This is a genomic window from Roseibium sp. MMSF_3544 (assembly GCF_030732845.1).
Taxonomy (GTDB): Bacteria; Pseudomonadota; Alphaproteobacteria; order Rhizobiales; family Stappiaceae; genus Roseibium.
Window position 1 is genome coordinate 114,775 of record NZ_JASHKA010000003.1, and the last position, 115,343, is coordinate 230,117.

Sequence of the window (115,343 nt, forward strand, 5' to 3'; positions counted from 1 at the left end):
ATGTCCGGACCGATGAGCACGAACCGACGCAGATCGGCCTGGTGCCCTTCCAGTCGGGAGACATGCTGGTCGTTCATACGCGCTGGGACAATCTGGCCAGGCTCAAGCGGGACCGAGACTTTGTCGTGGTAACCTCCGATTTTCCGCAGGAAGAACTCAGGCCGGAGAAAGTCGGTTGGGCGCTGGCGTTCTTCCTCATCTCGTTGACGATGATCCTGTTCACCGATGTTCGGCTGTCCTTGTGCCTGCTGACCGGTGCGGTCGGAATGCTGATCTCGCGTGTCTTGAGCATCGACGAGGCCTATCGAGCGGTCGGCTGGAACACCGTTTTCCTGCTTGCCTGTCTCATACCGCTCGGTCAGGCCGTGCAGAACACCGGCACGGCCGAATGGATTGCGCAGCAAATCCTCATCGCGCTGCATGGCTGGCCGATCTGGGCGCTGCAGGTCGGTGTCGCCATCCTGGCGACATCTTTTTCGCTGGTCATGTCGAATGTCGGGGCGACCGTTCTGCTCGTGCCGCTTGCGGTTTCGATCGCCGTCGCCTCCGGCGGCAATCCGGCTGTGTTCGCCCTGACGGTGGCGATCTCAACGTCCAATTCCTTCATCATCCCGACACACCAGGTCAATGCACTGATCATGGGCCCCGGGGGCTACAAGGTCATGGACTTCGTCAAGGCGGGCGGGATCATGTCGCTGTTGTTCCTGGTCGTCTCAATGCTGGTTCTGACGCTGCTCTATTGAGACCCGTCATTCCACCGCTGCCGGGAGGTTGAACCTGATCCGGGCGGTCGCGTACCAGAAGCCCTCCCGGAAATCGAATGATGTCGTGATCCGGCACCAATCCGGGCCGCATGGGCTCACCATGGAGAGGACATCTCCTGGACTTAAGGGATGGGCGCCGGCATTGTGGGGCTCGACCAGGATCGAACCGAACATTTGCGGTACGAAGACATACATGAACGGAATTGCTCTTTCCCGTTCTTCCTTGCCGGCTGCGCCCCCCTCGCGGCGGCTGAAGGAGCCGAGCGTGAAGCTGCATGTGGCCAGACGACCATTGTCTTCGTAGGTGATCTCCCAGTAAGGGTGGCCAGCGGCCACATCCAACTCGCTGTCGCCGGTGACGGTGACGGCAAACCGGTCTTTGTTCCAGCCCTTGCCTTCGAAACCGAGCGCGTGGATATCAGCCCGTTCAATCTTGAAGCCCTTGGGTGCAGCGTCAACGAGGCTCTTCTCGCCCCGGTGCAGAGCGCCGCACAACTGCCGCGTGACGCCAAACACGGCCCAGAGACCTCCCGTGTCTTCCGCCGGGTTCACGATGGAGTAGACGCCCAGAATGGGCGCGTAGTCGGCAGTCCCTTCCGCCCCAAGTTCCGGTCTTGCACCGACCGGTGGGCCCGCTTTCCCAAATCCGGGCACTTTAACCGGCACGCCTTCATTATCGGCGCCGAAGACAAAGCCATCTTGCGCAAACCCCGCACGAGGTGCTGCCAGCGTCGCCACAAGAGCAAGAAACGAAAAAATGAACTGCAGACCGGATAGCACTGTTCACTCCACCTTCATGGACGGTTTGAAGCTGATCGTTGAAGACACGTAAAAGCTATTCGAACGGAAATCGTAAAGGGTCGTTATCTCGCACCAGGATCCCCGGCAGGGGACGGCCATTTTGATCGCGTCGGACGGGCTAAACGGATAGGTTCCCGCGTGATGTGGTTCCAGGATGACGGCAAAGAGGAGTTGCGGCAGGGTGACATACATGAACAGGAGCAGTCTCTCCTGTTCCTCGTCGCTTATCGTGGTGTCGGTATCTTCCGTCAAAGACCCGATTGTGACCGCACATTCGCTCAAATTGCCGTCGCGATCGTATCTGACTTCCCAGTAAGGGTGCCCACCGGCAGCGTCACGTTCGCTGTCGCCGGTAATGGTAATGGCGAACCAGTCGTCGTTCCAATTGTACCGTTTAAAGCCAAGTGCGTGGACGTCTGAGCGTTCGATTTTGAAGCCTTTCGGCGCGGCTTCAACAACGCTTTTCTCACCCCGGAAAACAGCGCGGCAAAAAAGCTGGGTCACGCGGTAGAGCGTCCAGAGACCGGCAACGTCCCTGGGTGGATCCACGATAGAAAAGCGGCTGGTATAGAGCGCATAATCTCCGGTCCCTTCCGCGCCGATCTCGGGCCGCTCAGGCGTTGGTGCGCCATTTGCAACAGCGCTGCTGTCAGACCCGTCCTGTGCACGTGCTGCGTCCGGTGCCGCGAGCATTGCGACGACAACGGCAAACACTGCTGCGATCGCCAGGACCAGTTGCCTGGGTTTCAATCGGGCCGTCTCCCCGGCTTCCTTTTGTCTCCTGATCAGCATTCCGCCCCCTTTGTCTGGAAAACCGTAGCGCATTAACAACGCCGACGGAAATTTCGACTGCGCGTACTCTACGAAGTTGAACAATTTCCCCCAAAGCCCATTAGAGGCTGCAACACACCCAAGAGACACGCCCGAACAAAATACAACCATCCTGCAACTCAAAGTAAAATTCACCACCAAAATTAATAACAATAACAAATATTGTGACTTATACCCTCTTGCATTACTTGAATCTATTGCCAAATTACATCTTATGACGTAACGTCATTGCGTTTATTTAAATTAATTTACTGAGGCTCATTATGACTGGAAAATTCAGAATCGTATTGTTGCTGCTTTGTCTGTTCACTGCCGCTCCGGCTGCGCCGGTTGCCGCCGCCGAATGTCCGGACGGGTTTTCGCCCTGTGGCAAGTCGAGCTGTTGCAGACAGGGAGGCTGAGATGGCATCACGAGTGGCCAAATACGCGGCAATGCTCGCCGTTGCCGGTGCGTTCATCTTCATCTTCATCGTGTTCTCGCAAGCCAACATTCAGGATCTGCGCGAAAAGTACCAGTACCGGGAACCAACCAACCTCAGCCCACAGCTTGGCCGGTTTTACGTGGTCAAGGACAGTGGTGCGCTGAGAGGTCCCGTGTGCTCAGTGCCACCCGACACGATTGAGAATATCTTCGACACTGAAACAAAGGACATTCAGCTGACCAACACATTCGGCAGCAACATTCCGCTGATTGCCGAATGGACCAAGGGACTTTTCCTGGCCGCAAGTGACGAATTCGTCAGCAACCTTGCGAAATTCAAGAAGGACAGTGTTTCGTTTGACGGCCATACGATCACGCTTCGCCAGGTCAGCATCGAGAAGGCAAAATCCATCAGCGACTTCCGCGCCATGAACGAACTGCTCCTGGAACTTCCCAGATGCGAGGAGACGTTGAACAGCCTGCACAGGGAAGGCAGGTGCGTCGTGTCGATCTTCGAGATCGTACGCCTTGAGACCGAGGTGCTTGGAATAAAGTTCCACGACGACGAATACTGCCATATCCGCCGCGCGAAGGCGGGCGAGCCAACACCGGAACTTAGAACCATTCCGGAGAACGGCACGTCTTTTGTCGCACTGATCTCTCAATTGAAGATCACGACCGGGCTGATTGACAGCAATCTCGACCGGACAGCGCTGCTTCAGGCCAGGATGAGACACGCCGCTAAGCGCTAACCGACTGCCTCCTGCCCGGAGCAAGGCCGCACTCCGCCGCGTGCAGCCAGCTCCGGGATTTTTTTGCACAGCACGAGGTTCAGCTCGTCTTGGGATGACACTCAAATTGCGGGGCTTTGTCCGTGATCTCGTACCATCCTGGTTTTTCGGAAACGAATTCGTGAAACGCGTTCCTCACGCCCGGGTCATCGTCAAGACAATGTGCATTTATCGGAAAGGTCTTTTCGTCCGACAGCGGCTCGCCAAGGGCCGTTCCGCATTTGCGGCAAAACGAACGGACGTACTTGTAAGGTTCTTCAGGTTCGACGGATTGGATGTGTTCACGGCCGCTCAGGAGCTCGAATTGCTCTCGTGCAACGAAAACAAACGGGCTCGCTCCGAGCTTGCGGCATCGGGTGCAATGACATGTTCCCATCATGGACGGCGGCCCTTCAATGGTGAATTGAACAGCCCCGCAGCAGCAGCTTCCTGAAATCTTCATGACTCTCGTCCTCAAAACTGGCGTTCAGGACGTTTTAGCGTCACCATGCTGACACCGTATTGTCAGCATGGTGTCAGCATACAAATCAGGGGTCATTCATGAGGCGCGGAGACCGGCTGTTCGAAGTGATCGAAATCCTGCGTCGGGCAAAAAACCCGATGTCTGCCGATGCGATGGCTTCCGAGTTGGAAGTCTGCAAACGAACCATCTACCGGGACATTGCAACGCTCATGGCGCAACGCGTTCCAATACGCGGCGAAGCCGGTGTCGGATATGTTCTGGAAGCAGGGTTCCACATGCCGCCGCTTATGCTGACCGCAGACGAAATCGAGGCTGCTATCCTGGGTGCACAATGGGTCCAGACGCGCGGCGATCCAGGCTTAAGGAGCGCGGCGGAAAAACTGATCGCAAAGATCCAGGCCGTTGCACCCGGCGATCTCGATTGCTTCTTTTCAGCCCCGGCGACCGGCGTCGCGCCGGTTCATCCGCCGGAAGAACGCTTAAGTTCCTCCGAAGTCCGCAAGGCCATTCGGCAGCAGAAGAAAATCAGGCTGCGCTACATGGACGAAAAGAACGTGGAGACGGAGCGCGTTATCTGGCCCCTCGTACTGGGATACCGGGACGAGGGCCGCATCATCGCAGCCTGGTGTGAGCTTCGTCAGGCGTTCCGGTATTTCAGAACGGAAAGGATAACGGACGCTGAGATCCTGGCCGAAACCATTCCGAAACGGCGTGATCTGCTGCGCGCTGAATGGCAGGCTGCAATGGAAACGGAGCGCCGGCAGTACCAGACGCCCCGTTCCATAAACGCATCAGACAATGCGGCGGATGATGGCTAAAACCATTCCCTTGTGGCCCATGAACCGGGCCGGAGCTACCCTCTCAGCCTGTGATGCAGGATGATCGGGACAGCCAGGTCTTCCTCGTCGGCAAGGTGCCGGTCCAAAAACGCCTCAATGGTTTCTGCAAGACCATGAAGCCGGCCCGCTTCATCGCGGGCCTGATGCTCGTCAAGTTGGATCAGCTTGATCGCCCGGTTACCGGTTTCAGAAAAACTGTCCAGCACCCGGTCGAGCTCGTGATGGTCCTTCTCAAGGATCTCCAGGCCGGCATCAAAGCGCGGATCGGCGGCCGACAGCTCGGGGAAATAGCTTTTGTCTTCCCAGGTGTGATGGCCGTGAAGGTTCGCAACCAGCGCATTGCCGTAATAAGACAGCCGGCCGGCAAAGTCGTCCGGGTCCCGGGACTTGTCCAGATAGAGTTCGCTCTCCTTGCGCACAAGCTCGCCCAGCCGGCGGAACATCTGGTGCGCGCCCAGCCAGTGCCTGGTCTTTTCCTTAAAGCCCGGATGCGCTTCCCAGCTGTCACGCGGATAGTCGTTCAAGAGAACACGCATGTTCGTGGGCATGTTTTCGGTACGGATGTCGAACTGGGGTGTCATGGCCCTCTCCTTTCGACGCGTTATGTCGTAACGCGGAGCGGCATTTTCCAGTCACGCGGCTGCAAGGCCGTTATGCATCAGAGGGTTGGGTCCTGATAGCCGTTCTTTTGTTGGTCAGTTGTTTGCGCTGGTGCTGAGTCGCCAACGGGCGCGCTCTGCATCAGTCTCGCTTCAGCGGGGTAATATCAGCCGGCAAGAGGTGCGGCGCATCGTTGTCGTTGTCGGCAAGGCCCGAGCCGGGGCTCCTTTGCCGTCTGAAGCGTCTGGCTTCTGCTGTCCTGTCCGGGTATTCCAGTCCCGTGAGGATCCTGAAAGTGATCGACGCGTTCTCGCGCGCGTTGATCTTGTCGGCGACTGTCGGCAGGGCTTCTTCTTCATCGCCGGACAATCCGCTTCTGTCTTCCATCAGTTCGTCTCCTTCCCTTCTCCGGTGTTTCGCGCGTATGCCATTCCCTGAACACGTCGCTCAAGGCCGTCTCCGGAACATATGTCTGTGCGTTTTTTCAGAGCTGGTGGTGCAGAAGCCGTGCGGATCTTTCTTTTCACTTTGGATCGTCACGACCGCCACAGCGTTCTCCTTCGCCGTGGCTGCAGTGTCGATGGTCAGGCCACTTACCTTTCCATCGGACGGAGTATAAAGTCTCTCTCCCATAGGTTAACTCCACTCCCTTTTGTGGTTTTCCTCGCCTCCACACAAAAGAAATGGCAATTGTTATTATTATTCAAAATTAAACTTTGGTAATTCATCTAAATATTATTATCGACTAAGAAATAAAAATCGATATTACAAATATTCATCACCTAAAATCAAAAAATAAAGTAAATTATTTCGACGGGCATAATAAAAATTAGATCTTTGCTTCAAGTCGAAAAATTTTTCAATTTCAATGGCTTGCACGAAAAGTCCGGGCGAAAACCTGCCTGGCCGGCGGGCATTCGCTCCGGAACCATCTTCAAATCCTGAAACTGTCTTTCTCAGTCGCTGTCTTTCCGATCAAGCCGGAAACCGAGCTTGACGCCAACCTGGAAATGACCCACCGAGCCGTCATCGTTCACATGACCGCGGATTTCTGTGACTTCGAACCATTCGAGATTGCGGATGCTCCTGTTGGCAGCGCTGATGGCGTTGCGGACCGCCTGATCGATGGACTCCGGCGATGAGCCGTAAACTTCCGTTACCGGATAAACGTGGTCCATAAATTCCTCCCTGGCTATTTGGTATCTTCGGACCGGCCCGCGCGTGCGGGGCCGAATTCTGATCGTGGCACATGCATGGGAGCTTGTCAGGACAAGAGCGTGGTCTTGCACGGGAACACGGTGACTGCCGGCACAGAATGCCCCGGCCCGACGATCGGACCGGGGTCATTTTCCAACAGCCGGCGATATTCTACCGTTCGACAAGTTTCATGGACCGAACAACCCAGCTTCCGTTGTCACGGCTGACCTGTGCGGTCCCAGCAAGGCCTTCGATGGGCAGTGTGAACTCAACCGTGCCCTCGGTTTCGCCAAGATCGAGGACCGAGACAATCAGGTTGGCCCGAGCGGGATCCGGCGTCGCATCATGGTTCAGGAAAACGGATGGAACGCCAATATCGAGCCCGGTGAATGCCTGCGCGTCGACGCCCGTTGGCAAGCTGACCTGAAGCGGAAACCGGTCGGCAATCTCGGGATGCATGAAGGCCTGCACTCGGCTGTCGCCGATCACGGCCTGAAGCGCAATGGGTTCTTTCGCCACGTCAGTGTCTCCTTTTGCGAAAGGTGTTGCTGCTACAAAGATCGCAAGAAACGAGAGGCACGCAACCATGCCTCCGGCGACCAGGCTTGCAACGGATCTCATCCTTCCGTGTTCCGTCCGTAGACGGCCTGTTCGAAGAGCTCTCCCTCTTCGCCCGGATAATCGATACCGTCCTGATCATCGCCCCAGTGCACCAGCTCGTGCAAGATGGTGACACCAACCCGCGGCATGCGTTGGCCAGCCGCGTTTCGGGTGAATGCCATATGGGCCGGGGTTCCATTTTCAAAGGCCGTGACAAGAATCTCGTTGAGGCGAATTTCGTTCGACCCGATGTTCGGGGTGAACTCGCCATTGATGAACGATCCCGCCGGGGAAGCGATCGCCAGAATATTGAGCGTCGGCTGATTTCCCCAGGCCAGCGCCCGGCGAAGCGTCGTGCTGTTCATTTGTGCGTATCTGCGGAAGGCACGGCGCATCGAACCGATATTTGCGATTGAAGGGAGACTTCTTCGTACATACCGCGTGAATTTCGGATATCTCGTTTGATCGGCAGCACTGATAATCATTTTAGCACCTCACGAAATTGCAATATAAACAATACGAGTGAGATAGTACCTGTTTACGATCATAAATTCTGTGATGAGTTACACAGATTCATCAAAATGAAAGAATTTATCTTGATCAATTCTTAGTTGAATGCGGGTAGTATTTAATAATATCTATTACGAGTACTTGATAATTGTGCTCATTTACGTACCACCAAATCGAGTAGGCATGAGCCTCCCCAAAAACGGTTTATTTTCAAGGTTCAATTGCGAATTGTTTTAGCACTCCAAGACTTTGTCCAAAGCACCTGATTATTGAGAAACACATGACTTTTCTTACCAAGCGGCCTGTTATGCCGATCCTGTTTGCATCCTTCCTTGCCACCGCGACCGCCATCGGCGTCCGGCCAAGCATTGCAGAAAAAACACTGCCGGGCGCTGCAAACATTTCATCGACCGTGAAAATCCATCGGATGGAGCGCGGCAGCACCGCCCGTCTTGCGATGAACGAGGCGTGTCAATTGCGTGTTGATTTCGGCAGTTACGCGTCAGGCATTGATGGACTGACCTTCGCCCGCGTGCTCCATCTGATCGCGACAGACGGTGCCATTTCAGAGGTTTACATGATCCCTTGGGGCCGGGAAGGCGAAGAAACGCTGTGCATCTACGAGTTGAATGAAGATGATGCCAAGCGCCTGTTTGAGACGATCAGGGAGATGATCCCGCAGGAAAGCAGCCAGGCCTGGACCACTGTCGTCTATGGCGAGGACAGCCACAGCACTGCGTGGCCGAACTAGGGTATGAACTCAAAAATGAGGCCGGATACCCGGCGGCGAACCGGCGTCACCGGCCCGACTTTCAGGTCCGGTAATGCGACATCTCGACGTCCAACCGGCGCCGGACGGCCCGCCATTCCTGTTCACCCTCGTAGCCATACCAGTCACTGGCTGCCATATCGGTAAGATGCCGCCGTTGTTCGCCTTCGGGGATCGTCCGGATTGCCGCGCCACCGGCGGCGGCCTGCTGGACCTGAAGCTGCACTGCACATGCCTGGTCGAGATAGAAAGCGCGGAAAAAGGTTTCTCCCGCGTCACGGCCAAATACGAAGGCGCCGTGCCAGGCTTCCACGATCGCCTTCTTGCCGCGTCCCGCCTCAAGGAGCCCTGACAAAAAATCGTCGGTACATTCGAATTCGTAATCGGTGTAACCGATGACGTCGCCGCCGCCGATCATCAGATAGGCCTGGCTGTAGGGCCCGACGCCATCTGCCTGTGCAGACACGCCCATGATCGCCTTTGTGTGGATGTGCATGATGCAGTTCTTGTCAGGCTCCGCCTCGAAGAACAATTTGCCGATTTCGGTGGCTGAGGGATTCGGCTCGCCGTTTTCCGGATTGTGGTTTTTCCGGTCGAAGCCAACCTTGATCAGATTGGATGCCGTCACTTCTTCATGCATCCAGCCGTAGTGATGGGTCAGCAGCGCATCCTCCCCCGGAACCCGCAGCGCATGCCACTGGTTGGTGAGATCAGTCAGGCGATACTTCACCAGCGCGTTGTAAATGGCGGCCAGTTCCTGCCTGGCATCCCACTCCTTGTCTGTGCAATTGGCCGGACGTTTTGCCGTCGGCGTCGGGGTCATGATGTTCATGGGCAGGCTCCTCCTTGCTTCCTGCCGATAGGCTGAACCGGATGGCCGCTGAATATTTGTCTTGAAATTCCGAATATCATCCACAAACTTCCACAATGCTCCGCGTCTGCCTCGTTCTCTTTCCGCGCTTTCAGATGCTGGCCTACGTGCTGGCAACAGAAACCATGCGGATTGCCAACAAGCATTGCGGCAAGGAGCTGTTTTCCTGGGAAACCCGGACAGCGACAGCTGATCCAGTTGTTGCCTCCAATGGCGCGCTTGTCGCGCCGGACAAGACCGGCTGGTCCGGCGGTGAAGCCTTCGATCTAGTCCTTTTGTGCGCAGGCTATGAACCGTTTGCGGTCAGGCCTGCCGGCCTTGGTGCGCTGCTGGCACGTGCAGACCGGGCGGGAGCCGTTCTCGGCGGGCTCGACACCGGCACGATGGTGCTGGCAAGGCTCGGATACCTGGCCGGCCACCAGGCTGTGCTGCATCACGAAGCGGAGGCAGGATTCCGTGAAGCCTGGCCGGAGATTGCGGTCAGCGGCGGCATCTACTGCCTTGACGAAAAGCGCCTGACCGCAGCAGGTGGAACGGCGACCGGCGACGCAATTCTTGCGTGGATCGCCCGAACCGTCTCACCCGAACTCGCCGCTGCGACGTCCGAAGACATGGCCCACGGAACGATCCGCGGAGGTGCGGAGCGGCAACGGCGCCAGATGACAGCAGATCCGGTTCTATTGGAAATGACCGACCTGATGACAGCCCATCTGGCTGAACCGCTTGAGCTTGCCGAAATCGCAAATCGGCTCGGCCTCAGTCCGAAACGCTTGCGCACCCGTTGTGTCAAAGGTCTCGGGCAAGTGCCGTCGCAGGTCTATCTGCGCCTTCGGCTTGACCATGCGCTTGACCTCCTGCGCAACACGGAAATCCCGGTGACGGACATTGCAATTGCGACCGGCTTCGGTTCCCTTGCCGGGTTTTCCAGAACCTTCAAGGCAACCTATCGGGCGACCCCGAGGAGCTTCCGCGCAGGTGCGGCCAAGGCCGGAAGCTCCGTCCCCTGACCCAGGGTCCGTACCCTAGACCGATTTGGTCAGCGCCCCGACCTCACCGCGGAACCACATATGGGCGGGGTCGTTCTGCCGGCGCGGATGCCAGAGCATGGTGACATCGAACCCAGGGACGTTCAGCGGTGGCCTGTGAGAGACGACAATGTCCTTGTAGCGTTCAGCAAGCCTTCGGGGAATGAGGCAAAACGCGTCCGATTGCGCCACCAGCGCAGGAGCCAGGAGAAAGCTCGGCAGCGAAACAGAAACCTGCCGCTTCAATCCATGCCTGGCGAGTGCCTTGTCGGCCGCGCCGACAAACCCGCCGCCCTCCGGCGAGACCAAAACGTGCCTTGCCGCGCAAAAGGCCTCCAGAGTCAGCTCCTCACCGCTCAACGGATGATCACGGCGCATGATGACGCAAAATTGCTCGGCAAGGGCGGTCCGCGACATGGCATCGGGCAAGCTCATGCCGGTAGCAAGCGCGAGATCCACCGTATCGTTTTCAAGCAACATCCAGAGGGTTTTGGGCTCGAAAGCCAGGAAAGCCAGACGGGCGTTGGGCGCGAGGCGTCTCATTCGCTCTTCAAGTTTCGGTCCAAGCAATGCGTGCACATAGTCCGTGCCAACGAGCCTGAAGGTGTTGCGGGCGGTTGCCGGATCAAACGCATTGTTCTCGCGCACGAGCGCATCGAGATCCTGAAGGTTCCGGCGCAGATCCGTCTGCAGGCGCCGGGCACGGCTTGTGGCAACCAGACGGCGTCCGGACGGTGTCAGCAGCGGATCGTTGAAGAGTTGCCGCAACCTTTTAAGCTGCGCCGACATGGCCGGCTGGCTGATTCCGAGCTGAGCGGCGGCGGCCGAGACGCTCTCATGCTCCAGCAACGCGTCCAGCGCCATCAGCAGCCCGATGTCACCTTGCTTTATATCCATTCAAATTATACCTGACATACAAAATCGAAATTTCAATTATGGATAGCCAACGTCCAAATACAAGCCATCACCAACGAAGGAGATGGTCATGAAAATTGGCATTATTGGATCAGGCGGCATGGCGAAAGCGCTGGCCGGCAAATGGAGTTCCACACATGAGGTCATGCTGTCGGGACGGGACGTCACCAAGGCTTCCAGCATTGCAGCTGAGATCGGCGCGACCGCCGGCACCGCATCGGCAGCTGCCACCTTCGGTGACGTGATCGTACTTGCCACCCGATGGGAAGATGTCTTCAGCGGGATTGAAAGCGCGGGCGGCCCGGACGCGTTCGCCGGTAAGGTCGTCATCGACATCAACAATCCCGTCAGCATCGAGACCTTTCTGACGACGCGCGACGATGGCCGGTCGCTCACACAGGCCATTTCGGATCACCTGCCGGGCGCGCATGTCGGCAAAGCCTTCAACATGGCGCAGGTTGCCGTTTGGGAGGACGAGAACATGACCTACGACGGACGCCAGATGGTCACGCTTTATACTGCAGACAACGCGGCGAACGATACGATCGTGCAATTGATCAAGGATGTCGGCGCTGAACCTTTGCGGCTCGGAGGCAACGAACATGCCTATCAGCTGGAAGCCGCTGCTGCGATTGTCATCAAGTTCCTGTTCGCGGGCCGGGACCCGCACACGATCTTCAACTTCATCCAGCCCGAGGTGAAAGCCGTCCGCTGAAGCGGCTCAGAGAAGGGTCTGGCAAGAGCCTAGTCGGTTGCCGGCGGATCCGTTTGTCCGATGCGGGAGCGAAGATGCCTGCTCCAGGCATTGGCGTCTTCAAACTCCCAAGGGGCGCGCACGCCGGGACCTAGTTTCTGGCGCTCAATGAGTGCCTCTTCGCTTATGCCGCTTTCGATGATGCCCAGGTCCTGGAACAAGCCCACCGACGCCCCCGGGACCCAGCGGCGCAGGTCATACCAGGGCACTGTTTCCTGGAGCCTCGGGCTCAGATTGACAAGCGTTGTGAAACAGCTTTCGGCGACCGTTGAATAAAACTGTGGCGTATCGTGCAAGTCCGCGACGAACTCAAGAAGTCGCCTGAGATAGGCCCGGATCTCGGCATCCGAGCCCTGGATGTCGAAGAAATAAAGCTCATTGGGCGGAATATGGGCGAGGCGCTTCCAGAGCAGGTCCCGCTCGGTCCCGAGGACCGGGTAAAGCTGATCATGACGGAAGAAACCTGCCAGGGCGTCGAACTTCTCCCAGCTTGTGCGCCGAGCCTCGAAGGAAACGGCAAGATGGTCTCCATTCGCAAAGGCGAAGGTCATCATCACGTGGACGGTCGCCAGTGAATTGCCGAAGGGTTGATAGACGAGCTGGGCGCCCGTCAACGCGTCCAGGTCAAACGAGTGCGTTGTCCATCTGGGCTGCGCAGGTGCTCCGACCGGGTGAACCGCATCCCGGTAATTGACTATCTCGACAGTGTTGCCGGAGAACCTGGCATTGAGGATGCGTTCGTGAAGCGGCACGAATGCCTGTGGCAGAACTTCCTTTTGGGAATAGGCGAAAAAGAACACCCCGATCGCGACAAGTGCAGCCAAACGCCGGAGCCATAGTCCTTGTCCCGGGAAAAACCATAAAGCGGCCAGCACCGGAACGATCCCGACCGCAAGTCCCGACCGCATCCAGTCCGGCCAACCCAACCAGTAGTAACTGGCCGCGGCCATGAAGACCGAGACCAGAACCAGCAGCCCCCCTGCCAAAACGCCGACACCAGTCAGAAGGAAACGTCTCATGCGCGCGGTTTCTCTTTCAGGTATGACTCATGCCATACCGGAAACATAGGGGTCATGCCAGACGTGGTGGTCAGATGGATACGGCCGCCCCGACCGCCAGCGACGCCATCGCGGCTGCACTCAAAGGTACGCGCAATTTTGGATACCAGGCAGGCGCCTCGTCACGCGTTGTGGCTTGGAGATCAAGGTACAAAACGAGCGCGAACGCCGCCGCCATGACAAGCAGTCCGTAAAATGGCGGCAGGAACAAGGCTCCCCAACCGATGAGGGACGGAACCACGCTGAGACACAGACGTTGAGCAAAGGCGTTTGTTTGCACACCGGCACTGATCGCCAGTCCCCATTGAATGCCACCGAGAAAAGAGAGAATAACCGCGCCATAAAAAGCAAGCGCCCTCGTCGCCAGATCGGTCCATTCCTGAGGCGCGAATACGGCTGCCAGAGCGCAAAATGCAAAGGGGATAGCGCCGGTTCCGCCGAGCCAGAGAGCGGGCGCTGGTACGGTGCTGAACCCTTCGGGCTCGGTGTCGATTGAACCAATCTTTGTCATCTGCTTTTCCGTCCGGCGGATCCGAGCTGAACCGTCCGCAATGAAATTCGGGCTCACTTGGCTCGTCGAGCGCGCTCCAAGAAAAGCGCTTCAGCCGCCTTGCTTTTTCATTTCCTGCCGTCGCATCGGCATTGTGTCGATAAGGGCGAAAACCTCGTTGGCAGAGACCGGTTCACGTGAGCGCAGCTTTATGCCGGTATCCTTGCCGAGCAAAAGCACTTCGAAGCTGTCATCGTCCTTTCGCAGGAACGCCGCCAATTCCGGTCCGGATATCTCGAGTTCCGCACCCAAAACGGTTTTTGCCTTTCCGCCGACAATTTCGACAACTGCCATGTGGCGTTCGGTCAGGTCTCGTTTGGTGCCCTTCAGCTGCTGGCGCTGTTCTGCAAGGCAGTCATCGCGCCCATCGGGCGCAAAAACAACAAGGACCCTGTGTTTCCAGGCCCAGGCCTCCGCAGGGCTTGCCATTGACGATCCAATCCCGCTCATCGAAAACAAGGTCGAGAGAGATACGATCGCGGCTTTTGTCAGTCTTGATCCGATTTTGAGACCCTCCCGGCAAATCTCATGGCTTACGCAAGGCATGGACATCCGGATTTCGGACGGACCGGATTTTCCGGATTCTCCCAGTCAATTTGCCGATCTGCCTTGTTTCGCAAAATGGCTGCATTCGGCTCATAAAAGTGTGATTGGCCAGACCGGCAATCTACGAATGAAACTGCCTGCCGTAATTGATCCAACCGCCCGGAGGTTCCCATGCTCGATTTCGCTTTCAAAACTTTTGTCGCCACCCTGGCTGTGACCGCCTGGATGACATCTGCCAAGGCAGACGACTCATCTGGTCTCGTCCACGTGCCGAGCGCTCATTCGGTTGAACAAACCGCTGACAATCTGGTGGCTGCGGTTGAAAAGGCAGGCGCGAAGGTATTTGCCCGGATCGATCACGCAGCGGGCGGCAAAAGCGTCGGCATGGAAATTCCGGCGAACCAGGTTGTCATCTTCGGCAACCCGCAGCTCGGAACACCCGTGATCCGCGATGCACCGGAAGCCGGTCTCGATCTGCCCATACGGGTGGTGGTGATCGAAACTGATGACGGCACGGTCCTTGTCTACCACGATCCGAAGACGCTCGCGGCCGCACACGGTCTGCCTGCCGATCATCCGAGCATCGGCAAGATGACCGGTGCGCTCAAGAACCTGACATCCGCCGCAGCAAAATAGCCCCGCTTGGCGCTTCTTTTGCGCCGTGCCGCGGCATTTTATTGCCGCGGCTCAGTATGCCTGATTTCCATTGCCATGCCGGCCAGGTTGGTGAACGGTATTGTCACCTGAATTGATGTCTCATTGGAGGATTTCAGATGATCAAGCTGATCATGTGCCTGACCCGGCGTGCGGATTTGAGCCGGGAACAGTTTCTTGATTACTGGCTGAACCAGCACGGTCCGTTTTTCATGGAAAACGCGTCGAAGATGCGCACCAAACGATACTTGCAGGATCACACTCTGGACTCGCCCTTGAATACAATGATGCGGGATTCCCGTGGCATGATGCCGGAGTTCGACGGCGTTGCCGAGGTCTGGTTCGATTCAGAAGAAGATCTCGTGGAGGCCATGAGTTCAGCGGAAGGGCAGGCGTTCAGCGCCGCCCTTTTGAAAGACGAAGGCAATTTCGTCGACCACTCCCGGTCCAGTGCCTTTCTTGTGCGCGAGCATGACTTTTAGGTCACGCACGAAAATTTAGGATACGCGTCCGCCCCGTTTTCAACCGCGGAGACGACCGGGCGCCACGCCGCGACAGCGAACATTTCCGAGGCTTTGGCAAGCCGGTGTTTGCGCAGGCTCCTGCCCGAGGTTTCTGCAGGATCGGGGTGACAGGTTTGCTGCCTGGTCTTGTGTCTATTCGCTCAAGACGGGTTCAAATCCCTCGAATTTGGGGTGACCGGCATACATGTGTTTGTTGCCACCCGCATTCTTGTGCGCCTCACGAAAATGCTCGGACCGGGTCCAGTTTACGAAGTCTTGCTGGCTGTTCCAGATCGTGTGGGTGGCGTAAAGCGTTGTGCCGCTGTCTTCGTCAAAAGCGCCTTTCATCAGATGAAAGGTCTGGAAGCCGGGAACATCGGACAGCCTGGATTCCCGTTCACGCCACACCGTCTCGAACGCCTCTTCCTGGCCTTTCAAAATGGAAAACCGGTTCATTGCCAGATACATGAGTTGCTCCATTTGAATGTGTCCCGCCTGTCACGGGGTTGAATTTGGACATAACCTGACCTGACTGTTCATATTTTTCAAGGCCCAAGCACACGCGATCTGCGTGACCGAAATGATTTGGCAAACCGGGCAATTCCAACGCACGCCGCCTTCCACTTCACGCGACTGTGATCAAGAAAAGTCTCCGAGCGCGAAACCGTTTCCCCGACCAGCCGTAAACGTTCGCGATGGGGCGCTGGTAGGGAGCGCAAACAAAATGTCTACGGAGCACGAAACCAACACTATCCTCGATATTGCAACAACAAACGACAACTTTAATATTCTTGCAGCAGCTCTTTCCGAATTCCCGGATCTCGTTAAGGCTGCCGGCGACAAGACCAAAGAACTTACGGTTTTCGCACCAACAGACGAGGCTTTTACCAACTTGGCAAAAGCGCTCGGATTTACCGTAAACAACGAAGAAGAGGTTGTGAAAGCGCTCATTGACGCTTCCACGCTGCTGTCACCTTCCGACGACCCAACTGCCTTTCTCGGCTCTGTCCTGCCCTATCACATCGCGCCAGAAGAGTTGGATGGCGTTGCCGTTGCAGGCGCCAGCAGCATCAAGACACTGTCCGGTGAGACGATCCACCCGGACAGTTCGAAAGGTCTTTCGCTCGGAGACAAGGACCGTGATTTTGCCGATCCCAACGTTACAAATCCGTCTGGGTCCGCGAACGGGATCGAAGCTGATAACGGCATCATTCACGTTATCGACAACGTGCTCCTGCCCTTTGATCTGACATTTGCCAAGGGTGGTTTCCTGTTTACCGGACGCGGTCCAGACGCGGTGATCGGCTCAGACCATTTCGATTTCATTTCTCTTGGTAGCGGAAATGACATCGCCAACGGCCTTGGCGGCCATGATGTCATTTTCGGCGGGCGCGGCCATGACCTGATCAAAGGCGGCGACGGCGACGACAATCTTTTCGGCGGGCGCGGAAAGGACACACTGGAAGGCGGCGGCGGCAATGACAAACTCATTGGCGGACGCGGAATGGATATGCTGGAAGGCGGCGCAGACGACGACTATCTGAACGGTGGGCGCGGAAAAGACACTTTGGAAGGCGAAGAGGGTAACGACTTCCTGGTCGGCGGCCGGTCTGCGGACAGTTTTGTGTTCAATCCGTTTCGCGCCGGTGAAGGCCACGACGTGGTGGCGGATTTCAATGCGAAGCGAGACAAGCTGGTTTTGGATCTGTCAGACGGCTTGGAGGCGGCCCCGGATCTCCTGGCAGAGATTGCCGCCTTTGGTGACCCGGGCCTGCAATTCACCGACCTGCTCGAGTTTGATCTGGACGCGGAAACGGATGGACTTCAGGCTGCGGTGTCGCTGGGAGCTTCGGAGGACGGCGACCTTTTGATCACGCATCTCAACGGCACCATCGAGCTTAACGGTATCTCGCCGGACGTCGAACTGGACGCGCTGCTTCCAGCCATCCAATTCGTTCCCGAAGGGCTCATTGCCTAGCGGTGCCAGCGCAAGAAGGCGCCGGATATTCATCTGGCGCCTCCTCTTTGTTATCGAACCAGTCTCAGTCACCCCTTGCGCAGCTCACCGGGCGTGACACCGATCTCGGCTTTCATGCGGCTTGTCATGTGGGCCTGGCTGGAAAATCCGGTCCGGAAAGCGACCTCGGCCAGCGGCATGGACGTCTGGAGAATGAGATCGCGGGCACGTTCAACACGCCGTTTCGCAAGATACTTAGACGGCGAAATACCAAGCTCGGTCTTGAACACCCGCGTGAAATGAAACGGGCTCATATCAATGGTCTGGGCGAGTTCCGTTAGCCGGAGTGAATCTCCGATCCTGTCCTCAATAAACTCCAGAACCGGTTTCATCACACATCCGGGCTTGACCCTGCTCAGATCGTCGACATAACCGGTCCGCGACCGCACCGCCCTCAGAATGCCGAGCCCGAGCAGATACGCGCGGCTGTCCATCTCGATGGAGGTTGGCGGATCCTCGCAATTGGCGGCGCGCTGAATGTAAGCCGCGGCGTCGCTGCCAGCTGCAGCATCGAAAAGCGCAAAAAAATCTTCCGGCTCCGCGATCGCCGCACCTTCAATCTCATCGGCTATCTCGCAAAGAAGGCCCTGGTTGAAGTAAAAATGCGCGTAGTCGACCGTGCCGCTCGAAGCGAAGACCCCGGCGCTGTTCGGCTTTTGAAGCGACAGCGCCCCCTGGCTTGCAATTGTCAGACCGTCATTCAAGTCAAGGCGGCGGGCATTCGCTCCGCCGATATGATAGGTCAGGATGTAGTGGCCAACGCCGCTGAAATGAATTCCCTGACCCAGATTCGCCCGGTGCCGCACGGCAGGCATATTCCAGCGCTGGTCCACGCCGAAAATCTGCGGAACATCGTCCGGCGCACGTATTTCCCTGTAGACCCGGCAGTGCTCCGGCTCGTTTTGAAAGGCGTGACGACCCATTGTTCAGTCCATGTTGACGCGCAGTAGCAGCACGCAAATCCAATGCGCAATTTCCTGTAAAACATATGCACTAAAGATGAAATAAATCCAGCTGAGAGCGCCTATCTCCTGTCTCATCCGAACCGGAAACCCTGTTCGCCCAAGATGTTATGGAGATTAAAATGTCCGGGAACCTCGAACTGCTGACACCGCAGAACGCGCAGCTAATTTTCATCGATCACCAGCCGCAGATGGCTTTCGGCGTGCAATCGATCGACCGCCAGACCCTGAAAAACAATACGGTTGCCCTTGCCAAGTCAGCCAAGGTTTTCGACCTTCCGGTCACGATCACAACGGTCGAGACCGACGGGTTTTCCGGCCACACGTACCCGGAGCTGTTGTCCGTCTTTCCAGAAGCGCCGCTGCTGGAGCGCACGTCCATGAACTCCTGGGACGACCAGAAGGTGCGGGATGCGCTGGCAAAGAACGGCCGCAAGAAAGTTATCGTTTCCGGCCTTTGGACCGAAGTCTGCAACCTGATGTTCTCACTCGATGCGATCCGCGAGGGCGGTTACGAGATCTACATGGTGGAAGATGCCTCCGGCGGCACGTCCCGGAATGCGCACGACATGGCCATGCAACGCATGATCCAGGCCGGCGTCGTGCCGGTGACCTGGCAGCAGGTCCTCCTGGAGCTGCAGCGTGACTGGGCCCGCAAGGAGACCTACGATCTGGTGCTCGATGTGGTCAAGGAGCACTCCGGTGCCTACGGCATGGGCGTCGATTACGCCTACACCATGGTTCACAAGGCACCAGAGCGCGTCGCTCATGGCGAACGCCTCGACCCAATCCCGGCCCCAACTGCCGTTGCTGCTGAATAGCGCAGAAACCAGAAACCAGAAACCGGATGCCAGCGCCTGATTAACCGGCGCTGGTAGCGGTTCCCCATCGACACACGATTAAACGCCGCTGCACAGCGGCAGGAGACAAGTCATGCCTCTTCACCGCCGTCAGTTTCTCCAGGGCGCGTCCGCGCTTCTGGCCTCCAGCTCCCTGTCCACGGCCTTCGCCCAGGCCCAGGACAGTTTTGCGGACCTGGTCGTTCTTGACGGACGCATCACAACAATGGATCCCTCGCGCCCGGAGGCGACGGCACTTGCCGCGCGTGGCGGCCGGTTCATTGCCATCGGAGACGAAGCCGATGTTGCTCCGCTGATCGGCCCGTTCACACAGGTGATCCGCGCGAACAAGAAACGCGTCATTCCCGGTCTGATCGACAGCCACACGCACTCGATCCGCGGTGGCGTCAACTACAACCTTGAAGTTCGCTGGGACGCGGCGGACAGCCTGGAAGAAGCACTTCACCTTTTGCGCCTGCAAGCGGACCGGACACCCGAGGGCCAGTTCATCCGGGTCGCCGGCGGGTTTTCCGAATTCCAGTTCAAGGAAAAACGCCTGCCGACCATCGAGGAGCTCGACAGTGTCGCGCCGAACCATCCGGTTCTGATCCACTACCTGTACAAGATGACGCTGCTCAACAGCCGCGCGATCTCCTATTTCAATTACGATCAGGCCGATCACCCGACCTATCCGGGCGGGATCATCGAGAAGGACGAGACTGGCGCGTCAACGGGCCGGCTGCTGGCCGCACCGTCCGGGCTCTTGATGTACAAGACCCTCAGCCAGGCTCCCAAGCTGTCGATCCGCGACCAGATCAACTCCTCCATGCAATACATGGACGAGCTGAACTCACTGGGGATCACGTCCGTGTCGGATGCAGGCGGCGGCGGCATGGAGTTCCCGGATGCCGACCCCTACAAGGTCATCAATCATATGCACCGGGAAGGCCTGCTGACCACGCGTATCGGCTATCACACGTTCCCGCAGGTCAAAGGCCGCGAGTTCGACGACTACACGGACTGGACATCCCGCTTCACGCCGGGAACCGGCGACGACATGCTGAAACTCGTAGGTGCCGGTGAAAACCTGACCTGGGCGTCTTACGACTACGAGATCTTCGGCGACCCGCGCCCGGAAATCGACCGGGATGCCGAAGAGATACAACACAAGATCATGACGCTTCTTGGCGAAAAAGGCTGGGCGTTCCGTCAGCACATCACCTACGACGAAACGGGTGACCGGCTGCTCAAGGTCTATGAAGACGTTGCCAAGGGGGCAGGTCTCGTCGATGGCTGGTTCGTTGACCACGTCGAGACCTTTTCGGAACGGAACCTGGAAAGGATCGCGGAACTCGGTGGCGGGATCGCGCTGCAGAACCGTCTCCAGTTCCAGGCCGAGGATTTCGTGCGCAACTACGGCCCGGAGAAGCTGAAGAAGACGCCGAACTTCCGGTTCATTATGGATCTGGGCGTGCCGATGGGCGGGGGCACCGACGCGACCCGTGTGACCTCGTATAACCCCTGGTACTCGATCCAGTGGATGGCGACCGGTCTCTCGCGCGGCGGCATGCGGATGTATGACGATGCCAACCTGCTCACACGTGAAGAAGCCCTGCGTGTCTGGACGACCGGCTCTTCCTGGTTCACGGGGGATGGTGGCCGGAAGGGTGCAATCGCAGAAGGCCAGCTTGCGGATTTCGCGATCCTCGATCGCGACTACTTCGCGGTGACCGACGCGGAGATCGCGCGGATTACCTCCGCCCTGACCGCGGTCGACGGCAAGGTGGTCTTCGCCAAGGACGACCTGGCGCATCACGATCTGCGGCACGTACCACCGGTCAGCCCTGACTGGTCGCCTGTGATCACCTTTGGCGACACCCGGTCGCTGTAACAAACAATTGCGAGACCGGTCCTGGCACCGGTCTCGCGACGACCTCGCTTCCCCGATTCCAGAGAGATTTCATGACCCACGCAGACCTGATCCTGACCAATGGAAAAGTCACGACCTTTGATGACCAGGACCGGGTCGCCGAGGCTGTTGCAATTGCAGGCGAAACGATTCTGGAAGTCGGTTCCGATCACGACATCATGCGGCTCAAGAGCAACGACACAAAGGTGATCGACCTTCAGGGCAAACGCGTGATTCCCGGCCTGATCGACAGCCACACGCATATCATCCGACAGGGCAACAACTTCGCCATGGAACTGAGGTGGGACAATGTTCCATCGCTTGCGGACGGACTTGCCATGCTCAAGGCACAGGCCCAGCGCACTCCGGCCGGACAGTGGATCCGGGTCGTCGGTGGCTGGTCCGCAGACCAGTTTGCTGAACGGCGGTTGCCGACCATCGACGAGATCAATGCGGTCGCGCCGGATGTGCCTGTCTATGTGCTGCACCTTTATGATCGCGCGTGGCTGAACAAGGCCGCCCTGCGCGCGCTCGGGATCGACAGCCACTATTACGAACCGTTCGTATCGGGCCGGCTGGAGCGCGACGACACCGGAAATCCGACAGGGCTGGCGCTTGCGCGTCCGAATGCGCAGCCGCTTTATGCGCTTCTCGACATGGCACCGAAGCTTGATTTCGAGCAGCAGATCCTGTCGACGAAACACTATTTCCGGGCTTTGAACGGGCTTGGCCTGACTTCGGCGCTCGATTGTGCCGGCGGCTTCCTGAACTACCCGGACGATTACGGCGTCATCACCGAGCTCAACCGCAGAGGTGAGCAGACCGTGCGTATCGGCTACCAGCTATTCGCGCAGCGTCCGCTCTTTGAGCTCGACGACTTCAAGCGCTGGCACGACATGGTGAAACCTGACCAGGGCAACACTTACCTCAAGTGTGTCGGCGCCGGTGAAATGCTGGTCGCCTCCGCTTACGACTTCGAGGACTTTTCCTATCCCCGTCCCGAGTTGCCCAAACGTATGGAGGGCGATCTCAGGCCGGTGCTGGAATTCCTGCTCGAAAACCGGTGGCCGATCCGGTTCCACTGCACCTATGAAGAAAGCGCCCATCGCCTTCTTTCGGTGCTCGAAGAGATCGGACGCGACAAAGGGCTGGAAGAGCTCAACTGGATCTTCGATCACGGCGAAACGATTTCGGAAAAAACCATGGAATGGGTCGCCCGCCTGGGCGGCGGCATTTCTTACCAGAACCGCATCGCTTTTCAGGCGACTGCCTTCCGCGAGCGCTACGGCGAAGAGGCGCTGCATGATGTCATGCCCGTCAAGAATATGATGGCTTCCGGCGTGCCGCTTGCGGCCGGGACAGATGCGACGCGCGTGTCGTCCTATAACCCCTGGCTTGCCATTCATTGGGCCGTCTCGGGCAAGGGCCGCGGCGGCGACGTTATCTGGTTGGCCGACAATCGTCTGAGCCGCGAAGATGCCTTGCGCCACTGGACCGCAGCCGGTGCCTGGTTCAGCCGTGAACAGGGCATCAAGGGACAGATCATGGCGGGTCAGCTTGCCGATCTCGCCGTGCTCGACCGGGATTACTTTGCCGTTGATGAAAGCGAGATTGCGGACATTACCTCGGACCTCACGCTGTCCGGCGGCAAGATCGTCCATGCCAAAGGTGCGCTCGCGGATTACGCGCCACCTGCGCTGGCAGAATTGCCGGACTGGTCGCCCGTCCCGTTCTTCGGTGCCCCTGGTGCGCCCGGCAACATCAACCTCCCTGCATGACCCCACCGGAGATAGACATGAACTACACACCTTATCTCGTCTCGTTGGCCATCGGACTTGGGGTTGGAGTCCTCTACGCCCTTCTCGGCACCCGTTCGCCGGCTCCCCCCGTGATCGCGCTTTTGGGGCTCCTCGGCATGCTTGTCGGTGAAACCGCGGTCTCGTGGGCAAAATCAAAACTGACCGCGCAGGAAGCGGCCGTCCATTGCCTTGACGGCAAATCCTTTGCGGTCGCGCCTGCCGCAACGGATGACCGGTCACAGCCCAGCAAAACGGCCTGACCAGGCCTCGACCTCGACACAGGACCGGTTTTCCGATGACGGCAACGACAGAAGACAAAACCAAAGACGACCTGACCTCCAAGGGGGCAGCACCCGGCGGTGGGGCATGGAGCCCGTTTCGATCCCTGCCCTTTGCGATGCTTTGGACGGCAACTGTCGTCTCCAATGTCGGCACCTGGATGCATGATGTTGGTGCCGGTTGGCTGATGACGACATTGTCACCGAGCCCTGTCATGGTTTCATTGGTCCAGGCCGCGACGACCCTGCCTGTATTCCTGTTCGCTCTCGTTGCCGGTGCGGTCGCCGACATTGTCGACCGCCGGCTGCTACTCCTGATCGTCAACCTTCTGATGGGAGTGCTGGCCTGCCTCTTTGCGATCCTTGTCGCAAGCGGCCAGGCAAGCGTGGAACTGCTCCTGATCTTTACGTTCCTGCTCGGCACCGGAGCCGCGTTTGCCGCGCCGGCCTGGCAGGCGATTGTCCCGAGCCTCGTTCCGAAAAAAGACCTCGCAGCGGCGGTCGCGCTCAATTCCATGGGCATAAACATAAGCCGTGCTATCGGCCCGGCGCTTGCCGGGGTCCTGATAACCGCGGTCGGGCTGGCGTCACCCTTTGCCCTAAACGCTCTCAGTTTTGTCGGCATTCTGGCCGCACTTTTTTTCTGGAAGCCGGAGAAAAAGGCAGAAAAGCGATTGCCTCCCGAGCCCGTCTTCAGCGCGATCCAGACGGGATTGCGCTATGCACTGCACAGCCCTGCCCTCAAGGCGACGCTTGTGCGCGCCATCGCATTTTTCGTGTTTGCCAGCGCCTATTGGGCAATGCTGCCGCTGATCGCCAGGGACCTGCTCGAGGGTGGCCCCGGCCTTTACGGAATGTTGCTCGGGTGTGTCGGGGCCGGTGCGGTTCTTGGTGCTCTCCTTCTGCCGAAGGTCCGCAAACAGCTTGGATCGAACAATACGGTTGCCGCTGGAACCATTGGCACGGCGCTGGCTCTCGCCGTCTTTGCACTCGTGCCCTCGGCTCTCGCCGCGTATGCGGTCTCGTTGCTGGCCGGATTCGCGTGGATCGCCGTGCTTTCCAGCCTGAATGTTTCGGCGCAGGCTTCCTTGCCGGAATGGGTCCGCGCGCGCGGGCTTTCCATTTACCTGACAGTCTTTTTCGGTTCGATGAGCCTCGGCAGCGTGGTCTGGGGTCAGGTGGCGTCCTTCGCCGGTATTCCCGCTGCGTTGCTTGCAGCCGCACTCCTGTTGATTGCCGTCCTTGCGGTTGTCCGCAACGTGCCGTTGACCTCGGTTGGTTCGCTAGACCTCACACCCTCGGCACATTGGCCGGCGCCGGTAGTGTCAGGCGAGCTCGAACCGGATCGCGGTCCGGTGATGATCCTGATCGAATACCATGTGGATCCAGCCGACAAGGAGGCCTTCCTTTCGGCGCTCCGACGCTTTTCCGCTGAACGCCGGCGCGACGGAGCGGTTGACTGGAACGTTTTTCAGGACGCCGAAAACGATGCGCTCTGGACCGAAAGCTTCGTTGTCGCGAGCTGGCTTGATCACCTGCGTCAGCATGACCGCGTGACCAAAACGGATGCTGACCTTCAGGAAGACATCCGGAAGTTCCACCAAGGTGCCGAGGCGCCGAGGATCCGGCACCTGATTGCGCCTTCTCCATGACGCACCTGCGTGTCCGGAGCATTTGGTTCACGTCATCGGGAGCCCGCTGCGGATCAGGAGCGGCCAGGGTACGGACCCTGGCCTCTCGAAATGACAGGTCTCCGTTTCGTCGTATACTTGCACCCGCAAACAAATAAGCAACTTCGAACGGGAGCAGGCGACATGGCCGGAAACATCACGACGGAGCAGGATTTTCTGGAGCAGGTGGCTGGAAAACGGCTGGTAGATGGCAACAGCTGGGTCATCATCAACCCCGACGGGACTGTCGAAGGCGTTGGACCGGACCAGCAACCGGTTTCGGGAACGTGGTCCTGGAGCGAAACTTTCTACCGACGTTCGATCCACTTCGACGGCAAGGATCTGCCAGAGGACCTGCAGGTTGTTTCCATCGACGGGGACAGAGTTTCTTTCGCACATCAGCGCGGCGCAGGCGAGACCATCACCTGGAGCATTGGCTAGGGTCCGGACTCATAAATGAAGCCGATTTGGCGGCATAAATGGCGAAATCACACAAGGAAGCGTGTGAAGAGCGGGCTTTATGCCCGGTCAAGCGCGTTGACGCTGCGAGGTGAAGCCATTTTGCCGTCCTTCGGATTTGACCGTTTTGGCCATCTGCTTCGTCGCGAAAGGCTTGAAAATGAACCACATTTCCTGCGCTTTCGCTCCTTGCCGCTGGTCAAAACGATCCAAACCAAATTGACTTCATTTATGAGTCCGTACCCTAGGCTATCGAGGAGCCGACTGTTGTTCCACGCTGTATCAGGGAGACACCGCAGGTCTCGACCTGCTGCGGCAGGTCGGGCTCTTCGAGGCGCTGCATCAGGAGATTGAGCGTAATCTCGCAAAGCTCGTGTCGGCTCTGCACGACCGTCGTCATGTCATATGACTTCCAGGACGCCTGCACGATATCGTCGTAGCCGATCAGCTGCAGGTCCTCAGGGATCCGCAAACCATATTCGTGGCGCAAACCGTCCATGACGCCGAGAGCCAGATAATCCGCCGTGCAGAAAACACCGTCGACTTCGCTCCGCACCTTGTTCACATAAGCAGATGCTGCCAGGCCGCCATCGTAGGACTGAGTCCCCCAGGCGATACGGACCACCGGAACACCGGCATCATTTGCGATCTGCTCGAAGGCAAGCGCGCGTCCGTTCACTGAATAGGACGAGCGTTCCGGGGTCACGACTGCGAGCTTCCGGCAGCCACTTGCAATGAGATGTTCGAAGGCCAAGCGGCCGCCTGCTTCGAAGTCTGTGACGACGCGGTCGACCGGTGCGCCCGGATCGCGCTTGTTGACCACTACCAACGGCACCCCGTTTTCAAGGCATTCCCGGCAGATTTCTTCCGGTGGTGTGTCGGAGGTTACGATGACGCCGGCAACGCTGTACTGAAGCAGCGAACCGATCAGCTCGGCAACGTCAGTGGAAGGATCTCCCCGCAAGAGAATGGGCCTGAAGCCGCCTTCCAGCAGTCCTTGCGACAGCAAGTCGATCTGCTCGGCGCGGAAGGGATTGTCCAGGTCAGCCGCAACCACACCGACAAGATCGGACTTCTGCTTGTGCAGCGACCGCGCCAGAACATTCACGCGATATCCGAGCTCCCGCGCCGCCTTGATCACTTTCTCACGCGTTTCCTCAGAAACACTGGCGCCGTCGGTGAAGGTCCTTGACACAGCCGATCTTGAAACGCCTGCCAATCGGGCGACATCGAAGGAATTGACCTGTTTCTTGGGAGTCCCCTGATCAGTCATTCTTCTTTCCGTTTCTTGATTGAGCAAGCAGGTTCCGGGCAAGAAACGGCTCGTTCACGTTGAGAAGATCCGGCTCAAGTTCTATCAAGTCCGAAAGTACGCCGGGATGGCTGCCCATGTAGGCAAGCATGACCTTCCGCCCCGCCTGCCGAACGGCCTCAATGTCGCCGGCATTCGCGTTCCGAACGTTGAACTCGATGATCTCCGCATCATAAGCATCCAGGCAGTCCCCAAGCGTCTCGTAGTCCTCTGGCCGGGCCATCAGGTGCGCTTCCGGAAAGGCCCCGTGAATTTCGGCCAGGAGGCGCTTTTGAAACGACCAGAAGAAGACGTTTTCGGGCGGCAATTGTTCAAGAACCGTCGCAGCCGTCTTCAGCGCATCGGCTTCCTTGATCTCGACATAAAGCTTCCGGTTGCCGGCTTTCGCGAGGGAGACGAACTCAGAAAGACACGGCAAGGATGCACCCTTGAAAAAAGGATCGACCCAACCTCCGGTATCCAGCTTCCGAAGACAATCCAGTCTCTTCCCGGCAAGTACTCCCGAGCCGTTTGTTGTGCGCTCCAAAGTCGGATCGTGATGAACAACCAGATGCCCGTCCGCCGTCTCGCGAACGTCCAGCTCGACGTAGTCGAACCCCCCCTCCCAGGCTGCCCGGGCACTGGCAATGGTGTTTTCCGGCGCGATCCGGCAAGCGCCCCGGTGGCAGACGATTTCGGGCAGCCGGGGTGGATCGGAGCGGTAAGGGTTCACCATTTCCGGCTGATTGGAACAAATACCGAGCACCGGCATCCTGACCAGTTCCGCCAGCACGTCCGCCCGCTCTTCGTGCCAGGTCACCACCGGCAACCGCAGCGATTTCGCGTGCCGGAAAAAGGATTCGTCCAGCAATCTGTCCGGACGGTCGCTGGCCCGTTCCCAGCATGGATGAACGAGTTCCGCGCCGCAGTCTTTTGCCAACGCAAACGGGTCTCGGCCAAGACCGACGAGGAGCGAAACAGGATAAGGGCAACCCGTTTGAAGCAGCTCGGCGCAGTATTCGGGCGTATTGGCGCCGACAATGACTTTTCTGATGCGATTTTCGGCAAGGATCTCGGTCGCGAGCGTCGCCGCCCGTCCCTCCTTTGCATCGAGGTAGATCCCGGCACCGAGCTCTGCAGCCAGGCTGGCGACATCGGAAAACAGCGGAGCCCGCCGCCCGGCAGCTGACGTCAGATTGAACAGTTCCTCCGCCGTGACGTCGCCGAGCAGGGCATCGTTGCCGCAAGTGTTTGAAAGGTCTTTGTCATGAAAGGCGACCGGGACGCCATCTGCCGTCAGCCGGACATCGACTTCCCACATGTCAGCGCCCAGCGCATGCGCCAGTTTGAAGGCCCGCAGCGTGTTGTCGAACGCATAGGCGCTGGCCCCGCGATGAGCGATCGCAAGCGGCGGACCATCGTGGTCGTGGATCCAGGACTTATCCGGATTGAAGGCTGACATTGTCGCTCCTCAGAGCCTTCTGCCGTCAGGACCAAAGGCGAGAATTCTGTCTTCGGCAATGCCCCAGCTGACTTCGTCTCCAAGCTTATGACCGGCACCCTGCGACTGAATGGACCGCAGCACGGCCCCGTTTTCCAGCATGACGTCGTAGAGCTCCTCGCGCCCCTGAGTTTCGACAAAACTGATCTTGCCGTTAAGCTTCAAACCATTGTTCGGCTGGAAGAATTCAGGCCGAATGCCGAAACGCATGGCGGCACCGTGGTCCGGTATCGTAATGCCGGAGGGCACCGGGAGGGTGATTTCGGAGTTTGCCAGGCGAAAGCCGCCGCCCGCTGCCTTTCCTTCAAGAAAGGCGATCGGTGGATTGCCGAGAAAGCCAGCCACGAAGTCCGAAGTCGGATCTTCATACATTTCCTTCGGGCTCGAAAGCTGAACAATCTTGCCGTTGTCCATGATCGCAATGCGGTCGCACATGGACATGGCCTCGACCTGGTCATGCGTCACCAGCACTGCGGTGATGCCTGTCTGCTGCTGAATGCGCCGGATCTCGGACCTCATTTCAAGACGCAGTTTTGCATCAAGGTTGGCGAGCGGTTCATCAAGGAGGAGAATGTCCGGCTCGCGCACCAGTGCCCGTGCCAGAGCGACGCGCTGCTGCTGCCCGCCGGAAAGCTGTGCGGGCTTGCGATGCAACAGTTCTCCGATATGCACCAGGTTCGCGATCTCCTGCACCTTGCGATCGATCTCGGCCCTGGTCTCCTTCCGGACCTTCAGCGGGAAGGCGATGTTGTCAAAAACGTTCATATGCGGATAAAGCGCATAATTCTGAAAGACCACGCCAACATTGCGTTTTTGGGAGGAGACCCGCGTGACGTCCTTGTCCCCGAACAGAAGCCGACCACCGTTCATCCGATGAATGCCGCAGATCGCGAAAAGCGTCGTCGACTTGCCGCAGCCCGAGGGTCCTAGCAGCGCTAGCATCTCGCCGCTCCGGATCTCCAGCGACATGTCCTTGATCACGGTCGTATCGCCGAAGGTCTTGGTGAAATTTTCGATCGAGATACGCATCAGCCTTTCGTGCCTCCGCCGTAGATGTTCATGAGTTTGTTCTGGAAAACCAGGTAGATGATGATGACCGGCAGCGCGTAGAACAGTCCGACGGCCTTGAAGAGGTTGAAGTCGGCCTGGGTGCCGCCGTCCAGCAGCATCGTTGCGAGATAGGTGGACAGAACCTGTGCCTCGGTCCCGGGGGCGAGCACCATGGGCAGGATGAACTCGGACCAGCCGGACAGGAAGGAAAAGATCAGGATCGCCATGAGGCCCGGCTGCACCTGAGGCAGAACCAGTTGCCACCAGACGGTGAAACGGCTGGCCCCGTCCTGAACGCCGGCCATTTCAATCTCCCACGGAACCGTGTCGTAAAATCCTTTCATCACCCAGATGCCGAACGGCAGCTCCAGGGCGGCCTTGACCACGATGACGCCGATCAGCGTGTTGTAGAGGCCCAGCAACTGAAGGATCAGAAAGATTGCGATGATGAGCGTAACCGTCGGAAAAGCGTGCAGCACAATCAGGCTGCCAAGAAAGAACCCGCGCGCCGGAAAGGCGAGACGCGAAAGCGCATAACCTGCTGTCAGGGAGATCGCCGAGACCGAGAGTGATGTGAAGAGCGCAAAGTTGAAGGTGTTCAGTGTAACGCCCCAGATGCCCCAGCTGCCGTCGTCCAGATCCGTCCACAGAAAGCGGAAATGGTGAAAGGTCAGGCCGTTCGGGATCATGGTTCCCGGCACCTTCGTGGTGAAAGCATCCACCAGCAAAAAGGTGAGCATGATCAGAAGCGGGGCAGAAAAGACGAAGAGGACCAGGAGAACAGGCCAGTTACGGAAATTCGACTGCATATCGCTATCCTTCGATCCGCGGTTTCTGGATCAGGTTGCGGAAGTTGAACAGACGGAGATAAGCCAGGCTCGCCGCGAGGCCGATTATCACAAGGAGCAAGGCATAGGTTGCGCCGAGACCGTATTGAAGATTTCCGCCGTAGTTGTTGAGGGCCGTATGGAATGCCGCCAGCGCCCAGACTTCTGTCGCCCCGCCGGGCCCACCGTCGGTCGCGAGATAGATGTATTCAAACGACGTCAAGAGCGACATCGTCTGGTAGGACGTGATGAAAAGGATCGGCCAGCGCAGCTGCGGCAAGATGATGTGCCAGATCTGTTGCAGACGGCTCGCGCCATCGACTTCCGAGGCATAAAGCATGGAAGACGGGATCGCCCTGATCGCGGACGAGAACACGATCATTCCCATCGACGCGCCCACGAAGCCATTGATCAGGACAATCGTGGTCCAGGCGTGGAGTTCGGTGTCCAGCATCCAATTTCTCGGCGACACCCCAAACCCGGAAAGCACCGTGGATATGAAGCCGGTGTCCCAGGTGAACCAGCGCCACATGACAATGTAAAGCACGGGTGGAAGAATGCGCGGAAGGAACCAGATCGCCCTAAACGTCGCTGCCTGCCCTGATGGCAGATAGAACGTTGCGATTGCAAGGAACAACCCGAACAGCACGTTGAACGACAGGGTGAAGACAACATAGATGATGGTGTTTTTCGCATATTGCCAGGTCGAATCGAGCGACATCAAGAACCCGAAATTCTCCGTGGTCCAGACCCAGCCGGTATAAGCGACCTGGGTGATCAGGGGACGATCGGCGTCCGGGATGCCCGCCTCCTCGAGGGCTGCTTCAAATCCAGGCAGAGTGTCGAAACGCTCGTTCAACAAAGACCGCTTGAAAAGATCAGCGGCGATCTTGCGGTCGCGCGTCTTTCGGATCGGGTTTGACCGCAGATCCTTCAATGCACGCTCGACATCGCGTCGCTTTGAAAAGACTTCGCCGTCATGCAGACTTGCGAATTCGTCTGCGACCGGCTGCCCGAAATCAGCGGCCAGAGCCTCCAGGCCTTTGGCGTCGACCCGGTATCCGGCGCCTTCGATCTGCTCCAGCGTCGACTTCGGCAGACCGGCATCGGCAAGCGCTCGAAGACCGCTTGTATTGAGGACATAAGCGCCGCCTTTCACGCCGGTTGCCGTGCTCATGTTGGTGAAGGCAAAAAAGCCCGTCAGCACAACCGGTATTAGAAAGAACAGCAAGACGACGACAAGTGCCGGAGAAAGGAAGGCAAGGCCCAGCCAGCTCGAACGTTGCATGAGGTGCTCCACCGCTCGAAAATCAGTTTGCTTTTGGATGTTCCAGGGGCCCGAACCGGGCGGCGGCCGCCCGGTCCGGATGTCGATGCTCAGCCGTGATCAGCGGACGATCAGCTCGTCCCCGAGCGTGGCTTTCATCTGAACCTCGACCTCTGCAACAGCCTCCGCCGGGGTCTTTGTCCCCGTCCATGCCGCTTCCAGGCCTTTGAAGAGGGCCTCAGAATACGCGCCATAGTTCACGTGGTTCGGCTGCGAGTTCGCATATCCGAGCAGGCGTTCGGTCGCTTCGTCCGCCCAGCGGTCGTTTGCATAGAGTTCGATATTGGACTGCTGCTTGGAGATGCCGAGGTGGTTCGACTTGATCGCGTGCAGCGTGTTGATGCGCGGCTCGGAAGCAATTTTCACCAGGTTTGCAGCGATTTCTTCGGCCTCGTCATCAGCATTGTCGGTGATGAGATAGACCAGCGGATGGGTGATGGTGTTGGCGCGGCCATTTTCGTTGCCCGCCGGGATCAGGGAGAATTCGATCGTGTTCCAGAAGTCCTGGTTGCCTTCCTGGGCGTAGCGGCCGAAATGCCAGGTCCCGCCGTGCCAGATAGCGGCCTTGCCGTTGGCGACTTCGTTGTACCACTGGCCCCAATCGGTGCCGAGGTGGTTCTTGCGGGTCACGCCGGCTTCAACGGCATCGGCAAAGAACTGGTAGAATTCTTCCATCGCCTTTTTGTCGAGAACCAGCTTGCCGCTCTCCGGGTCGATGAGTTCACCGCCGAAGGACTGATAGAACTGAGCATAGTCCGGGCCGTTGGAAACGCGCGGGTAGAAGCCGTAGCCTTCTTCAACAGCTTCCATTTCGACGGCCTTCTTGGCGTCTTCCAGAACGTTCTGTAGCGTGTATTCGCCAGCTTCCACTTTTGCCGGAAGCGCGGCGATGTCTTCATCGCTATAGCCGATCTTCTTCATCGCATCCTTCCAGAAGAAGAACGGACGGCTTTCGGCATCTTGCGGCAGACCCCATTGAACATCGTCGAAAGCCGCGATTTCCATGAGGTTCGGGTAGATATCGTTTAGCGGCCAGGCATCCAGGTCGAGATACTCTTCGACCGGCACAATGTATCCGGCCTCCGACCAGGGAGCGATGTCGAGATGGGAGGTAACGACAATGTTCGGCGCCGTGCCCGCTTCGGCAGCCAGCGTCACCGCCTGCTTGAATTCCTGCCAGTTTCCGAACTGACCCTTTGATTCAACCGTGATATTGAGTTCTTCGCCACGGATCGCAGCTTCGCGCTCCATGATATCTGCTGCCATTTCAATGGCTTCCCAACGATAAGCGTCACTGTCGTTGGAGCCGCCGGCCCAAACGGTGATGGTCAGGTCTTTTGCGAAGGCATCACCGGCAACGGTTGCCGCAGTGAGGGCCAGAACGGCAGCCGCGGTGGACTGGCGCAATTTGGAAACAAGAGTGGTCATCGATCTCACCTGCTGTCTTACATGCGCCACCTCCCAAGGGAGATTTGAGCGCAGGAGGAAGTTTTGCACACGTGTGCAAAGCGATCAATATCCCCCGCAGATTACGGCTGTGTGACACCCTTTGCAGAATCTGAAAGGCGCCAGATTACGGGCTCCGTGATTTGCGCCGGCGACGGTGCAAACCCTTTGTGTATGCCGCCTGAATCAATAAAAAATCCGGTTAGCTGACACAATGACTGCTGCCTGAGAAGGCGCTGAAATTTTTTTGCACCAAGGTCAGCTTTACATTTCTTTACACAAGCGAAGAACACCGGAAACCGGCTCGGCCTACCTCTAGGTTGTCGGGACGCAGCACACGTCCCTGAGGGTAAAGACCCTAACGCCACCGGGTCACGCCGTCCGCCCACATGCCGGCGCGGTCCGGTGGCTGCAACCAAGGAAAAGATTGCATGATTTTCTATATGAGCCGGCGATTGCGCCAGAGCCTGATTGCAGGCACCGCCATGCTCTCGGCCCTCGTGCTTGTTTCCGCCGAGAGCCTTGCCCAACAGCAGGCGCGACCAATGCAGGTCGCCGACATTGCGGCTGAACTGAACCTCACCGCCGAGCAGACACCGGTCTTCACCGAAATCATGGAAAGTCACATAGCCGAAACCAAAGCCCTGCTTACCAAACACGGCGTCGACCCATCCCAGGGAAGACCGTCGCGGCAGACCATGCGCGCCCTGCGGGGTGAAATGCAGCAGAACCGCGAAGAACTCGTTCTGGAACTCGCGACTGTTTTGACGCCTGAGCAGATTCAACAGCTCAAGGCCATGACACCTCAACGTCCGCGCCGCTGAGCACACCAACTCATCACCCCACCTCCCGGATTTGTTCAAGCCAAAGGAGCTTCTGATGCTGAACAAACTTGAAAATGCCCGCCTCAAGGTATCCACCGCCGGAACCGCCCGCGTTGTCGCGGCCTGTGTCATCAGTGCCGGCATTCTGACAGGCAGCGTCATGAGCGTGAACAGCGCGCCTCAAAGTTCGGCGCTGGGTCAAATGGTCCTTACCGAGCGCTCGAGCGCGGCCCTGTTCGAATTTCCCGGCCTCCAGAAAGCGGGCTGGCGCAGAGGAGCCGGCGGCCCGGGCATGCTGCAAAAACTCAGCGATGAGGAGATCAAGGAGCGGCTGACCCGCGTGGTCCGCCACGTTGCCATCGAAATCGACGCAACACCGGAACAGGTGGACGAAATCATTAGCATCGTGACGCCGGTCGCGCTTCAGATGAAGGCAACGCAGGGCGAGTTCGCAACGGTTGCCAAGGATCTTCGCCAGCTTCTCCTGGCACAGGAAGTCGACCGGTTCGCCATCGAGGCTCTGCGCGCGGAAAAACTCGCACTGGCGGATGAGGTCAGCAAGACATTCACCAGCATGATGATCGAGGTTGCGTCCGTTCTCACCCCGAGCCAGCGGGAACAGCTTGACGAGCGTATATCGGAATTACGTGCTATGGGTCGGGGTTTCCGCCGCCATTAACGCCTGCAAAGTTCCGAGACGAATGCCCCAGCAGATTCTCCTCATCGAGGATGACGCCCGGCTTGCCGAGATGGTCCAGGACTATCTTGGCACGTCGGGTTTCAACGTTACCGTTGCAGCAACCGGTCAGGCTGGTCTCGATCTGCAGAAGCAGCGCCAGTTCGACGCAATCCTGCTCGACCTTATGCTTCCTGACCTTGACGGTCTTGAAGTCTGCAGGACGCTGCGGACCGACGACCGCACGCCAATCCTGATGCTGACGGCAAAGGGAGAACCGATGGATCGGATTGTCGGGCTGGAACTCGGTGCGGACGACTACCTGCCCAAGCCGTTCGAGCCGCGTGAACTTCTGGCTCGGCTGAGAGCCATTCTCCGGCGTGGACCGAGCGAGGCCGAAAGCAGGGTGCTCCGCTTCGGCCGGCTTGAGATTGACACTTCGGCCATGGAAGCCAGGGTCGACGGCAGGATCTGCAACTTGACCGCACATCAGTTCCAGCTTCTGGAAATCATGGCAAGCCGTGCAGGCCGGGTCCTTTCCAGGGACACAATCATGAATGCGCTGAAAGGCGAGAATCTCGCGGCCTTCGACAGATCGATCGATGTGCACGTGTCGCGCATCCGCGCGGAAATCGAGGACGATCCCAACAAGCCCAGGCGTCTGATCACCGTACGTGGTGCGGGTTACGTCTTCGCCCGCTCACAGGAATAAGGCGCCGGATCCATGGCCAAAAGGAAACGACGCCTGTTCGGCTCCGCCCTGATGCGCAGGCTCTATCTCCAGATCTATGCGACCATCGTCGCCAGCCTTGTGCTGGTCGTGATCCTGTCCGGCATTCTTTGGGAAACGCTAGGCCGGGAGCGGCTGAACCGGAACATTCTGGACACGGTCAGCCGGTTCGTTGCGCTCACGCTGCCGCCAGCGGACTCGGCGATTTCCGATCAGCAGCGCACGATCGAGGGGCTCGGCAAAGACCTCGACATTGCACTCGCGCTCTTCGACCGGTCCGGACAGCTGATCGCCGTCTACGGGGAGGCGGACATGCCGCCGGAAAGGCATACGGGCAAGACAGGCTGGTTCCGGGCGCGCGGTGGTCCGGTCCTGTCACTGGCGCTGCCGGACGGGCGCTGGCTGGTTGCCGATGCACATAGCGGGCCGCGGCTCGGACCTTTGCTGAACCTGCTCTTCACTCTGGCGCTGGTCGCCGTTTGCGTCGGGATCGGTGTTTACCCGCTTTCCAGACGACTGACCCGTCGCCTTGAAACGCTCAGCCACGGTGTGGAGCGCATCGGATCAGGCGACCTTCAGGCGCGTGTGGACGTCGAGGGGCAGGATGAAGTCGCCCAATTGGCGCGCAAGTTCAATGCCGCCGCGGATAAGATCGAAAAACTGGTGACCTCACACCGGCTGCTGCTGGCAAACGCCTCACATGAATTGCGCACGCCTTTGGCGCGGATCAAGCTTGGACTCGAGATGGAAGAGACGGACCAGCCGCAAAAACGGCGAGACGCCTTGCGGGAAGACATCGCCGAACTCGATGCCTTGATCGACGAAATTCTGGTCATGAGCCGACTTGATGCGGATACGTCAATGGACCGGACAGAGCCGGTGGACCTGCTTGCGCTTGTTGCCGAAGAGTGCACGCGCTTCGACGGCTGCACCTATTCCGGAAGCGCCCCGGATGTCATGGGCGACCCGCGTCTTTTGCACCGCATGCTTGGCAACCTGATCGAAAACGCCTTCAAGCATGGCGAACCGCCCGTTTCGGTCAGCCTGTCGGTCTCCGGAAACACAGTGAAGATCGACGTCACGGATTGTGGCAACGGCATCGCCGCTGCAGATCGGGAGCACGTCTTCCAGCCGTTTTACCGGGCGCCCGACAGACAGAATGTGGAAGGATACGGCCTCGGTCTTCCCTTGGTCAGAAAAATCGCCGAAGCACATGGCGGGACCGCCTTTATCGTGACCGGTGCAAAAGGAGCCTCGGTGATCCGGGTCAGCCTGCCGTTGGTGCGTGGCGGCGCCTGACCGACGAATTCGGACTGTCCGAAACACGAAAATCGACTACCATCCGCCTGGACCCGAAGCGGAAGGCAAATGTCTATGAGTGAAAATTTCGCGTTTCAGGACGCAGACGCGCTCTGCCGGATGAGCGCAACGGAACTGGCTGCGGCCTACCGGCAACGATCCGTTTCGCCAGTCGATGTGACACAGGCCTGCCTTGCACGTGCCGAGGAGATTGATCCGGCCTTCAACGCCTTCACCTTTATCGACCACGACGGGGCTCTTGAAGCCGCACGCGCGTCCGAAGCCCGTTGGGCGACAGGGAACCCATTGTCAAAGGTCGACGGTGTTCCCGCAACACTCAAGGATATTGTCTGGGTAAAGAACTGGCAGGTGCGTTTCGGCAGCTCGGTGACCAGCCAGGCACCTTTCACTGAGGACGCACCGAGCGTTCGTCTGATGCGCGAGGCCGGTGTCGTTTTTCTGGCGCAGACCACAACGCCGGAATTCGGCTGGAAAGCTGTAACGGACAGCAAGGCCTTCGGTGTCACGGTCAATCCGCACGACCGCAACATGACGGCAGGTGGGTCCTCGGGCGGCGCGGCAGTCGCGGCCATGCTCGGTGCGGGCGTCTTTCACCTCGGCACTGATGGAGGCGGCTCGATCAGAATCCCGTCGGCCTTTTGCGGCCTGACCGGGATCAAGCCGACCTTCACCCGTGTGCCTGCCTATCCGGCGAGCGCCTTTGGAACAGTGGCCCATATCGGCCCGATGTGCCGAAGCGCTGAAGACGCGTTTTTGATGCTGAAAGCAATGTCCGGCCGCGACCGGCACGACTGGAACCAGGGCGAAGGGCAACTTGCCCCGCTTGAATGGGAGCCTATGGACGTCAAGGGACTGCGCATCGGCTACTGGACCACGCCTCCGGCCGGCCGCCTCGATCCTGAAGTCGCCGCGATCGTGGACAGGCAGATGGCCTCTCTGGAAGCCGAAGGTGCGGTTGTCGAACCGTTCGCGCTTCCCGCAAAGGATCTTCTTGAAACCTTTCATGTGCACTGGTTTTCCGGCGCGGCCGCACGCCTTGAGCCCTTCAGCGCAACAGAACGCGCAGAGATCGATCCGGGCCTCCTGGAGATCGCCGACATCGGCGCCTCCTATGACGCCAAGCGCCTTGTTGCAGCCCAGACGGACAGGGCGAATTTCGGAGCGCGCATGGATCAGGCGCTTTCTGAATATGATTTCATCCTGTCTCCCGCCGTCACGGTTCCAGCCTTCGGGGCCGGGCTGAATGTTCCGGCGGGCTCCGGGCTTCGGCACTGGACCGAATGGGCGAGTTTCAGTTTCCCGATCAACCTGACACAGCAGCCGGCGGGCGTTGTTCCCTGTGGTAGGACGGAGGCCGGTCTGCCGGTTGCGCTTCAGGTGATTGGCGCTCGCGGAAAGGACGCACACGTTCTTTCGTTTCTGGCCGCAGTTGACGCGTTGGGCAATTGAGTCCACGAGACTGCCGGCTGAATGCCGAAATGATGGGAGACAGATTTGCATATTGGATTGATTGGCGGCATCGGGCCTGCGGCAACCGATTACTATTATCGACGCTTGATCAGGATAGCGGCCGACAGCGGTCGCGATCTTGATCTCACCATCGTCCATGCCGACGCTCCGACACTCCTGAACAACCTTGCCCAGGACAATCAGGAGAAACAGTGCGCGATTTATGCCGAGCTGACAAAGAGACTTGCCGCGGCCGGCGCAGAAAATGTCGTCGTCACCTCAATTGCGGGACACTTTTGTATCGACAGGTTTGCCGAAATCTCACCCTTGCCGATTGTCGATCTGACCGATGCTCTCTCGACCTGGCTAAAAGAAGAGGGACTTACCCGCGTCGGTATCCTTGGAACGGACACCGTGATGCGCTCGGGCATGTACGGCAAGCTTTCTCCGGTGGACGTATTGGCGCCGGCGGGCGATGGGCTCGCACGTGTGCACGAGGCCTATGTCACGCTGGCCAAATCCGGTGAACCGACGCCAGACCTGGAAAAAATTTTCCTGGAAGCCGGCCATGCTCTGATTGCAGCAGGCGCTGAAGCGATCCTGCTCGGCGGAACCGATCTGAACGCGGTCTTCAGCGCTGACGAAACGGCTTTCCCGGTTGTCGATTGCGCGGGCATTCATGTGGATGCGATCGCGGAATTTATCTGACATTGGCACCGCATGATCGGGGTGACGCAAATCATCTCCAGCGGCAATTCCAGACATCACCTGCGCCTGGAGACCTGGAGCAAACAAGAGTGCTACCACAAGGGTGTTCGCCTTTCAGATAGTTGCGACCGCCTGCGCGTGGCCACATCTTTCTGAGGGTGGTTCTGGCATTTGGACAGCTGCTTGCGGTGGTTGTGGTTTTCGCGCTGCTGGAACTCGTGTTGCTCTTGGGCTTTTGGGAATTGGTATCGGTTTTCACCGCGACGCACTTCCCGCTGATCAGCTTCTGTCCGGACCCGCATTGTAGCGGGCAGGCCCGGTCCTTGAGTTCCTTGAGCTGATCAAGAACGTCGAGGTTCGGTTCCAGGGATGCCAATTCAAGCGCAGTGTTCTTTTCCACCTGCTGCAAAGCCGCCTTGCTCCTGCGGCCCCAGACACCGTCAACCCTGCCAATTGAGCATCCAAGGCGCTTCAGTTCCGTCTGTACGCCTCGCGTCAGCTGTTCAGCGGAGAGGGCTTTCTCTTGCGGTTCTTCCGGCGGCGTTTCAACGGGAAGCGCTGCCACTTGCACTTCAGTGGTTTCATCCGGACGAATCCGATTTTCCTGTGCCGCCGTTTTGGACTTGATGTCCGCTTCCTTGTCGGCTTCAGCGCGAAGGGCAGTTTGTTCCTGCTTCAGCAATTCGATCTTAAGGCGGGCAAGTTGGGCGTAGTTGCCTTCCGGGTAGGCGGCCAGGTAGCTCTCAAACAGCGCAACCTGAGATGCATTTTGAATGCTCTGCCAGTACGCGATTTCGACCGCGTTCCGCGCCTGGCTCTGACGCCTTTCGCTTTCGGCCTTGTTTGAATTCAGTTCCTCGATCCTCAGCCTGGCAAGATCGGTGAACTGCCCTTCAGGATACCGTTTCAGGTATGTCTCGAAATAGGCGGCATTTTCCTTCGATTTGATCGTGTCCCAAAACGCTAGTTCCACGACTTGCGGGTCTTGCTGACGCGGCAATGGTTCTTCAACGACAGCGGGTTCTGGCGGCGCTTCCGGCTTCAAGATGATCTCGCCAGTGAGCGAAGAGTTTTCCCAGGGAACCTGACGGCCATCTGTTGCCGTCAATACATCGCGGCGAACAGCCACAAGATCCCGGGTAATATCCTGTCCAGGTGTCCCCAGGTGCTTCAAAAGCGCTGTCGTGAACGGGCTGTTTGTGCCCTCGCCGTCCAGCGCGACGTTGCCCGGCTGTGTGGCAAAGGAGATCAGCGTTCCAATCCCTGAGCTGGTTTTGGCAAGTCCCCGTCCGACGGCTGCCGAACGCGTCCCCATCGATCGGGCCAGGTTTTCGGCAAGCGGATTGTTCCGGCACGCGTCGAGGAACACCAGATTGGTTTTGCTGGCCCGTTCCATCGCGCTGAGAACGAGGTCGACAGGAACGGCCTCGAAGTCGAGGTCCAACTGCGAATGCAATTGCGCGTCGGTCGGCAAGAGGTAATTGACGCCATTCACCTGTAGCCCGTGACCTGCGTAGAAGAACAGCGCGACGTCAGCGTTCTCAAGTTTGGAAACGAACTCTTTGATCTTGCCGCGCAGACCCGGCAGATCAAGATCCAGGCCCTCAACGACCTCAAAGTCCAGGCCTTCAAGCTTCGCCGCCATGCCTCTGGCGTCGTTGAACGGGTTTTTGAGTTCCGGTACGTGCTGATACCCTGAATTGCCAACGACGAACGCTACGCGCCGCTCTGCCTGGGCAAGTCCTGCATTCAAAAAAGCGACAAAAAACAAAATCACTATGCGAAACAAATAAACCACTTGGCCCTACCCCCGTCAGGCATTGGTGACGTTTTCTCATTAAACTTCAGATTGTTGCAAAAATAAACTTCCAATTGCAAAGCACTGTGTACTGTCGGAGTGCTCGGCAAAGAGGGGAATGGCAATCGGATTTCGTTGACGGCGTCCCTGAAAGTGTCACCAGCTTTATGTCTCGCAATTCGGACACTGGCTCTTCAAGCGCGTTTGCGGCGATATCGATCCGTAGACGGCGAGGAGCGCACCGAACATGTAAGCGCTGAGCCCGGTCAGCGTTGCGCTGGAATAATCAACGCGTCCTTCGATGAGCTGCATCAGAAAAACCATGACGGGTCCAAGCGCGGTCATTGCAGCAATCAGGGACGGATGCAAAAGCGGGATGGCTTTTTGCACCAGGTAAAGCGGAAACGCGATCACCGCCAAACCGATCAAGACCACCCAGGCGAGTTCCAATGGCTGGGTCGCTACGCCCTTGTCATCCAGTCCCAGCCGGTACGCGGTGGCTGCCAAGCCCGTATAGATCACAAAGCGCAATCCGAATTGCGCCAGGGGTCCGACGCCTCGCCGGTTCAATCGTGTAGACAATAAAATGACGAAGGCCGTGCAGACCCCGGAGATCGCGGATAGGAGCGCGCCGGCCAATCCTTCAAACCAGTTGCCCCGGACAAAACCTGAGAGCCCGAGAACGGTGATCGCCGTCAGCATCAGGACAGACGCCAAGATGACCAGGTTGCCGATATCCACAAGCCGGCGGCGTGGTGTTGCAGCTTCAGCCAGACCGCACCAGTGAGCGAAGATCGTGCCGAGCGGAACGAACCCGGAGAAAATTGTGAAAACGATCGCTGGCTCAATAAGCTGAACCGCCAGAAAATAGGAACACCACGTCATGGCGGCGAAAAGGTTGAGCGCCAGAACAATTCGCCAGGAGCGAACCGACACCACGAGTTCATGCGGACGAAAAACGGCGGTCAGCGCCGCGCAACCAACGACCGAAATGCCAAACACCCAGGCACCGAGCAAAAACGAATCCACGCTTTGGAGAACCGATCCCAGAAATACCGCCTGGAACGCTTCGAGCGTCACGAAAACAAGACAGAATGACAGTCCCAGCTTTGAAAGGTGTGTCATTTGTGGCTCCGGTGATAGCGGGATCAGGGCGAGGCGGCACCGCGCTGCCCGGGACTGAATGCTCAAAAGACCTCCGCATCAAAAATCATGGAAAACGCTTGCAAAAAAGCGATATTTTTGCTTATTTTCATGAGCTGAAGTTATGGAAAAATGACACGCCCCCTGCCGTCACTCTCACGTCTCAGACCTTTTGAGGCCGCTGCACGCCATGAAAGTTTTTCGCGCGCGGCGGATGAACTCGGCATGACCCAGACCGCAGTCAGCAAACAGATTGCCCAACTGGAACAGGAACTGGGCATCAAACTTTTCGAGCGCCGGAACCGGGCCGTCTTCCTGACCAGCGAGGGCCGGCGGCTCGGTCAGGTCGTCGGGACGGCGTTGTCTGACATTGCCGAGGAAATGGCGCTGCTGAAGGGGGGCGGACGACCGGAGGAGCTGGTTCTGCATTGCCAGCTGTGCGAGGCCTTCTACTGGCTGATGCCACGCCTTTCCGGCTTCCAGGAACGTTATCCAGGCATTGAATTGCGGGTCATAAGTTCGTTGAACCCGATCACCGAAGCGAAAGAACCTTTCGACGCGGCCATTCAGACCTCAGGCCGACCGTCGGGCTCGGCAAGGCTCGCCTTCACGGCATCCGATGACATCTTCCCGGTTTGCGCACCCACTCTTTTGAAAGAGCCGAACCGACCCACGGCGCCAGAAGAACTCGCGGACTACCCGCTGCTGCTCCACCGGGTCGTCCCCCAGGACTGGATGGAATGGTCCGATTGGTTCAACGCAATTGGAAAACCCGCCCCCAAACGCGCCCGCTTTGTGCAATTCGACAGCTATCCGGTTGCGCTCCAGGCAGCTGTCGCAGGGCAGGGTATCGCGCTTGGATGGGGACGCACGACACAGATCATGATCGAGGAAGGCAAGCTCGTGCGGCCCTGCGAGGAATTCGTCTCGCGGCCCACGGAAATCTCGGTGTTCCGCGGCACGGCCCGGTCACCACATCCGGAAACAGACAAGCTGCTGGATTGGCTCTCGAGCGAACTTGCCTGAAACCGGCAAGATCGAGATGCCCGGCTGAACCTTCCGTTCGCCGTCGGTGTTCACTGCATTTGAGAGAAAAATGGTGGAGCCAAGGGGGATCGAACCCCTGACCTCTTCGCTGCCAGCGAAGCGCTCTCCCAGCTGAGCTATGGCCCCATTTCCATTTGTGCGCCGGGTTGGGTCACCGGCGTTGATGGGGGCGGAACATAGTCACACCGCCTCCCAAGATCAAGCAGAATTTTGCGCCCAAAATCCTGCCTCGTGTGGAAAAGCCCGGGCGGGAAAAATGGCCAGCCCGATCCACATTATTGATCGGTATCGTCCTCGATCTCGACGCGGATGCCAGGCACGGAATCTTCGTCCTCGTCCTCGTCCTCCAGGAAAACATCGTCGTCGGATTCGTCGTTCTCGATTTCGACTTCCTCGTCGCCCTCGATGTCCGGCACATCGTCCCCGCCTTCCGCTTCCGCGTCGGCTTCTTCCAGGGTCACGATTTCGGGAGCTGCAACGTCCTCGTCTTCGTCGTCCTCTTCCTGCGTCTCTTCAACCTTGGCCGCCTTGACCGCGCGAGTCGTCGTTACGGTCTCAAAAATCGTACCGCATTTCGGGCAGGTAATCGGATCCCGCATCAAATCGTAATATTTAGCGCCGCAGCTTGGGCACAGCCGCTTTGTGCCAAGTTCAGGTTTTGCCACTGTGCTTACCCTTCGTTCGTAATCTGGCTGACTTGATTTGTGGGCCGCCCCATAGCGTCAAGCTCAGCTGGTGTCAAAGGCAAATCGGACGAAAAACGCCGTTCGCCCCATTCTTCTGCATGTTGCGGCTGAAATATCAAGCTCTGGAAGTGATGACGAGCCCGCATCCACATGATAGGACGTGTCACCTTTCTGAAAACATCCAAGTTCCGGACATTAAAAATGTCACACGATAACGCGCCCACTCCCCTGACCTCGAGTACGTGCAGCCCTCTGACCGGCACGATCCGCGTGCCGGGCGACAAGTCCATTTCCCACCGCTCGCTTATGTTCGGCACCCTCGCGGTCGGCCGTTCGACCGTCAAGGGTCTTTTGCAATCCGAAGACGTGCTTGCCACGGCAGACGCCATGCGTGCGGTCGGCGCGACCATCACCGAACAGGAAGATGGCTCCTACACGGTCGACGGCATCGGTCTCGGCAGCCTTCTGGAGCCCGAGCACGTGATCGATTTCGGCAATGCCGGTACCGGCGTGCGCCTGACCATGGGCATTTTCGGCAGTCACAACATCGCCGCCACCTTTGTTGGCGACGCCTCGCTCTCCAAGCGCCCGATGGGCCGGGTGCTCGACCCCTTGCGCGACATGGGCACCAACGTAATTGCCCGCGACGGTGACCGGCTGCCCGCTTCCATTCGCGGGGCCGAGACGGCTCTGCCAATCACGTATCGGGTTCCGATGCCGTCCGCCCAGGTGAAATCGGCCGTGCTTCTGGCCGGTCTCAACGCCCCAGGCGAGACGACCGTGATCGAGCCCATCCCGACGCGGGACCATACGGAAAAGATGCTGAAAGGGTTCGGCGCCGACATTTCGGTGACCCGCAACGAAAATGGCGAACGGGTGATCAAGTTGAAGGGGCAACCCGAACTTAAACCCCAGGACATCGATGTGCCGGGCGATCCGTCGTCTGCCGGCTTCCCCCTGGTTGCCGCGCTGATTGTTCCGGGATCCGACGTTACCATCGAGAACGTGCTTTTGAACGAGCACCGCACAGGCCTGATCACCACACTGATCGAAATGGGCGGCGACATTGAGATCACCAACCGCCGGGAGACCGGCGGCGAAGAAGTTGGCGATCTCCGCGTCAAGGCGAGCCAGCTGAAAGGCATCACGGTGCCGGCGGACCGGGCACCTTCGATGATCGACGAATATCCCGTGCTCGCCGTTGCGGCCGCCTTTGCCGAGGGCGACACCTTCATGCCGGGTCTGGACGAACTGCGCGTGAAGGAATCTGACCGCCTTGCCGCCGTTGCCCGCGGACTGGAGGCAAACGGCATCCCTTGCGTTGAAACCGAAGACACGCTGACGGTCACGGGCGGTGCCAACAATATCGGTGGCGGCACGGTGACAACTCATCTGGACCACCGCATAGCCATGTCCTTTCTGGTTCTCGGCATGGCAGCACACAAGCCGGTCACGATTGACGATGGTGCAGTGATCGCAACCAGTTTCCCGACCTTCACGTCTCTCTTTGCCGGAATGGGGGCAAGCATCTCCGCGAATGCGAGCGAAGCCGCATGATCATCGCAATCGACGGTCCCGCGGCATCCGGAAAGGGAACCCTGGCGCGCAGGCTGGCCGACCATTTCGGTCTGCGCCATCTCGACACCGGGCTCACCTACCGGGCTGTCGCCGCCGCGCTCTTGGCAAAGGGTTTGCCGCTTGGCGATGAAGGTGTCGCCATCGAGATTGCTCAGAACCTCGATCTTGCGCAGATGGACAAGACCGTCCTTTCAGCACATGAAATCGGCGAGGCAGCCTCGCGCATTGCCGTTCTCGGCGGTTTGCGCGAAGAGCTGGTCAACCTCCAGCGCCGGTTTGCCGAAACACCGCCGGGTGCGGTTCTGGACGGACGCGACATCGGGACGGTCGTCTGCCCGGATGCGACCGTCAAACTGTTCGTTACCGCCTCTGCGGAAGCCCGCGCGCGCCGCCGGACCGACGAAATGGTGTCCAAGGGAAAAGACGCCAGTTACAGCTCCGTTCTGGACGATCTGAAGCGCCGGGATGAGCGCGACAGTCAAAGAACGGTGGCGCCGATGAAACAAGCTGACGATGCGGTCTTGCTTGATACGACAGAAATGGATATAGAGACCGCGTTCCAGGCGGCTGTGGATATCGTCTCACGCGCCGAGGATGCCTAGATAGATCGCGGGGTTCACTTCAGGGTGTGCCCCTTTCCGTGCATCCGGAGCACTTGGCCTTCAAGGCCAGCAGTTCTTGAGAAGAACAACATGTAAATTCGGCAGGGCGCTGCTTATCTGCGCCCTGTGGCGAGACTGGATTTTTCGTCTTTCGCCTCCGCCGGCCCGCTTTTTGAGCGGCAGGATCAGCGGAAACCGCGATCCCGGGAGACGGACAATCCGGAGTGCAACACCAACCCGCCGGCGGTGCGCCAACAGGCGCTCAGGAGAATAAATGACTGATTTTAATCCCTCTACCGAGGATTTTGCAGCTCTTCTTGAAGAGTCATTCGTCCAGAACGACCTCTATGAAGGTGCCGTCGTAAAGGGCACCGTCGTCGCCATCGAAAAGGACCTCGCCGTCATCGACGTTGGTCTGAAAGTGGAAGGCCGCGTGCCGCTGAAGGAATTCGGTGCCAAGGGCCGCGACGGCGAAATGGGTGTCGGCGACGAAGTTGAAGTTTACCTGGAGCGTGTTGAAAACGCTCTCGGCGAAGCTGTTCTGTCGCGCGAAAAAGCCCGCCGCGAAGAAAGCTGGGTCCGCCTCGAAGTGGCTTTCGAAGCCAACGAAAAAGTCAATGGCCAGATCTTCAACCAGGTCAAGGGCGGGTTCACCGTCGATCTGGACGGCGCCGTTGCCTTCCTGCCGCGTTCCCAGGTGGACATCCGCCCGGTTCGCGATGTGACCCCGCTGATGCACACGCCTCAGCCGTTCCAGATCCTGAAAATGGACAAGCGCCGCGGCAACATCGTCGTGTCCCGCCGTGTCGTTCTGGAAGAAACCCGCGCCGAACAGCGTTCGGAACTGGTCCAGAGCCTGGAAGAAGGTCATACCGTGGAAGGTGTGGTCAAGAACATCACCGACTACGGTGCGTTCGTCGACCTCGGCGGCATCGATGGCCTGCTGCACGTCACCGACATCGCGTGGCGCCGCATCAACCATCCGTCGGAAGTTCTCACCATCGGCCAGACCGTCAAGGTGCAGATCATCCGCGTCAACCAAGACACGCATCGCATCAGCCTCGGCATGAAGCAGCTTGAAACCGATCCGTGGGATGGCATCGAAGCCAAATACCCGATCGAAGCCAAGTTTGCGGGCCGCGTGACCAACATCACCGACTACGGCGCGTTCGTAGAGCTGGAGCCGGGCATCGAAGGCCTGATCCACGTGTCCGAAATGTCCTGGACCAAGAAGAACGTCCATCCGGGCAAGATCGTTTCCACTTCTCAGGAAGTCGAAGTGATGATCCTGGAAGTCGATCCGGTCAAGCGCCGCATTTCGCTTGGTCTCAAGCAGACCCTGCAGAACCCTTGGGATGCTTTCGCAGAGCAGTTCCCGATCGGCACCAACGTCGAAGGCGAAGTCAAGAACAAGACCGAGTTCGGCCTGTTCATCGGCCTCGACGGCGACGTGGACGGCATGGTTCACCTTTCCGACCTCGACTGGAACCGTCCGGGCGAGCAGGTCATCGAAGAGTACAAGAAGGGCGACATGGTCAAGGCCGTCGTTCTCGATGTCGATGTCGACAAAGAGCGTATCTCTCTCGGCATCAAGCAGCTCACCGGCGACCCGATGGAATCCGGTGCTGCCGGTGAAATGCGCAAGAACTCGGTCGTGACCTGTGAAGTCACCGAGGTCAAGGACAGCGGCCTGGACGTCAAGATCGCAGACAGCGACCTGACCGCGTTCATCCGCCGTGCGGACCTTTCGCGCGACCGGGAAGAGCAGCGTCCGGAGAAATACTCCGTTGGCGACAAGTTCGACGCGCGCATCACCCAGTTCGACAAAAAGACCCGCCGGGTCACCGTGTCGATCAAGGCGCTCGAGATCGCAGAAGAGAAGGAAGCCGTCGCTCAGTACGGTTCTTCCGACAGCGGTGCGTCGCTCGGCGACATCCTGGGTGCTGCCCTGAAGCAGCAGAACGAAGACTAAGCTTTTCCGGTTTTCAAAAACCTGAAAACGCGAAAGCCCGGCAGACATGCCGGGCTTTTTTCGTTTCCGGCGACGTTCCGGGCAACTGGCGCCATTGTCTCTTTCGAGTGCACTTGCCCAGTCAGACGGTTTTGCATGATGCCGGATAGTCGAAGTCCAGCTCTTCAGTCTCGAAGTACTCCAAAACCGTCTGGATCGCCTTGTACCCAAGCGAGCTCTTGCGCACGTAAACACCTGCTTCGCGCCGTGGCATTCCGTTAAGGGAGGGCCGGATCACCAGTCCTTCGCTTTCAACCCGGCGCGCAAGTTGCAGCGGAGCCGACATGACGAACCCACCTTGCTTCACAAGCTGCAATCCGGTGGCAAAAGATGTCGTGCGGATATCGATTATCGAGTCGATGGCCCCGTCGGTTGCACAGCTCTCCTGAATGCGTTTTTCGGTTTCCGGGTCGACCACGAAACTCACCCAGCGATAGCCGCGAAGGTTGGACGGATCGATATGTGTTCCCTGAGCGTTCGGATCGTCCGCAGGCACGACAATTCCGTGTTCAATACTGGTCACGAATTTCACCAGGATCGCGTCATCCACCTGCTCCGGCGGGATGATGCCGAGATAGATGTCCACCTCACCGGCACAGAGCGGCCCTGCGATTTCGTGTCCCATGTCGGTTCTGACTTCCAGCTTGAGCGCCGGATATGTCTCCTTCAGAACGGTAAAAAGTCGTGCGACACAATTCAGGTGGAAGACGGGACCCGCGCCGACCCTGAGCACCGGCAGTCCGGCCGTGGTTATCGTCGAAACTTCCTCCAGGCATTGCCGGTATTCGTCCTCAATACGCAACGCCCGCTTCAAAAACACTTTTCCTGCCGCGGTCAGTTTCATGCCGCGCCTGTCACGCTGAAACAGAACAGCACCAACCTGATGTTCCAGGTTGGCAATGCGCTTGGTAACGGACGGTTGCGTCAGCGCCAGCTCGTCACAGGCCGCCGTCAGGGAGCTGTGACGGGCAACCGCCAGAAATGCAGTCACGTTCTTGTCCATGTGATATTCTTTTTTTGAATGCAATATTTCAAAATATCGATTTTACAGAATATCTCAGATCAATCAATCTACCCAAGGTTCGCTACACAGAAAGCTTTGGGAGGAGCAATGCGGACGGTCTTCGTACTGTTTGACTCGCTTAATCGACTGGCGCTCGGCACCTATGGCGGCACTGCTGTCCAGACACCGAACTTTGACAGGTTCGCCCGCCGGGCCGTTACCTTCGACAAGCATTATGTCGGCAGCCTGCCCTGCATGCCGGCGCGGCGCGACATGCACACCGGCCGGCTCAATTTCATGCACAGGCATTGGGGGCCGCTAGAACCTTTTGACGAAAGCTTTGCAAAGATCCTGAGCAGCGCCGGTGTCTATACGCACCTGGTGTCCGATCATCTCCATTATTTCGAAGACGGCGGCTGGGGCTATGCCAATGCTTTTGACAGCTGGGATTTCATTCGCGGCCAGGAATACGATGCCCTGAAGGCGCTCGCATCGCCGCCCATCGAACGCTACAAGCAAAAATTCGATCCGCGCCACTATCCGCTGGAAAGCCTGAACGGCGGCAACGTCACGAGGCGTTCGTCGTCAAAAGTTGCCTGGAAAAGATCCCGCGCCGCCATTTCGCACGATTTTCTGAAAGAAGAAGCCGATTTTCCAACGGCCAAGTGCTTCGCTTCGGCCTTGGAATTTCTTGAGCTGAATGCGAACGCGGACAACTGGTTCCTTCAGCTTGAATGCTTCGATCCCCATGAACCATTCGTCGCGCCAGAGCGCTTCAAGGAAGCCTACAGTAGCGGCTACAACGGAAAGATCCTGGATTGGCCGCACTACGAAAAGGTGACCAACTCCAGCCAGGAAATTGCCGAGATCCGCGGAAACTATGCCGCGCTGGTGGCGATGTGCGACGAGTATTTCGGCAAATTGCTGGATCACTTCGATGCCAACAACCTGTGGGACGACACCTGTCTGATCCTGACGACGGACCACGGTTTTCTTTTGTCGGAACATGAGTGGTGGGGCAAGAACCGGATGCCCTACTATGAGGAGATCTCTCACATCCCGCTCATGATCTGGCACCCCGGGCACGCGAGCCGGGCTGGTTCGCGGCGCAAGAACCTGACGCAGACGCCGGATCTCATGCCAACCATTCTGGAGATCCACGGCTGCCGGGTTCCTCCCAGCGTGACCGGTGCATCGCTAACGCCAATGCTGGCAAGTGATGCACCGGTTCATCAAAGTGTCGCGCTGGGAATGTTTTCAGGGCCGGTCTGCGTCACCGACGGACGGTACAGCTATTTCCGTTATCCTGAGGATCTGTCGGGGGAAAATCTTAACCTCTACACATTGATGCCGACCCATCTGGCATCCCATTTCGACATCAGCGAACTGAAGACGTGTGAACTCGCCGGGCCGTTCGATTTTACGAAGGGTGCTCCTGTCTTGAGGGTGCGCCTGGATCCGAAGAATACCCAGGTCGGCAACGACGGACAGACACTTGAGGACTGCGCGTCGGTGCTGTTCGACCTTGAAGCCGATCCCGGGCAAACAACACCGCTTTCGGACGACGCCACCATCAAACGGCTCACGGAACGAATTCACTTTCATTTTTCAGAACATGACGCTCCCCCGGAGCTGTACGCGCATTTCAGTCTCGACAGTCGCAGCACCCCGCGTTTCGACACCGGCAACACGGAAGGCCGGCAGCAAACCCGTTAGCAGGAGGAAAACATGACACTCAAAAAACTCGTGAAATCAATCGCGGCAACCGCGGCGATTGTCGCCGCCACCACAAGCACTTCCCTGGCCGAGTTTCCCGAGCGGACAATCGAGCTGATACACCCCTGGGGTCCAGGAAACGCGATGTCCGTCAGCCAGCTCATTGCCAAGGCAATGGGAGAGGAACTGGGTGTCGACATGCCGGTGATCTCGACCCCTGGAGCAGCAGGGACAAAGGGCCAGAAGACAGCGATGTCGCGCCCGGCTGATGGATATACGGTCTTTGACGGTTATGTCGCACCACTGGTGTTGCAACCGATCCTGGGAAATGCGGACTGGACATATAGCGACTACAAGCCCTTGCACGCCGCCGTTTCGAACGCCTTTGCGATCGGTGGCCGCGTCGATGAGACACGCTGGTCCAACTTCGAGGAAATGATGGAATATGGCAGGGAGCATCCCGGTGAGCTGCGTTACTCCTCCGGGTCACGCAACAACCTGCCGCACATGGTCATTGCGAAAGTTCTGCAATCCTATGGGGTCGTCGCACAGAACGTGCCCTATACGCAGGATGGCAATGCGGTGAAGGATCTCAAATCTGGTGTTCTGGATTTTTCGTTCATCAATGTCGGGAACTACATTCAGGATAAATCGGCATTCAACATCATGCTCGTGCTTTCCGAGCTTCCCGGTGCAAAGGCTTCCTATGACGGTGCACCCAGCATTGCGGATCTCGACATAGATCTCGGCCTTTCCGGATTGGCACCGATGGGCTGGACTTGGTGGATCATCCACAAAGACACTCCGGATGAGGTGACCGACAAACTCCGTACCGCCATGGCCGCGGCGATGAAACGGGAAGATGTTCGTGCTGCTATCGAAAAGGTCGGGTTTGTTCCGCTCGATTGGGATCATACCGAATACGACGCGGTTGTCGGTCCCGTGCTCGACCAGCTTTCGGCCATGGGCAACGCCCTTAAGTGGGAAGAAGAAGAACTCAAGAAGCTGAACTGAAAGCGACCACGGCGATGACTTCAAAAACGCTGACCCTGCTGGTTGCGGCCTTCTTTGCGATCATCGTCGTGATTGTCTTCCAGCAAATTCATACATCCATGCACGAACAGGGGATCGCCAGCGGCGGTCCCTACGATAATGCCGCCGCCTATCCAAGGGCGATCGCGATCATCATATCCGGACTGGTACTGCTGCAGGTGCTGATGGAACTGGTGTCCGGCTCCCGGGAAAGAATTCCGCTTTCACCGGCATCGCTCAAAAGGGCTGTCGGCCTGCTCGTCGTTTTCGCCATCTATCTGGGGTGCCTCGGCTGGCTCGGCTATCACCTGACCACCTCACCGATGGTCTTTGCGGTGATGTATATCTGCGGTGCCCGGCAAATCGGAAAGATGCTCGTGGCCGCGCTTGCAATGTCCTTCGGTTTCGCCTTCGTTTTCGAGAGATTTCTCAACGTTGTGCTGCCGGGCGGCGTCTTCAACCTCAACATTCCCTGGTAGGACGCCGATGCTGTTTGAGTCACTTGTTGCAGGATTTCAGCTCTTTCTGACTCCTATGGCCATCGGCCTGACCTTTGTCGGAATTCTCATCGGCCTTTTGGTCGGCGCCATGCCGGGCCTTGGCCCGCTGATGGGAATTATCCTGCTGTTGCCCGTTGCGATCGGATTGCCTCCGCTCGCGGCCATGGGATTTCTGATCGCGATTTTTGTCGGCGGTTCCTGCGGCGGCTCGATATCCGCGATCCTTCTGCGTATCCCGGGAACGCCGCTGGCGGCCGCCACCCTGTTCGACGGTTATCCGATGGCCCAGAAAGGACGAGCCGCCGATGCGATCGGTATCGCTATCTCGGCGTCTGCGATTGGTGGGTTGATCGGCGGCGTGGTCTTGATCGTGGCATCGCCGTTGCTCGCAAAATTCGCAAGCGGCTTTGCTCCACCCGAATACGCGATGCTCGCCATAACTGGGCTCTTTGCGATTGCGATCATTTCCGGTGGTTCGCTCGTCAAGGGGCTGATTTCCGGCTGCTTCGGCCTCCTGCTTGCCACCATCGGCACGGATGAGTTTTCGACGGGCTATAGGTTTACATTCGACTCGCACCACATGCTCAACGGCTTCCATATCGTCGCCGTGGTCGTTGGCCTATTTGCGATTTCAGAGATGGTTCACCAGATCGCGGGCAACGGTCTCTTGAAAAAGCCCGACATCAACGTGGAACGTCCCGGCTTCGGATCGTTGTTCAAGACGCTGAGGCACTGGGTCAACCTGCTTCGATCTTCGGGCATAGGAGTGTTCTTCGGCGCGCTGCCAGGCGCTGGTGGTGTCATCAGTTCGTTCACGTCCTACGCGATCGCGAAGGCCGCCGCCAAACCGGAGGAGCGATATGGTGAGGGTGCCGAAGGCGGCATTGTCGCAACGGAAAGCGCAAACAATGCAACCGTCGGCGGAACTCTTGTTCCGTCACTGGCGCTCGGCATCCCGGGAGACGCGTCATCGGCGATGTTGCTGGGCGCGCTGCTGATCCTCGGCTTTGTTCCCGGGCCGATCCTGTTCGAACAGCAACCAGAGTTCGTCGGCGGTATTTTTCTTGTCTATATGGCCTCCAACATCTTCCTGCTGATCGCAGGCATCCTCGCGACCCCGTTTTTTGTCTACGTTCTGAGAATTCCGAAGTTCTACCTGATCCCGGTCATTCTCATTCTTTGCTCCATCGGCACCTTTGCACTTCAGGCATCCGTATTCGACCTCATGGTGATGTTCGGCTTCGGTCTGGTCGGCATTCTGTTTCGGGCCGCGAACTTTCCGCTGGCCCCGATCGTGATCGGTATCATCCTGGGTCCGATCCTGGAGAGCAACCTGCGCCGCGCGTTGCTGATTTCCCGGGAAGGTTACTGGATCTTTGTCGACCGGCCTGTCTCCGCAACGCTGGTTGCCGTGAATGTACTTCTTGTGATCGGCGCGCTTGTTTACGCCTACAGGAAGCGGCACAAACTCTTTTCAAGAGCAGAAGAGGCATAGGATCATGTCTCTTCGGCCTTGCGCCACTGCCGCGCCAGGTCTGCGTAATTCGGCCAAGCTTTACATTTTAACCCGGTGCTTTACGCTGGCTTGCACGACGAGCACCCGCCCAACCCATGCGGCCTCAACACTCACCTCCAGACAGAATTGCGATAGCACCATGACCGAAGCCAAGGCCGGCGACACGGTTCGACTTCACTACAAGGGCACGCTGGATGACGGTTCCGTCTTCGACAGTTCCGAAGGCCGGGAGCCGCTTGAGTTCACCGTCGGATCGGGCCAGATCATTCCGGGCCTCGACCGGGCCATCCCGGGCATGAAGGTCGGAGATGAAAAAACCGTCCGGATCGAAGCCGAGGACGCCTATGGACCGATCAATCTGGAAGCCAGGCAATCGGTCCCCCGCTCCAACATTCCTGACAGTGTTCCGCTGGAGATCGGACTTCAGCTCCAGGCGCAAACGGAAAACGGCCAGACCATGACCGTCACCGTCGCAGAGTTTTCCGATGAGGAAGTCGTGCTGGATGCCAACCATCCACTGGCAGGTCAGGCTCTGACCTTCGAAATCCAGATCACAGGGATCAACTGATCTTAAGCGGAACCGCGGCTGAGCGTCCGCGTTCGCGCGACTAATGCTGACATTTGGGGTCTGGGTTTTTGCGGAAAACTTCGACCTCATCGTGAGGAGCCGCTTAGCGGCGTCTCGAAGGATGGGCGGCAGGCTCAAGTATCCGTGGCATCCTTCGAGACGGACCTCGCGGTCCTCCTCAGGATGAGGCAAGAGGCAATATGGGCTAAGTGATTTTTGGCGCCGCCTAACTAATCGCCAAAAGGTGTCAAGGTCCCGGATCGGGTGTTGGACTGCCAAGAAAAGGGTGGTGCAAGTTCGGTGTAGACCCTGACACCGATATGTTTCTCGCCTCGAAAGCCGTTGAAATCGGACTTGCCGAACCTCCGACCTATTCGGTTGGCATCGGTTCAGGATTGCTTGTCTTGTCTTTCACCAGAGTCTCTTCCATGAAGAAGAAATAAATGATCAGGCCCACAGTTGCTGTCGCGGCAAGGCTCAGGAAACCGACTGTGTAACTGGTGAACTGAACGATGTATTCGGCAGCGATATTGCTCAATGACGCGCCAATCCCAACCAGCATTGCCAGGACGCCCTGTGCAAAGTTGAACCGCCCGGTGCCTGCGGTGATGTCCGCCAGGACGAGCAGGAAGACCATTGCGAAAATCCCGTTGGCAACACCGTCAAGAGCCTGGATGGCGACAAGCGCGTAGGTGTTGTCGAACTGGCTGAACAGGACACCCCGGACCGGAAGCACCAGGAAGGCGATGAGAAGCAGGGGTTTTCTGCCCCAGACATCGGCTTTCTTGCCGCAAAAGATCGCCATGACGATCATCACCAGCTGGGCCGCAATCACACAGGCCGCAGTAAATGCGACGCCGTGTTCCGCGTCGCTGTTGGACGACAGTTTCTGACTGACGAGCGGCAACATCGACGCATTTGCGGAGTGGAACAGGAAGATACAGATGGCAAACACCAGAAGCCGCCTGTCTTCAAAGAGGCTCAGGATCCCCTCGGGTGCCTTTGCGCCGGCGTTTTCTTCCGCGACACCGCCTCTTGCCAGATCGTGATCGATCGCATCCTTGTTGATCAAAAGCGCACAGAAAATCATGCCGCAGGCCATTGCCGCGACGAGCCAGAAGACCCCGAGCGCGGACCATGTCAAAGCAAGGATCGCCGCCAGGACGGCCGCAAGCATGTTGCCTGCGTGGTTCCACGCCTGGTTCGCACTCGTCTGCTTGGTGAAATAGGCATGCCCGACCAGCCCCAGCGTAACAGCGGCGATGAGAGGTCCCAGAAAGGCGGAGGCGGATCCGATCAGGATTTGCGCGGTGTAAACCGCGTAGGCGTCGTTGAACGCAAGGATGCCAAGCGTGCTCGCGGCAATTGCGATGGCGCAGCCAATCAGCAGGGTCCGCTTCCAGGTAACGGCATCGACAATCGCACCCGCAGGCGATTGCATCACCACGGTCGCAATGCTTCCAGCGGCCAGGGCAATGCCGATCGCACCCGGGGACCAATGCTGCAGCGACAGGAGATAGATTGCCAGGTAAGGACCGATACCGCCGACAACGTCGCCCGCAAAGAAATTGACGCCAAGCAGCGGTCTGTTCAATTGCATGATTTTCGCCTCAGAACTGCGCTCATGGCATGAGATAAGAAATCGTCATTAATTTTCCATTTAAATACGGCGTGCAATAGAATATCAAATGATCTTTGCCGAAAAACATCGAGTCTGAATTAGATGCCTTTGAGTTTAATTGTATCTATATTTGTCTTTTTCATGATTGCGATCCGCCAATGGTTGCCAGATTGGCTGAAAATCTGGATGATCATGACAATTGGCGCAGTATTTTTGCTGATATCCGGTAATATTTCTCCCACTGAAGCCTTAAACGCCATCGACTGGAACGTGATTGCCTATCTGTTCGGCGTCTTCGCGATCTCGCATGCGTTGTTTGCCTCCGGGATTTCAGAAAAGGTCGGCAACTGGATCTGCGCAGAAAGCCGCTCCATCCCTCAAATACTGCTGTTCTTCATATTGTTTGTCACCGTCGTTTCTGCGGTGCTGACGAACGATGCTGCGGCGGCCATCGGGACACCGATCGCCATTGCAATCGCGGCAAGCCTTCGAATTGCAGCGGCCCTGCCCCTGATCGCTCTTTGTGTGTCCGTCACGGTCGGCAGCATGTTTTCCCCGGTGGGCAACCCGCAGAACCTTCTGATCGTCGCGGACGGGCATTTCAAAAATCCGGTCGGAGTGTTTTTGGAATGGCTCGCCGTGCCCGGTCTGATTTCACTTGCCTTCACGCTTGTCTGGTTCTGGTACTGTTTTGCCAGGACACCGAAGGGAGACGCACCCGAGCACGTTGTACCGGATTCGCAGACAACGCGCCGATGGCCGGCGCTTCTGGCCTCCGGCCTTTTGTGCGTTCTTGTCGTGGCTGACAGTCTTGCGCACGAGACCGGCTGGATCCCCGACCTGCCTCTCGGCGCTCTAAGTCTGATCGCCGCGGCTCCGCTTTTCGCGTTTTCCTCGCACCGGCTCCAACTGGTGAAAGAAGTTGACTGGCATACGCTGATCTTCTTCGTCTCCATGTTCATCGTGACCGGTGCTGTTCTGAAATCAGGCGCCCTGCAAGAGTGGCTCAGTCCCTGGCACGATCAGCTTGGCGAGCCGCTGTTTGTCACCTCGATCGCGTTTTTCGGCAGTCAGGTGTTTTCAAACGTGCCGCTTGTTGAGATCTATCTGAACCTTCTGGAAGACCACAACACGGCAACCTTGATGCTGCTCTCGGGGATTTCCACGCTGGCCGGCAACCTGTTTATCCTGAGCGCGGCCAGCAACGTGATCATCGTGCAGCAAAGTGAGAAGCATGGCGTAACGCCATTCCAGTTCTGGCAATTCACCCGCTACGTCCTGCCGGTCACAATCGTTTCAATTGCCGCGTGCGTCCTCTGGGTCGGCTTTTTAAGGACAATCAGCGGATGAACAACAATTTGGCGTCTACTTTGCGCGAAACCGCCGCAATCTGGTGAGAAGCTCTTCATATTCAATTGCATTTGCCCACATTGTTACCCTATGTAGGTTATTGGTTTTCATACGATCTTGTCGGGAGAAACCCTGTTCATGGCTGTTGATGTTGATGCGCTGGTGGATAGACGGCGGCTGAGGCGCAAGGTGACTTTCTGGCGCGTGGCCACATTCATCGTGATTGCAGGGGCCCTGATAGCGGGACTTGCCTACGCATCCGGCGTATCGGGCCTATCCAAGCGGTCGGCCCATATCGCGCGCATACCGGTTGAGGGTGTGATCGTTGAAAACCGGAAAACGCTGAAGATGATCGAGAGGATCAGCAAGGCGGACGCGGTCAAAGGGGTGGTCATTTCGATCAACTCCCCGGGCGGCAGCACGACAGGAGGCGAGGCCCTTTATCAGGCGCTGCGCAAGCTGGCCGAAAAAAAGCCGGTCGTTGCCGAGATCCGGACGGTCGGAACGTCTGCCGGCTACATGGTCGCCCTTTCCTCCGATCACATTGTCGCGAGGTACAACACGATCACCGGCTCCATCGGTGTGCTGTTCCAGTTCGGCAATCTTGAAAAGCTCCTGGAAACGGTCGGCGTGCAGATGGAAGCGGTCAAGAGCGCGCCTCTCAAAGCCGAACCCGACTTCTATTCCGAGGCGAGCCCTCAGGCCAGAGCGATGCTGCAATCGCTCGTCAGCGACTCCTACGATTGGTTCGTCGGACTTGTCGCGGAGCGCCGTCAGCTTGAGCCTGCAACGGCAAGATCGCTTGCCGACGGACGTATTCTGACTGGTCACAAAGCGCTTGAAGCAAAGCTCATCGATGCCATCGGCGGCGAGGAGAAAGCCGTTGAATGGCTGGAAACGGAAAAAGGGGTGAGCAAGGACCTTCCGGTTGTCACATGGACAACAAACGAAAACCTTGAAGAGCTGCCTTTTTCCTCCCGTGTCTCCCGAGAATTCGGAAAAGGCATCGGATCTGCCCTCATAAACCCGATAAATGACGCTAAGGGGCTGATTCCTCGAGGCCTTACGCTTGACGGGCTCGTGTCCGTTTGGCAGGCTTCTGACGCGGCAGACAATAAACCGTAATCGAGGGGGCTCTTTATGATCAAATCTGAGCTGGTTCAGCATATTGCCGAACAAAATCCGCATCTTTATCAGCGCGACGTTGAAAACATAGTCAATGCGATCCTGGATGAGATCACCGAGGCCCTCATGCGTGGAGACCGGGTCGAGCTGCGTGGCTTCGGCGCATTCTCCGTCAAGAACAGACCGGCGCGCATCGGTCGCAATCCGAGAACCGGGCAGAAGGTTGAAGTTGACGAGAAGTTCGTTCCCTTCTTCAAAACCGGCAAGGAAATGCGTATACGTTTGAATGACGGTGTCGACCACGGCGACGACTGATTCAGACGCGCCTCCGATCGACCCTTTGACTTGACTTTCGCTCCGACACTTCAGGGGAGACCGCAGTGACCCGTTTCATCAAGAATGTGATCCTGTTCGCAATCGCGGTGGTTCTGGTCCCTCTGTCTGTTGCCAACAGACACACGGTCGATCTGGCGCTGAACCCGTTCGACCCGAGCGATCCGCGCTTGACCATTCCCGACATTCCGCTGTTCTGGATCATCTTTGCGAGCCTTGGCGTCGGCATCATCGTCGGAGGGCTGGGCGCATGGGCGAAACAGGGCCGGTGGCGGAAGGAGGCGCGCCTGAAGCGCCGTGAAGCCGACAAGTGGCACAAGGAAGCCGATCAATTGCGCGAAATGAGCAATGCGGCACAGCCAGCATCGAATGTGAAGGGATTGCCCGGTCCGGACAGGCGTTCGGCAGCCTAAGATCAACTGATGCATGCGAATTATTTCCAGCGACGAGATCGATGCATGCCTTGAGGACAGAGACGTCCTTGAAACGCTGCGGCAGGCCTACAGGTCAAACATCGTCGCGCCACCTGCCCCCCATCTTGAAATTCAGCGCCTCGACCAATTGGCCGGCCATCTCACGCTTCAGCCGGCCTGGACGAATTTCGCTGCACTAAACGATGTTTCCCGTGGGTATGTCGGCTGCACCCTCAATTTGAACCTGCCGGAGAAAAAAGGGGCTGCTTCCAATTTGTATCTGCTGTTTTCCGGAACAGGCGGTCAGCCCATCGCGCTGATTGACGGGATGCGCATGGCTGCGTGGCGAACGGCATGCATGCACGGCCTTGCGGCGTCCTATCTCTCACGTGAAGACGCTTCCCGCCTGCTTGTCATCGGTGACGATCTGCGGCTGCCGCGACTGCTCTCTGCCTATGCGGCCGTGCGGAACCTGACCTCGGTTCTGTTTGCAGGCACGTCGGCTGAAATCATGAAAAAGGTCTCGAACCAACCCGCCCTTGCAAACGTCCATCTAGGCGCGACGACAGAAATTCACGCCGCACAGGAAGGCGCGGACATGATCTGCGTCGCCGGCCCTGACCACGACAATGGCACTTATGATGCCCTGACCTATCTCGATCCGCCGACCGGATGCCACATCGATGTTCTCGATCCCGCCGCTGTCCTGTCATCAGAATTGCTGGACGAAGTCCGCCTGTTCACATCGGACGTTTCAGCACCGCCCAGGGCCGAACTGGAGTGGGCCGCGGATCTTGCCGGACTGGCAAAAGGCAACAAGGCGGGCCGCCGGTATTACGGCCAAAGGACCCTTTTCCTCCCGGGTCACCGGACCGGGTTGGCGGACTTTGCTTTGGCAGCACACATTTTTTTGAGGTCCTGAGATCTGGAAGTCACGCAGACCTTCCCCACATTAGTAAGCACAGAGGGGGAGAATTCGGAAGTGAGATCCAGAATGGACTGCCAAAAAACCACAGGCAGCAGAGGATCGGCTCCCTAAACTTGGTTTTGCAAAGGAGCAGAACATGCTGACGACCCTTGCCTACTCGGCAAGCCTTCCAGCAATAGCGATCGGGTTGATTTTTTACGTTTCAGCCACATCGGGGCTTGTGTTTTAGGCCAAACAAAAAGCCGGTTCCTCAGGGAACCGGCTTTGTTTTTTTGTATTTCAAGATCCGACATACAATGAACCGGCGTCACCTGATGGAGCCGGTTCAGTCGTCACCACGCTTGGTGTAGCCCGGTAAAGTCCAGCCCCTGAGAATTGCTCCACCCCGAAGGAAGAACGCAAACGCCGCTGCGACAGCGGCCGCCAAGACCTGTGGCGCACCGAAGCTTGCAAGCAGCACGAAACTGCCTGCTCCTGCAAAAGCCGCGCTGACATAGATTTCCGGTTTGACTATGGAGGATGCCTCGCCGGCGATCGTGTCGCGGATAATGCCGCCGAACGTCGCCGTTGCAACACCCATCAGTACTGCAACGAGAACCGTGTCGCCCACCGCCATCGCCTTGGCGGCGCCCATGACGGAATAGGCCGAAATGCCGACAGCATCCGCCCAACGCAGAGGTTTGTTCCGCCGTTCGATCCACTGCGCGAAAAACCAGACAACAACGCTGACGAGAAAACAGACAAGAAGGTAGGCTTCGTTCTCGACCCAAAACACCGGAACACCAAGCAGCAGATCCCGCAAGGTTCCGCCACCGATGCCGGTGACGGTCGCAAAAAACAGAAGCGCGATGAAATCGAGTTGCTTGCGGGAGGCCACGATACCACCAGTCGCCGCAAAAACGGCCACGCCAAGATAATCAAGCAACTGCAGCAGCATCGTTGTCTCCAAACGAAAGCCGCCCCAACTTCCGTTGTGAGCGGCTCCGTCGTCTTCAACCCGGCCCTGAAGCCAAATCTAAAGTTTGACCGTCGGTGTGCGTTCCGGTGAACGCAAAGTGCATCAGGCGCTCTTGTCGACGGTCTGTCCGGCGTCTCCATTTCCTTCGCTCTGCGGCTGCGGCGTATCCTTGGGGCCACCCTTGGAGACACCCACCATCGCGGGACGAAGAACTCGGTCGCCGATGACATACCCGGCCTGAACAACCTGAACGACAGTGTTGTTCGGAACTTCGGTATTTGGCACTTCAAACATGGCCTGGTGGAAATTCGGGTCGAATTTCTGCCCATCCGGTTCCAGCTTGCGCACGCCGTTCTTCTCAAGCTGATTGAGAAGATCACGCTCGATCATCTCGACGCCCTCGATCAGAGCGGCAATGCCCGCGTCTGCGTTCTTCCGGTCTTCTTCCGGCAAGGCATCGAGTGCGCGGCGCAGATTGTCGGAGACGGTCAGCATGTCACGGGCAAAGCCGGAAACTGCGTACTGCCTGGCGTCCTTGACTTCTTTCTCGGTCCGCCGGCGCAGGTTTTCCATTTCCGCCATGGCGCGCAAAGCGCGGTCCTTGAGATCGGCGTTTTCGGCAGCCATAACCTCGAACGGATCTATGCCTGCCGCCTCGGCGAAATCCTGCTGTGCGTCAGCGGATTCACCGTCCGGGGTTACGTCCGGAGCCTGTTCCTCCGGGGATTGTTTCTCGTCACTCATTTAAGTTCCGTTTGGCTCAACTGTTTGCGGATGCTTATACGACCGGTTGCGATGAAAGCAAAGCAAATCGGCGGATGAGCAAGGTCATCCGCCGGATGCGTTCATATGATACGCAGCCGCGCAGCCGCTTTTAGCGAGATCAGAGGGCGCTCTTGATCCAGTCGGACAACTTGCCTTTCGGAGCTGCGCCAACCTGGGTCGCCATCGGCTCACCATCCTTGAACAGGATCAGCATCGGGATGGAGCGAACGCCATACTTCATGGCCATGTCCTGGTTTTCGTCGATGTTGAGCTTGGTGATTTTCACCTCGCCATTCATCTCCTCGGAAATTTCCTCCAGCGCCGGCGCGATCATTTTACAAGGTCCGCACCATTCAGCCCAGAAGTCAACGACGACCGGACCGTCAGATTTCAGAACTTCGGATTCAAAGGAAGCATCGGTTACTTGAGTGGTAGCCATAACTAGATCTCGTGGTTCGATGTTTCACGTCTACCCGATGTAAACGTGTCAGTTGGCCCGAACGTAGGTAGCGGCAGGCCCGTCGTCAAGCTGAACTGCCGTCAGGTTTCAGTGAAGCAAAGGTCTGCTCAAGAATATCGCCCGGAATCTCCATCAGAGCCGGCACCGCGGTCCACAGCAGGCAGGCGGCAACCTGACGATCAGGATAAATTTGCCGCAGCAATTCCCGGTAAACACAAAGCTGAGCCCGGTATTCAAGCGGGACTTCCGCGCTTGTTGCAGGCGGATTGACGTTGGTCTTGTAATCCACAATCAGAATGCGGTCATCTTCCACAAGAAGGCGGTCAATCTGTCCGGAAACTTCAATCTCCGTCCCGTCGCTCGCCCGAATCGTTCCCACCAGTGCGACTTCAGCCTGCGCGTTGCCGCTGAAGAGCGGCACGAAAGCTGCCGATTGCAAGATGGATCCGACCTCTTCCAGAAGGGTTTTCTTGTAGGACAGGAATTCTGGCTTCAGCGCGTGGTCGAGAAACCTCTCGGCAGCAGCAAGACGGTCCTCACCATGAAGGTCCGGCAACAGTTCCAGCAGCCTGTGAACCAGACGTCCACGCTCGAGCGGCCAGGAGGCCGGCTGCACGTTCGCCAGCAAACGGGATGTCACCGGAAGCGGGAGTGTTCCGTCCTTTTCCTCCATTTCCTCAAACACCTTCGAGGGCTGCAAGCGTTTCTTCTTCGGCAAGGGCGCAACCGTTTCGATCAGCCAATCCGGTAAATCTCCCTGGTTTTCATCCGGTTTTGTTTCTACCGCTGCACTGCCGGGAGTGATGCCGGCTCCCGGATGCTGGTCGCTCTTTTGCCAGCGCCAGCCAACGACGTCGCCGGTCTCGTCATGCAGTTCCCGTGCATCCGGTTTCAGCGCCCGCTCGACGAGCGAATACCAGCATTCCTCATGAGCACCGCGCTTGGGTTCCCAGCCGCAAACGATCAGTCGGTCCTCCGCGCGCGTCAACGCAACATAGAGCAGACGCCTATATTCTTCTGCCTGTGCATCACGCAAGTCTTCCACTGCGGCGTCATGCCAAGCCGTGCGCTCTGCCTTTGGCGGCAGCCAGACAAGCGCTGGCGGAAGAAGATCGTTTTCAAGGCGTTCGCGCGGAAGGAAGGACGGGTCGTGAATGGCACTGACCGGCGGCGCTCCCGGATCGACAAGGACAACTATCCTGGCTTCAAGACCCTTTGACCCATGGACGGTCATGATCCTGACCATGCCCTTGGTGTTCGTCAGCTCACGCTTGATTTCCGTCGGAGCGGCCGCCATCCAGGCCAGAAAGCCCTCAAGTCCCGGTGTCCCGGTTTGCTCATAGGCAATCGTCTGAGACAGAAATTCATCGAGAACATCGTCCACTTCAACTCCCAGCCGGGCCCGGAAAGCCTTGCGGCCACCGTCGGCTCCCAAGAGGCGGGCATAGAACTCGTAAGGGGGCACAAAGTCAGCCCGCGCCCGCCAGTCTTCAAGCCGCTCGCGCACAGCGCGCCAGCTTTCCGACATTTCAGATCGCTTGACCAGCATCTGCCAAAGCGTGCCCGGCCGCGCCTTGTCAGGCGTTTCCCGGGCTATGTCCAGAAGGGCTTCATCGCGGAGATTGAACAGAGGGCTCTTCAGGACGGCGGCCAGGGACAGGTCATCTTCCGGCAACAGCATGAACCGTCCGAGCGCTGCAAGATCCTTGACTGCAATATGGTCGGTGAGCACTAGCCGGTCGCTGCCGGCGGCCGGAATATCCAGCTCTTTCAGTTCGCGGTTGAGCGCGTCGACAAAGGGTCCCCGCTTGCGCACCAGGATCATCACGTCCCCCGGGTCGGCTTCGCCTTCCCGCATCCAGACGGCAATTTCTTCTGCTATCCTTCTGGCGACCTTCTGCATCGGGCTGGCTGATCCGACGTGATCGATCGGAAGGCGCCAGTCCTCCGGTTCCTCAACTTCCGCCTCCGCTTCCAGTGGCCACAAATCGACAATACCCGGGTCGCGCCGGATGGCTTCGTGTACCGGCGCGCTGACGTCTTGCGATAAGCCGCGATGCGCTGCCTCATCCTGAAAGACCCTGTCGACCGCCCCCAATACATCCGGGGTCGAGCGGAATGAAAGTTGCAGATTGACGGAATGAAATTCCTGTTCTGCCGCTTCCGCCTGTTTGGAAAAGGCGCGCCGCATGGCATCGAAATAGGCAGGCACCGCGCCCTGGAAGGAGTAAATCGACTGCTTCTCGTCTCCGACGGCAAAAAGCGTACGGACCCGCTCATGTGCGCCGGCTCCGACGAAAAATTCGGAGGCAAGCGATGTCACGACCTCCCACTGCCGCGGGCTCGTGTCCTGGGCCTCGTCAACGAGAATATGATCGAGGCCCTGATCGAGCTTGTACTGGACCCATTGGGCCGCATCGGATTTTTGAAGGAGCGTCGCCGTCTTAACGACAAGATCCTCGAAATCCAGAAACCCGCGCGCCGTCTTCGCGCGCTCATAGTGCCGGATCACCGCGTCGGCAAGCCGAAGCAGCGACGTGGTCCCTTCGTAGGTGACGATCTTCCGGCGCTCGTCCAAAAGCCCAAGCAACCGGCTTTGTTCAGCTGCGAGCGCCTCCGCGATGTCCGGGAAATCCGCCGCAAGTTTCTTGGTGGTGAGCGCCTTGCGCGGTTCCAGTTTCGACGTCAGAAAAATCGGCAGCCAGGCATTGCGGAAAATATCCGGATCTTCATGACGGATTGCCTCAACGAGTGCCTCGGCACGTGCCTGATCGGTCTTTGCGCCCGTCTTCAAGGCTTCTGAATAACTCAGGCAAATTGCCGGATCGAGCGGGCACTCTGCCCGGAAACGCTGATCGAATGCAGTCAGACGGTCATCTGGATCGACCTCCAACAGGCCAGCCAGCTCAATGAGAGCATCATGCAGGCCACCGGCGTCCACGGTCCACCGGCGGAAGGCGTCACGGTTCTGGATTAGCTCCTCAAGCGCCTTTTGCGCCCCGCCATCGCTCATCAGATCGATGACGGAGGCAAGCGCACTGCCGAGCGGACTGTCCGGCTCAACCTCAGCCTTGTGCAAGACGCTGCCTCGTGCTTCGGCCATGAGTTCACCTGCAACGCGATCATCGAGCACGGCAAAGTGTCCGGCGACATTCGCCTCCAGCGGAAACTGATGCAGCAGCGCCTCGCAGAAGCCGTGGATGGTCTGGATCTTAAGACCGCCCGGCGTTTCCAGAGCCCGCGCGAAAAGGCGCCTTGCCATCGCAAGCCGTGCCGCATCCGGCCTGCGCCCCTCGATTTCCTGGAGTTCGGCAGCCAGCTTCTCGTCAGCCATCGTCACCCAGGTGCCAAGGATCTGGAAGACGCGCGTTGCCATTTCGGCGGCAGCCGCCTTGGTGAAGGTGAGCGCCAGAACGCGGCCCGGGTCGGTGCCGTCGAGCAAAAGGCGGACGACCCGCCGCGACAAGACGAAGGTCTTGCCAGACCCTGCGTTGGCACTCACCCAGGCCGACGCTTTCGGGCGCGATGCCAGATCCTGACGTTTCCTGGTGAGTTCGGGAATCTGCAGCCCGCTCATGCCGGGTCCTCGCTTCCAAGCGCCCATTCCTGTGCCCGCGCGAGATGATCATAATCGCCGTCCATCGCCCGGCCGCGCAGAACCCGGGCGCGCGACAGATACCCGGTGTCCTGGCTGGCATAGTGGGCAATGAGCTGCTCGAGCCGCCGCCAGGCATCCTCGATCAGATCTTCAAGCGGGGTTTCTTTCGGATTGCGGGGAACGGGAACAGCATCTCCTTTCAAGTGCAGATACAGCAACTCTGTGACCGGCCGGTCCGATCGAACGTCCTTGAAGCCTTTGCGGGCAATCATCGCCGCTTCGAGCGGCAATTGCGGCGACAACAGCGCGTCTACCTGCTTTTGGGACGGGACCTGACCGGTCTTGTAGTCAATCACCGAAAGGCCGCCGTCCTTCAGGACATCAATGCGGTCGGCCCTGCCGCGCAGCCGGAAGTCGAGGCCAGGCAGTTTGAGATCGACGCCGCCGCCGATTTCCAGGAAACGGTTTTCAATCTCCTTCGAACGCTTTTCTTCAAACGCGACAAATCCCGCCGCGACCTTCTGAAAGCGGGGCCACCAAAGAGCCCGGATCGCAGGAAACGCATCAAGCGGTTCGAACAGCTCTTCGCCAATTTCAATCAGGGCCTCTTGCGCCGTATCATCAAAGGGACCGGTCCAGGCTGCCAGAAAACGGGCGAGCGCATCGTGAATGAGGTTCCCCTTGTCGGCAGCGCCCGGCTCGCCGCCAATCGGATCAACGGGCTGAAGTTCCAGTACATGGCGCGCATATATGGCGTAAGGATCGCGGATCAGCCGCTCGATTTCCGTGATCGACAAGGAGGCCGGACGCGCCATCAGAGGTGGCCGCGGGCTGGGTCTTGGAGCGGGCGTTACCGGACCGGACGGGCGGTCGAGGAGACTGGCCAGACTTCCATAAACCGTCCCCCGCTGCTCCATTTCGCGCGTCACGTCCGGACCAGCCAGTGTCGTCAGTCTCTGCAGCCACCTGGAAGCAACAGTGGGTGCTCCGTCGGTGCGCGCAGCACGCGACAACAGAACACGGCTTGCCCCCATGCCTTGCGCGAAATCATGCGCTGCCGCGCCCAGCCGGCGCTCCGGAGGTTCTAGCCCGATGTCGCGTTTCATGGGCCGGTTCAGCCACGGGTCGTTTCGGGTCCTTTGCGGCCAAATGCCTTCATTGAGCCCGCCCAACACCGCGAAGTCGAAAGTTTGAAGCCGCGCTTCCATAGGGCCGAGGATCTGGACCCTGGGATCGCCCGGCAACCGCCGGCGCACGGCCTGCCCCGCCATCAGCGCGGGAAGAACAGAGGGCCATTCGCCCGGGGGGATTTCCAATCCGCTTGTATCGGCTTCAAGGAGGCCTGCAAAAAACTGTGCCAGCGCGTCGCCCGCCTCAGCCGCATAGAGTTCGTCATAAGACGCGGCATCGTCTGTCGCCACGGCCTGCATGACCGCGACTTGCCGCCGCGCCAACTCGGTCACCGAAACTCCATCTGCCGTCTCGGAAAGGTCTTCCAGAGGGGCAAGCGCCACACTGAGCCTCTCGACGAGATTGGCGATGACATCCCAGTCCGCCTCGTGAACCTTTTTCCAACGCGGTGTGTGTGCCTTGCCGGCTTCACGCCGGCTGGCCTCAACCGCTGCCATCAGGCCGGCCGTTCCGGGCCTCGCGCGTGGTCCGCGCACAACGCCCCGTTCCAGCGCGCGGGCGGCGGACCGTATGTCCTTGAAAGGCAGGCCGAGCCGGGCAAGCGGATGCTTCAGCAGTGCCAGCAGATCAATCGGGTCGCAGCCGTGCAGGGCCAGTTTCGCCGTAAGTAATGTCAGGACGGCAGGCGCCGTCTGGTCGAGCGGACGGCCTGCGCTGTCATCCACCTGGATGTTCCAGCGCAACAGTTCGGCAGCAACGCGCCGGGTCAGCATCCTGTCCGGGGAAATCAGCGCCGCGGTTTCACCGCGATTGATGGTCTCGCGCAATGCAATTGCGACGCTCAAGGCTTCATCGGCTTCGTTGCGCGCTACGAGGACCGACACATTCTGGAGCGCGCCTTCATGCTCTTCAGATGGGGTTTTCGAAAGATATGCCGTCCAGCCGTCGGATGTATCTGCAGGCCTCAGAGCTTCGGATACCAGCTTTTCCCGTGCCAGATTGTTCCAGACCGGCTCCTTGCCAAGGCGCTGAACGTCCGTACGCGACGCACCGAGACGATCAAGAAGTTGTTTCAGGGAGTATTGCGGATGCGAGGGAAGTGTGGAATTGCCTTTAGCGGTCTTTGCGTGGGTTTTTGAGTCGAACCCCGGCCCCCGTTGCCCGAGTGACATCCAGGACCTGTCGTCGAGGTGGTGGTCAAGCCCCGGCAGGACAATCACACCTCGGTCCAACTCACTCACAACTTTCAAAAGCGCTGCAGTTGCGGGAACCGAGCCCGTGACACCCGCCACGATAACCGGGCCGCGCGGGACGGTTTGAGCGAGCCGCTGCGCTTCCCTGCGGATCAGGGCGGACCGGCGCGCCTTGGGATCCATCTGACCCCGTTCAGCAAGATGGGCTGGCCATGCCTCTTGCACGATCTTCAGAAAATCCAGCGTGATCTGCCAGTAGCGCGCAAAGTCTTCCGGAACCAGCGAGGTCAGCTCCGTCCAGTCCGCTTCCTCGGTTTCAATCTCATCCATCAGGCCCAGCAGGTCGGCCGCAAGCCAGGTCGCATCGGCGGTAGAAGCCGGAACCCCCAGAGGTTCATCGGAGCGGAGGCTCAGGGCCTCGCGTCGCAAGGACCCTTTCCAGGCCTTGACGAGCCGCGTCATGGCCAGATGACGCTCAAGCAACGGCATTGCCGGCGGCAAGGGTTCCAGATCAGATTGAGCCGCGAGGCTCTGAATGTCTTCGTCCGCGTCGCCGACCGGCCTGATTGCCGGCAGAAGAACAGGCGTTCCGCCAAATTTTTCCTGAAATACCTGCGGAAGCAGGCGGGCAGACCGGCGCGTCGGCAGATAGAGCGTTACGGAGGGCAAGAGGTGTGGATCGTCCAGCGGCCGGAAGCCCGGCACGAGGGTCCCTTCAACAAGTGCATCAACAAGCGTTTCAAGAAAGGGAACGGACGGCGGTATGGAAAAGAGGCGCGTGCGTTCTTTCATCTTCTGCTTATGCTGCACTTTCGCGAACCGCATATTCTGCAGCTCGGATCGCGTCCGGCGTGCCGATATGCAGCCACACCCCTTCCATCTGAACTCCGAAGAGCCTGCCGTTCTCGATCGCCTTGTCAAACAGGATATTCATGGAAAACGGGCCGTCCGGCGCACCTTCAAAGAAGCGCGGATGCAGGATAGCTGCGCCTGCGTAGGCGAATGGCGTGACACCTTTTTCCAGTCGTCGCGTCAGGCTGCCATCGCGTGCCATCTCGAAGTCACCCCGACCGGAATAACCGACCGACTTCACGGTTTCGGCAACCAGAAGCAGCGCATCCATGCGGGTTTCGTCCCATGCGTCGATCATATGCTCCAGGTTCGGCTTGACGCCTTCGATCCAGTAGCAAGTGTCGGCGTTCAACTGGAAAAACGGTTCGTCACCCAAAAGGGGCAGCGCTTTCTTGATGCCGCCACCGGTTTCAAGCAACTGGTCACGTTCGTCCGAAATGAGGATTTCCATATCCGTGCGGCGGCGTGCATGGACTTCAACGAGATCGGCCAGGTAGTGCACATTGACAACGCAGGTGCTGACGCCGGCTGCAGACAGGCGGTCCATTCCATGGTCAATCAGCGCCTGACCGTTGACCTCGATCAGAGGCTTGGGTGTCGTTGCAGTCAAAGGGCGCATGCGCTTACCGAGGCCGGCAGCCAAGATCATTGCTTTTGAAGGGCGAAACCGCGTGTCATTCATGCTGTCACTCAAATGATTGCGCCCGGTGCGGCTGGTTTAGAGCCCTGTCACCGGAAACGTGCATACCAGTCTTTCAAATCCGACATTCCCTGCCTGTCAAGCACACGGTCGAGATAGCCTAGCATACGGGGCAAATGGTTCAAATAAGCCGGCTTAGCATCCCGTCGCGCAAGCCTGACGAAGATCCCCAGGATCTTCGAAACGCGTTGCGCGGCCATGACCGCGTAGGCTTTTTCAAACCTGATTACGTCAAATTCCGACAACTGCTTCTGTCTCAGAGAGACATAAGCATCGTAAAGCCCGGATTCCAGTTCAACGCTGATCTCGGTGCGTGCGTCGAGCAGAAGGGACGCAACGTCATAGGCAACCGGGCCGATGACGGTGTCCTGCAAGTCGATCAGCCCGATCCGGTCCGTTCCGGCCGCCCCTTCCTGCCACAACAGATTGGGGGAATGGAAGTCGCGCAGAACCCACCCTCTTTGCGCGTCCGAAATCTCCTCAAGGTATCGCCGCCAGAGCGTTTCGAACTCCGACCGCAGTGCGGCATCGACACTTTCCCCAGAGACTTCCGGCACATACCAGTCCAGAAAAAGCGAGGCTTCTGCAATCAGCGCTTCGTTGGAATAAGGGGGCACGCGGTAGTGCCCGCCTTGTTTTAGCGAAACTATCTCCGGCCAGCTCTCTCCATGCAGCTTTGCCAGGACTTCAACCGCGGCGTGATACCGTTCGGGGACCGGCTGACTATCAACCACGACGGTGTCGTTTCCGAGGTCTTCGGACAGCACCAATCCTTTTTCGAGGTCTGCGGCAAGGGTTTCCGGCGCCCTGATCCCTCGGCTTCGCAGCTCCGATCCGATCGCAAGGACTGAACGGCAATCCTCGGCGAGATGAACCCGGGCCATATAGGCCCGGACGTCGTCCGAGACGGCGCCTTCGCGAAATGGCCAGCGCATCAAGACTGACGATCCGGACTTCGTTTCAACGCTTTCGAACGTACGCAGCGAAGCGTCGCCGGCAAGAAAACGCCTCTCGGCAGACCCGAACCCGGCACCGACAAGGAAATCACGAACTTCACGTGTCTGACGGACACGATCTTCCCAGGCCGGGCTTTCCGAATGAAAATCGAACCGCCGTTTGCCCAACTCCTCAAAGGGTTGCGTAATCTGGATCCAAAGCGCGTCAGCAGGCAGCAGTTCTTCCGCGTTTTCGGGCCATTCGATCAGGACGGCACCTGTTTCCATAAGGTCCTGCAGGCCAAGTTCCTCAAGCTCTTCCGGTTCTTCAAGACGATAGAGATCGAAATGCGCCAGATCGAAACGGGAAAACTCGTAGGGCTGAACCAGCGTGAACGTTGGACTTGGAACTTCCAGCTCCAGATCGTCGGCAAAGGTGCGGATCAATGCGCGGGCAAACGTGGATTTTCCTGCGCCGAGATCTCCTGAAAGGCAGATCACATCACCGCGCTTGACGATCATGGCGATGTCGTCGGCAAGCTGGCGGGTTTCCGCTTCGGCGGAGATTTCCAGTGTCAGAAAAGACGCAGGGAACTGCCGCAGCCGGTGATCTGCCATGGGCGGTCCTGTCGTTATTCGGCGGCAACCTGATCCGACCGTTCGGGACGGGCCGGGAAAACGCAGGTAACCGTCGTGCCCTTGCCTTCCGCAGAGTCGATGTCGACCGTGCCGCCGTGAAGCTCTACAAAGCTCTTAACGATGGCAAGCCCCAGACCTGCACCCTGCCGCCGGCTCCCGGTGTCGTGACCGACAAACCGGTTGAACACCTGGGTCAGTATTTCGGCAGGAATACCGTAGCCGTGATCCTGCACGACAAAGGTGACCTTGTCGCTGTCGCGTTTGCAACTGACGTCGACAACACCGTTTTCTTCCGAGTAACGGACGGCATTGGCGATGAGATTGAAGAGGACCTGACGGAGCCGCTTTTCGTCGGCAACCATGACACCGATATCTTCCGGCACGTGCGTCCTGAGATTGATCTCGGCTTCGGCAATCCTGTCCTTAAGGCCTTCGACAGCCTGCGAGACCGTTGTCGCCACATCGACCTCGCCAAGATCCAGCTCCATGATACCGGCATCGAGCGTCGCCAGATCGAGAATGTCGTTGATGATGGCAAGCAACGCCGATGAGGAGGACTGGATGTATTCGGCGTATTCGCCCTGCTTGTCGGAAAGCTCGCCGAATTTCGGATCGGCAAGCAACTGCGCGAACCCGATGATGTTGGTCAAAGGCGAGCGCAATTCATAGGAGACGTGCTGGATGAAGGCGTTCTTGATCTGGTCAGCCTGCTGCAGCGCCTCGTTTTTCTCAAGCAGCGCGCGCTCAACATTCACACTGTCCGTGACATCGACGAAGGTGACAAGTGTTCCGCCGTCCGGCAGGGGAACGGTGGCATAGTCGACGACATCGCCATTGTGGCGCTCAAGACGGCTGACCTTGTGCGTGCGATTGTCGAGCAACCCGGTGACATTGCCTGCGAGCTGTTCCCATGCGGATTTTTCGGTTTCGCTGAGCGTGCAGGCGGACACGACCTCATTCACATGCGGCAACTCGGAGAGCTGCTCCTCCTCAAGCTTCCAGATCCGGCCAAAGGCCGGATTCCAGAGGCGCAGGCGGCCGTCGGACCCGAACACGGCCACGGCTTCCGAGAGGTTGTCCAGCGTTTCGCCCTGAACGCGCGCCAGCGCGTTGTACCGGCTTTCCAGATCGAGCCGCTCGGTGAAGTTTTCGTAGATGTAAGTGACACCGCCCTGGGGATGCGGGTTGGCAATCACGCGCAGGGTTCGGCCATCAGGCAGGTGCCACCAGCTTTCGCGCGCTTCCAGGGACTGATAGCTCTCCAGCATCTTGTTGCGCCAGACGCGGTAATCCGCCTGTTCAGGCAGCTTTCTCGTGGCGCGCAGCGCATCCAGGACGGCACCGTCTTCCGGTCGGCTTTCGAGAAAAGCGTCGTCCAGATCCCAGAGCTGGCGAAAAGCGGCATTGTGGAACTGCAGCTTGCGGTCGCTGCCATAAATCGCAACCGCTGCAGCGAGCTGGTCAAGCGTGCGTCCGTGAAATTCCTCCGCACGGCCGAGTTCCTTTTTCGCCTTTTCAAGGTCACTGATGTCAACGGCAATGCCGGCACCGCCGACACTCGCGTTGACATCAGTGACTTCAAAGACCCTGCGATCGCCGGAGGCAACGATCGGGATGCGGGCGCTGAAGCAACCGTCCTCGGTACGCTGGACGGCCATTGCCGTGCGGGCAGCCGCGTCCAGGAAGGTCGCACCAGCTTCGACAGCACGTTTGGCGTCCGTCATCTCCACGGCCTCGGCATAGGCGGCATTGGCCCAGGTGAGTTTGCCTTCTGCGTCGCGCTGCCAGGCAGGCGCCGGCATGGCGTCCAAAAGAGCGTGCAGCATGTGAAGCTCGCCGGAGATCTTTGCATTGCGCGCTGCGAGTTCGGCCTGCATCTGCCGTTCACCCGTCAGGTCCCGCAAGCGCAAAACGACGGCACCGCCGGTGGTGCGTCCGAGCGCTTCCACATAAGTGTCCGATCTGGTCTTGAGCGTCGCCGTAAACGCTTCTCCGGTGCGGAACAGCATGTCCAGATGCCGCTCCAGATCGTTCGCGCATTTTGCCGTCAACCAGCTGCCGAAGGCGAGAAGCTGTGCAGGCGGGCGCGGTACACCGGATTTTTCAGGCAAAATTCCCCAAATCTGGGGCACGGCTCCGTTGCCGGTCCAAACGATCACCCGCTGCTCATCCGTGTTGAGCATGGCCTCGAGCCGGTCGACCCGGAACTTCAGATCGCTCTTTTCCTTCTCAAGGGATGACGTGATCTGAGCGGATTGCTTGCGGTGCCGCATTAGAGAGACAGCTGCCGTTACGGCGAAGGCGCACATGCCGCCGACAGCTCCTACAAGGATCATGGCACCCGGGCTGATAGCGGCGGTCGTATCGGCGAGAACGTTCGCAGCGGCCGGTGCCGTCAAGAGCCCGTAAGCCGGCAACGCGATGCTGCCGAACTTCGCCGTACTCAGACTCCGATCTCGCCACGTCGCGCTCAATAGCGCGCCGTCCTTGCCGCCTTTCGGCATACTATGATCCCCTTACGCCGCCTTTCCCGCTTTGCGGGAGAAGCCCCCGGTTATTGGGAGCAAATCAAAGACATCCGCCTCCTGGCCTCTGATTCGTTTAAACCATAACCTTTTTGAGAATCACGCAGAAGAGTCCGTAACCGAAAAGTTAACAGAACCCTTCAAATTGAAGGGTTCTGCATTTTTTTGTTCACATGGTCGAATCGTGACGGTCACCACATATAGTGGTGCGATTCCCGCAAATCAGTATTTGTAGTGCTCTGACTTGAACGGACCGGCCTTATTAATCCCCAGATAACTGGATTGATCATCAGACAATTCGGTTAACGTGACACCCAGTTTTTCAAGGTGAAGGCGGGCGACTTTTTCGTCGAGATGCTTCGGCAGAACGTAGACTTCGTTCTTGTAGTGGTCACCCTTGGTGAAGAGTTCGATCTGAGCCAGAACCTGGTTGGTGAAGCTCGCCGACATCACGAAACTCGGGTGACCGGTCGCATTGCCAAGGTTGACCAGGCGGCCCTGAGACAGAAGGATCATCCGCTTGCCGTCAGGAAACTCGACCATGTCGACCTGGTCCTTGACGGGACGCCATTTGAAGTTTTTCAGCGCGGCAACCTGGATCTCGTTGTCGAAGTGACCGATGTTGCAGACGATCGCCATGTCTTTCATGCCGCGCATGTGGTCAAGGGTGATGATGTCCTTGTTGCCGGTCGCGGTCACATAGATGTCGCCTTCCGGCAGCGCCTGTTCGATGGTCTTGACTTCAAAGCCGTCCATGGAGGCCTGCAGCGCACAAATCGGATCGATCTCGGTGACGATCACCCGGGCACCGGACCCGGCCAGCGACTGAGCGGAGCCCTTGCCGACGTCGCCGTAGCCGCAGACGACGGCGACCTTGCCGGACATCATTACGTCGGTGCCGCGGCGGATACCGTCCACGAGAGACTCGCGGCAGCCGTAACGGTTGTCGAATTTGGATTTAGTGACGCTGTCATTGACGTTGATCGCAGGGAACGGCAGCTGGCCATTCTTCTGCATTTCATAAAGACGCAGAACGCCGGTGGTTGTCTCTTCGGAGACGCCCTGGATCAGGTCGCGCTGCTTCGTGAACCAGCCCGGATGCGATGCCATGCGCTTTTTGATCTGGGCGAAGAGGCATTCTTCTTCTTCGGACTGCGGGTTTTCGATCAGGCCGGTCTCACCGGCCTCGACACGGGCACCGAGAAGAATGTAGAGCGTTGCGTCGCCGCCATCGTCCAGGATCATGTTCGCGCCATCGGCGAAATCGAAGATCTTGTCGGCGTAGTCCCAATACTCTTCCAGGGTTTCACCCTTGACGGCAAAAACCGGAATGCCGGCTGCGGCGATCGCGGCTGCGGCCTGGTCCTGGGTGGAGAAAATGTTGCAGGACGCCCAACGAACTTCAGCACCAAGCGCGACGAGGGTTTCGATCAAAACGGCCGTCTGGATGGTCATGTGAAGGGATCCGGCAATGCGCGCGCCCTTCAGTGGCTGAGCGTCGCCGAATTCCTCGCGGCAGGCCATCAGGCCCGGCATTTCGTGTTCGGCAATCTCGATCTCGGTACGGCCCCAGTTTGCGAGGCTGATGTCTTTGACGATGTAGTCAGTCATGAAAATGTCCTGCTGTTGGTTCCAGCTTTCCGCCGGCCTTGTGAAAGCAACTGCTCTTGGGCCTCTCAATCGGCCCTGAACTAACCGCAGCTGCCAGCCGGTTTCCGGGTCATGCCGGAAGCCGTTGGGTGGGGTTATAGCGCTCACAGGTGCTTCTCGCAATAAAGATATAAAGAATTCTTTATATGATTTTTCCAGAGCCCGGATCAGGGCCGGTAAAGATCTTCTCTGGACGGCGGCAGACCGGACGGCCCCTTGGTGCGGCGCGAGGCGACTGTCTGGAAAATGCCGATCGAGCCGCGCTCGAATCCAAGGGAAACGCCGCACAGATAGGCCAGCCAAAGCCGGTACTTCTGTTCACCGATGTCGGCGATGGCAGCCTCCTTGACGGCCATCAGGTTTTCCGCCCAGAGCCTTGTCGTGCGCGCATAGTGCTCCCGCCAGGCCTCGACATCGTGAACTTCAAAGCCGTGCGATTCCAGATTGGTCAGTGTCCAGCCGATATGGTCGACTTCTCCGCCCGGAAAGATGTAACGGACCAGAGCCTGATACTCGGGCTTCTTTTCGCGAAATTTGGCAAGGTCTTTCTTGCCGCGCCGGGTGATCGCGTGATGCAGATAAATGCCGCGCGGCTTGAGCAGCCTGTGCACGCTTTGAAAGTAATTGTCGTAATTGTCGAGCCCGACCGCCTCGAACATGCCGATCGAGGAAATCTTGTCGAACTTCTCGCCCTTCATGTCCCGGTAGTCGATCAGTTCAACACTGACCTTGTCTTCCAGGCCGCGTTCCGCGATTTTTTCCCGCGCCAGCTTGAGCTGTTCTTCGGCAAGCGTCACTCCGACGGCTGTCGCCCCGTAGTGTTCAGCAGCATGGCAGATCAGAGCGCCCCAACCGCAACCGATGTCGAGCATCCGGTCTCCCGGCTTCAGCCTCAACTTCCGGCATATCATGTCCAGCTTGTCCTTCTGGGCCGTCGCCAGATCGTTGGACCAATCGCGGAAATAGGCGCAGGTATAAACCATCTCGGGATCGAGGAAGAGCTTATAAAAATCGTTCGAGACATCATAGTGAAAGGCAATGTCGTCCTTGCGGCTACCCGATCCACGATCGGCGTCCTTGCCCGCATCCAGCCCCTCTTCCTGATCGCTCGGCGTGCTGCCCGTTCCTCCCAGAAGCAGTGGGAAGGCGTTCTTCAATAGAAGGGTCTTGTTCAGACGTTTGCGCAATTCCCGGCTCTTGATCTTCGGCCTTCGTTCGGCGAAATCGAAAATCGTGCCGCCGCGCGGATCGATCTCTCCCGTTGAATAAAGGTCGATCACGGTCTTGATGCGAGGACTGCGGAGCAGTCGTGTCAGAGCTGTCGATGCGATCGCTATCCGCAGATCTTCGGCATCGGCACTTTCGGGAATTCGTGAGCCATCCCACAATTCAAAACCGAATTGCAGATCGAGTGCCTCGTGAAGGTGCGAGAGAACGGATCGCGCTGCAGAAATTGTCCGCTCACCGGAAGGGCTTGCCATATCTTTCCTCAAAAATCCTGCTGAGCTCTACCCGCAACCGGAAGCAAGGGGCAGGACGATGCGCGGACAGATGTCGCCGCGGACCGCCGATCCTCAGACCGGGCATCAATCTGTCTCGCCAAACCCGTTTTCAACCAGTTCTGAAATCGCATCGAGCGCAGCTTCAGCCTCAAGGCCGCTCACGCTAACGTTTATGCAGCAACCGGGACTGGCGGCCAGCATCATCAGCCCCATGATCGACGTACCGCCAACCGTCTGACCATCCTTGGAAACCAGAACATCGGCTTCGAAGGTTTCGACAAGCTTGACCAGTTTGGCGGAGGCACGCGCATGAAGCCCGCGCTGATTGACGATTGTCAGATCTTTTTCAATCGAATTTTGTGTTGTCATTTCGCGTTTAGTTCTGTCCCGACAACACCTGACTTGCAACTGAAATATATTTCTGACCGGCCTGGCGGGCCTCATCGACGGCGTCTTCCAATTGACGATCCGCCCGGACGCTGGCGAGCTTGATCAGCATCGGCAAGTTGACACCGGCGACAACCTCGACGGATTTGCCGTCCATGACGGATATCGCCAGGTTTGACGGCGTTCCGCCGAACATGTCCGTCAGCAGGACAACGCCGTTACCCGAATTGGCAGCTTCAACGGCGGACAGAATGTCCTGCCGGCGCTGTTCCATATCGTCATCCGGACCAATGGAAATGGTTTCGATCTGCTCTTGAGGACCGACAACATGCTCCAGAGCCGCCTTGAATTCTTCAGCGAGGCGTCCGTGCGTAACAAGTACAAGTCCGATCATTCAGTCTTCAGCCTGACTATCGTTTGCTTATGGCTCTGATGGTGAGCCGGGCGTCTATCAGTCTGATGCACTCTCTTCAACCGCTTGACCAGTTGCAAGCAAAAAACGCGGTTCCAGCCTTAAATGTAATCCGGTGTACCCGGAAAGAGCGAGCGCAAGCCCCAGCGAACCAGCCTCAAACTCACACCCGGACTGTTTGCCGGGCAAATCAGCGCAGGTACAGGCACGCCTTCAAGCGATTTCTGCGCAACGGCGCTTTCCGGAAGGCGTTCCATGGTGTCGGCGGGCACCAGATCAACAAGAAGATGAACTTTTGCAGCGGGCATGACACCCGCGTCGACCAGCCCGGCGCCACGGATTTCCATCTTTCCTCTGATCGTATCGGGAGCGCGGGCGATGACCTGTTCGTTTCCCGCGGTCAGAAAGACGCGATCGTCGGCCACAAGTACACCCAGGTTGCCTTTGGTTCCGGCGGCGTCGATCAATGTATCGGTCAGTTCAGACTTTCCGCTTCCAGGCACTCCCCGGATCAGGATTCCGAAGGCTCCAACGACGAGGCAGTTGGCGTGAACGGCTTCGCCCGTCACTTGGCAGATCCTGCAGGCAGGTAGATCGTGAAGCGGGCCCCGACGATCCTGGCCTCGCCATCAGCCGTCTGTTCCTTGCGGTTGGTTGCGGAGATCGTGCCGCCATGAGCCTCGATGATCTGCCGGGAAATGGACAGGCCAAGACCGGAGTTGTTCCCGAAGCCCTCGCCATCCGGGCGGTCGGTGTAGAAGCGCTCAAAGATACGATCGGTGTTTTCCGCGCGAATGCCGGGCCCGTCGTCATCCACCAGGATCCGGATCCTCCTGCCCTCACGGGCAAGATCAATCCTCACGGTTCCGTCAGACGGTGAAAAGGACCGGGCATTGTCGAGGAGATTGCTGATGACCTGCCCGAGCCGGATATCGTGCCCCTGCACCTGATAAGGTTTCGGTCCCGGCGCGTCCGCGACGGTCAGCTTTATGTTGGCCTCTTCGGCGCCCGTGTGCTGGTTTGCGGCATCGGCCATGTTTCGCAGAAGCTCGGCCAGATCGATCATCTCGGACTGGATGCGCGCGAGTTCGGCATCAAGTCGGGACGCATCGGAAATGTCACTGATCAAGCGGTCAAGGCGCCGGATGTCGTGCTGGATCACTTCCATCAGGCGGTCTTGGGAGGCCTTGGTTTTTGCCAGTGGAAGGGTTTCAACGGCACTTCTGAGCGAGGTCAGCGGGTTCTTGAGTTCGTGTGCCACATCGGCCGCGAATTTCTCGATTGCGTCGATCTTGTTGTAAAGCGCATTCGTCATTTCCCGGAAAGACCGGGCAAGGTGGCCGATCTCGTCTTGCCGGTCCGAGAAATCCGGTATTTCCTCGCGTGTATTGGTGCCCCGCCGCACCCGATCAGCCGCGGCCGCCAATCGTCTCACCGGACCTGCGATCGTGCCTGCAAGCAGGATCGACAACAAGATGGTCACCGTGGCAGCAAACAGAAACACGCGGATAATCGCAATCCGCTCTGCCCTGACGATCGCATCAATGTCGCCACCCTGGGTCGACAGCAGCAACGCGCCAAGCACCGCTCTGAAACGCTGGATCGGGACCGAAACCGACACGATAAGTTCGCCGCGCGGGGAAATCCTGGTCACGCTGGCCGGAGACCCTGCAAGTGCGGCTTCCACTTCCGGGTAGGCCCTCCCGTCACCGCCGCCGACTTCCTGGTATAACGGCAGGTCTCCTTGGCGGAGCCAGCGCCTTGTCCATTGCCAGGCCGAATCCCAGAACCCGGTTTCCTGTGCGGTTGGCGGCGGAAGATCGAAGCGGACAATCTGGGCACTCGAATACAAGTGCCTGGAATCCAGGATCAGAATGCCTTCCGGATCGTAGATGCGTGCACGAGTTTTCGTTGGCGAAATCAGCCGGCGAAGCACCGGGCCCACGCGTTCGGGATTGATCGGAAAATCGAGACTGTCGAGATCGTCAACCGTCGGCGTGATGCTCTCGCCTGCCTGCAACTCCAGCAGCCGTTCCGGGTCGACCGTTATGGTTCCCGTGTCGACCGTTGCAGATGCCGCAATCGCGCCGGCAATGATTTCGCCCTGTGTCAGAAGGCTGCGTACTCTTGCGTCAATCAGACCGGCGCGGAACTGGTTCAGGTAAAGAATGCCGATCACAAGCGCAAGAAGACCGACAAGGTTGATCGCGATGATGCGCCGGGTCAGCGAAGAAAGAACGTAGGTGCCGAAAATGCGGCCGAGCTGATTGAGCAGCCGGCGCCGGATGCGCTTGTTGCCGAGACGGCGCAGCCGGGAGCGATCCGAGCCGTTGGCAGGATCGGAGTCGGCAATGCTTTCAGCGCTCTCGCTCTCAACTGCCATCTACACACTATCTCAATGGCCGCTTCAGACTTCCCGGAAGCGATACCCCACACCATAGAGTGTTTCGATCATGTCGAAGTCGTCGTCAACAACCTTGAACTTTTTCCGCAGACGTTTGATGTGGCTGTCGATGGTCCGGTCGTCAACATAGACCTGATCGTCATAGGCAGCGTCCATCAGTGCATTCCGGCTTTTGACGACGCCGGGCCGTTGCGCAAGTGCGGACAGAATCAGGAATTCGGTCACGGTCAGAGTGACCGGCTTGTTGTTCCAGGTGCAGGTGTGACGCTCCTGGTCCATGACGAGCTGTCCGCGCTCCAGAAGCTTGTCGGCGTCCTCACGCGGTGCGCTCGCATCCTTGGGCTGCGCCCGCCGCAGAACGGCCCGGACGCGCTCGACCAGAAGACGCTGGGAAAACGGTTTGCGGATGAAATCGTCGGCGCCCATTTTCAGGCCGAACAACTCATCGATCTCATCGTCCTTCGACGTCAGGAAGATCACCGGAAGGTCCGAGTTCTGGCGCAGCCGGCGCAGCAACTCCATGCCGTCCATTCGCGGCATCTTGATATCGAAAATCGCCAGTTGGGGAGGATCGCTCTGCAGACCTTCCAGCGCGGACGTGCCGTCCGTGTAGGTCTGTACGCGGTACCCTTCCGTTTCCAAAGCAATTGAAACCGAAGTCAAAATGTTGCGGTCGTCGTCGACCAGAGCAATTGTCGGCATTCTTTATTTGTCCATTTCCGGCAGCGCAGCAATAGTGCGCATCGGTATTACTGTATCACAGAGCCTTTGGCCTGCTAAATGCGCATAAATTAAGGCAAACCCTACTTTACAGGGCCAATGCACCCCAAAGAAAGGCTGACAGGTTGCATTGATGGGTTTGCTGCAATCGAATTTCAAGTGCCCGCACCAACTACCCTGTCGGATCCCGGTAAGGCTTGTTCAGATTTCAACAGGATGCGCGACTTCAGCGCGATTTTTTTCGTTTCATCCGACAATGCGAACAATTCGAAGGTTTCGTTTTTTTCTTCGCCAGCCAAATTAATCATCGTCCGGTCCACTTGGTATTTTAATCGATTAAACAAAGACATAGTACCTTTGGTAGTCTTGCTGCCCCCTGGTCAATCCACTAGGTTCGCAGCCCTCACAGCCGGACCTTGACACCTTCGATCAGGCTCCGGCGGCGGCTAAGTTCCCATCACGAGGACTGCGGGAAAATGCAAGAAACAGGTGTCCGGAACCCTTCCAACGGTAGCGAAACCTTCGGCTTCAAGGGCCTGAAGGCGCTGTATTGGAACCAGAACGAGCCTGCGCTTTACGAATATTCCCTTTCCCGTGGCGAAACGCGGCTGGCAGCGGGCGGTGCCCTGGTTGCCGATACCGGCATTCACACCGGACGCTCTCCGAAAGACAAGGTTGTCGTCCTTGACGACGACACTGCAAATTCGGTCTGGTGGGACAACAACGCTCAGATTTCGAAAGCCCAGTTCGACGTTCTGATGGCGGATTTCCTTGAACACGCCGAAGGCATGGAACTTTTTGCGCAGGATCTCTACGGCGGTGCCGACGAAACCCACCGGCTGCCGGTGCGCGTCTATACCGAATACGCCTGGCACTCGCTGTTTATCCGCAACCTGCTGCTGCGTCCCGAAGTGAGCGAGCTGGCAGATCTCGTTCCGGAAATGACGATCGTGGACCTGCCAAGCTTCAAGGCGGACCCCAAGCGGCATGGAAGCCGCACGGAGACAGTCATTGCCTGCGACCTCACCCGCAAGATTGTGCTGATCGGCGGAACTTCTTACGCGGGCGAGATGAAAAAGTCCGTCTTCACCATGCTGAACCATCTCCTGCCGGCCAAGGGTGTGATGTCCATGCACTGCTCCGCCAATGTCGGAGACGACGGTGACACGGCGGTCTTCTTCGGTTTGTCAGGGACAGGCAAGACGACGCTGTCCGCTGACCCCGAGCGCACCCTGATCGGAGATGACGAACACGGCTGGAGCGAAAGCGGCGTCTTCAACTTCGAGGGCGGCTGCTATGCAAAGACCATTAAACTGTCCGAGGAAGCCGAGCCGGAGATCTATTCAACGACCCAGCGTTTCGGCACAGTGCTTGAGAACGTTGTTCTGGACGAGCAGCGGGTTCCTGACTTCGACGACGGTTCCAAGACCGAAAACACCCGCGCTGCCTACCCCATCCATTTCATTTCCAACGCAAGCGCGACCGGCCGCGCACCGATGCCGAAAACCATCATCATGTTGACGGCGGATGCGTTCGGAGTGATGCCACCCATTGCCCGGCTGACACCGGCGCAGGCCATGTACCATTTCCTGTCTGGCTACACGGCGAAGGTCGCGGGAACGGAAAAGGGTGTTACAGAGCCCCAGGCGACGTTCTCGACCTGCTTCGGCGCTCCGTTTCTGCCGCGCCATCCCTCCGTCTACGGCAATCTTTTGAAGGAATTGATCGCGAAGCATAGTGTGGATTGCTGGCTGGTGAACACCGGCTGGACGGGCGGAGCCTACGGAACCGGCCACCGCATGCCGATCAAGGCGACACGCACGCTTCTTCAGGCAGCGCTTTCCGGTGATTTGAATTCAGCCGAATTCCGCACGGATCCGAATTTCGGTTTCGAGGTCCCCGTCACGGTCCCTGGCGTCGATACCAGGATCCTCACGCCTCGTGAAACCTGGACTGACAAGGATGCTTATGACCTTCAGGCGTCAAAACTCGTCCAGATGTTCGTCGACAATTTCGGGACCTTTGAAGCCCATGTCGACGGCGCCGTGCTGAGTGCCGCCCCCTCCTTGCGCACGGCAGCGGAATAATCTCGCAGTATCAAACGCTTTGACTTTTTGAACGGCACCTGGGTTTCAGGTGCCGTTTTCGTTTCATTTATGCGTCCATACCCAAGTACAGGTTTTATCTCTCCCGGAAACTTCTATATTTCAGAGTAGGAACAGACTTTCTACCCGGGGCGGACAATGACGGCGACTGAAATCCAACAAGTGGCAGACGTACTCCATACTGCGGAGACCTGGAGCAAATCCGGGCGGCAGGTTGCCTTAGCGACCGTAATAGAAACCTGGGGCTCCGCTCCCCGCCCGGTGGGATCGCATCTTGTCATCGATGCGGACGGCAATTTCGAAGGGTCGGTCTCCGGCGGCTGCGTTGAAGGCGCGGTCGTTACCGAGGCCGTCGATGTCATTGAAACGGGGCAACCGACGACACTTGAATTTGGTGTTGCCGACGAAACCGCGTGGCGCGTCGGCCTTTCATGTGGCGGTCGCATTCGCGTTTATGTCGAACCCGTCAGCTGATTGAGTCACCAAAGTGCCTACCACCGAAACGTTTCTCGCTTTTCTCGCAGCAACCGCCCTTTTTGCCTACATGCCCGGTCCAGCCGTGCTTTACACCGCAGCTCAAACGCTTTCGCGCGGACGCCGCGCGGGCTTCATGGCGGCCGCCGGCATTCATTTGGGATGCTATGTGCACGTATTTGCCGCCGCCTTTGGACTGTCCGCGATTTTCACTGTGGTCCCGACCCTCTATTTCGCCCTGAAACTGGCCGGAGGCGCCTATCTGGTCTTTCTGGGTGTTCAGATGATCCGTACCCGCGTCACCGCGGGACCGCTTCCGGATTTGCCGCAAAAGTCGGCGCGCAGGGCTTTTGCCGACAGCATCCTTGTTGAGGTTCTCAACCCGAAAGCGGCGATCTTTTTCATCGCCTTCCTGCCGCAATTCGTCAGCCCTGAGGCAAGCCTTCCAATCTGGGTACAGTTCCTGATCCTTGGAACAATCGTCAATTTCGCTTTCGCATCCGCTGATATTGCGACTGTTTTCTTCGCTTCAGAGGTCAAAAAGCGTCTCGTCAGAACGTCCAGATTCCAGGAATTCACGCGCTGGATCGGCGGCACGCTCCTGGTAGGCCTCGGCCTCAAACTGGCTACCGACCGGACTTGAAACCATGGATTTTTCGCTTCTTGAACTGCTGAACAGGGAACGGGCCGCCCGCCGCGCAGCCATTCTCGTAACCCGGCTTGATGACAGCAGCCAGCGGCTTGTGCGCAAGGAAGACGGATATGCGTCCGATCCACTGGCAGAAGAACTCGAGAAGCGGTTCCGGTCGGGGAAATCGGGAACCATCGAAACCGAAGAGGGCAATGTCTTTCTGACCGTCTCGGTTCCGGCGCCCCGCCTGGTCATCATCGGTGCTGTTCATATCACCCAGGCGCTGGTCCCAATGGCGGAAATCGCAGGCCTCGACGTGACCGTGATCGACCCGCGCACTGCATTCGCGACTGAAGACCGTTTTCCGAGTAGTTCCCTGAAAGCCGACTGGCCGGAAGAGGTTTTGAACGAAACGCCTCTGGATGCCTACACGGCCGTTGCCGCCGTTACCCATGATCCGAAGATCGACGATTTTCCGCTTATCGAAGCCCTCAAGACCGGCTGCTTCTATGTTGGTGCCCTTGGGAGCCGCAAGACGCACGCAAAACGTCTGGAGCGCTTTGAGGCCGCCGGTGTCGACCCGGCACTGTTCGATCGGATAGATGCGCCAATCGGTCTCGATATCGGAGCTGCCTCGCCGGAAGAAATCGCCGTTGCGGTGCTTGGGTCCATCATTACGGCGCTGCGCAAGGCGCCGGAGCTCAGTCCATGAAATTCGGCCCCGTTTCGCCGGAAGACGCCGTCGGCTGCATCCTTGCACATAAGACCAAGGCGGCGGGCCGGTCCCTGAAGAAGGGACACGTGCTCAGCGATCAGGATTGCCGAGACCTTTCAGAGCAGGGTGAGACAAGCGTCGTTGTTGCACGCTTCGAGGCAGGCGACATCGGCGAAGACGCTGCCGCGGAACGGCTGGGCATGGCGGCCAAGGGTGGCGGTGTCAGTCAAGACACGGCGTTCACGGGCCGAATGAACCTTTATGCCGACAAGCCAGGTCTGTTGATCGTCGATACTGATGCGGTGAACGCCGCCAACCGGATTGACCCCGCGATCACCTTTGCCACGCTTCCAAACCACAGCCAGGTGAACGGCGACCGCATGATCGCAACAGCCAAGATCATTTCGTTCGCAGTTCAGGACGACTTGCTGAAAAAAGCGGAAGCAGCTGTCCGCGGCGCGGTTCGCATTGCCGAGTTCCAGCCAAGAAAGGTGGGTCTCGTTGCCACGGAACTGCCGCACCTGAAACAGGTCACCATGGACAAGACCCGCAGGGTCCTTGAAGACCGTTTGCGCCCGAGCAACAGCATCGTTCTTGAAGAAAAACGCGTTCCTCACGACGAGGCAGCCGTCGCCGGCGCCATGAAGAGCCTTTTGGCCGAAGGGGCCGATTTCCTGGTCCTTATCGGAGCGTCTGCTGTTGTCGACAGAAACGACGTTCTGCCTGCAGCCATTGATCTGGCCGGCGGCACCGTTGCGCATCTTGGAATGCCGGTCGATCCGGGAAATCTGCTCATGCTCGCCGAACTTGGAGGCCACCCGGTCCTCGGTGCCCCCGGGTGCGCCAGAAGTCCGAAGGAAAACGGCTTTGACTGGGTGCTTAACCGTCTGCTTGCGGATGTAAAAACGGAGCCTGCGGACATAACGTCGATGGGTGTTGGAGGCCTCCTGATGGAAATCGGCACGCGGCCACAGCCAAGGGAAATCAAACGGCATACGCAATCGCCCAAAATTGCCGCGATCATCCTGGGAGCCGGGCGATCGACACGCATGGGCGGTCCCAACAAGCTGCTCGCACAGTTGGATGGAAAGTCGCTGGTGCGTCACGTCGGCGAAGCCGCAATGTCGGCGGGACTGGCGCAAACCGTGCTCGTGACCGGGCATCTTGCCGAGGATGTCGGCGCACAAGTGGGCGACCTCGACATTCTCACGGTGCACAATCCCGACTTTGCGGACGGCATGGCAGGTTCCATCCGCACCGGCATGAAAGCTCTCGCCGCCGACACGGAAGCTGTGCTCATTCTTCTTGGTGACATGCCACGCATTCAGGCCGAGGACCTTTTCAAGCTGATTGCGGCCTACCGAGAAAACGACAACAACCTGATCGTGACGGCAACTTCAGACGGGAAGCGAGGCAATCCCGTTCTGTGGGACCGGCGGTTTTTCGAGGCTTTGTCGTCGCTAAGTGGCGACATCGGCGCCCGCCACGTCATTGCGGAAAATCCGGGTTTTGTCGCAGAGGTGGAGATCGGTCCGGCTGCCCGCCTCGACCTCGACACCCCGCAAGCGCTGCACGACGCAGGCGGCTCCCTGCCCGGGACGAAGACGTGACCAAAACGCTCCTCGTTTGAGCCGTGGTGCTGGTGAATTTACGTTAACCTGCTATGCGCTGGATGCAGGCCGGAAATGTCAGGTAATCTATTGCATTTTTGTGACACGCCGCTTATTTAAATCCTGCGCTTGCCGAAGGGCATCCAATTTGGGTTGGACGACGTATGACGTCCCGAGCGCTGATAAAATCCGATTTACATCGAAAGCTGTTCGGATCCTCCCCCTCCCGAGGATGCTCGAGCGCTTTTGTTGCTTGAACGAGAAGGAAGAAAAGAATGGCTGACTTGTCTCTCCCGCGTCCGGGCTGCTGCAAATGGGCAGAAGGCGATGCCGGGAACTACACTTTTCCGTGCAACACGCGTGTTGAACAGGGCGAATCCTATTGCGAAGCGCACCGCGCGATCGTCTATATTCCGCCGGAAGAGCGCCGCCGCAACCGTTCAGGTGGTGGCATGAGCCTGACCTTCCGTCGCGCTGCCTAATCAATAAAGCTGCTTACGATAAAAGCAGAACAGTCGTGGAGAACTCCACGTTCCTTAAGACCCGGCCTTTGGCCGGGTTTTTGTTTGTCTTGAGACGCAAAGCCAGTTTTCGAAGCCAAACAAAAATGCCTGAAAGCAAGCTGATCTACCGTTGCCGAGCCAAATTCACGCAGCAGCATTATTTAAGTCTGCTTTTCAGATCATGTGATTTGATTTCCATCTTGCCGGCGAACTGTTCACAGGGCGAAAGCCCGTGGATACGAACTTCACGGATGCGTCAAAAACGCAAGCAATTACAACTATTTGGTTCTTTTTCCCTCCGTCATTTCAACTATAGGTTTATTGCGCAGTCGCTGAAGTTATATCGATACTGAATTCAAGGCTGGCTCCTGGTGCAGCTAAACGATGGAATTGATGCTGAATATGACGCTCGCGCAGGTTCAACGAGAAGAAGAACGATTGGAAGCGCTTCGCAAGCTCTCAATCATTCACTCGGAACAGCTGCCCGAATTCGACGCTGTCGTATCGAATGCTTCCTACATCTTCGACTGCCCGATGGCGGTGATATCGATCGTCGATCAGGACGAGATCTGGTTCAAGTCTGCCGTCGGTCTCGACGCCACCGAGACGCACCGTGAAAATTCCTTTTGCGGCTATACAATCTTGTCCGATGATCTTCTGGTCGTTCCGGATGCACGCGCAGACGAGCGGTTTCGTGACATCCCGCTGGTGACCGGTGAGGTCGGCGCGCGCTTTTATATCGGTTGCCCAGTTTTGGTTGATGGCAAACACCGGATCGGTACGATCTGCGTGATCGATACAAAGCCGCGCCAGCCGAGCGATGAGCAACTTGCCCAAATGCGCAACCTTGCCAAGGTTGTCGAAGGTCTGATCAAGGCGCACAAGGCCAGCATCGAGACGCGGGAAGCGCTGCTGCAAGCTGAACTGGAACAAGAGCGCGCAAGCCGCAGCCATGACCTGCTGGAGGAGATCGCTCTCATTTCCGATGTCGGTGGTTGGGAGTACGACACCAGGACGGGCCAAATGACATGGACCGCGAAGACGCGGGACATCCACAAAGTCGGTGACGATTTCCAACCCGATTTCGAAACGGCTCTGTCCTTCTTTGCTCCCGACAGCCGAAGTGTTCTTCAATCCGCCTTCGAAGATGCTGTCCAGTCAGGCAAGAGCTGGGACCTGGAACTTGAGCTCGTCACGGCAACGGATCATGAACTCTGGGTTCGCTCTGCCGGGCGTCCGGTGTTCGAGGGGTCAAAGGTCCGTCGCGTCATTGGCGCAATTCAGGACATCTCGGCGCGCAAGCGCAAGGAAGAGGACTTTCGCACGTCGGAAGCAATCCAGCGCACGACGTTCGACGCGCTGCAGGAAGGGATCCTGCTTGTGGATAGTGCAGGACACATTCATTCAGCCAATTCCGCTGCCGCCAAGTTGCTGGGGTTGGCGGCAAATGCCCTGACCGGCAGCAGCCTGCACGACCTTGACCTATCCCGATTGAACTTTGCAGACGCGAACAACGAGCAGGATCATCCACTTGTTCTAGCCCTCACCGATCCCGGGTTGGTTGTCGACCGGGAAGCGCAGTTCAGTGATCGCGACAACGGAAAGTCCAGATGGCTTCGCCTCAACGCAAAACCTGTCGACAAGATCAACGACCATGGATTTGACGGTGTCGTCGTATCGCTGACAGACATTACACGGGAGAAGCAGCAGGCGGATACGCTGCAAGTGTTCTTCGACAATTTCCCGGGCGGACTGGTGCACTATGACAGCCAGTTGCAGATGACTTTCTGGAATGAAGAGTTTGCCGACTTATTGAACCTTCCCCAGTCGTTTTTGCTGCAAAAACCTGAATTGAAGCAAGTCATTCAGTTCCTGGCGACCCGCGGCGACTACGGTGAAGGCGACCCTGAACAGATTGCCTCCGAGCGTCTCGAAAAATACGGCGCCGGAAGCCGGCATGCCTATGAACGCAAGACCAACGACGGAAAGGTTCTTGAAGTTCGCGGAACACCGATTCCCGGTGGCGGCAACGTGTCGAGTTTCCTCGACATCACCAGGCGCAAGCGCATGGAAGAACAGCTTGTTGAAAAGGAAAGACTTGCCAGCCACCGCCTTTTCGAGCTGGAAGCGGTGATTGCCAACATGCGTCAGGGAGTATGCGTATTCGATGGCGAGGGGCGCCTCACGCTCTGGAACAGGCACTTCATTGAACTCTTTGGCAAACCGGACGGTGAAGTCAGAAAGGGCATGCGCCTGGTAGAGATGCTGGAGCTCGAAAGACAACGTGGCGAATTCACGGAGGACCCGTCCGCCTTTTACGCGGATCTGAGAGAAAAGCTCGACGCCGGTGAAGTGCTCAATTCCATTTTCAAACATCCGAACGGGACAATCATCAGCATTGTGCGGACGCCACTTCCCGACGGGGGTTGGGTGGGAACGCACGAAGACGTCACCTCGCGGGAAAAGGCGACCGAGAAAATCACTTATGCCGCACACCACGACACGCTGACGGGGCTCGCAAACAGGACGCTGTTCAATCTCAAGCTGGAAGATGCGATCAACAGGGCGGAGGACTACAGCGAGGTCAGCGATCTGCTGATGATCGACCTCGACCGGTTCAAACCCGTCAATGACACTTACGGCCACAACGTGGGTGACGATCTCCTGCAACAGGCGGCGGCCAGGCTGAAGGATTGCGTGCGCACAAAGGACACCGTTGCACGGCTTGGCGGCGACGAATTTGCCATCATTGTCCGAAACACGACCCGGGAACCCGACCTCGCCTCGAAGATCGCCCGGCGCGTTGTCGAGCAATTGAGGAAGCCGTACACGATCGACGGCAACACAATAGAAATCAGTGCAAGCGTGGGAATTGCACCCATTTCCGGGTCTGGCCCCGACGCAAGCCCGATCCTCAAGAAAGCCGACGTCGCCCTTTACGCGGTCAAGAATGAGGGTCGCGACGGTTTCAAGCACTATTCGGAGTAGGTCTCTGTTTTGAGGCCGACAAGCTCACAGCAACCCAGAATCAAGTCATCCAAAAAATCACAACTAAAGCGTTTATCTGGTTGTATTGTATTTTATCTATTTCGAACGATGCCAACGATTACAATCAAATAAACCAGAAATTGAATAAACGTGCTTTCTACGCTCGAAAGCATCACGTTTTTGCGAAAATCCTGTAGATATTCGAAACTTAATCTTTTGTTGCCGTTCTTAAACTACGTTTCAGACTTATTCTCATGACAACTTTCCGAGGCACAATCGGGAGACAAGACGCGGTATGGAAGCTGTGCAGTCGGCAAACGAGGAAGAACGCCTTCAGGCCCTGGATGCACTTCAGATCATCGGATCTGAGCGCCTGCCGGAATTTGACGCCGTCGTCGAAGCCGTTGCTGCCATTTTCGACTGCCCGATAGCTCTGGTTTCCCTGGTCGGGGAAAACGAACAGTGGTTCAAGGCCAAGTGCGGACTGGAGGCGGACGGAACGCCCCGCGAAATCTCGTTCTGCCAGCATTCGATCTTGTCCGATGATCTGTTCATTGTTCCAGACGCGCAGGAAGACCCGCGTTTCAGCGACAACCCGCTGGTGACAGGCGATCCCCATATTCGTTTTTACGCTGGTTGTCCGCTTTCCATAGATGGCCGAAACCGGCTGGGCACCCTCTGCGTCATCGATCGCGTTCCGCGTACGCCGAGCCAGGACCAGCTCGATCAGTTGCGTCGGCTTGGCGCAGTTGTCGAAGGTCTGATCAAGGCGCATCAGATGCGCAAGGACAAAGAGGCAGCGCTCGCTGAAGCTGCCCGCGAACATGAGCTTGCCGCGCACGAAAGCGACCTTCTGGAAGAGATTACGAGCGTTTCGGGTGTTGGAGGATGGGAACTCTGCGTTCGTTCGAACACGCTCACCTGGACAGAAAAAACGAAGGAAATTCACGAAGTTCCCGATGACTTTCAGCCGACGGTCGACTTTGCGCTTTTCTTCTATCCGCCCGACAGCCGGGACATAATTTCCAAGGCTGTCAGTGATGCGATCGAGCATGGGGTCAGCTGGGATGCCGAGCTGCCCTTCGTCACCGCAAAAGGTCGCAACATCTGGGTGCGGGCCGCAGGACGGCCAATCGTTGAAAACGGCGAAGTCGTCAGGCTTGTTGGTGCTTTTCAGGAGGTGACGGAACGCAAAAAGACCGAGCAGTCGGTCCGCTATTCCGAAGCTGTGCAGCGGGCGACGCTGCAAACGCTTTCCGAGGGAGTGGTTTTTCTCTCAAGGTCCGGACGCATCCAGTCGATCAATGCGGCCGGTGCGAAGCTTCTGGGATATGCCCAGGACGAGATCGTGGGCGCCCGTGTTCAGGACCTTGACCTTGTCATCGATCTTGACGACGGTAGCTCTGCCGATCCAGGTGAGCTTTTCCGGCATGCGGCGACCCAGCCGGATGAAATCAACGACAAGGTTGTTCGCGTCGCCAGGGCAAACGGCAGCGGTAACGGTGGTGCCTGGCTCAAGATCAATGCCGAAGCGATCGATGCTGCCAATGAATTCGGTCTGGACGGCGTTATCGTCTCACTAACGGACATCACCGAAACAAAGCATCAGCGCGACACGCTTCAAGCGATCTTCGACAATTTTCCGGGTGGAATGGTCTATTTCGACGAAACCATGCACCTGCAGAGCTACAACGACGCTTTCCAAAATGCTTTCAAACTGCCGGAAGAGCTGCTGAGCCAAAAGCCGCACCTTAAAGATACAATGATGTACGCCGCACGCCAGGAAGAGCATCCTTCTAGAAAGGCGGAAGAAATTGTCGAAGAAAGATTCAATCCCTTCATGAGTGGCAAACCCGCTCAGCTCGAGCGCGTGACCGCGGATGGGACCGTCCTGGATGTGAGATCCATGCCCCTGCCGAGCGGCGGCATCGTGTTCAGCCTTCTGGATATTTCAGAACGCAAGCACCGGGAACAGGCCATCATGCAGTCGGAGGTCGTGCAGCGAACGACCCTCGAAGCCTTGGTCGAGGGCATTCTCCTGTTGTCGCCAGAAGGCACGATCGAATCCGCCAACCCGACGGCTGAAAAACTTCTTGGCTATGGCGACGGCAGTCTCGTGGGGCAACGGATCGACGATCTCGATCTCTCCATCGAGCTTGAGACCTCCGACGATCACAACAGCCGCAACCCGTTCGAGTTGGCAATCGTTGATCCTGAAGCCGTTACCGATCTCGTCGCAGATCTGCGCTCCCGGCATCGTCACGGTTCAACCTGGCTGCGCATAAACGCAAGACGCGTCGATCCCTTTGGTGAATACGGCCTGACTGGCGTCGTCGTTTCGATCGCAGACATTACGGAGACAAAACAGCAGGCTGACACGCTCCACACAATTTTCGAAAACTTTCCGGGTGGCTTTGCCTATTATGATCAAAGTTTTCAATTGGGCGCCGCAAACGCTGAATTCACGCAACTTCTTGAATATCCTCAGGAATTGATCGACCAAAAACTTCATTTGCTCGACTATCTGAAATTCAATGCAGAGCGTGGCGACTACGGTGAAGGTGACCCGGAGCGACTTGCTCTTGAAAAATTCAAGTCCTATGACCGGAACAAGCCCCACAGCTATGTCCGGAGTGCTGCGAACGGAACGTTTCTTGAGATCAGGGGAACACCGCTGCCGTCGGGTGGTTACATCTACAATTTCTTCGATGTCACCGACCGGAAAAAACTTGAAGCGCAACTGGCGGATAACGAAAAGGCGGCACGCCTCAGGTCAGAGGAACTGGAAGCAATCCTTGCAAACATGCGCCAGGGCGTCAGCGTCTTCGACAAGGACGGCCGCCTGAGGTTGTGGAACAGACAGTACATTGAGATCTTTGAAAAACCGGAAGACGACGTTCGCGAAGGTGTCACCCTGCTTGAGCTGATCAATGCGGAAAAGGCCAGGGGTGAGTTTGACGGCGACGTCAGAGAGCATGTCCAGGACCTGCTCATTCGGCTGTCAGCAGGCGAGGTCGTCCGCTCGAAGTTCAAACATCCGGGCGGCAAGATCATCAGTGCCGTGCACGCACCCTTGCCCGGCGGTGGCTGGATCGGGACGCATGAAGACATCACCCAGAGCGAGTTGGCTGTCCAGAAGATCGAACACGCGGCACACCACGATACCTTGACGGGTCTCGCCAACCGAACCTTGTTCAACACCACCTTGGAAGCAACGGTGAGCGACTGTGACGAGGAAACCGAAGGCGCCTTGATGCTGCTTGATCTCGACAAGTTCAAGCCGGTCAACGACACCTATGGCCACGACGCCGGGGATGAGCTGCTCAAGCAGGTTGGCGAACGCCTGAAGACCTGCGTCCGCTCCACCGATCTCGTGGCACGGCTCGGCGGTGACGAATTCGGGATCATCCTGAACCGGGCAACCCGGACGGTTGCAGAGGTTATTGCCAGCCGGATCGTGCGCAAGCTGCAAAGTCCCTTTGAAGTTGTCGGCCAGTCGGTCAGCATCGGCGCGAGCGTTGGTATCTCGCCGATCTACGCCGATACCCTTGACGTCAATTCGATCATCAAGAACGCCGACATCGCGCTTTACGACGTCAAGCACAACGGGCGAAACGGGTTCCTTTATCTTGAGCCGGCTCCGGCGAACGGCTCTGCCACCGCGTAAGCCCCTTAAGGCATTTCTTCTGGGCAAGACCTGAAACGACAAACCGCGAAGCGCGAGGCGCTCCGCGGTGTCGGTGTTGCAAGATACAGCTTTAGGCGGCTTTGACCGTGTTCAAGAACCTCTCGATGACGATGTGCATCTCTTCGGACTGCTCCGAAAGCGTCTCTGCGGCGCTGACGACTGTTCCGGCTGCCCTGTCGGTCTCGGCTGCAGCTTCCGACACCCGAACAATACTGTTACTGACTTCAGCCGTACCTTGAGACGCCTGATCGACGCTGGCCGAAATCTCAACCGTTGCGGTTGTCTGTTCTTCGACCGACGTTGCAATGGCCGTTGCAACGGAATTGATTTCCTCGATAGTTTCGGAAATCGACTGGATCCCGTTGACGGCGTCGCGCGTTTCCGACTGGATTGCCGAGATCTTTGCCGAGATTTCTTCCGTCGCTTTGCCGGTCTGGCTCGCAAGCTCCTTGACTTCGGCGGCAACCACGGCAAAGCCCTTTCCGGCTTCCCCAGCTCGCGCTGCTTCGATCGTTGCGTTCAACGCAAGAAGGTTCGTCTGCTCAGCGATGGAAGAGATGAGGGAAATCACCTCGCCGATGTCTTCTGCGACGTTGGCCAGTCCTTCTATCTGACGATTGGTGCGATCGGCGTTCTCGGTTGCCTTTTTGGCAATGTCCGCCGAATGCACGACCTGGCCCGTGACGTCTTTCAGCGAGACCGACAACTCTTCTGCCGCCGCCGCGACGGTCTGGACATTGGTTGTCGCTTCTTCGGCTGCGCTGGCAACCATTGTTGCCTGCCCGTTTGTGCCACGCGCAGTTTCCGTCATGGCAGACGCGGTCTCTTTCAGGTTGCCCGTTGCATGCGTAATCGTATCGAGCATCTGCTTGGCGGATGTTTCGAACGCTTCGACGGCTTCCGAGACCGCCATGTTCCGGGCCTCCCGCTTGGCCATTTCCTGCTGCTGTTCTTCCTCCAGACGCAACCGCTCGACGACGCCGTCGCGGAAGCCTGCGACCGACTTTGCAACTGTGCCAATCTCATCAGTGCGTTCCGCCTCCGCAAAGGCCACCTCCGTGTTGCCTGACGCGAGTTGCTGTGCGTCATAAACCAACCGGTTCAGCGGATTTGTAATGGTCCTCGCAATCACCATCGCCAGACCCAGGGCCAGAACGAAGGCGAAAATGCAGGCGGCTCCAACCTGCCACATCGCGTTGGACAAATAGCTTTGGGTTTCGCCGGCAAGCTTTGTTGCATCGACAACTGCGCTTTCTTTCATCAGTCTGGCCTGACGACTGATTTCTGCGCCCTTGGTCAGGAGCGTTTCGTCCCTGATCACGTTGCGTTCCCAGATAACGTCCCTGACACGCCGAGCAGCGGCAAGATAGGCGTCAATTTTCGGTTCGATGAGAGCAAGAACTTCTCTGCGTCTGGGATTTTCAACGCTCTCATCCAGGGCCACGAACCTTTCCTGGAATGCTGCAAAGCTCTCTTCAAGCCTGTCAAAGTCCACAGCTGAATTTGAGGCCAGGAACTTCATCATATAAAGGCGGCCAAGCAGGAGGTTTTCCTGAGCCTGCGCTGCAAAATTAGCTGTCTCCGGATCGCCGTCTTCGGTTGCGGACTGATTGATCTCGGTGAGGAGCTTGCGCACCTCCGGTCCTATGGCATCCAACTGATTGACAACCAGGTCATCGCGCTCGTTGTACAATCGCGAAACGCTTTGTAGTGCAGTTTCGTAGGTACCGATTTCGGAAATAATCACATCGCGGTTTGCCGCCCGGTCCGGCTTGGAAATCTCCTCCTTGGCAATTTCCACGCCCGCCTTCACCTGATTGATGAAGTCTTGAGCTTCAGCCTTGTCCTCAGCAGTCCGGGAACTGATGTAGCGAAGGGTCGCGCGCAGGGCCTTGGCCATGTCTGCGTTGAGTTCAGAGGCGAGCAATGCATCCTCACTCATATCGGTGAGAGATGCCACCGCGCGAGATGACGCGTTAAATTGGTACAACGAAAAGGCACCGAAAAAGGCCAGGCAAAGGGCGACGACCCCAAAACCCAGTAGAACTCTCAATCTAACACTCATCGATTTCTCCGCCCACAAATTACGCAGCGGAATACTCGGCTGTACAGATTAAGCTAAGGTAAAAATCGATATTGGAAAATGTTTTTCAATAAACAAGACAAAATAAACTTGTTAATTTTCGCGATGCATTTCAATCTATACTATATATACGTATAAACACGTACAACTTATATTATGCATTCCATGACGTTTTGGAAAAGCTACTTGACGATTTTTTCTATAAATAACTTACGTTTTTGGGCAACGATTGGATCAAAAAAAACGGCCCCGAGACGGGGCCGCTTAAAATCGCTCGCTTCTAGCGTCAAATTCAGACCTGCTTCAACGCCTCGGCAACGTCCTTCAAACGGCGGAGCGTGCGGTCAGCCTTCTGCCTGGTGGAATCGTCCTTGGCGTCAGCAACGTCTTCTTCCGCATTCTGGATAGCCTGATCGAGCTGTTCACGGCTGATTTCGCTGACCGGTACGGCCTGTTCGGCCAGGACAGTCAGTCCACCGCCGGCCACATCTGCGAAACCACCGCGGACGAAATATTCGTTCCAGGAACCATCTTCGCCGCGAACCTTCAGGATGCCGGGCGCGATGCTGGACATGAACAGGCTATGGTCCTTAAGCACGCCAAACTCACCTTCGGCGCCGGGCACAACAACCTCGGCCACCTGCTCGGAGAGAAGCTGGCGCTCGGGCGAGACCAACTCAAACTGGAAAAGTTCGGCCATTTGGCGTCTTCCTTGTCCGTCTATGCTTCAGATGGCCGGGCCATCCGACATGAAAATCATCGGACGCCCGAGACAGGCGTCCGATCAATCCTGAGATCAGGCAGCCTCAGCAGCCAGGCGCTGTGCTTTCTCAACGGCTTCCTCAATGGAACCGACCATGTAGAAAGCAGCTTCCGGCAGATGGTCATATTCGCCGTCGACCAGACCCTTGAAGCCTTTGATGGTGTCTTCCAGTGCAACAAGCTTGCCCGGAGAACCGGTGAAGACTTCAGCCACGAAGAACGGCTGGGATAGGAAGCGCTCGATCTTACGGGCGCGGGCAACGGTGAGTTTGTCTTCTTCAGACAGCTCGTCCATGCCCAGAATGGCGATGATGTCCTGCAGGGCCTTGTAGCGCTGCAGAGTACCCTGAACGGCACGGGCCGTTTCGTAGTGCTCTTCACCGATGATACGGGCATCCAGCATGCGCGAGGTTGAATCCAGCGGATCCACGGCCGGATAGATGCCTTTTTCTGCAATCGCACGGTTCAAAACGGTGGTTGCGTCCAAGTGGGCGAAGGTCGATGCCGGCGCCGGGTCGGTCAAGTCATCGGCCGGGACGTACACAGCCTGCACGGACGTGATCGAGCCCTTGTTGGTGGTGGTGATGCGTTCCTGCATCGAACCCATGTCGGTCGCAAGCGTCGGCTGATAGCCCACAGCAGACGGGATACGGCCAAGAAGCGCGGACACTTCGGAACCGGCCTGGGTAAAGCGGAAGATGTTGTCAACGAAGAACAGAACGTCCTGGCCTGCGTCACGGAAATGCTCGGCGACCGTCAGACCGGTCAGGGCAACACGTGCACGTGCTCCGGGAGGTTCGTTCATCTGGCCGTAAACGAGGGCCGCCTTGGAGCCTTCTCCGCCGCCTTCCTTGTTCACGCCGGATTCGATCATTTCCCAGTAAAGGTCGTTGCCTTCACGGGTCCGCTCGCCAACACCGGCGAACACGGAGTAACCGCCGTGCGCCTTCGCGACGTTGTTGATCAGTTCCATGATGAGAACGGTCTTGCCGACGCCCGCGCCGCCGAACAGGCCGATCTTACCACCCTTTGCGTAAGGCGCGAGAAGGTCGACGACCTTGATGCCCGTTACCAGGATTTCCGCTTCGGTGGACTGTTCGATGAACGTCGGAGCTTCCTGGTGGATGCCACGCTTGTCAGTGTGCGGAATCTCTCCCGCTTCGTCGACCGGCTCGCCGATCACGTTCATGATGCGGCCCAGAGTGCCGTCGCCAACCGGCACGGCAATCGGTGCGCCGGTGTCGACAACTTCCTGTCCGCGCACCAGACCCTCGGTGGAGTCCATCGCGATGGTACGAACCGTGTTCTCGCCGAGGTGCTGTGCAACCTCAAGAACCAGTCGTACACCCTGGTTGTCAGCTTCCAGAGCGTTCAGGATCAACGGCAGGTGGTCATCGAACTTGACGTCGACAACGGCGCCGATGACCTGGGTGATCCGTCCGACCTGTTTGTCAGCCATATCCCTAATCCTCGTCTCGATCCCGTTTGATCGACCTGCTTCCCATGTCTTTCACATCACGCGGAAGAGTCGATCGACAATGTTAGTATTCCGGCAGTGCGCGCCCGGGGGGGCGCATACCGCTCTAGAGCGCCTCGGCGCCCGAGATGATTTCAATCAGTTCCGTCGTGATCTGCGCCTGACGCTGGCGGTTGTAGTTGATCGTCAGCTTGTCGATCATCTCACCGGCGTTGCGGGTCGCGTTGTCCATGGCAGACATGCGTGCGCCCTGCTCGGATGCAGCATTTTCCAGGAGGGCCCGGAAAATCTGAACGGAAATGTTGCGTGGCAGCAGATCCTCAAGGATCTCGGTTTCATCCGGCTCGTATTCATAAACCGGATGCGCTCCGCCGTTCCCATCCGTTTCGGAGGCTTCGAAGCTTGCCGGGATGAGCTGCTGTGCCGTCGGCTCCTGGGCAATCACCGACACGAATGTCGAGTAGAACAGCGTGCAGACGTCGAACTCGCCGTCGGCAAACATGGCCAACACCTTCTTGCCGATCTCATCGGCGTTGGCATAGCCCACATTCTTGACGCTGCGCAGATCGACGGTCTCGATCACGTGCTGTCCGAGCTCCCGCTTCAGGGCATCAAAGCCCTTCTTGCCGACACAGATGATCTTGACGGTCTTGCCGTCGGCGATCAGGCTGCGCGCTTTTTCACGGGCCAGCTTGGCGATGTTGGTGTTGAAGCCCCCACACAGTCCGCGTTCGGCGGTAGCGACGAGCAGGAGATGCACCTGATCATTGCCCGTACCGGACATCAGCTTCGGAGCGTCGTCGCGACCCTCGAATGCTTCCGCGAGGTTGGCCAGCACCGCACCCATGCGCTCCGCATAGGGGCGTGCAGCCTCCGCAGCTTCCTGGGCACGACGCAGTTTCGCCGCGGCCACCATCTGCATGGCCTTGGTGATTTTCTGCGTCGCCTTAACGGAAGCGATGCGGTTTCGTAAGTCCTTCAGGCTCGGCATGGCCGCCCCTGCTCCTTATCCCGGCGTGTCGTCTTAAGCGAAGTTCTTGGCGAACGCGTCGATGGCAGCCTTCAGCTTGCCAGTCAGATCGTCGTCAAGGGCCTTCTTTTCCCAGATGGCATCCAGCAAATCCGCATGCTCACCACGGAGGAACAGAAGCAAGCCTTCTTCGAAGTCCTTCACCCGGTCGACCGGATAGGCATCCAGGTAACCGTTCACACCGGCGTAAATGACGGCAACCTGCTCCTGGGTCTTCAGCGGCGAGAACTGCGGCTGCTTGAGGAGTTCGGTCAAACGGGCACCACGGTTCAAGAGGCGCTGCGTCGTGGCATCGAGGTCGGAGCCGAACTGCGCGAAGGCCGCCATTTCGCGGTACTGCGCCAATTCACCCTTAATCGGGCCGGCAACCTGCTTCATGGCCTTGATCTGTGCGGATGAGCCCACGCGGGACACCGACAGACCGACGTTCACCGCCGGACGGATACCCTGGTAGAAGAGATCCGTTTCCAGGAAGATCTGACCGTCGGTGATCGAGATCACGTTGGTCGGAATGAACGCGGACACGTCGTTGCCCTGGGTTTCAATGACCGGCAGTGCGGTCAGAGAACCACTGCCATGCTCTTCATTGAGCTTAGCGGCACGCTCCAGAAGACGGGAGTGCAGGTAGAAGACGTCACCCGGGAATGCTTCACGTCCCGGCGGGCGGCGCAGAAGCAGCGACATCTGACGATAGGCCACGGCCTGTTTGGTCAGATCGTCGTAGCCGATCACGGCGTGCATGGAGTTGTCACGGAAGTACTCGCCCATCGCGCAGCCGGCAAACGGTGCCAGGAACTGCAGCGGTGCCGCATCGGACGCGGTCGCAGCGATGACGATTGAGTATTCCAGGGCGCCGTTGTCTTCCAGAACCTTCACGAACTGGGCGACGGTGGAACGCTTCTGACCGACGGCGACGTAGATGCAGTAAAGCTTGGCGTCTTCGTCATCGCCTGAATGCAGAGGCTTCTGGTTCAGGAAGGTGTCGAGGATGATGGCCGTCTTGCCGGTCTGGCGGTCGCCGATGACAAGCTCGCGCTGGCCACGGCCGACCGGGATCAGGGCGTCGATCGCCTTGAGGCCAGTGGACATCGGCTCGTGCACGGATTTGCGCGGCAGGATGCCCGGAGCCTTCACATCGACGCGGCGCTTTTCAGTCGCCTCGATCGGGCCCTTGCCGTCGATCGGGTTGCCGAGCGGGTCGACAACGCGGCCGAGCAGGCCCTTGCCAACCGGGACTTCCACGATGGCGCCGGTCCGCTTGACCGTGTCGCCTTCCTTGATGTCGCGGTCAGAACCAAACAGAACGACACCGACATTGTCTGATTCCAGGTTCAGGGCCATGCCCTTGATGCCACCTGGAAACTCGACCATTTCACCAGCCTGAACCTTGTCCAGACCATAAACACGGGCGATACCGTCACCGACGGAGAGCACCTGACCAACTTCAGAAACTTCGGCTTCCTGGCCAAAGCTCTTGATCTGATCCTTGAGGATTGCGGAAATTTCCGCGGCCCGAATATCCATCAGCCGACCTCTTTCATCGCGAACTTGAGTGAATTGAGCTTGGTACGCAGTGAGGTGTCGACCATGCGGGACCCGACCTTGACCACAAGGCCACCGATCAGGGCAGGATCAACTTTCGCTGCGATGTTTACGGTTTTGCCCGTGGAAGCGGAGAGCGCTTCTTTCAGGGCAGCGACATGCTCGTCGGACAAGGCTGCTGCGGAGACGACCTCTGCAGTTTCCTCACCGCGCTTGTCTGCAAGCAGTGCGCGGAAAGCCTTGATCATGTCGGGAAGAACGAAGAGGCGGCGGTTGCGCGCAGCCAGCTTCACGAAATTTGCGGCGAGGCCCGAGATGCCTGCCTTGTCCAGGAGTGCGGTGAGCGCCGTGAGCTGCTCTTCAGCACTGAATGCCGGGCTCTTCACCAGACGGACGAGATCTTCGCTTTCGGCAAGCATGCCGTCGAATGCATTCAGATCCCGTTCCACGTCTGCCGTTACGCCGTCACCCTCTGCGAGATCGAGAAGGGCGGACGCATAACGTTGTGCCACGCCGGATACGAGAGATACGTTGTCAGTCACCAGGTCCGTGCTCTCTGACGTTTTTTCAAGCCCGCAAAACGGCAAGCGCTCGCAAGGCATTGAAAATAATGAAAGATTTCAAGGTCAGAAGGTATGACGGTTAAACCGTTCCCCCAAAGCCGCGCCTCAATTAGCACAGGGTTTCCCAGTGTGCAACTTCGCCAAAAGACTGTAATGACGGAATCTTCGGTGTTTTTAACCGGACCGCTCAAAAAAGTGCTTCCGCACGCGGCCGATCCGCGCTTTCAAACCGTTTTCCGCAGCCGACTTTGCGCCGTCGTAAGGCGGACTTTCGCGCCTTAATTCGGACCGTCCTGAAAGATCGGTTCGAAGCCGCCGAAAATCATTCGCTTGAGATTAAACACCTCCGCGGCGTTTGGCATGACCTCTTCCCAACGCGGATCCTCCTGCATTCTGGAGATCGCCGCATCACACGTGTCCTTGTCCGGCCAGACAATCCAGGAAAACACCACAGTTTCGTCCGGCTCTTTCTTGACCGCCATCGGAAAGGACGTCACTTCCCCATCAGGGACCGAATCGCCCCATGCCTCACAGGTGCTCAGGGCACCATATTCCTTGAAGAGCGCCCACGACTTTTCTGCAATCTGCGTATAGTCCGCTTTCTTCGCCGTTTTGACCGGCGCCAAAAAACCCTGAACGTATGCCATCGCCATTCCTCCCTGGGTGAATTCAGAAGGCCACTGACAGTCTACAGGAAATGTTGCGGATCGATATCGATTTGCACGCGCAGCCCCTTCGTCGGTTTGGGGCCTGCGCCAAGCCAGGAGCGCAGGTAGGACTGCAGATCGAACTGGCGCGGCGTCATGACAAGGAGCCGGTATCGGTGGCGCCCCCGGACCATCGCAAGCGCCGCTTCGGCGGGACCGAGCAGCGTGACTGCCTGTTCCGGCGGCGCAGATCTTGCGAGTGCGCGTGCAAACCCTTCGGCGAAGTTCTTGTCCGGTCCGGAAACGACAACCGCTGCGAGCCTCCCGAATGGCGGCAAGCCGGCCACCCGGCGCGATTCGATCTCGGCTTTGTAGAAAGCTTCCTTGTCGCTTGAGAGCAGCGCCCTGATCACCGGATGATCCGCATTATAGGTCTGCAGAAAACCGAGTCCTCCGCCTGTGACGCGGCCGGCGCGCCCGGTTACCTGCGCCAAGAGCTGAAAAGTCTTTTCAGCAGCTCTCGGGTCGCCATGGGCGAGTCCAAGATCGGCATCAATGACGCCGACAAGTTTCATCTTTGGAAAGTTGTGTCCCTTGGCGACCAGTTGCGTTCCGATGACGATATCGGCGCCGCCCTCCTCGACGATCTTCATTTCCCGTTTGAGGCGCTCCGGACCACCCGGAAGATCGGACGACAGCACCAGCGTGCGTGCCTCAGGAAAGAGGTCCGAGACTTCCTCCGCGACGCGTTCCACGCCAGGGCCACAGGCAACGAGACTGTCCTTGCTGCCGCACGAGGGGCAACTTGACGGCACCGGCTCGGTATGGCCGCAATGATGGCACACGAGCTTTTTCTGGAACCGATGCTCCACCAGCCAGGCGCTGCAGTGGGCGCACTGGAACCTGTGGCCGCAGGTGCGGCAAAGCGTGAGAGGTGCGTAGCCGCGCCTGTTCAGAAAAAGCAGCGATTGGTCGCCGGATGCAAAACTATCCTTGATGGCGTGGACGAGCTGCGGCGCCAGCCAGCGGCCGCGCTCCGGTCCGTCGGCGCGCATGTCAATCGCCTTGAGTTCAGGCAAGCCTGCACCCGACGCCCGTTCCGGCAATTCGTAAAGCGAGTATCTGCCGAGATCCGCGTTCACATGACTTTCCACCGAAGGTGTTGCTGACGCCAATATGACTGGAAAGCCTGAAATATGGCCGCGAACGACTGCCATGTCGCGAGCGCTGTAAGGAACCCGGTCATCCTGCTTGAAAGCTGCGTCGTGTTCTTCATCGACAATGATCAGGCCGAGTTCCCTGAACGGCAGAAACAGCGACGACCTTGCGCCGATCACCACCCGGACATCGCCGGAGGCCACGCCACGCCAGACCCGCGCACGGTTTTTCGGCGTGATTTCAGAATGCCATTCGGCCGGATAAACGCCAAAGCGCTGCTCGAACCGGCGCAGGAACTGCTCCGTCAGCGCGATTTCGGGAAGCAGGACCAGCGCTTGCCTGTCCCGGCGCAAGGCCTCGGCAATCGCTTCGAAATAGACTTCCGTCTTGCCGGATCCGGTAACCCCGTCGATCAACGTGACACCCGAGCCCTTGTCGAAGCTGTGGATCAGCCCGTCGGCAGCCGCCTCCTGGGCCGGCGTCAGTTCCTTTTTGGCAAAATCAAGCTGTGGCCTGGGCGGCGGCGGTGCCGCCGGCATCGAGACAACTTCCAGCACCTCCTGCTGGATCAGGCCATCGATCACCGAAGGCGAAACGCCGGCGGCGTGGGCCAGACCGCTCTTGGTCCAGGCAAAGCCGTCTTCCATCGTGGCGAGCACCCGGCGGCGGGCCGACGTCTGCCGGTCAGGTTCAGCGCCTTCGATCCGGCGCACACCGGGCACCGGCGCTTCCGGCTCGAGCGCTTCCTCAGAGCGCAGGACCATGCGAAGGACCATTCCAGGTGCCCCAAGCGTCCAGTTCGCCACCCAGTCGACGAAACGTCGAAGGTCCTCGTCCAAGGGCGGAGTGGTGTCATAGACGCGGGAAATGGACTTCAGTTTTTTCGGGTTGATCGCTGCATCCGGCTCCACATCCCAGACAGCGCCAATGACCTCTCGCGGACCCAGCGGGACTTTGACGATCGTTCCAGGCACCACCGTTTGACCGGCCGGGACTTTATAAGTGTACGGAACCGGCACCGCGACCGGCACCAGCACGCTCGCAATCGTTTCCTGAAAGTCTGGATCGTCAAACAGCACGGACGGTCAAGTTCCCTGAGCCCTTCATACGAAGTTTCTGCGCGACAGCCTGTCGCCGCGAGACGTGACAAAAGTTGCCTGAGCGAGGCTGAGGATCAAGCTTCGCGACATTTGAGGTACGTACCACAAAAAAATCATCCACCGGTGAATCAGGGGTTCTTCTTGTCATCATCCTGAGGTAAAGAGAGCGCGACTGACCACGCTTTCGTCCTTTGCCACTGGCAGACCGGTGCATCCTGCGACCGAGAGGGCGCTCTACAGGGAGCAAACACGCATGAAATTCTTCGTCGACACTGCCGACACTGCCGTCATCAAGGAACTGGAATCCACCGGTCTTCTCGACGGTGTGACGACCAACCCTTCGCTCATCGCCAAATCGGGCCGTGACTTCAAGGAAGTGATCGCCGAAATCTGCGAGATCACGGGCGGCGACGTCTCGGCTGAAGTGGCGGCGACCGAGTTCGACCAGATGATCAAGGAAGCGCATGTCCTGCGCGCGATCGCCGACAATGTCGTCATCAAGCTGCCGCTGACCTTCGACGGGCTGAAGGCCTGCAAGCAGCTCACCGAGGAAGGCACCAAGACCAACGTCACGCTGTGCTTCTCCGCCAACCAGGCCCTGCTCGCCGCCAAGGCCGGCGCGACCTACATTTCACCCTTCATCGGTCGCCTCGACGACATGAACATCGATGGCCTTGAGCTGATCCGCGAAATCCGCGTGATCTATGACAATTACGGCTTCGACACGGAAATCCTGGCGGCATCGATCCGCACGCCGAACCATGTCAAGGAATGCGCGATCATCGGTGCCGATGTTGCAACCGTTCCACCCGCGACGTTGAAAGGACTTGTCAAGCACCCGCTGACAGACAAAGGCCTCGATGCCTTCCTGGCGGACTGGGCAAAGACGGGTCAGAGCATCCTTTAAGGCATCTCTTCATCCAAACCCGAACGGCCCGGAAAACCGGGCCGTTTTTTGTTGTCGGCGCCCTTCCGACGTTCCAACCCGTCGCGGCTCCCACTCAATAACGGCGAAGGAACCCTTCCACTCTGTTCTTGTCAGTCAGTCTTTCGAAAAGAACCAAGCCGCTGGCAGAGTGGTCTATTCAGTCTCTGGGAGTTTCCGCTCGCTGTCCTTGTCGAATTTCACGGACCGCGTCATGGCTGCAGCATTCCGTCCCCATTCGGCGAAGGGATACAACACCAGCTTCACGACATCGTTTTGCGGAGCGTCCTTGACGCCGAACTGCTCCTTGCAGGGACCCGGGACGTAATAGGTCCCGAACAGAAGATCAAAGACAGGAAAGACGTTTGCCAGGTTCTTTCCGTAGGCCTCTGGCAAGTCCGCGTGATGCCATTGGTGCATGCGCGGCGAGGCAAGAACGTATCTGAACGGGCCGTGGCTCCAGTCCACATTCATGTGCACATACATGTTGTGCAGCGTCAGAAGGATCGCGCCATATCCCATCACGTCTGTCGGAAAGCCGAGCCAGCTCAGCAACAGGATATAGGACGTTGTCATCACCAGCAGTTCCAGGAAATGGATCCTGTAACTCGTCAGGACATTGAGATCGGGATCCGAGTGATGGATCGCGTGTATCGGCCAGAGCCACCTGTGGTGCAGAATCCGGTGGTTCCAGTAGTCGGCAAAGTCGTAGCACAGTGCCGCGAAAGGAATGAGGATCCACCACGGAACACCCAACCAGACGGATTCATCGATGCTCGGAATGCCAAGAGCCGCATAACCCTCTTTGATATATCCGGACGTCAGAAAGACGATTGGGGCAAACAGCAGGTTAACCCACCAGAACCCGATATTCGCGGCAACGCTTTTGACCAGCCGGAGCGGCCAGTTCAGCCTGTATTCGCGCCGATGAAGATCGACGACAAGCACGGCAAGCGCAAAGCCGAGGGTCACCGCAAACGAAACGCGATATATCCGCTCCGTAACCAGGAACGCGAGCAGTTCGTATATCCGTCCGGCGAAGTCCACTTTTCGGCCACCTGCACCTGAAAAACTTTGGTGCCTATCTAACTATTCGGGGCTTAATCTTGCGTAAATTCAGGTGAATTTGGACAATTCCGGATGCGGCATAGATGTTGCAGTTGGACTGCCCACGACCCTCCAGGGGCGCGTCAAAGCATTCTCCTACCTTTCCAACCAGGCTATGGCCCGCAAAGAAAAATGCCCGGCACTAGGGCCGGGCAGTTGCAGCTGACGTTCGAGGTGGGTTCTGTCAGCTGTGAGCCGGAGTCTTGCGGCTCCAGGGGTCTTGCGGTTTCTTACGAAGTCGCGCGGTAATCGTCGGACGCGCTGGTGCCTGCAACTTCGTGGGTCCATTCACACTTGCGGTAGGTGAAGGAGAACTCGTCGAGGTCGCCGCGGGACGCATTGGCTTCGTCGTTGACGTCCTTGATCATGGTCTTGCCGTCAACGAGGACCGCGTCTTCGTACTTGATCGTGTAGTAGTGCTCCTGAACGCCTGTCGTCGCCGTGCGCCAGAAGTGAATTTCGATCTCCAGGGCTTCACCGGTGGCCAGTGCCTGCCACAGAAGAGCGGTTGCCTTGTCGACCGGCTTCTGGAAGGTCGTCGGCATGTGACGGCGGGCGGCAATCACGGTGCCGGACTGCGGATCACGCGGAACAACAGCGTTCTGTTCGAAGGCGTAGACCAGGCAAGTGCTTTCCTTGCCTTCCTGCCACAGGTTGCCGATGCTGTCTGCGGTGGTTGCGTCAGCTGAGATGTCGCCCTGGGTGGCGCCTTTGATGGTCATGTATGCGATGTTGGACATTTTGAACTCCTCGGGTTTTTGTTCGTAAGAACTTTCATTCGATGTCTGGGGCGCTTCTGATTGTGTGTTTGGCGCCGATGCCAAGGGAATTGCAACGGGTGTGCCAGTTTTGGAAAAACTCATTATGTAATTGATTTTGCTGGTATTATTTTATTTTCGCGGCGAATTAACAACTGTGTCACTGTGCAGTTTTCTGCACACTCGCCCGAAAGCCGCGAAGAAACACGCGCACACGCTGTGTGACGCAGATCACAGATTGAATTTCTTTGGTGTCAGACGGCGGTTGTGAGCCAGGTCAAGCACACGAAAAATCTGGTTTTGCGGCCGTAAACGCGCAAAAGCACACCTTTTTTCAGGGCGGGGAACGCGCTCCAGCAACTGTTCTTTCAGGAATTTGGATGCGTGTGCAGAAATCCGGCGGTGCAACCAGGAGGTCGTCGCGCCTGAGCCATGTGTCACGTCATGCGTGTCTCAGGCCCTACAATAGCCCCGGCGCTCGCTGCGTTGACGCAGCGAAGGGCGACAAGGCCTCAATATTTCACTTGGCGGGTGATGAAACGCTGCTGCTTGGGTTTTTGATCAGGCTGACCTGTCAACGCCGTTTTTACCTTCCAGGCATTCAACAGGTTGCGCTGGCGTCTCACCCGGTTACGAGCTGAAACAAGATGGGCTTGTTTCAGACTGCACTCAGCAGGGAGCTGCAAAAGCAAACCGCCCGGCACATTGACCGGGCGGCTGCAGATGGCAAGAGGGGCAGTCCCGCCACCTGAGAGCCAGACAACGTCCGGCTCAGATGTATTTCGCAAATTCAGATCATGTGACCGGGGCGCGGTAATCGTCGGATGCGCTGGTGCCTGCAACTTCGTGGGTCCATTCACACTTGCGGTAGGTGAAGGAGAACTCGTCGAGGTCGCCGCGGGACGCATTGGCTTCGTCATTGACGTCCTTGATCATGGTCTTGCCGTCAACGAGAACCGCGTCTTCGTACTTGATCGTGTAGTAATGCTCCTGAACGCCTGTCGTCGCCGTGCGCCAGAAGTGAACTTCGATTTCCAGGGCTTCACCGGTAGCCAGTGCCTGCCACAGAAGAGCGGTTGCCTTGTCGACCGGCTTCTGGAAGGTCGTCGGCATGTGACGGCGGGCGGCAATCACGGTGCCGGACTGCGGATCACGCGGAACAACGGCGTTCTGTTCGAAGGCGTAGACCAGGCAAGTGCTTTCCTTGCCTTCCTGCCACAGGTTGCCGATGCTGTCTGCGGTGGTTGCGTCAGCTGAGATGTCGCCCTGGGTGGCACCTTTGATGGTCATGTATGCGATGTTGGACATTTTGAACTCCTCGGGTTTTTGTTCGTAAGAACTTTCATTCGATGTCTGGGGCGCTTCTGATTGTGTGTTTGGCGCCGATGCCAAGGGAATTGCAACGGGTGTGCCAGTTTTGGCAAAACTCATTATGTAATTGATTTTGCTGGTATTATTTTATTTTCGCGGCGAATTAACGACTGTGTCACTGTGCAGTTTTCTGCACACTCGCCCGAAAGCCGCGAACAAACGCGCGCACACGCCGTGTGACGAAGATCACAAATTTGTACCTGCCGGCGGCAAGCAGACGCTCTCAAGGGCGCCACTTGACCTTTTCTCACCGTTCTGAAGCGCTTATCGGGCGTTTTGCGCGTGCTTTTCTGCACATAGCCGCCGTGTTCCGGAATGCAGTATTGAATGCCGACACTCTCAACCCGGTTTGAACCGCGCGAGGCCCCGGTTCGATCGTGAATGTTAACCAATCCGAGGAAGCCCCCGGTATAGACTTGGCTCATGAGCACCAGTGCGTCCAACACATCCGACCTTCTCATTTCCGCCCGCCCCGACCTCAACCGGCGTATCGGGCAATGGCTGGATCAACTTGCCGACGAACGGCGACTCTCCGACAAGACCCTGGTCGCCTATGAGCGGGACCTGAGGCAGTTTCTCCGCTTTCTGACGGGTCATCTTGGCGGTGCCCCGGATGTGAAGGACATTGCCGCGCTTCGTCCTGCCGACTTTCGCGGGTTCCTGGCCCATCGCCGGCGGAATGGTGTTCGAAGCCGCTCACTCGCACGCGGTCTTGCCGGGATCCGGTCCTTTCTCAAGTTCCTGGAACGGCGCGGCGAAGTGAATGCCGCCGCCGCAGATGCCGTGCGGCCACCGCGCCAGGCGCGATCGCTGCCGAAACCGGTTGCCGCAAAAGACGCACTCGAGATCACCAGCGGCAATCTCGCGATGGAGAGCGAAGCCTGGATCGAGGCCCGGAACGCGGCCGTGCTCACTTTGCTCTACGGATGCGGCCTTCGGATTTCCGAAGCGCTGTCACTGACAGGCGCCATGGCACCTAGCCCCGGCATCAAGACATTGCGTATTCTTGGCAAGGGCCGGAAAGAACGCATCGTTCCGATCCTGCCGGTCGTCTGCGACGCCGTGGCTCATTATCTCAAACTGTGCCCCTATGCGATTGCGCCGGACGGTCCACTGTTTCTGGGTGCGCGCGGCGGACCACTGAATCCGCGTATGATCCAGTTGGCCATGGAGAAATTGCGCGGAGCCCTCGGCCTGCCGGACAGCGCAACACCGCATGCGCTCAGGCATTCTTTTGCAACACATCTGCTTGCCGGCGGTGGAGACCTGAGAACAATCCAGGAGTTGCTCGGGCATGCAAGCCTTGCTTCCACGCAGATCTATACAGAGATCGACAGCACGCATCTCCTCGCAGCTTATGACAAGGCGCATCCGAGAAAGTAGTCGCGCCGGTCAAAAGGATCTTGGCAGCTCGTAGACCGACCGGGTCAGTCCATCCGGAAACAGTTCACGCGCGATTTCCGTTCCGCCCAGCTTCTGCACCAGTTTTCTCGCAGCGGTGTTGTCGTCATTCATGTGCGTCTCCACACGCGACCAGGCATAGATCTCATAGGCATGCCGGATCGCAGCTTTAGAGGCTTCGACCGCGATCCCCTTGCCCCTTGCTTCCGGCATCAACCACCAGGTCAACTCGCGCCGCGGCCAGCCTTCCGGCCAGACGAAACCGCAACCACCGACAGCGATACCTGTCCTTTCCGGAACGATCATCCACATTCCATAGCCGCGCAGATGCCAATGCCCGATATGCACTGCCAATACCCGCCACGCCTGGTCCTTCCGGAGCGGTCCGCCATAGAACCGCGACGCATCGGCATCGGAAAAGAAAGACGAATAAATGTCGAAGTCGCCGTCTTCCGGTGGGCGCAGCAGTAGCTGTTCCGTTTTCAATGTGTGCATGGTCTGAACTTGTCCGGCTGAAGGGCGAAACTGCAGAGTGTGTAAATTTCCAATCCACTCATTAAAGCCATTTAAACAGGCATGCCAGTAAGACTGTAGCTGAAACTCAATCAGTGCGTGTCTTTTCGAATTGTGCCACCCTAGTTCGGCAGACCGTCCAGCCTCAGGACCCTCATGCGCAGAAATCTGGCAATCCTGTTTCTACTGCTGATATTCGTCACGTTTATCTGGCTCACGTTCAAGGCGATCCATTCCTGGATAGCTGTGTCCTCCGGCCCGAACGTCGTTGTTTTCGACGGGCGCGATACCAAACTCATGCTCGCGTGGCTCGTGATCGGTTCCGCCGCGGTCTATTTCGCGGTCTGGCCACAAGCCCTGTCGACGAAAAAGGACGGTGCAAAGCCGACGACCTGGAAACAGGCATTTGTCATCGGTTTGACGATTACGGGTATCTTGTCCTTGCAACAGGTCATCTTTGCCGGCGGATATCTCGCCAAAGCAGAGGAATATGCGCGCAATCGCGGTTATCAGGTTGTCTGCAACGAAATCGGCTACAAGTATGGTCGAGAACTGATCATGGCAAAGTCCCGAGCGGCTTGCGAGGCCGACCAAAGATCATGACGAGGCAAACCCGGTAGCAAGCTCATGCGACTGTTCCTATTCATGGCCGTCTGTCTTTTTCTGTCCACCGCACCATCTGCGGCACAGCGAATCTATTGTCCCATCCCCGAGGACGGCATCTGGGTCAATCCCGACGCCGAGCCAAAAGAAATCAGCCGGGTTGAAGTTGAAAGCAAATGTGAGAACGAGCAGGTGTTCGTTCGGGTCCGAGCTTTCACCTCGTGTATTCCCCGCGACTGCAAATGGGGCTGGACCGAGGCCGAGCTGCGCTCGGACGGTGCTGTGCAGGTTCTTCTCATCGGATTTTTGAGCAGCAAGAAAATCACTTTGAAGGCGTTCGGCGACCTGTTGGACACGCACGTCGTCAATGTTGTCAATGATTTGTCAGAGCCGCGGACGGAGAAAACATACAACCTGAGTCGCAAGTAAAATTTGCGATCTTAACCTTGGTATCAATCTCCAACCGGTTTTTCCTTGTCCGATTTCATTTTTGCTTTACCTTAGGTGTCACTGCGTCAGTCCTGCGCAGCAACAGACGGAGGCTCACCATGCGTCTGATAAGCACTGCCATTGCAGGTCTTGCCCTGACCGCATTCGCCATCGTTCCGGCGAGTGCATGTTCTTGGGGAAAGACAGCCAAAGCCGACACTCAGATGACCGTCGCGGATACGACAATCGTTCCCGACGTCGACACGGATGTCGCTATCGCTACAAACGACCTCGACACAGAGGTTTTGCAGGAAGAAGTCATCCTGCCGGTTCCTGAAGAGGCACCAACCGAATAATCCAAGTTTCTTTTTGCTCCAATCAATCTACCGCTGCTTCGGCAGCGGTTTTTTTTTGCCCCGAACCGGGTCAGGACCCGTTGCAGGAAACCGCGCGGGCCCCATACGATGGCAGACTGCGCTCTCATGAAGACCTGAACGGGTCGCAGCGGGTGCCGGAATGGTCACGACGCGGGAACGGTTTGATGCTCCAATTTGACGAACGCATAACCCGGCTCCTTGAGGAAGCCTATCTTGGAGCTGATTTTTCAAGGCGCAGGCGTGTGTCATTCGATGCGCTTAGGCCGAAACCGGGTGACGTCATCGCTGATATCGGTTGCGGCAACGGCTTGCTGACCCTTGAGCTTTCACGCACCATCGGAGAGGACGGCAAGGTCTTTGCTGTGGACCCGAGCGACGACATGCGCGGTGCGGCCATCAAGCGTTGCGCGCAATGCTCCAATGTTGAAATTCTCACCGGAACCGCCACGGACTTGCCGCTCGAGACGACATCCATCGACAAGGCGGTGTCGCTACAGGTTTTCGAGTATCTGGATGATCTTGCATCGGCCGTTGCCGAAGCCAGGCGTGTCCTGAAGCCAGGTGGCCGGTTGGTCGTCGGCGACATGCACTGGGATACGACAACGTGGTTCAGCGATAACCCCAAGCGCATGAAGATCATGCTGGAGACGTGGGACGACCATCTGGTGGAGCGCTGCGTCCCAGCCGTGCTGCCTCCCATCCTGCGCAGTGCCGGCTTCCGGCTGGACGAGGTGAAGGCTGTTCCGTTCAGCTGCACCGAGTTGCATCCCGACGGTCTGGCAAACATGATGCTCCACCTGATGAAACCCTTTGCGGTCAACAAAGGGGTGCTGACAGAGAGTGAAGCAAATGACTGGTTGGAAGAACAGGTTCGGCTCTCTCAATCAGGCCGTTTCTTCTTCTCCATAACGCATTTCGTCATCACCGCATCGGTCCCCGGCTGACGAACCGTCAGGTGCCGGGCACCAGGAACTCGCGCTCCGTCGCATAATCCGTGACCCTGACACTATCGCCTTCACGCTCCAGACGGAGCATCGCCCATCTGTCGGCCGGCAGGCGGCAGGAGTGGCGACCCATCACGCACGGAAGCTGAGGTGTTTGCCGGTACACCACATCATCGGCGAGCGCCTTTGCGATCGCCGAATGACCTTTCAGATAGGCGAACAGCGTGTATGGGCTGAGATACCAGACCTCGCCTTCTTTCAGCTCTGAAAGTTCTTCGGCCCGGGCCAACGGAAACTTTCGCCCCCATGTCCATGAGATGGCGTCGCGCGTTTGATGGTCGAGATAGTGATGGGCCATGGTTTCGTCGATGAAAACCTTCTTCTCCGAACCGATGTCATCCAAATAGGCCAGCGCAGCGGCGTCCCGACCCGGCACTTCCTTTGACAGACCGTAGAAGATCAGGAAGTTGGCCGAGACAACGACAAACACCAGAGCATAGAGCCCATAGGCCGCGCGCTGGAACCGTGCCCTGGTAACTGCGTCCAGTCCGACAAGAAACACCATGCTGGCTGCAAGGTTGCGCACCAGAACCTTGTCATGGAGCACTGCGGCAAGCCCCTGTCCGAGCGACAACATCAGGCACAACAGCGCGGCCGGACGCGACCATCTGGTCAGGGCAAGACCGGCGGCTGCAAAGATCGCGGCCCTGCCCAATGCCTCGTCGTTCACACCGTGACCTGTCGACCTTTGCGCGTGGTAGACGATCTGGTCGATGAATTCGCGGTATTGAAAGTCGATGCTGAGCGAAAAGATCAACAGTCCCAGAGCGAGCGCAAAAGCGTTTTCAAGAACAAAGGGGACAATCCTCACCTCACGAAATGCGAGGCGCCAGATGTCATGAACCAGAATGGCTCCGAGGCTCCAGGCGAACACGGCGGGCGACGCCAGGGGAGCAAAGGCCAGGGCAAGTTTTGCAAGGGTTCTCAGAGACGAAACCTGGAGGCCGGGACCTTTGTTTTCCTGCCACCGTGCGCTCCAGAACAAAAGACAAAGGCCGAGCATCCAGAAGACACACGCCGTGATTTCCATCCGGAAGCCGGTAACGACATACATCGGAGCAAACAGGAGCGGTGCGACCAGGGCCGCCTTCGGCAGCCTGATCATCAGGCACATTGCCGAAAATGCGAGTGTCGTCAGAAAAAAGCAGAGATACTCGTACGCAACGACACTCAGCCTGCTGGCGCCGAAGACGTCAAGATAAAGCCCCCCAAGAATAAGGTGAAAGCGGGTGTAAAGGTGATAGTCCTCAAGCCCTGGAAACTGCACGGACAAAAGGGGATTGATATGCTGCCCTGTTGCAGCGTATTCGGCGGCCCAGGGGATGAAAAACAGATCATCGACATGCGCGATCGTGCGGGCCGGCCAGAAAAACACCAGCGCGGCAACAATCATCAATACAAGCCAGAGGCCATATTGCAGCATCTTGAAACTGCTGGTCTCGGCTTTCTGCACGTTGGTTCTCCCGGATCGTCGACTCACACTTTGCACGGCGCCAGTTCATGGCTGGCACCGCGACAGCGTTTATAAGCAAAGGGCGCTGCAGACAACGCCGCCTGCAGCACCCCAACAGATATTTATGCTCAATCTGCTTGTGCGATCACGAATGGATTGGCTTGGCAAACGTTGCCATTGCAGCTTCCTTGACCGCTTCCGACATGGTCGGATGGGCATGACAGGTACGTCCGAGGTCCTCTGATGATCCGCCGAATTCCATCAGAACAGCTCCCTCGTGGATCATCTCCCCTGCACCGAAGCCGACAATATGAACGCCGAGGACCCTGTCGGTCTTGGCGTCGGCCAGAACCTTGACGAAACCGTCGGTGTGGTTCATCGCGCGTGCGCGGCCGTTCGCAGAGAAATTGAACTTTCCGGACTTGTACTCGATCCCGGCCGCTTTCAACTCCTCTTCGGTTTTGCCGACGGACGCGACTTCCGGCTGGGTGTAGACGACCCCGGGAATGACGTCGTAGTTCACGTGGCCCGCCTGCCCGGAGAGAATCTCGGCAATGGCAACGCCCTCGTCCTCGGCCTTGTGCGCCAGCATCGGGCCGGCAACCACGTCTCCGATCGCGTAGATGCCGTCAACATTGGTTTTGTAGTGCCCATCGATCGCGACCCGGCCGCGCTCGTCCAGCGCGACGCCTGCCGCCTCGAGACCAAGGCCTTCCGTGAACGGGCGGCGGCCGATCGCCACCAGAACGATGTCGGTCTCGATCACTTGCGCATCGCCGCCCTTGGCAGGCTCGACCGTGACAGCCAGTCCCTTGCCCTTTTTGGAAACGCCCGTGACCTTCGACGAGAGCTTGAAGGTCATGCCCTGCTTCTTGAGCATGCGCTGGAAGTTCTTGGAAACATCGCCGTCCATGGGGCCCAGGATCTTGTCCATGAATTCGACCACGGTGACTTCGGTGCCAAGCCGGTTCCAAACCGACCCGAGCTCAAGGCCGATAACGCCGCCGCCGACGACAACCATCTTGCCCGGAACTTTTTCCAGCTCAAGCGCGCCGGTGGAAGAGACGATCTGTTTCTCGTCGATCTCAACGCCCGGCAACGGCATGACGTCGGATCCCGTCGCGATCACGATGTTCTTTGTGTCGAGCACCGTCGCGCTTCCGTCAGCGGCGGTGACCTCGACTTTGCCCGTGCCCAGGATCTTGCCGGTTCCCGTGTGAACGTCGATCTTGTTTTTCTTCATGAGGAACGCAACACCGTTGACATTTGCATCAACCGTATCGGTCTTGTGCTTCATCATGCCCGGCAGATCGACTTTCGGCTTGGACACCTTGATGCCGAGTTTTTCAAACCCGTGCTCTGCCTCCTCGAACATTTCCGATGCGTAGAGCAATGCCTTGGAGGGAATGCAACCGATGTTGAGACAGGTTCCGCCGAGTGTTTCGCGCTTTTCCACGACTGCGGTTTTCAGGCCGAGCTGAGCCGCCTTGATCGCGCAAACATACCCCCCCGGGCCGGTTCCGATGACGACAAGATCATATTGGGACATTTTGGTCGCCTTTGCCTCTTTCAGTTTCAAATCCAGGATTCTGGATCACGGTAGGATTGACCGGCCACCGGACACGTCCAGGATCGCTCCGGTCGTGTAGCTGGACTGGTCAGACATGAGCCAGATGATTGCGTCCGCCACCTCATCGGCGGTTCCGGCGCGTTTCATCGGCAGCTTGGATTGAAGTTGAGCCACGCGGTCGGGAAGCCCGCCGGATGCATGTAGCTCCGTGTCAATGATGCCCGGGCGGACGGCATTGACGCGGATGTTCTCGTCGGCAACTTCGAGCGCAAGGCCGACAGTCATGGTGTCGATTGCCCCCTTTGAGGCAGCATAGTCGACATATTGTGCCGGCGATCCGAGCTTGGAGCCGGCCGACGCCAGATTGACAATATTGCCGCCGGCACCGCCATGCTTGGTCGACATGCGCTT

106 protein-coding genes and 1 tRNA gene (2 of these 107 only partly in view) are annotated in these 115,343 nt (G+C 58.0%); 49 read left to right on the plus strand and 58 right to left on the minus strand.

Going from position 1 to position 115,343, the window contains the following annotated elements; genetic code table 11:
• A protein-coding gene (locus RBB47_RS05275; protein WP_305984703.1) for an SLC13 family permease crosses the window boundary here: on the plus strand, nt 1-743 show its 3' end. Its footprint begins 1,141 nt before the window's first position; only the last 743 of its 1,884 coding nucleotides appear in the window; its start codon lies off the left edge, out of view; its stop codon occupies nt 741-743.
• Between the two features lie 6 nt (nt 744-749).
• Here RBB47_RS05275 and RBB47_RS05280 read toward each other — a convergent pair whose 3' ends face one another.
• Nucleotides 750-1,544 carry a hypothetical protein gene (locus RBB47_RS05280; protein WP_305984704.1) on the minus strand — a complete coding sequence of 265 codons (795 nt, stop codon included), beginning with the start codon at nt 1,542-1,544 and terminating at the stop codon, nt 750-752.
• 3 nt (nt 1,545-1,547) lie between these two features.
• Nucleotides 1,548-2,357: a hypothetical protein gene (locus RBB47_RS05285; protein ID WP_305984705.1), complete on the minus strand. Its 810-nt coding sequence runs from the start codon at nt 2,355-2,357 to the stop codon at nt 1,548-1,550.
• Between the two features lie 441 nt (nt 2,358-2,798).
• On the opposite strand from RBB47_RS05285, the gene RBB47_RS05290 reads away from it, so the two are divergent.
• Entirely contained in the window at nt 2,799-3,569 is a 771-nt protein-coding gene (locus tag RBB47_RS05290) for a hypothetical protein (RefSeq protein ID WP_305984707.1), read from the plus strand.
• Between the two features lie 79 nt (nt 3,570-3,648).
• Here RBB47_RS05290 and RBB47_RS05295 read toward each other — a convergent pair whose 3' ends face one another.
• Complete coding sequence (locus RBB47_RS05295) at nt 3,649-4,050, minus strand: GFA family protein (protein WP_305984708.1); 402 nt, start codon at nt 4,048-4,050, stop codon at nt 3,649-3,651.
• Nucleotides 4,051-4,148: 98 nt separating this feature from the next.
• Between RBB47_RS05295 and RBB47_RS05300 the strand changes: the two genes are divergently transcribed.
• Nucleotides 4,149-4,889 (plus strand): YafY family protein, encoded by a 741-nt coding sequence (locus RBB47_RS05300; protein ID WP_305984709.1) that lies wholly within the window; start codon nt 4,149-4,151, stop codon nt 4,887-4,889.
• A gap of 35 nt (nt 4,890-4,924) precedes the next feature.
• On the opposite strand, the gene RBB47_RS05305 is transcribed toward RBB47_RS05300, so the two are convergent.
• From RBB47_RS05305 to RBB47_RS05325, 5 genes are all read right to left on the minus strand, one after another.
• Nucleotides 4,925-5,491 (minus strand): hemerythrin domain-containing protein, encoded by a 567-nt coding sequence (locus tag RBB47_RS05305; protein WP_305984710.1) that lies wholly within the window; start codon nt 5,489-5,491, stop codon nt 4,925-4,927.
• Between the two features lie 160 nt (nt 5,492-5,651).
• Entirely contained in the window at nt 5,652-5,897 is a 246-nt protein-coding gene (locus tag RBB47_RS05310) for a hypothetical protein (RefSeq protein ID WP_305984711.1), read from the minus strand.
• Nucleotides 5,898-6,466: 569 nt separating this feature from the next.
• On the minus strand, nt 6,467-6,688 hold the full coding sequence (locus tag RBB47_RS05315; RefSeq protein WP_305984712.1) for a dodecin: 222 nt from the start codon (nt 6,686-6,688) through the stop codon (nt 6,467-6,469).
• Between the two features lie 190 nt (nt 6,689-6,878).
• Nucleotides 6,879-7,226 carry a hypothetical protein gene (locus RBB47_RS05320; protein ID WP_305984714.1) on the minus strand — a complete coding sequence of 116 codons (348 nt, stop codon included), beginning with the start codon at nt 7,224-7,226 and terminating at the stop codon, nt 6,879-6,881.
• Nucleotides 7,227-7,324: 98 nt separating this feature from the next.
• Nucleotides 7,325-7,792 (minus strand): hypothetical protein, encoded by a 468-nt coding sequence (locus RBB47_RS05325; protein WP_305984715.1) that lies wholly within the window; start codon nt 7,790-7,792, stop codon nt 7,325-7,327.
• 305 nt (nt 7,793-8,097) lie between these two features.
• Here RBB47_RS05325 and RBB47_RS05330 point away from each other — a divergent pair, with 305 nt between their 5' ends.
• A complete protein-coding gene (locus RBB47_RS05330; protein ID WP_305984716.1) occupies nt 8,098-8,568 on the plus strand; it encodes a hypothetical protein in 471 nt (156 codons plus the stop codon).
• A gap of 61 nt (nt 8,569-8,629) precedes the next feature.
• On the opposite strand, the gene RBB47_RS05335 is transcribed toward RBB47_RS05330, so the two are convergent.
• Nucleotides 8,630-9,418: a class II aldolase/adducin family protein gene (locus RBB47_RS05335; RefSeq protein ID WP_305984717.1), complete on the minus strand. Its 789-nt coding sequence runs from the start codon at nt 9,416-9,418 to the stop codon at nt 8,630-8,632.
• Nucleotides 9,419-9,513: 95 nt separating this feature from the next.
• Here RBB47_RS05335 and RBB47_RS05340 point away from each other — a divergent pair, with 95 nt between their 5' ends.
• On the plus strand, nt 9,514-10,464 hold the full coding sequence (locus RBB47_RS05340) for a GlxA family transcriptional regulator (RefSeq protein ID WP_305984718.1): 951 nt from the start codon (nt 9,514-9,516) through the stop codon (nt 10,462-10,464).
• Nucleotides 10,465-10,479: 15 nt separating this feature from the next.
• Here the strand turns inward: RBB47_RS05340 and RBB47_RS05345 are convergent, their stop codons facing one another.
• Nucleotides 10,480-11,379 carry a LysR family transcriptional regulator gene (locus RBB47_RS05345; RefSeq protein WP_305984719.1) on the minus strand — a complete coding sequence of 300 codons (900 nt, stop codon included), beginning with the start codon at nt 11,377-11,379 and terminating at the stop codon, nt 10,480-10,482.
• A gap of 88 nt (nt 11,380-11,467) precedes the next feature.
• Between RBB47_RS05345 and RBB47_RS05350 the strand changes: the two genes are divergently transcribed.
• Entirely contained in the window at nt 11,468-12,112 is a 645-nt protein-coding gene (locus RBB47_RS05350) for an NADPH-dependent F420 reductase (RefSeq protein ID WP_305984720.1), read from the plus strand.
• Nucleotides 12,113-12,141: 29 nt separating this feature from the next.
• On the opposite strand, the gene RBB47_RS05355 is transcribed toward RBB47_RS05350, so the two are convergent.
• From RBB47_RS05355 to RBB47_RS05365, 3 genes are all read right to left on the minus strand, one after another.
• Complete coding sequence (locus RBB47_RS05355; RefSeq protein WP_305984721.1) at nt 12,142-13,170, minus strand: DUF4105 domain-containing protein; 1,029 nt, start codon at nt 13,168-13,170, stop codon at nt 12,142-12,144.
• A gap of 70 nt (nt 13,171-13,240) precedes the next feature.
• Nucleotides 13,241-13,720, minus strand: coding sequence for a DUF3429 domain-containing protein (locus RBB47_RS05360; RefSeq protein ID WP_305984722.1), 480 nt, complete (start codon nt 13,718-13,720; stop codon nt 13,241-13,243).
• 90 nt (nt 13,721-13,810) lie between these two features.
• Nucleotides 13,811-14,188, minus strand: coding sequence for a DUF4174 domain-containing protein (locus tag RBB47_RS05365; protein ID WP_305984723.1), 378 nt, complete (start codon nt 14,186-14,188; stop codon nt 13,811-13,813).
• A gap of 288 nt (nt 14,189-14,476) precedes the next feature.
• Here RBB47_RS05365 and RBB47_RS05370 point away from each other — a divergent pair, with 288 nt between their 5' ends.
• Nucleotides 14,477-14,941 carry a DUF302 domain-containing protein gene (locus RBB47_RS05370; RefSeq protein ID WP_305984724.1) on the plus strand — a complete coding sequence of 155 codons (465 nt, stop codon included), beginning with the start codon at nt 14,477-14,479 and terminating at the stop codon, nt 14,939-14,941.
• A gap of 137 nt (nt 14,942-15,078) precedes the next feature.
• Nucleotides 15,079-15,441, plus strand: a complete 363-nt coding sequence (locus RBB47_RS05375) for an EthD domain-containing protein (RefSeq protein WP_305984725.1) — start codon at nt 15,079-15,081, stop codon at nt 15,439-15,441.
• 174 nt (nt 15,442-15,615) lie between these two features.
• Here RBB47_RS05375 and RBB47_RS05380 read toward each other — a convergent pair whose 3' ends face one another.
• Nucleotides 15,616-15,930, minus strand: a complete 315-nt coding sequence (locus tag RBB47_RS05380) for an antibiotic biosynthesis monooxygenase (RefSeq protein WP_305985004.1) — start codon at nt 15,928-15,930, stop codon at nt 15,616-15,618.
• Nucleotides 15,931-16,186: 256 nt separating this feature from the next.
• Between RBB47_RS05380 and RBB47_RS05385 the strand changes: the two genes are divergently transcribed.
• Complete coding sequence (locus tag RBB47_RS05385) at nt 16,187-17,440, plus strand: fasciclin domain-containing protein (protein ID WP_305984726.1); 1,254 nt, start codon at nt 16,187-16,189, stop codon at nt 17,438-17,440.
• Between the two features lie 68 nt (nt 17,441-17,508).
• On the opposite strand, the gene RBB47_RS05390 is transcribed toward RBB47_RS05385, so the two are convergent.
• Nucleotides 17,509-18,402, minus strand: coding sequence for a helix-turn-helix domain-containing protein (locus tag RBB47_RS05390; RefSeq protein ID WP_305984727.1), 894 nt, complete (start codon nt 18,400-18,402; stop codon nt 17,509-17,511).
• A 161-nt stretch (nt 18,403-18,563) separates the two neighbouring features.
• Between RBB47_RS05390 and RBB47_RS05395 the strand changes: the two genes are divergently transcribed.
• The 6 genes from RBB47_RS05395 (at nt 18,564) to RBB47_RS05420 (ending at nt 25,377) form a co-directional block, all read left to right on the plus strand.
• Nucleotides 18,564-19,262 carry a hydrolase gene (locus RBB47_RS05395; RefSeq protein WP_305984728.1) on the plus strand — a complete coding sequence of 233 codons (699 nt, stop codon included), beginning with the start codon at nt 18,564-18,566 and terminating at the stop codon, nt 19,260-19,262.
• 112 nt (nt 19,263-19,374) lie between these two features.
• Nucleotides 19,375-21,171, plus strand: coding sequence for an amidohydrolase (locus RBB47_RS05400; protein WP_305984729.1), 1,797 nt, complete (start codon nt 19,375-19,377; stop codon nt 21,169-21,171).
• A 71-nt stretch (nt 21,172-21,242) separates the two neighbouring features.
• Nucleotides 21,243-22,967, plus strand: coding sequence for an amidohydrolase (locus RBB47_RS05405; protein ID WP_305984730.1), 1,725 nt, complete (start codon nt 21,243-21,245; stop codon nt 22,965-22,967).
• 17 nt (nt 22,968-22,984) lie between these two features.
• Nucleotides 22,985-23,248 carry a DUF1427 family protein gene (locus tag RBB47_RS05410; RefSeq protein WP_305984731.1) on the plus strand — a complete coding sequence of 88 codons (264 nt, stop codon included), beginning with the start codon at nt 22,985-22,987 and terminating at the stop codon, nt 23,246-23,248.
• Nucleotides 23,249-23,283: 35 nt separating this feature from the next.
• The gene (locus RBB47_RS05415; protein ID WP_305984732.1) at nt 23,284-24,918 is read left to right on the plus strand and encodes an MFS transporter; all 1,635 of its coding nucleotides are present in this window, start codon (nt 23,284-23,286) and stop codon (nt 24,916-24,918) included.
• Between the two features lie 162 nt (nt 24,919-25,080).
• Nucleotides 25,081-25,377, plus strand: coding sequence for a hypothetical protein (locus tag RBB47_RS05420; RefSeq protein ID WP_305984733.1), 297 nt, complete (start codon nt 25,081-25,083; stop codon nt 25,375-25,377).
• 262 nt (nt 25,378-25,639) lie between these two features.
• Here RBB47_RS05420 and RBB47_RS05425 read toward each other — a convergent pair whose 3' ends face one another.
• The 6 genes from RBB47_RS05425 to RBB47_RS05450 all read right to left on the minus strand — a co-directional run bounded on the left by RBB47_RS05425 (nt 25,640) and on the right by RBB47_RS05450 (nt 32,819).
• Entirely contained in the window at nt 25,640-26,668 is a 1,029-nt protein-coding gene (locus RBB47_RS05425) for a LacI family DNA-binding transcriptional regulator (RefSeq protein WP_305984734.1), read from the minus strand.
• Nucleotides 26,661-28,148: a glycerophosphodiester phosphodiesterase family protein gene (locus RBB47_RS05430; protein ID WP_305984735.1), complete on the minus strand. Its 1,488-nt coding sequence runs from the start codon at nt 28,146-28,148 to the stop codon at nt 26,661-26,663. Before RBB47_RS05430 ends, RBB47_RS05425 begins: the two co-directional genes overlap by 8 nt.
• A 9-nt stretch (nt 28,149-28,157) precedes the next feature.
• Nucleotides 28,158-29,216 carry an ABC transporter ATP-binding protein gene (locus RBB47_RS05435; protein WP_305984736.1) on the minus strand — a complete coding sequence of 353 codons (1,059 nt, stop codon included), beginning with the start codon at nt 29,214-29,216 and terminating at the stop codon, nt 28,158-28,160.
• Nucleotides 29,216-30,046, minus strand: a complete 831-nt coding sequence (locus RBB47_RS05440; protein WP_305984737.1) for a carbohydrate ABC transporter permease — start codon at nt 30,044-30,046, stop codon at nt 29,216-29,218. The genes RBB47_RS05435 and RBB47_RS05440 overlap by 1 nt, the downstream gene beginning before the upstream one ends.
• A 4-nt stretch (nt 30,047-30,050) precedes the next feature.
• Nucleotides 30,051-31,352 carry a carbohydrate ABC transporter permease gene (locus tag RBB47_RS05445; protein ID WP_305984738.1) on the minus strand — a complete coding sequence of 434 codons (1,302 nt, stop codon included), beginning with the start codon at nt 31,350-31,352 and terminating at the stop codon, nt 30,051-30,053.
• 99 nt (nt 31,353-31,451) lie between these two features.
• Nucleotides 31,452-32,819, minus strand: a complete 1,368-nt coding sequence (locus RBB47_RS05450) for an ABC transporter substrate-binding protein (protein ID WP_305984739.1) — start codon at nt 32,817-32,819, stop codon at nt 31,452-31,454.
• A gap of 449 nt (nt 32,820-33,268) precedes the next feature.
• Between RBB47_RS05450 and RBB47_RS05455 the strand changes: the two genes are divergently transcribed.
• The 6 genes from RBB47_RS05455 to RBB47_RS05480 all read left to right on the plus strand — a co-directional run bounded on the left by RBB47_RS05455 (nt 33,269) and on the right by RBB47_RS05480 (nt 38,544).
• Entirely contained in the window at nt 33,269-33,661 is a 393-nt protein-coding gene (locus RBB47_RS05455; RefSeq protein ID WP_305984740.1) for a Spy/CpxP family protein refolding chaperone, read from the plus strand.
• 55 nt (nt 33,662-33,716) lie between these two features.
• Entirely contained in the window at nt 33,717-34,340 is a 624-nt protein-coding gene (locus tag RBB47_RS05460) for a Spy/CpxP family protein refolding chaperone (RefSeq protein ID WP_305984741.1), read from the plus strand.
• Nucleotides 34,341-34,362: 22 nt separating this feature from the next.
• The gene (locus RBB47_RS05465; RefSeq protein ID WP_305984742.1) at nt 34,363-35,049 is read left to right on the plus strand and encodes a response regulator; all 687 of its coding nucleotides are present in this window, start codon (nt 34,363-34,365) and stop codon (nt 35,047-35,049) included.
• Nucleotides 35,050-35,061: 12 nt separating this feature from the next.
• Nucleotides 35,062-36,366, plus strand: a complete 1,305-nt coding sequence (locus RBB47_RS05470; protein WP_305984743.1) for a HAMP domain-containing sensor histidine kinase — start codon at nt 35,062-35,064, stop codon at nt 36,364-36,366.
• Nucleotides 36,367-36,435: 69 nt separating this feature from the next.
• Nucleotides 36,436-37,836 carry an amidase gene (locus RBB47_RS05475; protein ID WP_305984744.1) on the plus strand — a complete coding sequence of 467 codons (1,401 nt, stop codon included), beginning with the start codon at nt 36,436-36,438 and terminating at the stop codon, nt 37,834-37,836.
• A 45-nt stretch (nt 37,837-37,881) separates the two neighbouring features.
• Complete coding sequence (locus tag RBB47_RS05480; RefSeq protein WP_305984745.1) at nt 37,882-38,544, plus strand: aspartate/glutamate racemase family protein; 663 nt, start codon at nt 37,882-37,884, stop codon at nt 38,542-38,544.
• Between the two features lie 31 nt (nt 38,545-38,575).
• Here the strand turns inward: RBB47_RS05480 and RBB47_RS05485 are convergent, their stop codons facing one another.
• Together RBB47_RS05485 and RBB47_RS05490 are read right to left on the minus strand one after the other, a co-directional pair.
• Nucleotides 38,576-40,321, minus strand: a complete 1,746-nt coding sequence (locus RBB47_RS05485) for a caspase family protein (protein ID WP_371932749.1) — start codon at nt 40,319-40,321, stop codon at nt 38,576-38,578.
• 186 nt (nt 40,322-40,507) lie between these two features.
• Entirely contained in the window at nt 40,508-41,467 is a 960-nt protein-coding gene (locus tag RBB47_RS05490) for a hypothetical protein (RefSeq protein ID WP_305984747.1), read from the minus strand.
• A 150-nt stretch (nt 41,468-41,617) separates the two neighbouring features.
• Here RBB47_RS05490 and RBB47_RS05495 point away from each other — a divergent pair, with 150 nt between their 5' ends.
• Complete coding sequence (locus tag RBB47_RS05495) at nt 41,618-42,511, plus strand: LysR substrate-binding domain-containing protein (protein WP_305984748.1); 894 nt, start codon at nt 41,618-41,620, stop codon at nt 42,509-42,511.
• Between the two features lie 71 nt (nt 42,512-42,582).
• Here the strand turns inward: RBB47_RS05495 and RBB47_RS05500 are convergent.
• Both RBB47_RS05500 and RBB47_RS05505 read right to left on the minus strand, forming a co-directional pair.
• A tRNA-Ala gene (locus tag RBB47_RS05500) sits at nt 42,583-42,658 on the minus strand.
• 149 nt (nt 42,659-42,807) lie between these two features.
• Nucleotides 42,808-43,197: a TIGR02300 family protein gene (locus RBB47_RS05505; protein ID WP_305984749.1), complete on the minus strand. Its 390-nt coding sequence runs from the start codon at nt 43,195-43,197 to the stop codon at nt 42,808-42,810.
• Nucleotides 43,198-43,419: 222 nt separating this feature from the next.
• Here RBB47_RS05505 and aroA point away from each other — a divergent pair, with 222 nt between their 5' ends.
• From aroA to rpsA, 3 genes are all read left to right on the plus strand, one after another.
• Entirely contained in the window at nt 43,420-44,775 is a 1,356-nt protein-coding gene (aroA, locus tag RBB47_RS05510; protein WP_305984750.1) for a 3-phosphoshikimate 1-carboxyvinyltransferase, read from the plus strand.
• Complete coding sequence (gene cmk, locus RBB47_RS05515) at nt 44,772-45,398, plus strand: (d)CMP kinase (RefSeq protein ID WP_305984751.1); 627 nt, start codon at nt 44,772-44,774, stop codon at nt 45,396-45,398. The genes aroA and cmk overlap by 4 nt, the downstream gene beginning before the upstream one ends.
• Before the next feature lie 274 nt (nt 45,399-45,672).
• Entirely contained in the window at nt 45,673-47,370 is a 1,698-nt protein-coding gene (gene rpsA / locus RBB47_RS05520; protein ID WP_305984752.1) for a 30S ribosomal protein S1, read from the plus strand.
• 121 nt (nt 47,371-47,491) lie between these two features.
• Here rpsA and RBB47_RS05525 read toward each other — a convergent pair whose 3' ends face one another.
• Nucleotides 47,492-48,412, minus strand: a complete 921-nt coding sequence (locus RBB47_RS05525) for a LysR family transcriptional regulator (RefSeq protein WP_305984753.1) — start codon at nt 48,410-48,412, stop codon at nt 47,492-47,494.
• A gap of 108 nt (nt 48,413-48,520) precedes the next feature.
• On the opposite strand from RBB47_RS05525, the gene RBB47_RS05530 reads away from it, so the two are divergent.
• From RBB47_RS05530 to RBB47_RS05550, 5 genes are all read left to right on the plus strand, one after another.
• Nucleotides 48,521-50,128, plus strand: a complete 1,608-nt coding sequence (locus tag RBB47_RS05530) for a sulfatase (protein ID WP_305984754.1) — start codon at nt 48,521-48,523, stop codon at nt 50,126-50,128.
• A 12-nt stretch (nt 50,129-50,140) separates the two neighbouring features.
• On the plus strand, nt 50,141-51,142 hold the full coding sequence (locus RBB47_RS05535; protein WP_305984755.1) for a tripartite tricarboxylate transporter substrate-binding protein: 1,002 nt from the start codon (nt 50,141-50,143) through the stop codon (nt 51,140-51,142).
• A 14-nt stretch (nt 51,143-51,156) separates the two neighbouring features.
• Entirely contained in the window at nt 51,157-51,639 is a 483-nt protein-coding gene (locus tag RBB47_RS05540) for a tripartite tricarboxylate transporter TctB family protein (RefSeq protein WP_305984756.1), read from the plus strand.
• Between the two features lie 7 nt (nt 51,640-51,646).
• Nucleotides 51,647-53,155, plus strand: a complete 1,509-nt coding sequence (locus RBB47_RS05545; protein ID WP_305984757.1) for a tripartite tricarboxylate transporter permease — start codon at nt 51,647-51,649, stop codon at nt 53,153-53,155.
• Nucleotides 53,156-53,315: 160 nt separating this feature from the next.
• Nucleotides 53,316-53,744, plus strand: coding sequence for a peptidylprolyl isomerase (locus RBB47_RS05550; RefSeq protein ID WP_305984758.1), 429 nt, complete (start codon nt 53,316-53,318; stop codon nt 53,742-53,744).
• A gap of 370 nt (nt 53,745-54,114) precedes the next feature.
• Here RBB47_RS05550 and RBB47_RS05555 read toward each other — a convergent pair whose 3' ends face one another.
• The gene (locus tag RBB47_RS05555; RefSeq protein ID WP_305984759.1) at nt 54,115-55,344 is read right to left on the minus strand and encodes an MFS transporter; all 1,230 of its coding nucleotides are present in this window, start codon (nt 55,342-55,344) and stop codon (nt 54,115-54,117) included.
• A 162-nt stretch (nt 55,345-55,506) separates the two neighbouring features.
• On the opposite strand from RBB47_RS05555, the gene RBB47_RS05560 reads away from it, so the two are divergent.
• From RBB47_RS05560 to RBB47_RS05580, 5 genes are all read left to right on the plus strand, one after another.
• Nucleotides 55,507-56,715 (plus strand): SLC13 family permease, encoded by a 1,209-nt coding sequence (locus RBB47_RS05560; RefSeq protein ID WP_305984760.1) that lies wholly within the window; start codon nt 55,507-55,509, stop codon nt 56,713-56,715.
• 138 nt (nt 56,716-56,853) lie between these two features.
• Entirely contained in the window at nt 56,854-57,840 is a 987-nt protein-coding gene (gene sppA / locus RBB47_RS05565) for a signal peptide peptidase SppA (RefSeq protein ID WP_305984761.1), read from the plus strand.
• Between the two features lie 15 nt (nt 57,841-57,855).
• A complete protein-coding gene (gene ihfB, locus RBB47_RS05570) occupies nt 57,856-58,155 on the plus strand; it encodes an integration host factor subunit beta (protein WP_269584269.1) in 300 nt (99 codons plus the stop codon).
• Between the two features lie 65 nt (nt 58,156-58,220).
• Nucleotides 58,221-58,586 (plus strand): lipopolysaccharide assembly protein LapA domain-containing protein, encoded by a 366-nt coding sequence (locus RBB47_RS05575; protein WP_305984762.1) that lies wholly within the window; start codon nt 58,221-58,223, stop codon nt 58,584-58,586.
• A 13-nt stretch (nt 58,587-58,599) separates the two neighbouring features.
• Nucleotides 58,600-59,508 carry an ornithine cyclodeaminase gene (locus RBB47_RS05580; RefSeq protein ID WP_305984763.1) on the plus strand — a complete coding sequence of 303 codons (909 nt, stop codon included), beginning with the start codon at nt 58,600-58,602 and terminating at the stop codon, nt 59,506-59,508.
• Nucleotides 59,509-59,839: 331 nt separating this feature from the next.
• Here the strand turns inward: RBB47_RS05580 and RBB47_RS05585 are convergent, their stop codons facing one another.
• From RBB47_RS05585 to RBB47_RS05660, 16 genes are all read right to left on the minus strand, one after another.
• On the minus strand, nt 59,840-60,451 hold the full coding sequence (locus tag RBB47_RS05585) for a trimeric intracellular cation channel family protein (RefSeq protein ID WP_305984764.1): 612 nt from the start codon (nt 60,449-60,451) through the stop codon (nt 59,840-59,842).
• Nucleotides 60,452-60,574: 123 nt separating this feature from the next.
• Nucleotides 60,575-61,216, minus strand: coding sequence for a nucleotide exchange factor GrpE (gene grpE / locus RBB47_RS05590; RefSeq protein WP_305984765.1), 642 nt, complete (start codon nt 61,214-61,216; stop codon nt 60,575-60,577).
• A 139-nt stretch (nt 61,217-61,355) separates the two neighbouring features.
• On the minus strand, nt 61,356-61,676 hold the full coding sequence (trxA, locus tag RBB47_RS05595; RefSeq protein WP_305984766.1) for a thioredoxin: 321 nt from the start codon (nt 61,674-61,676) through the stop codon (nt 61,356-61,358).
• Between the two features lie 85 nt (nt 61,677-61,761).
• Entirely contained in the window at nt 61,762-65,274 is a 3,513-nt protein-coding gene (addA, locus tag RBB47_RS05600; RefSeq protein WP_305984767.1) for a double-strand break repair helicase AddA, read from the minus strand.
• Nucleotides 65,271-68,411, minus strand: a complete 3,141-nt coding sequence (gene addB, locus RBB47_RS05605; protein ID WP_305984768.1) for a double-strand break repair protein AddB — start codon at nt 68,409-68,411, stop codon at nt 65,271-65,273. Before addB ends, addA begins: the two co-directional genes overlap by 4 nt.
• Before the next feature lie 7 nt (nt 68,412-68,418).
• Entirely contained in the window at nt 68,419-69,153 is a 735-nt protein-coding gene (locus RBB47_RS05610; RefSeq protein ID WP_305984769.1) for a nucleotidyltransferase family protein, read from the minus strand.
• Nucleotides 69,154-69,200: 47 nt separating this feature from the next.
• Complete coding sequence (tsaE, locus tag RBB47_RS05615; protein ID WP_371932743.1) at nt 69,201-70,724, minus strand: tRNA (adenosine(37)-N6)-threonylcarbamoyltransferase complex ATPase subunit type 1 TsaE; 1,524 nt, start codon at nt 70,722-70,724, stop codon at nt 69,201-69,203.
• 14 nt (nt 70,725-70,738) lie between these two features.
• Nucleotides 70,739-73,249 (minus strand): ATP-binding protein, encoded by a 2,511-nt coding sequence (locus tag RBB47_RS05620; protein WP_305984770.1) that lies wholly within the window; start codon nt 73,247-73,249, stop codon nt 70,739-70,741.
• A 243-nt stretch (nt 73,250-73,492) separates the two neighbouring features.
• A complete protein-coding gene (ahcY, locus tag RBB47_RS05625) occupies nt 73,493-74,881 on the minus strand; it encodes an adenosylhomocysteinase (protein WP_305984771.1) in 1,389 nt (462 codons plus the stop codon).
• Between the two features lie 206 nt (nt 74,882-75,087).
• Entirely contained in the window at nt 75,088-76,401 is a 1,314-nt protein-coding gene (locus tag RBB47_RS05630; RefSeq protein WP_305984772.1) for a cyclopropane-fatty-acyl-phospholipid synthase family protein, read from the minus strand.
• A 105-nt stretch (nt 76,402-76,506) separates the two neighbouring features.
• The gene (locus tag RBB47_RS05635) at nt 76,507-76,791 is read right to left on the minus strand and encodes an HPr family phosphocarrier protein (RefSeq protein ID WP_305984773.1); all 285 of its coding nucleotides are present in this window, start codon (nt 76,789-76,791) and stop codon (nt 76,507-76,509) included.
• Between the two features lie 7 nt (nt 76,792-76,798).
• The gene (locus RBB47_RS05640; RefSeq protein WP_305984774.1) at nt 76,799-77,203 is read right to left on the minus strand and encodes a PTS sugar transporter subunit IIA; all 405 of its coding nucleotides are present in this window, start codon (nt 77,201-77,203) and stop codon (nt 76,799-76,801) included.
• 119 nt (nt 77,204-77,322) lie between these two features.
• On the minus strand, nt 77,323-77,790 hold the full coding sequence (locus RBB47_RS05645) for an HPr kinase/phosphorylase (RefSeq protein ID WP_305984775.1): 468 nt from the start codon (nt 77,788-77,790) through the stop codon (nt 77,323-77,325).
• Nucleotides 77,787-79,604 (minus strand): sensor histidine kinase, encoded by a 1,818-nt coding sequence (locus RBB47_RS05650; RefSeq protein ID WP_305984776.1) that lies wholly within the window; start codon nt 79,602-79,604, stop codon nt 77,787-77,789. Before RBB47_RS05650 ends, RBB47_RS05645 begins: the two co-directional genes overlap by 4 nt.
• A gap of 24 nt (nt 79,605-79,628) precedes the next feature.
• Nucleotides 79,629-80,327, minus strand: a complete 699-nt coding sequence (locus RBB47_RS05655) for a response regulator transcription factor (protein WP_305984777.1) — start codon at nt 80,325-80,327, stop codon at nt 79,629-79,631.
• A 173-nt stretch (nt 80,328-80,500) separates the two neighbouring features.
• Complete coding sequence (locus tag RBB47_RS05660) at nt 80,501-80,653, minus strand: hypothetical protein (protein WP_305984778.1); 153 nt, start codon at nt 80,651-80,653, stop codon at nt 80,501-80,503.
• A gap of 168 nt (nt 80,654-80,821) precedes the next feature.
• On the opposite strand from RBB47_RS05660, the gene RBB47_RS05665 reads away from it, so the two are divergent.
• The 8 genes from RBB47_RS05665 to RBB47_RS05700 all read left to right on the plus strand — a co-directional run bounded on the left by RBB47_RS05665 (nt 80,822) and on the right by RBB47_RS05700 (nt 93,038).
• Nucleotides 80,822-82,432 carry a phosphoenolpyruvate carboxykinase gene (locus RBB47_RS05665; protein ID WP_305984779.1) on the plus strand — a complete coding sequence of 537 codons (1,611 nt, stop codon included), beginning with the start codon at nt 80,822-80,824 and terminating at the stop codon, nt 82,430-82,432.
• Between the two features lie 156 nt (nt 82,433-82,588).
• Nucleotides 82,589-82,924 carry an XdhC family protein gene (locus RBB47_RS05670; RefSeq protein WP_305984781.1) on the plus strand — a complete coding sequence of 112 codons (336 nt, stop codon included), beginning with the start codon at nt 82,589-82,591 and terminating at the stop codon, nt 82,922-82,924.
• A 13-nt stretch (nt 82,925-82,937) separates the two neighbouring features.
• Nucleotides 82,938-83,567, plus strand: a complete 630-nt coding sequence (locus tag RBB47_RS05675; RefSeq protein ID WP_305984782.1) for a LysE family translocator — start codon at nt 82,938-82,940, stop codon at nt 83,565-83,567.
• Between the two features lie 4 nt (nt 83,568-83,571).
• A complete protein-coding gene (locus tag RBB47_RS05680) occupies nt 83,572-84,267 on the plus strand; it encodes an XdhC family protein (protein ID WP_305984783.1) in 696 nt (231 codons plus the stop codon).
• Complete coding sequence (locus RBB47_RS05685; RefSeq protein WP_305984784.1) at nt 84,264-85,880, plus strand: molybdopterin-binding/glycosyltransferase family 2 protein; 1,617 nt, start codon at nt 84,264-84,266, stop codon at nt 85,878-85,880. The genes RBB47_RS05680 and RBB47_RS05685 overlap by 4 nt, the downstream gene beginning before the upstream one ends.
• A 275-nt stretch (nt 85,881-86,155) precedes the next feature.
• Nucleotides 86,156-86,362: a hypothetical protein gene (locus RBB47_RS05690; RefSeq protein ID WP_305984785.1), complete on the plus strand. Its 207-nt coding sequence runs from the start codon at nt 86,156-86,158 to the stop codon at nt 86,360-86,362.
• A gap of 405 nt (nt 86,363-86,767) precedes the next feature.
• Entirely contained in the window at nt 86,768-89,371 is a 2,604-nt protein-coding gene (locus tag RBB47_RS05695) for a PAS-domain containing protein (protein WP_305984786.1), read from the plus strand.
• Between the two features lie 295 nt (nt 89,372-89,666).
• Nucleotides 89,667-93,038, plus strand: a complete 3,372-nt coding sequence (locus tag RBB47_RS05700; protein WP_305984787.1) for a PAS-domain containing protein — start codon at nt 89,667-89,669, stop codon at nt 93,036-93,038.
• A 91-nt stretch (nt 93,039-93,129) separates the two neighbouring features.
• Here RBB47_RS05700 and RBB47_RS05705 read toward each other — a convergent pair whose 3' ends face one another.
• The 8 genes from RBB47_RS05705 to RBB47_RS05740 form a co-directional block, all read right to left on the minus strand.
• On the minus strand, nt 93,130-95,124 hold the full coding sequence (locus tag RBB47_RS05705; RefSeq protein WP_305984788.1) for a methyl-accepting chemotaxis protein: 1,995 nt from the start codon (nt 95,122-95,124) through the stop codon (nt 93,130-93,132).
• Nucleotides 95,125-95,434: 310 nt separating this feature from the next.
• On the minus strand, nt 95,435-95,842 hold the full coding sequence (locus RBB47_RS05710; RefSeq protein WP_305984789.1) for a F0F1 ATP synthase subunit epsilon: 408 nt from the start codon (nt 95,840-95,842) through the stop codon (nt 95,435-95,437).
• A 96-nt stretch (nt 95,843-95,938) separates the two neighbouring features.
• Nucleotides 95,939-97,363, minus strand: a complete 1,425-nt coding sequence (atpD, locus tag RBB47_RS05715; protein ID WP_371932744.1) for a F0F1 ATP synthase subunit beta — start codon at nt 97,361-97,363, stop codon at nt 95,939-95,941.
• A gap of 124 nt (nt 97,364-97,487) precedes the next feature.
• Complete coding sequence (locus tag RBB47_RS05720) at nt 97,488-98,372, minus strand: F0F1 ATP synthase subunit gamma (protein ID WP_305984790.1); 885 nt, start codon at nt 98,370-98,372, stop codon at nt 97,488-97,490.
• A 33-nt stretch (nt 98,373-98,405) separates the two neighbouring features.
• Complete coding sequence (gene atpA / locus RBB47_RS05725) at nt 98,406-99,935, minus strand: F0F1 ATP synthase subunit alpha (RefSeq protein ID WP_305984791.1); 1,530 nt, start codon at nt 99,933-99,935, stop codon at nt 98,406-98,408.
• Nucleotides 99,935-100,555 carry a F0F1 ATP synthase subunit delta gene (locus RBB47_RS05730; RefSeq protein WP_371932745.1) on the minus strand — a complete coding sequence of 207 codons (621 nt, stop codon included), beginning with the start codon at nt 100,553-100,555 and terminating at the stop codon, nt 99,935-99,937. The genes atpA and RBB47_RS05730 overlap by 1 nt, the downstream gene beginning before the upstream one ends.
• A gap of 239 nt (nt 100,556-100,794) precedes the next feature.
• Nucleotides 100,795-101,163 (minus strand): DUF1428 domain-containing protein, encoded by a 369-nt coding sequence (locus RBB47_RS05735; protein WP_305984793.1) that lies wholly within the window; start codon nt 101,161-101,163, stop codon nt 100,795-100,797.
• A 41-nt stretch (nt 101,164-101,204) separates the two neighbouring features.
• Entirely contained in the window at nt 101,205-103,400 is a 2,196-nt protein-coding gene (locus RBB47_RS05740; protein WP_305984794.1) for a primosomal protein N', read from the minus strand.
• Between the two features lie 274 nt (nt 103,401-103,674).
• On the opposite strand from RBB47_RS05740, the gene fsa reads away from it, so the two are divergent.
• Complete coding sequence (gene fsa, locus RBB47_RS05745; protein ID WP_305984795.1) at nt 103,675-104,328, plus strand: fructose-6-phosphate aldolase; 654 nt, start codon at nt 103,675-103,677, stop codon at nt 104,326-104,328.
• A gap of 174 nt (nt 104,329-104,502) precedes the next feature.
• Here fsa and RBB47_RS05750 read toward each other — a convergent pair whose 3' ends face one another.
• The 3 genes from RBB47_RS05750 to RBB47_RS05760 all read right to left on the minus strand — a co-directional run bounded on the left by RBB47_RS05750 (nt 104,503) and on the right by RBB47_RS05760 (nt 107,519).
• Nucleotides 104,503-105,393 (minus strand): sterol desaturase family protein, encoded by an 891-nt coding sequence (locus RBB47_RS05750; protein WP_305984796.1) that lies wholly within the window; start codon nt 105,391-105,393, stop codon nt 104,503-104,505.
• Nucleotides 105,394-105,683: 290 nt separating this feature from the next.
• Complete coding sequence (locus RBB47_RS05755) at nt 105,684-106,193, minus strand: Hcp family type VI secretion system effector (RefSeq protein WP_305984797.1); 510 nt, start codon at nt 106,191-106,193, stop codon at nt 105,684-105,686.
• An 813-nt stretch (nt 106,194-107,006) separates the two neighbouring features.
• Nucleotides 107,007-107,519 (minus strand): Hcp family type VI secretion system effector, encoded by a 513-nt coding sequence (locus RBB47_RS05760; RefSeq protein WP_305984798.1) that lies wholly within the window; start codon nt 107,517-107,519, stop codon nt 107,007-107,009.
• Between the two features lie 486 nt (nt 107,520-108,005).
• Here RBB47_RS05760 and RBB47_RS05765 point away from each other — a divergent pair, with 486 nt between their 5' ends.
• Nucleotides 108,006-108,965 (plus strand): tyrosine recombinase XerC, encoded by a 960-nt coding sequence (locus RBB47_RS05765; protein WP_305984799.1) that lies wholly within the window; start codon nt 108,006-108,008, stop codon nt 108,963-108,965.
• Nucleotides 108,966-108,974: 9 nt separating this feature from the next.
• On the opposite strand, the gene RBB47_RS05770 is transcribed toward RBB47_RS05765, so the two are convergent.
• Nucleotides 108,975-109,478 carry a GNAT family N-acetyltransferase gene (locus RBB47_RS05770; protein ID WP_305984800.1) on the minus strand — a complete coding sequence of 168 codons (504 nt, stop codon included), beginning with the start codon at nt 109,476-109,478 and terminating at the stop codon, nt 108,975-108,977.
• A 174-nt stretch (nt 109,479-109,652) separates the two neighbouring features.
• Here RBB47_RS05770 and RBB47_RS05775 point away from each other — a divergent pair, with 174 nt between their 5' ends.
• The 4 genes from RBB47_RS05775 (at nt 109,653) to RBB47_RS05790 (ending at nt 111,849) form a co-directional block, all read left to right on the plus strand.
• Nucleotides 109,653-110,099: a hypothetical protein gene (locus tag RBB47_RS05775; RefSeq protein ID WP_305984801.1), complete on the plus strand. Its 447-nt coding sequence runs from the start codon at nt 109,653-109,655 to the stop codon at nt 110,097-110,099.
• 42 nt (nt 110,100-110,141) lie between these two features.
• Nucleotides 110,142-110,528 carry a serine/threonine protein kinase gene (locus RBB47_RS05780; protein ID WP_305984802.1) on the plus strand — a complete coding sequence of 129 codons (387 nt, stop codon included), beginning with the start codon at nt 110,142-110,144 and terminating at the stop codon, nt 110,526-110,528.
• A 119-nt stretch (nt 110,529-110,647) separates the two neighbouring features.
• Nucleotides 110,648-110,884, plus strand: a complete 237-nt coding sequence (locus RBB47_RS05785; RefSeq protein WP_305984803.1) for a hypothetical protein — start codon at nt 110,648-110,650, stop codon at nt 110,882-110,884.
• A 185-nt stretch (nt 110,885-111,069) separates the two neighbouring features.
• Nucleotides 111,070-111,849, plus strand: a complete 780-nt coding sequence (locus RBB47_RS05790) for a methyltransferase domain-containing protein (protein ID WP_305984804.1) — start codon at nt 111,070-111,072, stop codon at nt 111,847-111,849.
• 7 nt (nt 111,850-111,856) lie between these two features.
• Here the strand turns inward: RBB47_RS05790 and RBB47_RS05795 are convergent, their stop codons facing one another.
• The 3 genes from RBB47_RS05795 to RBB47_RS05805 all read right to left on the minus strand — a co-directional run.
• Complete coding sequence (locus RBB47_RS05795; RefSeq protein WP_305984805.1) at nt 111,857-113,362, minus strand: hypothetical protein; 1,506 nt, start codon at nt 113,360-113,362, stop codon at nt 111,857-111,859.
• Between the two features lie 145 nt (nt 113,363-113,507).
• On the minus strand, nt 113,508-114,911 hold the full coding sequence (gene lpdA / locus RBB47_RS05800; protein WP_305984806.1) for a dihydrolipoyl dehydrogenase: 1,404 nt from the start codon (nt 114,909-114,911) through the stop codon (nt 113,508-113,510).
• 45 nt (nt 114,912-114,956) lie between these two features.
• Nucleotides 114,957-115,343 carry the 3' portion of an SDR family oxidoreductase gene (locus tag RBB47_RS05805; protein ID WP_305984807.1) on the minus strand. The gene runs 372 nt beyond the window's last position, so the window shows 387 of its 759 coding nt (coding positions 373-759); its start codon lies beyond the right edge, outside the window — the gene reads right to left on this strand; its stop codon occupies nt 114,957-114,959.

Coding starts and splice junctions, on each gene's coding strand:
- RBB47_RS05700 (WP_305984787.1), top strand. CDS start 89,667: ATGGAAGCTGTGCAGTCGGCAAACGAGGAAGAACGCCTTCAGGCCCTG.
- aroA (WP_305984750.1), top strand. CDS start 43,420: ATGTCACACGATAACGCGCCCACTCCCCTGACCTCGAGTACGTGCAGC.
- RBB47_RS05395 (WP_305984728.1), top strand. CDS start 18,564: ATGTCCGGGAACCTCGAACTGCTGACACCGCAGAACGCGCAGCTAATT.
- RBB47_RS05285 (WP_305984705.1), bottom strand. CDS start 2,357: ATGCTGATCAGGAGACAAAAGGAAGCCGGGGAGACGGCCCGATTGAAA.
- RBB47_RS05475 (WP_305984744.1), top strand. CDS start 36,436: ATGTCTATGAGTGAAAATTTCGCGTTTCAGGACGCAGACGCGCTCTGC.
- RBB47_RS05425 (WP_305984734.1), bottom strand. CDS start 26,668: ATGACTGATCAGGGGACTCCCAAGAAACAGGTCAATTCCTTCGATGTC.
- RBB47_RS05630 (WP_305984772.1), bottom strand. CDS start 76,401: ATGGCAAGCCCTTCCGGTGAGCGGACAATTTCTGCAGCGCGATCCGTT.
- RBB47_RS05360 (WP_305984722.1), bottom strand. CDS start 13,720: ATGACAAAGATTGGTTCAATCGACACCGAGCCCGAAGGGTTCAGCACC.
- tsaE (WP_371932743.1), bottom strand. CDS start 70,724: ATGGCAGATCACCGGCTGCGGCAGTTCCCTGCGTCTTTTCTGACACTG.
- RBB47_RS05780 (WP_305984802.1), top strand. CDS start 110,142: ATGGCCGTCTGTCTTTTTCTGTCCACCGCACCATCTGCGGCACAGCGA.
- RBB47_RS05720 (WP_305984790.1), bottom strand. CDS start 98,372: ATGCCGAGCCTGAAGGACTTACGAAACCGCATCGCTTCCGTTAAGGCG.
- RBB47_RS05355 (WP_305984721.1), bottom strand. CDS start 13,170: ATGAGACGTTTCCTTCTGACTGGTGTCGGCGTTTTGGCAGGGGGGCTG.
- RBB47_RS05325 (WP_305984715.1), bottom strand. CDS start 7,792: ATGATTATCAGTGCTGCCGATCAAACGAGATATCCGAAATTCACGCGG.
- grpE (WP_305984765.1), bottom strand. CDS start 61,216: ATGAGTGACGAGAAACAATCCCCGGAGGAACAGGCTCCGGACGTAACC.
- lpdA (WP_305984806.1), bottom strand. CDS start 114,911: ATGTCCCAATATGATCTTGTCGTCATCGGAACCGGCCCGGGGGGGTAT.
- RBB47_RS05350 (WP_305984720.1), top strand. CDS start 11,468: ATGAAAATTGGCATTATTGGATCAGGCGGCATGGCGAAAGCGCTGGCC.
- RBB47_RS05300 (WP_305984709.1), top strand. CDS start 4,149: ATGAGGCGCGGAGACCGGCTGTTCGAAGTGATCGAAATCCTGCGTCGG.
- RBB47_RS05555 (WP_305984759.1), bottom strand. CDS start 55,344: ATGCAATTGAACAGACCGCTGCTTGGCGTCAATTTCTTTGCGGGCGAC.
- RBB47_RS05435 (WP_305984736.1), bottom strand. CDS start 29,216: ATGCGTATCTCGATCGAAAATTTCACCAAGACCTTCGGCGATACGACC.
- RBB47_RS05790 (WP_305984804.1), top strand. CDS start 111,070: ATGCTCCAATTTGACGAACGCATAACCCGGCTCCTTGAGGAAGCCTAT.
- RBB47_RS05635 (WP_305984773.1), bottom strand. CDS start 76,791: ATGACAACACAAAATTCGATTGAAAAAGATCTGACAATCGTCAATCAG.
- addA (WP_305984767.1), bottom strand. CDS start 65,274: ATGAGCGGGCTGCAGATTCCCGAACTCACCAGGAAACGTCAGGATCTG.
- RBB47_RS05640 (WP_305984774.1), bottom strand. CDS start 77,203: ATGATCGGACTTGTACTTGTTACGCACGGACGCCTCGCTGAAGAATTC.
- RBB47_RS05525 (WP_305984753.1), bottom strand. CDS start 48,412: ATGGACAAGAACGTGACTGCATTTCTGGCGGTTGCCCGTCACAGCTCC.
- RBB47_RS05295 (WP_305984708.1), bottom strand. CDS start 4,050: ATGAAGATTTCAGGAAGCTGCTGCTGCGGGGCTGTTCAATTCACCATT.
- RBB47_RS05560 (WP_305984760.1), top strand. CDS start 55,507: ATGATTGCGATCCGCCAATGGTTGCCAGATTGGCTGAAAATCTGGATG.
- RBB47_RS05305 (WP_305984710.1), bottom strand. CDS start 5,491: ATGACACCCCAGTTCGACATCCGTACCGAAAACATGCCCACGAACATG.
- RBB47_RS05420 (WP_305984733.1), top strand. CDS start 25,081: ATGGCCGGAAACATCACGACGGAGCAGGATTTTCTGGAGCAGGTGGCT.
- RBB47_RS05440 (WP_305984737.1), bottom strand. CDS start 30,046: ATGCAGTCGAATTTCCGTAACTGGCCTGTTCTCCTGGTCCTCTTCGTC.
- RBB47_RS05430 (WP_305984735.1), bottom strand. CDS start 28,148: ATGTCAGCCTTCAATCCGGATAAGTCCTGGATCCACGACCACGATGGT.
- sppA (WP_305984761.1), top strand. CDS start 56,854: ATGGCTGTTGATGTTGATGCGCTGGTGGATAGACGGCGGCTGAGGCGC.
- RBB47_RS05310 (WP_305984711.1), bottom strand. CDS start 5,897: ATGGAAGACAGAAGCGGATTGTCCGGCGATGAAGAAGAAGCCCTGCCG.
- RBB47_RS05400 (WP_305984729.1), top strand. CDS start 19,375: ATGCCTCTTCACCGCCGTCAGTTTCTCCAGGGCGCGTCCGCGCTTCTG.
- RBB47_RS05580 (WP_305984763.1), top strand. CDS start 58,600: ATGCGAATTATTTCCAGCGACGAGATCGATGCATGCCTTGAGGACAGA.
- RBB47_RS05665 (WP_305984779.1), top strand. CDS start 80,822: ATGCAAGAAACAGGTGTCCGGAACCCTTCCAACGGTAGCGAAACCTTC.
- RBB47_RS05710 (WP_305984789.1), bottom strand. CDS start 95,842: ATGGCCGAACTTTTCCAGTTTGAGTTGGTCTCGCCCGAGCGCCAGCTT.
- RBB47_RS05610 (WP_305984769.1), bottom strand. CDS start 69,153: ATGAATGACACGCGGTTTCGCCCTTCAAAAGCAATGATCTTGGCTGCC.
- atpA (WP_305984791.1), bottom strand. CDS start 99,935: ATGGATATTCGGGCCGCGGAAATTTCCGCAATCCTCAAGGATCAGATC.
- RBB47_RS05330 (WP_305984716.1), top strand. CDS start 8,098: ATGACTTTTCTTACCAAGCGGCCTGTTATGCCGATCCTGTTTGCATCC.
- RBB47_RS05370 (WP_305984724.1), top strand. CDS start 14,477: ATGCTCGATTTCGCTTTCAAAACTTTTGTCGCCACCCTGGCTGTGACC.
- fsa (WP_305984795.1), top strand. CDS start 103,675: ATGAAATTCTTCGTCGACACTGCCGACACTGCCGTCATCAAGGAACTG.
- RBB47_RS05530 (WP_305984754.1), top strand. CDS start 48,521: ATGCGGACGGTCTTCGTACTGTTTGACTCGCTTAATCGACTGGCGCTC.
- RBB47_RS05465 (WP_305984742.1), top strand. CDS start 34,363: ATGCCCCAGCAGATTCTCCTCATCGAGGATGACGCCCGGCTTGCCGAG.
- ihfB (WP_269584269.1), top strand. CDS start 57,856: ATGATCAAATCTGAGCTGGTTCAGCATATTGCCGAACAAAATCCGCAT.
- RBB47_RS05415 (WP_305984732.1), top strand. CDS start 23,284: ATGACGGCAACGACAGAAGACAAAACCAAAGACGACCTGACCTCCAAG.
- RBB47_RS05650 (WP_305984776.1), bottom strand. CDS start 79,604: ATGGCAGTTGAGAGCGAGAGCGCTGAAAGCATTGCCGACTCCGATCCT.
- RBB47_RS05470 (WP_305984743.1), top strand. CDS start 35,062: ATGGCCAAAAGGAAACGACGCCTGTTCGGCTCCGCCCTGATGCGCAGG.
- RBB47_RS05380 (WP_305985004.1), bottom strand. CDS start 15,930: ATGTATCTGGCAATGAACCGGTTTTCCATTTTGAAAGGCCAGGAAGAG.
- RBB47_RS05690 (WP_305984785.1), top strand. CDS start 86,156: ATGGCTGACTTGTCTCTCCCGCGTCCGGGCTGCTGCAAATGGGCAGAA.
- RBB47_RS05540 (WP_305984756.1), top strand. CDS start 51,157: ATGACTTCAAAAACGCTGACCCTGCTGGTTGCGGCCTTCTTTGCGATC.
- RBB47_RS05545 (WP_305984757.1), top strand. CDS start 51,647: ATGCTGTTTGAGTCACTTGTTGCAGGATTTCAGCTCTTTCTGACTCCT.
- RBB47_RS05785 (WP_305984803.1), top strand. CDS start 110,648: ATGCGTCTGATAAGCACTGCCATTGCAGGTCTTGCCCTGACCGCATTC.
- RBB47_RS05730 (WP_371932745.1), bottom strand. CDS start 100,555: ATGCCTTGCGAGCGCTTGCCGTTTTGCGGGCTTGAAAAAACGTCAGAG.
- RBB47_RS05660 (WP_305984778.1), bottom strand. CDS start 80,653: ATGATTAATTTGGCTGGCGAAGAAAAAAACGAAACCTTCGAATTGTTC.
- RBB47_RS05455 (WP_305984740.1), top strand. CDS start 33,269: ATGATTTTCTATATGAGCCGGCGATTGCGCCAGAGCCTGATTGCAGGC.
- RBB47_RS05670 (WP_305984781.1), top strand. CDS start 82,589: ATGACGGCGACTGAAATCCAACAAGTGGCAGACGTACTCCATACTGCG.
- RBB47_RS05695 (WP_305984786.1), top strand. CDS start 86,768: ATGGAATTGATGCTGAATATGACGCTCGCGCAGGTTCAACGAGAAGAA.
- RBB47_RS05680 (WP_305984783.1), top strand. CDS start 83,572: ATGGATTTTTCGCTTCTTGAACTGCTGAACAGGGAACGGGCCGCCCGC.
- RBB47_RS05685 (WP_305984784.1), top strand. CDS start 84,264: ATGAAATTCGGCCCCGTTTCGCCGGAAGACGCCGTCGGCTGCATCCTT.
- ahcY (WP_305984771.1), bottom strand. CDS start 74,881: ATGACTGACTACATCGTCAAAGACATCAGCCTCGCAAACTGGGGCCGT.
- RBB47_RS05490 (WP_305984747.1), bottom strand. CDS start 41,467: ATGACACACCTTTCAAAGCTGGGACTGTCATTCTGTCTTGTTTTCGTG.
- RBB47_RS05390 (WP_305984727.1), bottom strand. CDS start 18,402: ATGGGTCGTCACGCCTTTCAAAACGAGCCGGAGCACTGCCGGGTCTAC.
- RBB47_RS05460 (WP_305984741.1), top strand. CDS start 33,717: ATGCTGAACAAACTTGAAAATGCCCGCCTCAAGGTATCCACCGCCGGA.
- RBB47_RS05495 (WP_305984748.1), top strand. CDS start 41,618: ATGACACGCCCCCTGCCGTCACTCTCACGTCTCAGACCTTTTGAGGCC.
- RBB47_RS05755 (WP_305984797.1), bottom strand. CDS start 106,193: ATGTCCAACATCGCATACATGACCATCAAAGGCGCCACCCAGGGCGAC.
- RBB47_RS05705 (WP_305984788.1), bottom strand. CDS start 95,124: ATGAGTGTTAGATTGAGAGTTCTACTGGGTTTTGGGGTCGTCGCCCTT.
- RBB47_RS05405 (WP_305984730.1), top strand. CDS start 21,243: ATGACCCACGCAGACCTGATCCTGACCAATGGAAAAGTCACGACCTTT.
- RBB47_RS05620 (WP_305984770.1), bottom strand. CDS start 73,249: ATGCCGAAAGGCGGCAAGGACGGCGCGCTATTGAGCGCGACGTGGCGA.
- trxA (WP_305984766.1), bottom strand. CDS start 61,676: ATGGCTACCACTCAAGTAACCGATGCTTCCTTTGAATCCGAAGTTCTG.
- RBB47_RS05735 (WP_305984793.1), bottom strand. CDS start 101,163: ATGGCATACGTTCAGGGTTTTTTGGCGCCGGTCAAAACGGCGAAGAAA.
- RBB47_RS05345 (WP_305984719.1), bottom strand. CDS start 11,379: ATGGATATAAAGCAAGGTGACATCGGGCTGCTGATGGCGCTGGACGCG.
- addB (WP_305984768.1), bottom strand. CDS start 68,411: ATGAAAGAACGCACGCGCCTCTTTTCCATACCGCCGTCCGTTCCCTTT.
- RBB47_RS05445 (WP_305984738.1), bottom strand. CDS start 31,352: ATGCAACGTTCGAGCTGGCTGGGCCTTGCCTTCCTTTCTCCGGCACTT.
- RBB47_RS05315 (WP_305984712.1), bottom strand. CDS start 6,688: ATGGACCACGTTTATCCGGTAACGGAAGTTTACGGCTCATCGCCGGAG.
- RBB47_RS05765 (WP_305984799.1), top strand. CDS start 108,006: ATGAGCACCAGTGCGTCCAACACATCCGACCTTCTCATTTCCGCCCGC.
- RBB47_RS05655 (WP_305984777.1), bottom strand. CDS start 80,327: ATGCCGACAATTGCTCTGGTCGACGACGACCGCAACATTTTGACTTCG.
- RBB47_RS05760 (WP_305984798.1), bottom strand. CDS start 107,519: ATGTCCAACATCGCATACATGACCATCAAAGGTGCCACCCAGGGCGAC.
- RBB47_RS05375 (WP_305984725.1), top strand. CDS start 15,079: ATGATCAAGCTGATCATGTGCCTGACCCGGCGTGCGGATTTGAGCCGG.
- RBB47_RS05550 (WP_305984758.1), top strand. CDS start 53,316: ATGACCGAAGCCAAGGCCGGCGACACGGTTCGACTTCACTACAAGGGC.
- RBB47_RS05290 (WP_305984707.1), top strand. CDS start 2,799: ATGGCATCACGAGTGGCCAAATACGCGGCAATGCTCGCCGTTGCCGGT.
- RBB47_RS05410 (WP_305984731.1), top strand. CDS start 22,985: ATGAACTACACACCTTATCTCGTCTCGTTGGCCATCGGACTTGGGGTT.
- RBB47_RS05385 (WP_305984726.1), top strand. CDS start 16,187: ATGTCTACGGAGCACGAAACCAACACTATCCTCGATATTGCAACAACA.
- RBB47_RS05775 (WP_305984801.1), top strand. CDS start 109,653: ATGCGCAGAAATCTGGCAATCCTGTTTCTACTGCTGATATTCGTCACG.
- RBB47_RS05770 (WP_305984800.1), bottom strand. CDS start 109,478: ATGCACACATTGAAAACGGAACAGCTACTGCTGCGCCCACCGGAAGAC.
- RBB47_RS05365 (WP_305984723.1), bottom strand. CDS start 14,188: ATGGCAAGCCCTGCGGAGGCCTGGGCCTGGAAACACAGGGTCCTTGTT.
- RBB47_RS05340 (WP_305984718.1), top strand. CDS start 9,514: ATGCTCCGCGTCTGCCTCGTTCTCTTTCCGCGCTTTCAGATGCTGGCC.
- cmk (WP_305984751.1), top strand. CDS start 44,772: ATGATCATCGCAATCGACGGTCCCGCGGCATCCGGAAAGGGAACCCTG.
- RBB47_RS05335 (WP_305984717.1), bottom strand. CDS start 9,418: ATGAACATCATGACCCCGACGCCGACGGCAAAACGTCCGGCCAATTGC.
- rpsA (WP_305984752.1), top strand. CDS start 45,673: ATGACTGATTTTAATCCCTCTACCGAGGATTTTGCAGCTCTTCTTGAA.
- RBB47_RS05535 (WP_305984755.1), top strand. CDS start 50,141: ATGACACTCAAAAAACTCGTGAAATCAATCGCGGCAACCGCGGCGATT.
- RBB47_RS05585 (WP_305984764.1), bottom strand. CDS start 60,451: ATGCTGCTGCAGTTGCTTGATTATCTTGGCGTGGCCGTTTTTGCGGCG.
- RBB47_RS05450 (WP_305984739.1), bottom strand. CDS start 32,819: ATGACCACTCTTGTTTCCAAATTGCGCCAGTCCACCGCGGCTGCCGTT.
- atpD (WP_371932744.1), bottom strand. CDS start 97,363: ATGGCTGACAAACAGGTCGGACGGATCACCCAGGTCATCGGCGCCGTT.